Raw genomic sequence first — 115343 nt, 5'->3', positions numbered from 1 at the left:
ATTGAAGCGCTGAAAATCGTACAGAAACAGCGTGGTTGGGTGCCGGATGGGGCGATCTATGAGATCGCGAAAGTGCTGGGTATTCCAGCAAGTGACGTAGAGGGCGTAGCCACGTTCTACAGCCAGATCTTCCGTCAGCCGGTAGGCCGCCATGTGATCCGCTACTGTGACAGCGTTGTCTGCCACATCACCGGTTATCAGGGCATTCAGGCTGCGATTGAGAAAAAGCTCAATATCAAGCCGGGCCAGACCACGTTCGATGGGCGCTTTACCCTGCTGCCAACCTGCTGCCTGGGTAACTGCGACAAGGGGCCGACCATGATGATTGATGAGGACACTCACAGCCATCTGACGCCGGAAGCGATTCCTGACCTGCTGGAGCAGTACAAATGAAAACTGTAATTCGTACTGCTGAGACGCATCCGCTGACCTGGCGTCTGCGCGATGACAAACAGCCGGTATGGCTCGACGAATACCAGAGCAAAAACGGCTATGCCGGCGCGCGTAAAGCCCTTGGCGGCATGGCGCCGGACGACATCGTTAATGCGGTGAAAGACTCCGGCCTGAAAGGGCGCGGCGGTGCGGGCTTCTCCACCGGTCTGAAGTGGAGCCTGATGCCGAAAGACGAATCCATGAACATCCGTTACCTGCTGTGTAACGCCGATGAAATGGAGCCGGGCACCTATAAAGACCGCCTGCTGATGGAACAGCTGCCGCACCTGCTGGTGGAAGGCATGCTGATCTCCGCGTTTGCGCTGAAAGCGTACCGTGGCTACATCTTCCTGCGCGGTGAGTACATTGAAGCGGCGGAAAACCTGCGTCGCGCGATTGCCGAAGCCACCGAAGCCGGCCTGCTGGGTAAAAACATCCTTGGCACCGGGTTTGACTTTGAACTGTTCGTGCACACCGGCGCAGGGCGTTATATCTGCGGTGAAGAAACCGCGCTGATTAACTCCCTGGAAGGCCGCCGCGCGAACCCGCGTTCCAAGCCACCGTTCCCGGCAAGTTCCGGCGTATGGGGTAAACCGACCTGCGTAAACAACGTTGAAACCCTGTGTAACGTTCCGGCTATCCTCGCCAACGGCGTGGAGTGGTATCAGGGCATCTCCTCAAGCAAAGATGCCGGTACCAAGCTGATGGGCTTCTCTGGTCGCGTTAAAAATCCTGGCGTCTGGGAACTGCCGTTCGGTACCACCGCACGTGAAATTCTTGAAGACTACGCTGGCGGCATGCGCGATGGCCTGAAATTCAAAGCCTGGCAGCCGGGTGGGGCAGGGACAGACTTCCTGACCGAAGCCCATCTTGACCTGCCAATGGAATTCGAAAGCATTGGTAAAGCAGGCAGCCGTCTGGGGACGGCGCTGGCGATGGCCGTCGACCACGAGATCGGCATGGTCTCGCTGGTGCGTAACCTGGAAGAGTTCTTCGCCCGCGAGTCCTGTGGCTGGTGTACACCGTGCCGTGATGGTCTGCCGTGGAGCGTGAAGATCCTGCGTGCAATCGAACGTGGCGAAGGCCAGCCTGGGGATATCGAGACGCTTGAGCAACTGTGTCGATTCTTAGGCCCGGGTAAAACCTTCTGTGCCCACGCACCGGGTGCCGTCGAACCTCTGCAGAGCGCGATCAAATATTTCCGCGACGAGTTCGAAGCAGGCATCAAGCAGCCGTTCAGCAATACCCATGCCATCAATGGGATTCAGCCGAACCTGCTTAAAGCGCGCTGGTAACGACAAGAATTTTGATTAACGCTCGGTTTCGACCGAGCCAACTGGAAGCATGCTAATGGCTACGATTCATGTAGACGGCAAAGAATACGAAGTCAACGGGGCGGACAACCTGCTGGAAGCTTGTCTGTCTCTTGGCCTCGATATTCCGTACTTTTGCTGGCATCCGGCGCTGGGCAGCGTCGGTGCTTGCCGCCAGTGTGCGGTGAAGCAATATCAAAACGCGGAAGACACGCGTGGTCGCCTGGTGATGTCCTGTATGACGCCAGCCACCGAAGGCACTTTTATTTCGATTGATGACGAAGAAGCTAAACAGTTCCGCGAAAGCGTTGTGGAATGGTTGATGACCAACCACCCGCACGACTGTCCGGTCTGTGAAGAGGGCGGTAACTGCCACCTTCAGGATATGACCGTGATGACCGGCCACAGCTTCCGTCGCTATCGCTTTACCAAGCGTACCCACCGTAATCAGGACCTGGGGCCGTTCATCTCTCACGAAATGAACCGCTGCATCGCCTGCTACCGCTGCGTGCGTTACTACAAAGATTACGCAGACGGTCAGGATCTGGGCGTGTATGGCGCGCACGATAACGTCTACTTCGGTCGTCCGGAAGACGGCGTGCTGGAAAGCGAATTCTCCGGTAACCTGGTAGAAATCTGCCCGACAGGCGTATTCACCGATAAAACCCACTCCGAGCGTTACAACCGTAAATGGGACATGCAGTTTGCGCCAAGCATCTGCCAGCAGTGTTCCCTCGGCTGTAACACCAGCCCGGGTGAGCGTTACGGCGAGCTGCGTCGTATCGAAAACCGTTACAACGGTACCGTTAACCACTACTTCCTCTGCGACCGCGGTCGTTTCGGCTATGGCTATGTGAACCTGAAGGACCGTCCGCGTCAGCCGGTTCAGCGCCGTGGCGACGACTTCATTACCCTGAACGCTGAGCAGGCGATGCAGGGCGCGGCAGATATTCTGCGCCAGTCGAAGAAAGTGATCGGTATCGGCTCCCCGCGTGCCAGCATCGAAAGCAACTTTGCGCTGCGCGAGCTGGTTGGAGCGGAAAACTTCTATACCGGTATCGCTCAGGGCGAGCAGGAACGTCTGCAGCTGGTACTGAAAGTGCTGCGTGAAGGCGGTATTCATACCCCTGCGCTGCGCGAAATCGAATCTTATGATGCGGTCCTGGTGCTGGGTGAAGACCTGACGCAGACGGGCGCACGCGCGGCTCTGGCGGTTCGTCAGGCGGTGAAGGGGAAAGCACGTGAAATGGCAGCGGCGCAGAAAGTGGCTGACTGGCAGATTGCGGCGATCCTGAACATCGGCCAGCGCGCGAAGCATCCTCTGTTTGTGACCAACGTCGACAACACCCGTCTGGACGATATCGCCGCGTGGACCTACTGCGCGCCGGTTGAAGATCAGGCGCGCCTCGGCTTTGCCATTGCCCACGCGCTGGACAGCAGCTCGCCGGCCGTTGAACTGGATCGCGACCTGCAGAACAAGGTCGACGTGATTGTTCAGGCCCTGGCGGGTGCGAAAAAACCGCTGATTATTTCCGGTACCAACGCCGGCAGCGCGGAGATCATTCAGGCGGCAGCCAACGTTGCCAAAGCCCTGAAAGGCCGCGGTGCTGATGTCGGTGTGACCATGATTGCCCGTGCGGTGAACAGCATTGGTCTGGGCATGATCGGCGGCGGCTCGCTGGAAGCAGCGTTAAGCGAACTGGAGTCCGGTGCCGCTGACGCCGTTGTAGTGCTGGAAAACGATCTGCATCGCCACGCCTCTGCCGCTCGCGTTGACGCCGCGCTCTCCAAAGCGCCGCTGGTAATGGTCATTGACCATCAGCGCACCGCGATCATGGACAAAGCGCACCTGGTGCTCTCTGCGGCAAGCTTCGCAGAAAGCGACGGTACCGTTATCAACAACGAAGGTCGCGCCCAGCGTTTCTTCCAGGTTTACGATCCGGCGTACTACGACAGCAACACCGTGATGCTGGAAAGCTGGCGCTGGCTGCACTCCCTGCACAGCACCGTGCAGAGCCGTGAAGTGGACTGGACGCAGCTCGACCACGTTATCGACGCGGTAGTGGAAAAACTGCCTCAGCTGGCAGGCATTAAAGATGCCGCACCTGAAGCAAGCTTCCGCATTCGCGGCCAGAAACTGGCGCGTGAACCGCACCGTTACAGCGGCCGTACCGCGATGCGCGCCAATATCAGCGTGCACGAACCGCGCCAGCCGCAGGATAAAGACACCATGTTCGCCTTCTCTATGGAAGGGAACAACCAGCCGTCTGCGCCGCGTTCGCAAATCCCATTCGCATGGGCGCCGGGCTGGAACTCCCCGCAGGCATGGAACAAGTTCCAGGCTGAAGTGGGTGGCTCCCTGCGTCACGGCGATCCGGGCGTGCGTCTGATTGAAGCCTCCGAAACCGGTCTGGACTTCTTCACCGCCGTACCGGCGAGCTTCCAGGCGCAGGATGGCAGCTGGCGTATCGCGCCGTACTACCATCTGTTCGGTAGCGACGAGCTGTCTCAGCGTTCGCCTGTCTTCCAGACCCGTATGCCGCAGCCTTACATCAAGCTCAACCCGGCGGATGCCGCGAAGCTTGGCGTAAACGCGGGCGCGAACATCGCCTTTAGCTATGACGGCCAGACAATCAGCCTGCCGCTGATTATCTCCGAAGGTCTGACAGCAGGGCAGGTGGGTCTGCCGATGGGTATGCCTGGCATCGCGCCGGTTCTGGCGGGTGCGCGTCTTGATAATCTGCAGGAGGCAAAAGCATGAGTTGGTTAACGCCGGATCTTATCGACATCCTGCTGAGCATTCTGAAAGCGATCGTTATCCTGCTGGTGGTGGTCACCTGCGGCGCGTTCATGAGCTTTGGTGAACGTCGTCTGCTCGGTCTGTTCCAGAACCGTTACGGACCGAACCGCGTGGGCTGGGGTGGTTCACTCCAGCTGGTCGCGGACATGATCAAGATGTTCTTTAAAGAGGACTGGATCCCACGCTTCTCTGACCGCGTGATCTTTACTCTGGCACCGATGATCGCCTTCACCTCGCTGCTGCTGGCGTTTGCTATCGTTCCGGTCAGCCCGACCTGGGTGGTCGCTGACCTGAACATCGGCATTCTGTTCTTCCTGATGATGGCAGGCCTCGCGGTGTACGCGGTGCTGTTCGCAGGCTGGTCCAGTAACAACAAATACTCGCTGCTGGGTGCGATGCGTGCTTCCGCGCAGACGCTGAGCTACGAAGTGTTCCTGGGTCTCTCCCTGATGGGCGTGGTGGCGCAGGCCGGTTCATTCAACATGACCGACATCGTCAATAACCAGGCTGACATCTGGAACGTTATCCCGCAGTTCTTTGGGTTTATTACCTTTGCTATCGCGGGCGTGGCGGTGTGTCACCGTCACCCGTTTGACCAGCCAGAAGCCGAACAGGAACTGGCCGACGGTTACCACATCGAATATTCCGGTATGAAATTCGGTCTGTTCTTCGTGGGCGAGTACATCGGTATCGTCACCATTTCCGCGTTGATGGTAACGCTGTTCTTCGGTGGCTGGCATGGCCCGTTCTTACCGCCGTTCATCTGGTTCGCGCTGAAAACCGCGTTCTTCATGATGATGTTCATTTTGATTCGCGCAGCGTTACCGCGTCCGCGTTATGACCAGGTAATGTCCTTCGGCTGGAAAGTGTGCCTGCCGCTGACGCTCGTCAACTTGTTGGTAACGGCGGCTGTCATTCTCTGGCAGCAGCCATAAGGGGCTATAGACCATGACCTTAAAAGAATTACTGGTAGGCTTTGGTACCCAGGTACGCAGTATCTGGATGATCGGCCTGCACGCGTTTGCCAAACGCGAAACCCGGATGTACCCGGAAGAGCCGGTATATCTGCCGCCGCGCTACCGTGGCCGTATCGTGCTGACGCGCGACCCGGACGGTTCCGAGCGCTGCGTTGCCTGTAACCTGTGTGCGGTAGCGTGTCCGGTCGGCTGTATCTCTCTGCAGAAAGCAGAGACGGTAGACGGCCGCTGGTACCCTGAGTTCTTCCGCATCAACTTCTCACGCTGCATCTTCTGCGGTCTGTGTGAAGAAGCGTGCCCAACCACGGCGATTCAGCTGACTCCAGACTTCGAGCTGGGTGAGTACAAGCGTCAGGACCTGGTGTACGAGAAAGAGGATCTGCTGATTTCCGGTCCGGGCAAATACCCGGAATATAACTTCTACCGGATGGCGGGTATGGCAATCGACGGCAAAGATAAGGGCGAAGCAGAGAACGAAGCTAAGCCTATCGACGTCAAGAGCCTGTTACCGTAAGGAGAGGGCAATGGAATTCGCTTTTTATATCTGTGGCCTTATCGCCATCCTGGCTACGCTGCGAGTGATTACGCACACCAATCCGGTGCATGCGCTGCTGTACTTAATCATCTCGCTGCTGGCCATTTCCGGGGTGTTCTTCGCACTGGGCGCGCACTTCGCCGGTGCGCTGGAAATCATCGTCTACGCCGGGGCCATCATGGTGCTGTTCGTGTTCGTGGTGATGATGCTGAACCTGGGCGGCTCTGAAATTGAGCAGGAACGTCAGTGGTTAAAACCGCAGGTGTGGATTGGCCCGGCAATTTTGTCGGCCATCATGCTGGCGGTGATTGTTTACGCCATTCTGGGCGTCAACGATCAGGGCATCGACGGCACGCCGATCGGCGCTAAAGAGGTCGGTATTACCCTCTTTGGCCCATACGTTCTGGCGGTTGAACTGGCCTCAATGCTGCTGCTGGCAGGTCTGGTTGTTGCTTTCCACGTTGGCCGCGAAGAGCGTGCTGGCGAGGTGCTGAGCAACCGCACTGACGACCGCGCGAAAAGAAAAACGGAGGAGCGCGCATGATCCCCTTAACACATGGACTGATCCTCGCTGCGATTTTATTCGTTCTGGGTCTGACCGGTCTGGTTATCCGCCGCAATCTGCTGTTTATGCTGATCGGTCTGGAAATCATGATTAACGCCTCCGCGCTGGCCTTCGTGGTCGCCGGAAGCTACTGGGGCCAGACCGATGGTCAGGTGATGTACATTCTCGCCATCAGCCTCGCGGCTGCCGAAGCGAGTATTGGCCTGGCGCTGTTGCTGCAGCTCCATCGTCGCCGCCAGAACCTGAACATCGATTCAGTAAGTGAGTTGCGTGGATGAACATGCTTGCCTTAACCATTATTTTTCCGCTGATTGGCTTCGTGCTGCTGGCGTTTTCTCGCGGCCGCTGGTCTGAGAATTTGTCTGCGACCGTGGGCATTGGCTCCATCGGTCTGGCTGCGCTGGTGACGGCGTATGCGGGTATCGACTTCTTTAACAACGGGCGTCAGCCTTTCAGCGTGCCGCTGTGGACCTGGATGTCGGTCGGTGATTTCAATATCGGCTTCAACCTGGTGCTGGACGGCCTCTCGCTGACCATGCTCTCCGTGGTCACCGGCGTGGGCTTCCTGATCCACATGTTCGCCTCCTGGTATATGCGCGGTGAAGAGGGTTACTCCCGCTTCTTCGCCTACACCAACCTGTTTATCGCCAGCATGGTTGTTCTGGTGCTGGCCGATAACCTGCTGCTGATGTATCTGGGCTGGGAAGGCGTAGGTCTGTGTTCTTACCTGCTGATCGGTTTCTACTACACCGATCCGAAGAATGGCGCAGCGGCCATGAAAGCGTTCGTCGTGACCCGCGTGGGTGACGTCTTCCTCGCTTTCGCGCTGTTCATTCTTTACAACGAACTGGGCACGCTGAACTTCCGCGAAATGGTGGAACTGGCGCCGGCGCACTTCGCTGCAGGCAACAACATGCTGTGGTGGGCAACGCTGATGCTGCTGGGTGGCGCCGTGGGTAAATCCGCGCAGCTGCCGTTGCAGACCTGGCTGGCCGACGCGATGGCGGGTCCAACCCCTGTCTCCGCGCTGATCCACGCCGCGACCATGGTAACCGCCGGTGTCTACCTGATTGCGCGTACCCATGGCCTGTTCCTGATGACCCCGGAAATTCTGCATCTGGTGGGTATCGTCGGTGCGGTCACGCTGGTGCTGGCAGGCTTTGCCGCGCTGGTGCAGACCGACATCAAGCGTGTTCTCGCGTATTCCACCATGAGCCAGATTGGTTACATGTTCCTGGCGCTGGGCGTTCAGGCGTGGGATGCAGCCATTTTCCACCTGATGACGCACGCGTTCTTTAAAGCGCTGCTGTTCCTCTCATCCGGTTCCGTGATTCTGGCCTGCCATCACGAGCAGAATATCTTCAAGATGGGTGGACTGCGTAAGTCCATTCCGCTGGTGTATGTCTGCTTCCTGGTGGGCGGCGCGGCGCTGGCGGCACTGCCGCTGATCACCGCGGGCTTCTTCAGTAAGGACGAAATCCTTGCGGGTGCCATGGCGAATGGTCATATCAATCTGATGGTTGCGGGTCTGGTCGGTGCGTTCATGACCTCCCTGTATACCTTCCGTATGATTTTCATCGTATTCCACGGTAAAGAACAAATTCACGCTCACGCAGGGAAGGGGATCACCCACCACCTGCCGCTGATTGTGCTGCTGGTACTGTCCACCTTCGTTGGCGCGATGATTGTGCCACCGCTGCAGGGCGTACTGCCAGACACCACCGAGCTTGAGCACGGTCGCGTTCTGACGCTTGAAATCACCTCCGGTGTGGTCGCTATCGCGGGCATCCTGATCGCTGCATGGCTGTGGCTGGGCAAACGTACGCTGGTGACTGCCGTTGCCAACAGTGCGCCGGGCCGTCTGCTGGGCACCTGGTGGTACAACGCGTGGGGCTTCGACTGGCTGTACGACATGATCTTCGTTAAGCCGTTCCTGGGCATTGCGTGGCTGTTGAAGCGCGACCCACTGAACAGCCTGATGAATATCCCGGCGATCCTTTCCCGCTTTGCAGGTAAAGGCCTGCTGTACAGCGAGAACGGTTACCTGCGCTGGTATGTGGCGTCCATGAGCATCGGTGCGGTTGTCGTGCTGGCGCTGCTGATGGTGTTGCGTTGATCGTTAAGTGAATTTTATTCGAATTCGTTGAAAATCAGGCCCCTGCTGGGGGCCTTAAAAAGGAATGTAAATCGCCATGTTACTACCCTGGCTAATATTAATTCCCTTCATCGGCGGCTTCCTGTGCTGGCAGACTGAACGCTTTGGCGTGAAGATGCCGCGCTGGATCGCGCTGATCACCATGGGATTGACGCTCGCGCTTGGCCTGCAACTGTGGTTGCAGGGCGGTTACTCACTGACCCAGTCTGCGGGCATTCCGCAGTGGCAGTCTGAGTTCATCCTGCCGTGGATCCCGCGTTTCGGCATTACGATCCACCTGGCGATTGACGGTCTGTCGCTGTTGATGGTAGTGCTGACCGGTCTGCTCGGTGTTCTGGCGGTACTTTGCTCCTGGCGAGAAATCGAAAAATACCAGGGCTTCTTCCACCTGAACCTGATGTGGATCCTGGGCGGCGTGATCGGCGTGTTCCTTGCCATCGACATGTTCCTGTTCTTCTTCTTCTGGGAGATGATGCTGGTGCCGATGTACTTCCTGATCGCGCTGTGGGGCCACAAGGCGTCCGACGGTAAAACGCGTATCACGGCGGCAACTAAGTTCTTCATCTATACCCAGGCGAGTGGTCTGGTGATGTTGATTGCTATTCTGGCGCTGGTGTTTGTTCACCACAACGCGACCGGAACCTGGACCTTCAACTACGAAGATCTGCTGAAAACGCCAATGTCCCACGGCGTTGAATACCTGCTGATGCTGGGCTTCTTCATCGCGTTCGCGGTGAAAATGCCGGTCGTTCCGCTGCACGGCTGGCTGCCAGACGCGCACTCTCAGGCACCAACGGCGGGTTCCGTTGACCTGGCGGGTATCTTGCTGAAAACGGCGGCCTACGGTCTGCTGCGTTTCGCACTGCCGCTGTTCCCGAATGCCTCCGCAGAGTTCGCACCTATTGCCATGTGGCTGGGTGTGATCGGTATCTTCTACGGTGCCTGGATGGCCTTCACGCAGTACGACATCAAGCGTCTGATTGCCTACACCTCCGTTTCCCACATGGGCTTCGTGCTGATTGCTATCTACACCGGCAGCCAGCTGGCGTACCAGGGCGCGGTGATCCAGATGATTGCGCACGGTCTGTCCGCAGCCGGCCTCTTCATCCTGTGCGGTCAGCTGTACGAACGTCTGCATACCCGCGACATGCGTATGATGGGCGGCCTGTGGAGCAAAATTAAATGGCTGCCAGCGCTGTCCATGTTCTTCGCGGTGGCTACCCTGGGGATGCCGGGTACCGGTAACTTCGTCGGCGAATTTATGATTCTGTTCGGCAGCTTCAAAGTGGTTCCGGTGATTACCGTGATCTCCACCTTTGGTCTGGTATTCGCTTCAGTGTACTCGCTGGCGATGCTGCACCGCGCCTACTTCGGTAAAGCGAAGAGCGAAATTGCTGCACAAGAACTGCCGGGGATGTCGCTGCGTGAGCTGTTCATCATCCTGCTGCTGGTCGTACTGCTGGTGCTGCTGGGCTTCTTCCCGCAGCCGATTCTGGATACCTCGCATAGCGCGATGGGTAACATCCAGCAGTGGTTTGTTAATTCTGCTTCTACTACAAGGCCGTAATTCGCCATGACAATAACTCCACAACAACTGATCGCGCTGCTACCGCTGCTGATCGTCGGATTGACGGTGGTGGTTGTGATGCTCTCCATTGCGTGGCGACGCAATCACTTCCTGAATGCCACGCTGTCGGTCATCGGCCTGAACGCCGCGTTAGTCTCTCTCTGGTTTGTTGGCCAGGGTGGGGCGATGGACGTCACCCCGCTGATGCGCGTTGACGGTTACGCCATGCTGTATACCGGTCTGGTGCTGCTGGCGAGCCTGGCAACCTGTACCTTTGCGTACCCGTGGCTCGAAGGCTACAACGACAACAAAGAAGAGTTTTATCTGCTGGTTCTGATTGCCGCGCTGGGCGGCATTCTGCTGGCGAATGCGAACCACCTGGCCGCGCTGTTCCTCGGTATTGAGCTGATCTCTCTGCCGCTGTTCGGCCTGATTGGTTACGCCTTCCGTCAGAAGCGCTCCCTGGAAGCAAGCATCAAGTACACCATTCTGTCTGCTGCTGCGTCCTCGTTCCTGCTGTTTGGTATTGCGCTGCTGTACGCACAGTCCGGTAACCTCTCTTTCATGGCGCTCGGCAAGAGCCTCGGTGACGGCATGCTGCATGAGCCGCTGCTGCTGGCGGGTCTGGGCATGATGATTGTTGGCCTCGGCTTCAAACTCTCTCTGGTGCCGTTCCACCTGTGGACGCCAGACGTATACCAGGGCGCCCCGGCTCCTGTATCGACCTTCCTGGCGACGGCGAGCAAGATCGCTATCTTCGGTGTGGTCATGCGTCTGTTCCTGTACGCGCCTGTGGGTGACAGCGAAGCGGTTCGCGTGGTGCTGGGCATTATCGCGTTCGTCTCCATCATCTTCGGTAACCTGATGGCGCTGAGCCAGACCAACATCAAGCGTCTGCTGGGCTACTCGTCTATCTCTCATCTGGGCTACCTGATGGTGGCGCTGATTGCGCTGCAGAGCGGTGAGATGTCGATGGAAGCCGTGGGCGTGTATCTGGCCGGTTACCTGTTCAGCAGCCTCGGCGCCTTCGGCGTGGTGAGCCTGATGTCCAGCCCGTACCGTGGCCCGGATGCCGATTCACTGTTCTCCTACCGTGGTCTGTTCTGGCACCGTCCGATCCTGTCCGCGGTAATGACCGTGATGATGCTCTCTCTGGCAGGTATCCCGATGACGCTCGGCTTTATCGGTAAGTTCTACGTGCTGGCCGTCGGTGTGCAGGCGCACCTGTGGTGGCTGACCGCGGGCGTGGTTATCGGCTCCGCGATTGGTCTCTACTACTACCTGCGTGTTGCCGTGAGCCTGTACCTGAGCGCGCCTCAGCAGCTCAACCGTGATGCCCCAACCAACTGGCAGTACAGCGCCGGTGGTATCGTAGTGCTTATCTCCGCACTGCTGGTGCTGATCTTCGGTATCTATCCGCAGCCGCTGATTGATATCGTGCAGCGAGCGATGCCGCTGATGTAAGGTGAAAGCAAAAAGGCAACGAAAGTTGCCTTTTTTAATGTTTGCGCCCTCTCCCGGTGGGAGAGGGACGGGGTGAGGGCACCAGCCCGCACGTAACGAAAAAACCCGCCTCGGCGGGTTTTTTTATGGTTTGCCCAGCGGCGCTACGCTTGCAGGGCCTACGGGTTTTGTAGGTCGGGTAAGCGTAGCGCCATCCGACTAAGCCAGCTGCTTCCGGCTAATCAACGGCCCGTCAATCTTCTTCATCGAGCGGTCCAGCACTTCCTCAATCACCGACGACAGTTCGTTCAGCTCAAACTTCGCCACATACCCGTCCGCCTTCACCTTGCGAATATGGTCTTCGTTGGCGTTGCCGGACAGGGAAGAGTGGATCACGACCGGAATGTCCTTCAATATCGGGTCGGTTTTGATTTTGCGCGTCAGCGTAAAACCGTCCATCTCCGGCATTTCGAGGTCGGTCAGCACCAGAGCGATCTTATCGGTGATGGGAACCCCTTCAGCCTGGGCCTGCGCCGCCAGCACGCCGATTTTTTCCCACGCGTCTTTGCCGGTGATATGCAGCTGTGCCGGGATCTCCATTGCCTGCAGACCTTTCTCCAGCATCGAGCGCGCCACTTTGGAGTCTTCCGCGACGATGGCGACAGCGCCCGGTTTGATATGGAATTTGGTGGTCTTCAGGTTCGTGGCGTGCAGATCGTGATTGGCCGGGGTGATGTCATACAGGATCTGCTCAACGTCCAGCACCATCGCCAGATCGTTGGTATCGGTCTTCTCGTCAAGACACGCGATGCTGGTGATGTAGCGACCGCTGACGGCGGTTTCCGCCGCATGCACCTGCTTCCAGTCCAGACGCATGATGTTCTCAACCGATTCCACGGCAAACGCCTGCACGCTGCGCGCATATTCGGTGATCAGCAGGATGTTCAGCCCGGTGGTTGGCTTACAGCCCGCGACGGCGGCCAGGTCAATCACCGGGATCACCTGATCGCGAATATTCACCATTCCCATCAGCGGTGACTTCATCCCGGCGGGTTTCGTGAACTCCGGCATCGGCACAATTTCACGCAGCTTAAAGACGTTAATGCCAAACAGCTCGGATTTATTTTCGTTAAGAGAGGTGCCAAGACGGAACAGCAACAGTTCAAAACGGTTCGACAGGGTCAGATTCGCCCTGTCATCAATATCTTTCTGGAAATTATCCATTCTACCCTCGAGAGAAATGCTGACCTTTTAATCGTTATCGGCATCCTCAGGGAAAAATGAAGGACTAAACGCTAACCTGAGCGAAATCTTCGGCCAGCTCACATTCCGGGAACAGCGCGCGGCACTCTGCCAGCAGCTTTTCGCAGCCCCGCGCGTCGTAGCGCGAGCTGACGTGGGTGACGATGAGCCGCCCGACGCCCGCGTCGAGGGCAAGCTGTGCCGCCTGACGCGTGGAGCTATGGCCCCGGCTGTTGGCTTTCTCTTCCATCGCCGTTTCAAGCGTCGCTTCATGCACCATGACGTCCACGCCCTGAGCCAGCGTGAGTGCCGCCGGGCACGGGGCCGTATCGCCAAAAATCGCCAGTTTTTTGCCGGGCTGCGGTGCGGCGAGATAATCCTTGCCGTTAATGACGCGTCCGTTCTCCAGCGTGACGGTCTCTCCGTGCTTCAGACGCTGGAACAGCGGCCCGGGTTTTACGCCGTCGGCCATCAGCGCGGCGGCATCCAGCGCGCCGGGTTTATCATGCGCATCAATACGGTAGCCATAGCACTCGACAGGATGATTGAGCGGTTGAGCGGTAACCCGATAATCCTCGTCATCAAAAACCAGGCCTTCGGCAATCTCAACGACCTCCAGCGGATAATCTGTCCATGACCCGCTCAGGCGCAGCGTAGTTTCGACAAATTCACGAATACCCGCTGGCCCGTAAATCGTCAGCGGGTTGGCGTTACCGGCCATCGAGCGGCTGCACAACAGGCCGGGAAGGCCAAACAGATGGTCGCCATGCAGATGGGTGATAAAAATTTTATCCAGCTTGCCGGGGTGGTAAGCGGTGTGTAACAGCTGATGCTGCGTCCCTTCACCGCAGTCAAACAGCCACAGCCCGCCGCGGGTGGGATGCTTAAGATCCAGCAGGATCGCCGTCACGTTCCGTGAGCGGGTTGGCACGCCAGCGGACGTACCCAGAAAAATCAGTTCCATAACGCAATCAGCCCTTTGCCGAACGGGGAGGGGTTTAGTATAACGTGATGAACCCCAGGAAGGAGACTGACATGATCCAGTGGCAAGATTTACATCATAGCGACCTCACCGTTCATTCACTTTACGCTCTGCTGAAGCTGCGCTGTGAAGTGTTTGTTGTGGAACAGACCTGCCCGTATCAGGACATCGATGGTGATGACCTTGTCGGTGAGAACCGCCATATCCTCGGCTGGCGGGATAACGAGCTGGTGGCGTATGCGAGGATTCTGAAAAGCGAAGACGATTTTGAGCCCGTCGTCATTGGCCGCGTCATCATTAGCGGCAAAGCGCGAGGGGAAAAACTGGGCTATCAGCTGATGGAAAAAACGCTGGAGGCGTGCCGGAAACAGTGGCCGGACAAGGCGTTATACCTCGGCGCGCAGGCGCATCTTCAATCCTTTTACGGGCACTTTGGCTTTGCGCCAGTGACGGAGGTATACGATGAAGATGGCATTCCGCACGTCGGCATGGCGCGAGAAGTGAAACAGGCGTAATGGCATCTCGTTGGCTATAGTTAGCGGACTGGTGTACTAACATGGAGAAAAATATGTCATTTCAATCCTGGGATACCCGTATCGACGACGACCTGGCCTTGCTGAGCGAAACGCTGGAAGAGGTGTTACGTTCCTCCGGCGACCCTGCCGATCAGAAATATATTGAGCTAAAAGCCCGTGCCGAGCAGGCGCTGCATGAAGTGAAAAACCGCGTCAGCCATGCGTCAGATACTTACTACTACCGTGCCAAAAAAGCGGTGTATCGTGCCGATGATTACGTGCATGAAAAACCGTGGCAGGGTATTGGGGTGGGTGCTGCCGTTGGGCTGGTGCTGGGGCTGCTGTTAGCCCGTCGTTAAGCCGCTTAACCACTCCCTATACGTGGGTACTGCTATTTATGGCCAGTACCCCGTATAATACGAGGTTTTAACAGGGAGAGGTTCGCGTGAATTCGATTTTCCTCGCGCTGGAGCAACTGCGTACCCAGCTATCGCAAGCGTTACCCGCAGCACCCGGCATACGTCATTTCGACGTCTCTTTCCCGTTAAACGACGCCTTCGATCCCCTCGCCTGGCTGGGCGAGCAGCAGTGTTATCCGCAGTTTTACTGGCAGCAGCGTAACGGCGATGAAGAGCTGGCCGCGCTGGGGGCGGTCAACCAATTTTCCTCTCTGGCATTAGCCTCGCAGTTTTTGCGCGAGCAAAATGCGGCGCAAGATACTCGCATCTGCGGCCTGAACGCCTTTAATCCCGAACAGGGGAGCCTCTTTTTACCGCGACTGCTCTGGCGACGTACCGCCGGCAACGCCACGCTGCGCCTGCAGCTCTGGAGCGACCGCTCGCTTGTGGAGGATGCCCGCGTCGCGCAGGATTTTTTACAGCGGCTTCGTCCTGCCAAATCTATCCGTCCGCTCTCCGTGCAGGTTGAGCACGAAACCCATCAGCCGCAGCAGGCCGAATGGCTGAAACTTATCCGCAGGGCGACGGAGACCATCGCGCGCGGTGAGTTTGAAAAAGTGGTGCTCGCCAGGGCAACCGATCTGCAGTTCACGCAGCGCGTTAACCCCGTCGCGCTGATGGCCGCCAGCCGCGCCCTGAATTTACATTGCTATCATTTCTGCATGGTATTCGACGCCAGCAACGCGTTTCTCGGCTCTACGCCCGAGCGTCTCTGGCGTCGGCGCGGCAAGCTGCTGCGCACGGAAGCGCTGGCGGGTACCGTCGCCAGCCACAATGATGATAAACAGGCGCAGCGTCTGGGCGAGTGGCTGCTGAACGATGATAAAAACCAGCGCGAAAATATGCTGGTGGTGGAAGATATCTGCCAGCGTCTTCAGCACTCTACGCAGACGCTTGAGGTACTGCCCCCCCAGGTGGTACGCCTGCGTAAGGTGCAGCATTTGCGCCGCTGTATCTGGACCGAGCTCAAACAGGCCGACGACGAGCAGTGTCTGCTCATGTTGCAGCCGACCGCGGCCGTTGCCGGATTACCCCGACAGCCCGCGCGTGAGTTTATCCAGAAGGTTGAACCCTTTAACCGCGAGTGGTACGCCGGTTCGGCCGGGTACTTATCCCCCGAACAGAGTGAGTTCTGCGTGGCGCTGCGCTCCGCGCGCGTTCAGGAGGACTCCCTGCGGCTCTACGCCGGTGCCGGTATTGTCAGCGGGTCTGACCCGGAGCAGGAGTGGCAGGAGATTGAAAACAAAGCCGCCGGATTGCGCTCTCTGCTCCTAAGGGATTAATACAGATTCGCGCAATCCCGATTCATATCAAAATTCCAATTTTTTCTATTATTTATACTGTGTCGCATTCTTGATACCGGACAATCTCATGTCAGTAAGTTCTTTTAACCGACGCTGGGCGGCGGTGATCCTTGAAGCCTTGACGCGCCATGGCGTCAGGCACGTGTGTATTGCACCGGGTTCTCGCTCAACGCCGCTGACGCTAGCGGCCGCAGAAAACCGGGCGTTGATTCACCACACCCACTTTGATGAACGCGGCCTCGGCCATCTGGCGCTGGGTCTGGCGAAAGTCAGCAAAGAACCTGTGGCGGTGATCGTCACCTCCGGTACCGCCGTGGCGAACCTCTATCCGGCCCTGATAGAAGCCGGGTTAACGGGTGAAAGACTGATCTTACTGACGGCCGATCGTCCCCCTGAGCTTATCGACTGCGGCGCCAATCAGGCCATTCGCCAGCCGGGGCTCTTTTCTTCGCATCCTTCGCAGACGATTTCGTTACCGCGTCCCACCCAGGATATTCCGGCAAGCTGGCTGGTCTCCACTGTCGATCACGCCATGGAGACGTTGCGCAGCGGGGCGCTGCATATCAACTGCCCGTTTGCCGAGCCGCTCTACGGCGAGCTGGACGACACCGGTCTTGACTGGCAGCAGTCCCTCGGCGACTGGTGGCAGAGTGAAAAACCGTGGCTGCGCGAGCAGACGCATCTTGAGAGCGCGAAGCAGCGCGACTGGTTCTTCTGGCGGCAGAAGCGCGGCGTGGTGATTGCCGGGCGCATGAGCGCCGCCGAAGGCAAGCTGGTCGCTGAATGGGCGCAAACCCTCGGCTGGCCGCTGATTGGCGATGTGCTTTCGCAGACCGGTCAGCCGCTGCCGTGCGCCGACCTCTGGCTGGGTAATGCGAAAGCGGTCACCGAACTGGCGCAGGCGCAGATTGTGGTCCAGCTTGGATCGAGTTTGACCGGCAAACGGTTACTGCAGTGGCAGGCCACCTGCACGCCGGAAGAGTACTGGCTGGTGGATTCGCTGGAAGGACGGCTTGACCCGGCGCACCACCGCGGCCGTCGTCTGGTCAGCAGTATCGACGCCTGGCTGACGCTTCATCCGGCTGAGAAACGCAAGCCCTGGGCGGTGGCTATACCGGACCTTTCGCGCCAGGCGTGGGAACTGACCAAAGCGCACTGCGAAGCGTTTAGCGAAGCCGGGCTGGCGCACCGCATTCGCCAGTACCTGCCTGAACAGGGGCAGCTGTTTGTCGGTAACAGCCTGGTCGTGCGGCTGATTGACGCTTTCTCGAAGCTGCCTGCGGGCTACCCGGTGTACAGCAACCGCGGTGCCAGCGGCATCGACGGGCTGATCTCTACGGCGGCGGGCGTGCAGCGCGCCAGCGCGAAATCGACGCTGGCGATCGTGGGCGATCTCTCCGCGCTCTACGATCTCAACGCGCTGGCGCTGCTGCGTCAGGCGTCAGCCCCGTTTGTGCTGATTGTGGTCAACAACAACGGCGGGCAGATTTTCTCCCTCTTGCCAACGCCTCAGAGCGAGCGCGAGCGCTTCTATCTGATGCCGCAGAACGTGCAGTTCGAACACGCCGCGGCGATGTTTAGCCTGAAATACCATCGCCCGGAAAGCTGGGAACAGCTGGACGCGGCGTTAAGCAGCGCCTGGAAACAGCCGGGCGCGACGCTGATTGAGCTGGTGGTGAACGAGGCTGACGGTGCGCAGGCCCTGCAAAGCTTGCTGGCGCAGGTGAGCCAGCTGTGATCCTCTCTGGCATGCAGCAGGCTGGCAAACCGGGCTATCCCTGGCTGGTCTTTTTGCACGGTTTTTCCGGCGACTGCCGCGAGTGGCAGAGGGTCGGTGAAGGGCTCAGCGATTATCCCCGGCTGTATCTGGATCTGCCGGGGCACGGCGGATCCCGGAATCTGGGCGTGACGGGGTTTGACGAGATGAGCACGTTGCTCACCCGAACCCTTCTTAGTTACAACATACTTAAATTCTGGCTCATCGGGTACTCCCTCGGCGGCCGCATTGCGATGTTCCATGCCTGCCAGCAGCCGAAGGGGCTGCTCGGGGTGATTGTTGAAGGTGGACACCCGGGCCTGCAGGATGCCGATGCGCGAAGTGCGCGGCTGGCGTCCGACCGCCGCTGGGCAACGCGTTTTCGCACCGAACCGATGGAGAAGGTGTTCGCTGACTGGTACCAACAGCCCGTGTTCGCCTCCCTCACGGACGCCCAGCGCGATGCGCTTATTACCCTGCGAAGCCAGAACAACGGCGCGACGCTGGCGATGATGCTTGAGACGACCTCGCTGGCCGTGCAGCCGGATTTGCGTGCCGCGCTTAGCGCACGCGATTTCTCTTTTGACTATCTCTATGGCGAACGGGATGAGAAGTTCGCGGCCCTTGCCGCGGAAGTGAACGCCGTTCGCCATGCCATTCCAGACGCCGGACACAACGCCCACCGGGAAAACCCCGATGCGGTTATCGCGAGTCTGGCTCAGATACTGCGTTATCGAATAAAGGACACTCTATGATCTACCCTGATGAAAACATGCTTTACGCCCCGGTTGAATGGCAGGACTGCTCCGAAGGCTACACCGACATTCGCTACCACAAATCTACCGACGGCATTGCCAAAATCACCATCAACCGCCCGCAGGTGCGTAACGCCTTCCGTCCGCTGACCGTGAAAGAGATGATTCAGGCCCTGGCGGATGCGCGCTACGACGATAACATCGGCGTGATTGTCCTGACCGGCGAAGGCGATAAAGCGTTCTGCTCCGGCGGCGATCAGAAAGTGCGCGGCGACTACGGCGGATACCAGGACGATGCGGGTACCCACCACCTGAACGTCCTCGATTTCCAGCGTCAGATCCGCACCTGTCCGAAACCGGTAGTGGCGATGGTAGCGGGCTACTCCATCGGTGGCGGTCACGTGCTGCACATGATGTGCGATCTGACCATTGCCGCTGAGAACGCCATCTTCGGCCAGACCGGTCCGAAAGTGGGATCCTTCGACGGCGGCTGGGGCGCCTCGTACATGGCGCGCATCGTCGGGCAGAAAAAAGCCCGTGAAATCTGGTTCCTGTGCCGTCAGTACAACGCTCAGGAAGCGCTGGATATGGGCCTGGTGAATACCGTGGTTCCGATTGCCGATCTCGAAAAAGAGACCGTTCGCTGGTGCCGCGAAATCCTGCAAAACAGCCCGATGGCGCTGCGCTGCCTCAAAGCCGCTCTCAACGCCGACTGTGACGGTCAGGCGGGTCTGCAGGAGCTGGCTGGCAATGCCACTATGCTGTTCTACATGACCGAAGAGGGTCAGGAAGGGCGCAACGCGTTTAACGAAAAACGCCAGCCGGACTTCAGCAAATACAAACGGAATCCGTAATGCGTCGCGCGCAGGTTTACCGGTGGCAGATACCGATGGACGCGGGCGTAGTGCTGCGTGAACGGCGGATAAAAACCCGTGACGGCTTCTTCGTGCATCTGCAGCAGGACGAGCGGGAAGGCTGGGGCGAGATTTCGCCGCTGCCGGGCTTTAGCCTGGAGTCGCTGGATGACGCGCAGTCTGTATTGCTGGCGTGGGCAGACGCGTGGCGTGACGGCGCGGATCCGGCGTTGCCGGACGTGCCTTCTGCAGCTTTTGGTATCAGCTGCGCGCTGGCGGAGCTGGACGGCAGCCTGCCTGAAGAGGCTAACTACCGCGCGGCACCGCTCTGTACGGGCGATCCTGACGAGCTGTTCGCGCTGCTCTCCGCCATGCCGGGCGAGAAAGTGGCGAAAATTAAAGTCGGTCTCTACGAAGCGGTGCGCGATGGCATGGTCGCTAACCTGCTGCTGGAGGCGATCCCCGACCTTCATCTGCGTCTGGACGCTAACCGCGCCTGGACGCCGCTCAAGGCGCAGCAGTTTGCAAAGTACGTCAATCCGGCGTACCGCAGCCGCATTGCCTTCCTCGAAGAACCGTGCAAAACCCGCGACGATTCGCGTGCGTTTGCCCGCGAAACGGGGATTGCCATCGCCTGGGATGAAAGCCTGCGCGAGGACGATTTTGAATTTGTCGCCGAGCCCGGCGTCAGCGCGGTGGTGATTAAACCAACGCTGACCGGCAGCCTGGCGAAGGTGCGAGAGCAGGTCGCGGCAGCGCATGCCTCAGGGCTGACGGCGGTCATCAGCTCGTCGATTGAGTCCAGCCTTGGGCTGACCCAGCTGGCGCGCATTGCCGCCTGGCTAACGCCGGATACGATCCCTGGCCTCGACACGCTGAACCTGATGCAGGCTCAGCTTATCCGCAGGTGGCCGGACAGCGCGCTGCCGTGCCTCAACGTCGCGGCGCTGGAGCCGTTGTTATGAGTTTTAACGACTGGCCGTGGCGGCACTGGCGCGCGCAGTTTGCTGATAAACCGGCCCTCAGGCTGAACGACGAGGTGCTCAGCTGGCAGCAGCTGTGCGCCCGCGTCGACCGTCTTGCGGCAGAGTTTCACCTGCAGGGCGTGGAGGAGGGCGACGGCGTGCTGCTGCTGGCCCATAATCATCCGCAAACCCTTCTGGCGTGGCTGGCGCTGCTCCAGTGCGGGGCGCGCATTCTTCCCGTCAATCCGCAGCTGCCGCGCCCGCTGCTGGACGTGTTGCTCCCGCAGATGACGCTGCGCTTTGCGCTGGTGCTGGACGGTACCTGCGACGGTCTTCCTGCCCTGAGCATGCGCGAGCGCGCCGGGGAATATCGCGTTGCGTGGCAGCCGGCGCGGCTGGCGTCCATGACGCTGACCTCCGGCTCTACCGGGCTGCCGAAAGCAGCGGTGCATACCTGCGACGCCCATCTCGCCAGCGCGCGCGGCGTGCTGGCGCTGATGCCCTACGGCGAAGACGACGACTGGCTGCTTTCGCTGCCGCTGTTTCACGTTTCCGGCCAGGGGATTTTATGGCGCTGGCTGCAGGCCGGCGCGCGGTTAACCGTGCGCGAGAAACAGCCGCTGGCGCAGGCTTTGCGCGGCTGTACGCACGCTTCGCTGGTGCCGACCCAGCTCTGGCGTCTGCTTAATGCCCACCAGCCTGTCGCACTGAAAGCGGTGCTGCTGGGCGGTGCCGCCATCCCTGTGGAATTGACGCAGCAGGCGCGCGAGCAGGGGATTCGCACCTTCTGCGGCTACGGCCTGACCGAGTTTGCCTCTACCGTCTGCGCGAAAGCGGCGGACGGCGAGCCGGACGTAGGCTATGCGCTGCCGGGCAGAGAGGTGCAGGTGGTTGACGGTGAAGTCTGGATCCGGGCAGAGAGTATGGCCTCAGGCTACTGGCGGGACGGCGAATTGGTTCCGCTGACCAACGCGCAGGGATGGTTCGCTACCCGCGATCGCGGGGAATGGCATGACGGCCGCCTGACGATCCTGGGCCGCATGGACAACCTCTTTTTTAGCGGCGGAGAAGGGATCCAGCCGGAGAGCCTTGAGCGCGTTATCGCCCGCCATCCGCAGATTAACCAGGTGTTTATCGTCCCGCTGGACGACGCCGAGTTTGGACAGCGTCCGGTGGCGGTGGTGGAGTGCGAGCCGGGAACGGATATCACCTGTTTACCTGACTGGGTCAGGGATAAGGTGGCGCGTTTTGAACAACCCGTCCGCTGGCTGCTGTTGCCGACCGAACTCAAAAATGGCGGCATTAAAGTCTCGCGCCGCGCGTTGCAGCAGTGGGTGAACGCTTCGCTGAAGGGATAATAGCCGTTTCAAATAATTACAATCTACTGACCTGCCGCACGCAGAGTGCTTGATCCCCGGGAGACTCCGGTTAAAATCTCGCGGTTTTGGGACTTTTTTATAATAATTGTGTGGGATCACGACAATGAAAAAAGTGGCATTCGTGGGCTTCGGCCTGATGGTTGTATCTGCGGCGGCTAACGCCATCAGCATTAACGGCTCGGCGGGTCAGGATTATACCCACCTGGGCTTTGGCATGGGTACCGAGACTTCCGGTCTGGCGATGACCGGCGGCTGGACGCATAACGATGACGACGGCGACGCGGCCAGCCTCGGCCTGGGTCTGAACGTTCCTCTTGGCCCGTTCCTGGCCACCGTCGGCGGTAAAGGTATCTACACCAACCCAAATGACGGTGACGAAGGGTACGCGGCGGCAGTGGGCGGCGGCCTGCAGTGGAAAATTGGCGACAGCTTCGGCCTGTTTGGTGAGTACTACTATTCGCCGGACTCCCTCTCAAGCGGTATCGAAAGCTATGAAGAGGCCAACGCCGGCGCGCGCTGGACCATCATGCGTCCGATTACCATCGAAGCGGGCTATCGCTATCTGAACCTGGCCGGCAAAGACGGCAACCGCGACAACGCGCTGGCCGACGGCCCGTACGTGGGCGTCAGCGCAGGCTTCTAATCACTCCGGCGCGGCGTTCTGTCGCGCCAGTTTCTCTCTTCTCCACCCCGCGTTTGCGCTATAGTGTTTTGACCAAATAAGCGGGAGAACATAATGATTAACGTGGAGATGTTATCCACCGGCGACGAAGTGCTGCATGGACAAATTATTGATACCAATGCTGCCTGGCTTGCCGATCTTTTCTTTGAGCAAGGATTACCGTTAACGCGCCGCAATACGGTGGGCGACAATCTTGAGTCGCTGGTCGCTATTCTGCGCGAGCGCAGCGAACACTGCGACGTGCTGATTGTGAATGGCGGACTCGGCCCCACCGGTGACGATCTCAGCGCGCTGGCCGCCGCGACCGCAAAAGGCGAAGGGCTGGTGCTGCACGAGGCGTGGCTTTCGCAGATGGAGCGCTTTTTCACCGAACGTGGCCGCGTCATGGCCCCCAGCAACCGCAAACAGGCTGAAATTCCCGCCAGCGCCGAGCTGGTCGATAACCCGGTGGGTACCGCGTGCGGGTTTGCCATGCAGCTGAACCGCTGCCTGATGTTCTTCACGCCGGGCGTGCCCTCAGAATTTAAAGTGATGGTCGAGCAGCAGATCCTGCCGCGCCTTCGCGATCGTTTTACCCTGCCTGAACCGCCGCTGTGTCTGCGTCTGACCACCTTTGGCCGCTCGGAAAGCGATCTGGCCCAGAGCCTTGACCCTCTCCCGCTGCCGCCGGGCGTCTCCATGGGCTACCGCTCCTCCATGCCGATCATTGAGCTCAAGCTGACAGGTCCGGCCGAACAGAAAGAGGCGATGCTGGCCCTGTGGCCCGAGGTGCAGCGCGTGGCGGGCGAAAGCCTGATCTTTGAAGGGACGGAAGGGCTGCCCGCGCAGATTGCGACGCATCTGCAGTCGCGTCAGCTGAGCGTGACCTTAAGCGAGCAGTTCACCGGTGGCCTGCTAGCGCTGCAGCTGTCGCGCGTCAACGCGCCGCTGCTGGCCAGCGAAGTGGTGCCGTTCCAGCAGGAGACCCTGGCGCAAACCGCCCGCTGGGCTTCCGAGAGAAGGGTGAAGCATTTTGCCGGTCTGGCGCTGTTTGTCGGGGGGCTGGATGAGGAACACCTTAACTTCGCGCTGGCGACGCCGGAAGGCACCTGGGCCCTGCGGGTAAAAATGAGCATTACCCGCCACAGCCTGGCGGTGCGTCAGGAGGTTTGCGCCATGATGGCGCTGAACATGCTGCGCCGCTGGCTGAATGGCAAAGAGGTTGCCAGCGAGCACGGCTGGATCAACGTTGTCGAGTCGCTGTTCGTGGAGTAAAACCATGGACGGGGCGTTTCGCCCCGGCCATGTTCAGCCCAGCGCCTTCGCCAGCAGGGTGACTGGATGTTCGCAGCGCTTGCTGGTGGACATCTCAATCTGCCACTTGCAGGTTTCGCAGTCCGTTACCACGATATCCGCGCCGCTCTCTTCAATCTGGCGGAACAGCGGGGCGCCAATCGCCTGCGACGTTTCATAGTTTTCACGCTTAAAGCCGTAGGTTCCCGCAATCCCGCAGCAGCGCGAATCCAGCACCGTCAGCTCCAGGCCCGGAATTAACCGCAGCAGCTCAAGCGTATAGAGCGACCAGCCCATTTTCTCCATATGACACGGCGTGTGATACACCACTTTCAGGGGCAATTTCCCCAGCAGCAACGTCTGTCCGCCGTCCAGCTTGCGCCACAGGAAACGTGTCGCCAGCTCGATGTGCTCGCGCAGGCCGGTATTATCCACGTCCAGCAGATGCGGGTACTCATCGCGCAGGGTGAAGGTACAGGTGGACGAGGTCGCCAGCACCGGAATACCTTTATCGACAATCGCTTCGCGCAGTGACGTGACATTGCTCTGAGCCTGCCTGCGCGCTTTATCGGTAAACCCGTTGGCGATCAGCGGTACGCCGCAGCACTTCTCTTTGTTCAGCAGCTGAACGCCCGTTCCCATGGCGTTAAGCACCTTCAGCAGATCTTTGCCCAGCTGCGGGTGGTTGTAGTTCACATAGCAGCCGTGGAAAAAAGCCACCTGGTCGGCGTACTGCGCCTGCTCCGCCGCGACGGATTTGTACCAGCGGCGGAAGGTGCCGTGAGAATATTTCGGCAGGCTGCGGTGATGGTCTATCTTCAGCGTGGCATCCAGCAGCTGACGCACCGGTTTGAGGGAGGTCGCGGCATTCACGATGGGGGCAAAGGGCGTCGAGACGCTGCCCATCAGATCGGTATGGCTCAGAATAGCGTCACGCAGCGTCGGCTTTTGCGTGCTGTAGCGCGCCCGGGCGCGCTGGATGATATCGCCGATTTTAACATCCGACGGGCAGGCGACTTCGCAGCGTTTGCAGTTGATGCAGTATTTCAGCGCCTCGTCGTACAGCTTGCCGTCCTTCAGGCGCAGACGCTCGCCGTCCGGTCCGGCCTGCTTTGGTCCGGGATAGCGTGGGTTCACGCCGCTCACCGGGCAGACGGTGGTACACACCGTGCATTTAATGCAGCTTTCAAAACGGGTATCGTTCATTGTTCAGCCTCCGTGCGCTGGCTAATCTGCTCTGCCACATACAGCGCCGTGACGGCGCAGACCCCGCCACCGCATCCCTGGGCAATCGGATCGTACCCGCCCAGCAGCGAGCCGATGGCAAAAAGATTACTGACGGGCTTACCGGAAAGTTGCGGATGTAGCTGGTTATCGACAATCACGCCGAACTGCTGCCAGGGCTGCGGCGAGAAGAAATCACTTTGATACCAGTCCGCGCGGGAGGCTCGCTGGCGAACATCGAGCCCCATAATGGCTTCCCGGATGCCCTCCCGGCTGCTCAGCAGCCCGTTGCTGAAGAAGCTGCCGCTTGCCAGCACCGTAAAGCGCGCGCGAAGCGGAATATCGTCGTGGTTGCGCGTCCAGATTTCGCTCACCGCGCCGTCGGTCAGGGTGATTTTTTTCACCTCATCACCCGCCATCCACACGCCGCCCTGCGCGACAAACTGGCGCTGGAGCTGGGTATGCAGGCGAATGCCGGGGACGGAAGGGGGCAGGGTTGGCAGCAGGCCGAGCGAGCAGGGCAGACGATCCGAGAGCCAGCGCCAGAGCCGGTTGTCGCGTAAACCAAAGCAGGCGGGCATCAGCAGGGCGTCACAGCCGTCGCTGAGCGGTCTGAGTGCGTCATACAGCAGCGGCCATTTGTCCTCGTTATCCAGAAAACGGGCGATATTCACCGCGCGAAATTCGCTCGGGTTGTCGCGCAGGACATCAAGCTCAGGCAGCTCTATCTCTGCCGTTTCGGCATTGACGCCCTGGCGACAGAGCGACGCTGCCGCGAGATGGGGCTGAAAATCCAGAAAGCCGCTAATGCCCACGACCCGCACGCGCGCGGCGTTGAAGGGAGCAACGGGCACTTCTTCCGGGCTGAGCCAGGCAGAGCGCAGGGTGCCGAGCGGCGTGACGCGCTGGTGATTGAACCGGGCGCTTCCCTTCAGACGCGCGCCGCAGTCCGCCAGCAGCGCTTCGGTTTCCAGCGCAAAGCGGTCAATATGCTGGGCGCCAATCAGGTGATACGGGTGCTCCGGCGGCAGCTTATCGCGGTACGCTTCGTCCACCAGATCCAGCGAGCCCGACGAGAAGTGCAGGGCGCTCTGGCCCCGGGTGATAATGGCGCAGCGCAGCCCCTGCTTCGTGAGCTTGATGCCGCAGAGCAGGCCTGCCAGCCCGCCGCCGACGATTACGGTATCAAATTTCATCGCGTTGCTCCTTCTCAAGACCGCAAAGCCCCTGGTAGACCCAGCGGGTAAATTCGCTTTCGCGCAGGGCATCGCCCCAGGCGACAGGCTGAATGCCTTTCCAGCGCTCGTTTAAAAACGCGCTGAGCTGATCGAGCGACTGGGTGGCGGTGGTGGTATGAAAACGCTGCAGCAGCCCGGCGGCACGACAGGCGCACAGCTCGCCCTGACAGGTACCCATTCCCACGCGGGTGCGGCGACGAAGATCGAGCAGGCTTGTGACCGTCAGGCTCTCCACCGCGTACTGCACCTCACCGGCGGTGACGGCTTCACACTCGCACACCAGGCTGCGGCTCAGGCGTCCTTCACCGAGCCACTGCGGCGTTCTGTCGCCGTGGCGGTAAATAGCGGATCCGCGCAGCGGCGCGGGCAGGGAGATGATTTTTTGCAGCGTTTTTTCGGTGGACTGACGCGAGCCGGGCAGGGGGTGTTCTGCCGTCACGCACCGTTCAGTATTGCCCAGCTTGCGGCAGACGGCATCGGTCGCCCACTCGGCCATCAGGCGGTAGGTCATCAGCTTGCCGCCGGTGATGGTGATAAACCCGTCCATGCCGTCGCGCTCGGCGTGATCGAGCAGTACGATGCCCCGGCTGACGTTACGTCCGCTCGGGTCGTTGTCGCTGGCAACCAGCGGACGCACGCCCGCGTAGGCGCGCAGAATACGCGTCTGCGCCATCACCGGGGCCAGTTTTTCCCCTTCGCGCAGCAGGATGTCGACCTCTTCGGCGGTCACGCGGTTGTAGTCAATCTCGCTGTAGTCGACGTGGGTTGAGGTGGTACCGATTAACGAAATGGTGTCGCCCGGGACGAGGATATCGGCATCGGACGGTTTGCGGCAGCGGTTGATCACATGGTTATTGATGCGGTGGTCGAGGATCAGCAGCGAGCCTTTCGCCGGGAACATGCGCACCGACAGGTCCGCGTATTCCGCGATGCGCTGCCCCCAGATCCCCGCCGCGTTAACCACCACGGCGGCATACAGCTCGCTGTGTTCGTTATATTGCGTATCAAGGATCCGCACGCCGCAGATACGATGACCTTCACGGATAAGCCCGGTCACTTCGTGCCCGGTCAGGATTTGCGCGCCATGCTCGCGGGCGTCCAGCATATTGGCGGCGGTCAGGCGGAAGGGGTCAACGGTGCCGTCAGGCACTTTTACCGCGCCGATAAGCGCCGGGTTAACCGACGGTTCCAGCCGCCGCGCCAGCGCCGGGTCCATGGCCTCAGCCTGAATGCCCGCCGCAGTGCAGGCGGTAATAAAGGTGTCCTGAAAGGCGAGGTCATCTTCGGGAAGAGTAATAAAGAGGCCGTCGGTCGGCTCAATGCAGTGGCGGGCGATACGCTTGAGGATCTGGTTTTCAGCAATACATTCGCGTGCGGATTCACCGTCGGTAACCGCATACCGCGCGCCGCTGTGCAGCAGGCCATGGTTACGCCCGGTTGCGCCCGTTGCGATGTCGTGGCGCTCCAGCAGCGTGACGCTTAAGCCGCGAAGGGCGCAGTCGCGTGCTATCCCGGCACCGGTTGCGCCACCGCCAATGATTATCACATCGCTGTAGCGAGGATCGTGAATGGTCATTGTTTACCCTCTATGTTCGTTTTTTTATCATTTAGCCATATCAATAGTGTGGTTTGTTTGATTTCGAACATAAACGCGCGAAATTCGAAAGTGGAACGTGATTTCATGCGCTTTTTTGCGCATTCTGTCATATTTCTGTAACAATCTGTGCGTTGATTCACAGTAACAATCACCGTGATTTCTTAACATCCCCGCCTCTGGAATTCAGGTGCGAGCCACCTGCCCATTCAATTCAAGGCCACGGAGGCTGTTATGCTCAGTATCTTCAAACCTGCGCCGCACAGGGCGCGTCTGCCAGAGGCAGAAATTGATCCGCTATACCGCCGTCTGCGCTGGCAAATTTTCCTGGGGATCTTCTTCGGGTACGCGGCGTACTACCTTGTACGTAAAAACTTCGCGCTCGCGATGCCGTATCTGGTGGAGCAGGGCTTCTCCCGCGGCGATCTGGGGTTCGCGCTGTCGGGGATCTCAATCGCCTACGGTTTTTCCAAATTCATCATGGGGTCGGTATCGGATCGCTCGAATCCGCGCGTGTTCCTGCCCGCCGGCCTGATCCTGGCGGCTGCGGTCATGCTGTTCATGGGCTTTGTGCCGTGGGCAACCTCCAGCATCGCCGTCATGTTCGTGCTGCTGTTCCTCTGCGGCTGGTTCCAGGGGATGGGGTGGCCGCCGTGCGGACGTACCATGGTGCACTGGTGGTCGCAGAAGGAACGCGGCGGCATCGTGTCGGTGTGGAACTGCGCGCATAACGTCGGTGGCGGTATCCCGCCGCTGCTGTTCCTGCTGGGGATGGCCTGGTTCAACGACTGGCACGCAGCGCTCTATATGCCTGCCTTTGGCGCAATCGTCGTGGCAATTATCGCCTTTGCGCTGATGCGCGATACGCCGCAATCCTGCGGCCTGCCGCCGATTGAAGAGTACAAAAACGACTATCCGGATGATTACAGCAAGGAGCACGAAGAAGAGCTGACCGCAAAACAGATCTTCATGAAGTACGTCCTGCCGAACAAGCTGCTGTGGTACATCGCGGTGGCGAACGTGTTCGTTTATCTGCTGCGCTACGGCATTCTGGACTGGTCCCCGACCTACCTGAAAGAGGTGAAGCACTTCGCGCTGGATAAATCGTCCTGGGCCTATTTCCTGTATGAATATGCCGGGATCCCGGGCACGCTGCTTTGCGGCTGGATGTCGGACAAGGTGTTTAAAGGCAACCGCGGCGCGACGGGCGTGTTCTTTATGACCCTGGTCACCATCGCGACCGTCGTTTACTGGCTCAACCCGCCGGGTAACCCATCAGTAGACATGGCCTGCATGATTGTTATTGGCTTCCTGATTTACGGTCCGGTGATGCTGATCGGTCTGCACGCGCTGGAACTGGCGCCGAAGAAAGCGGCAGGCACGGCGGCAGGCTTTACCGGTCTGTTCGGCTACCTGGGCGGTTCGGTCGCGGCGAGCGCTATCGTGGGCTACACCGTTGACTTCTTCGGCTGGGACGGCGGCTTTATGGTGATGATCGGCGGCAGCGTGCTGGCGGTACTGCTGCTCATTGTGGTCATGATCGGTGAGAAACGTCACCACGCGGAAGTGCTGGCGCGTCGTCAATAAGGAGCATTGCGATGAAATCATCTTACGTAACAACCGGCCTGCTGCTGGCGGGCCTGATGACAGGCTCCGCGCTGGCGGCGGATAAAATCGTTATTGCCCACCGCGGCGCCAGCGGCTATCTGCCGGAGCATACGCTCCCGGCGAAAGCGATGGCCTATGCCCAGGGCGCGGATTATCTGGAGCAGGATCTGGTTATGACGAAGGACGACCAGCTGGTCGTCCTGCATGACCACTATCTTGACCGCGTGACGGACGTGGCGGATCGATACCCGGACCGCGCGCGCAAAGATGGCCGCTACTACGCCATTGATTTCACCCTGGCGGAGATCCGTTCCCTGAAGTTTACCGAGGGCTTCGAGATTGAAAACGGCAAGAAGGTGCAGGTCTATCCGGGACGTTTCCCGATGGGCAAGTCTGACTTCCGGATCCATACCTTCCAGGAAGAGATTGAGTTTGTTCAGGGGCTGAACCACTCAACCGGTAAAAATATCGGCATCTACCCGGAGATCAAAGCGCCGTGGTTCCACCATCAGGAAGGCAAAGACATTGCCGCGAAGACGCTGGAGGTGCTGAAACAGTACGGCTACACCAGCAAGAAGGACAAAGTCTACCTGCAGTGTTTTGACGCCGCCGAGCTGAAGCGCATCAAAACCGAGCTGGAGCCGAAGATGGGGATGAACCTCAATCTGGTGCAGCTGATTGCCTATACCGACTGGAATGAAACCCAGGAGAAGCAGCCGGACGGCAAGTGGGTGAACTACAGCTACGACTGGATGTTTAAGCCGGGCGCGATGAAGCAGATTGCGCAGTACGCCGACGGCATCGGGCCGGATTACCACATGCTGGTGGCGGAAGGCTCAGCGCCGGGCCACGTGAAGCTGACGGCGATGGTGAAAGAGGCGCACGCCAGCAAGATGCAGGTGCATCCGTATACCGTGCGTGCAGACCAGCTGCCGCCGTATGCCACGGACGTGAATCAGCTTTATGAGGTGTTGTATAACCAGGCGGGCGTGGACGGACTGTTTACGGATTTCCCGGATAAAGCGGTCGAATTCATTCACCGGAAGTAGGTTTGGCAGGTCGGGTAAGGCGAAGCCGCCACCCGACAATCAGGCTCTGCGGCCTGATACCCTAACCCTAACCCTCTCCCACCGGGAGAGGGGATACGGACAACATCACATCTCGATCTCTATATCACCTTTTGCCCGGCAGCAGCAGGGCAAAATTTCCCCTTCGTTGATAAAGGCCAGCGGCTCGGTCAGCCAGTCCACCTGGCCGGCGACCAGACGGCAGCGGCAGGAGCCGCAGTAGCCGGAACGACACTGGTACTCTACTTCTACCTGATGCGCCTCAAGCGCCACCAGCAGAGAAGGGTGCTCCTCCCGACACAGTACCTCAGTGCCGGAAAGACGTAGCGTGACGCGTGACATCAGAGCTGGAAGTTGCTCAGGTCGTCGGTGTTGACTTCAGAATCAATCTGACCGACCAGATAAGAGCTGACTTCCACTTCCTGCGGCGCAACCTGCACGTTATCGGACACCAGCCAGGTGTTGATCCACGGGATTGGGTTAGAGCGCGTCTGGAACGGCAGGTCAAGACCGACGGCCTGCATACGGATGTTGGTGATGTACTCAACGTACTGGCACAGGATGTCTTTGTTCAGGCCAATCATGGAGCCGTCGCGGAACAGGTAGTCTGCCCACTCTTTCTCTTGCTGAGCCGCCAGCACGAACAGGTCGTAGCACTCCTGCTTGCACTCTTCGGCAATTTCCGCCATCTCCGGATCGTCCGTCCCGCTGCGCAGCAGGTTCAGCATGTGCTGGGTACCGGTCAGGTGCAGGGCTTCATCGCGGGCGATCAGACGAATGATTTTGGCGTTGCCTTCCATCAGCTTGCGCTCTGCAAAGGCGAAGGAGCAGGCGAAGCTCACGTAGAAGCGGATCGCTTCCAGCGCGTTGACGCTCATCAGGCACAGGTACAGCTGTTTTTTCAGCGCGCGCAGGTTAACGGTGATGGTTTTACCGTTCACGTTGTGCGTACCTTCGCCCAGCAAATGCCAGTAGCTGGTCATCTCGATCAGCTCGTCGTAGTAATGGGCAATGCCTTCCGCGCGCTTCTGGATCTGCTCGTTGGTGACGATATCGTCAAACACCACCGCCGGATCGTTCACGATGTTGCGGATGATGTGGGTGTAAGAGCGGGAGTGGATAGTCTCGGAGAACGCCCAGGTTTCCACCCAGGTTTCCAGCTCAGGAATGGAGATCAGCGGCAGCAGCGCCACGTTCGGGCTACGACCCTGAATGGAGTCCAGCAGCGTCTGGTACTTCAGGTTGCTGATGAAGATATGTTTTTCGTGATCCGGCAGCGACTGGTAGTCAATACGGTCGCGGGAGACGTCCACTTCTTCCGGGCGCCAGAAGAAGGAGAGTTGCTTTTCAATCAGCTTTTCGAAGATGTCATATTTTTGCTGATCGTAGCGTGCCACGTTGACCGGCTGGCCGAAGAACATCGGCTCTTTGAGCTGGTCGTTTTTCGTCTGTGAAAAGGTGGTATATGCCATGAGTGTGTCCTGTCTTACGAAATAAAGGCGGGGGTATCCCCGCCCTTCATTAGATCTTACATGCGCCGCTTTCGCAGCCATCGTCCTGAATTGACGGTACCATGTCGTCCTGCGCGTCTTCCGCACCGTCACGGGTGTTGTGATAGTACAGCGTTTTCACTCCAAATTTGTAGGCGGTGAGCAGGTCTTTCAGCAGCTGCTGCATCGGTACCTTGCCGGACGGGAAGCGCGTCGGGTCATAGTTGGTATTGGCAGAGATCGACTGGTCGATAAACTTCTGCATGATACCCACCAGCTGCAGGTAGCCGTCGTTGTTCGGCATTTCCCACAGCAGCTCGTAGTTATTACCCAGCGTTTCGTAATCCGGTACCACCTGACGCAGCACGCCGTCTTTTGACGCTTTGATGCTGACGTGGCCGCGCGGCGGTTCAATACCGTTGGTGGCGTTAGAGATCTGCGAAGAGGTCTCGGACGGCATCAGGGCAGAGAGCGTAGAGTTACGCAGGCCATGGGTCTTGATGGACTCGCGCAGACCTTCCCAGTCGAGATGCAGCGGCTCGCTGACGATCGCATCCAGGTCTTTCTTGTAGGTATCGATTGGCAGAATGCCTTTCGCGTAGGTGGTTTCGTTGAACCACGGGCACGCGCCTTGCTCTTTCGCCAGCTCGTTAGAGGCTTTCATCAGGTAGTACTGAATCGCTTCGAACGTCTGGTGCGTCAGGTTGTTAGCGCTGCCGTCGGAGTAACGCTTGCCGTTTTTCGCCAGCCAGTAGGCGAAGTTGATCACGCCGATACCCAGGGTACGGCGGCCCATTGCACCGCGTTTAGCGGCCGGGATTGGGTAATCCTGGTAGTCCAGCAGGGCGTCGAGCGCGCGAACCGCCAGCACCGCCAGCTCTTCCAGCTCGTCCAGGCTCTTAATTGCGCCCAGGTTGAACGCGGAAAGCGTACACAGCGCGATTTCGCCGTTTTCGTCGTTCACGTCTTCCAGCGGTTTGGTCGGCAGGGCGATCTCCAGGCACAGGTTAGACTGGCGCACTGGCGCAACTACTGGATCAAACGGGCTGTGGGTGTTGCAGTGGTCCACGTTCTGGATGTAGATACGGCCGGTAGAGGCACGTTCCTGCATCATCAGGGAGAACAGGTCTACCGCCTTCACGCGCTGCTTGCGGATGCTGTCGTCTTTTTCGTATTTGGTGTACAGACGCTCGAACTCGTCCTGATCGGCAAAGAACGCGTCATACAGGCCCGGAACGTCTGACGGGCTGAACAGGGTGATGTCTTCGCCTTTCAGCAGACGGGTGTACATCAGCTTGTTGATCTGCACGCCGTAGTCCATGTGACGCACGCGGTTGCCTTCCACGCCGCGGTTGTTTTTCAGAACCAGCAGGCTTTCCACTTCCAGGTGCCACATTGGGTAGAACAGGGTCGCAGCACCGCCGCGCACGCCGCCCTGAGAGCAGGATTTTACTGCCGTCTGGAAGTGTTTATAGAACGGGATACAGCCGGTGTGGAACGCTTCACCGCCGCGAATCGGGCTGCCCAGCGCACGGATGCGACCGGCGTTGATGCCGATACCGGCACGCTGGGAGACGTATTTCACGATGGCGCTGGAGGTGGCGTTGATGGAATCCAGGCTGTCACCACACTCGATCAGTACGCAGGAGCTGAACTGACGGGTTGGGGTACGCACGCCAGACATGATTGGCGTCGGCAGAGAAATCTTGAACGTGGATACCGCATCGTAGAAACGCTTCACGTATTCCAGACGGGTGTCACGCGGGTAGTTAGAGAACAGGCAGGCGGCCACCAGAATATAGAGGAACTGGGCGCTTTCGTAGATCTCACCGGTTACGCGGTTCTGAACCAGGTATTTGCCTTCGAGCTGCTTCACCGCCGCGTAGGAGAAGTTCATGTCGCGCCAGTGATCGATAAACCCGTTCATCTGCTCGAACTCTTCTTCCGTATAGTCTTCCAGCAGATGCGTGTCGTATTTGCCCAGCTCAACCATTTTCACGACGTGATCGTAAAGCTTCGGCGGCTCAAACTGGCCGTAGGCTTTTTTACGCAGGTGGAAAATCGCCAGACGTGCAGCGAGGTACTGATAATCCGGTGCTTCGCGGGAGATGAGGTCTGCCGCTGCTTTAATGATTGTTTCGTGGATATCAGACGTTTTGATGCCGTCGTAGAACTGAATGTGGGAACGCAGTTCAACCTGGGAGATAGATACGTTGTTCAGTCCTTCTGCTGCCCAGTCGAGAACTCGATGGATTTTGTCCAGATTGATACGCTCGGTAGTACCGTCGCGCTTTGTCACCAGCAGACTCTGATTCATGTGGGTTTTACCTGTCCGTGAAATAAAAAATATCCCCCGTTTATCCACAGATCCGTCTTGTGACTAACTCTGTGGATAAATACTACATGTAGGGGGTTTGCGATAAGAAAAACGCTATATGGTGAGTATTCTAGTATCGAATCTTTTCAGCACAAGGGTTGATTTTGGCGTTAAATTGAGGTTGTGAAAGGGTAAAAAAGGCTAAGTCCTCGTACCGTAAGGCCTGGAAGACATGTCAATAATTAAGAAAAAAAATTCAAAATTTGATCGAGTGCTGATTTCTTCAACGGGAGGTCAGAATTGCGCAACATGATGTCGCGCAATCTTTATAAGAATAACGAATGACGTTAGTCGTTTTTGGCGGTGGTATGCAACATATAGTTAACATCTACGCCCGGTGCGAGCTTGAATTTATCGGTCAACGGATTGTAGTGCAGGCCGGTGATGTGCTGCTCTTTGAGCCACGTCTGGTCAACCCAGCCTAACAGTTCCGCAGGCTTGATGAATTTCTTCACGTCGTGCGTCCCTTTCGGCACCATGCGCAGCACATACTCCGCGCCGACAACGGCCATCAGCCAGGCTTTACCGTTACGGTTGATGGTTGAGAAGAAGACCTGGCCGCCCGGTTTCACCAGTTTTGCACAGGCGTGCACCACCGACTGCGGATCGGGAACGTGCTCCAGCATCTCCATGCAGGTCACCACATCGTACTGATGGGCGTGTTTTGCCGCGTGCTCTTCCACGGTTTCCTGCACGTATTCCACCTGTATGCCGGACTCCAGCGCGTGAAGGCGGGCCACCTGGAGCGGTTCAAAGCCCATATCCAGGCCCGTAACATTCGCCCCTTCGCGCGCCATGCTCTCAGCCAGGATGCCGCCGCCGCAGCCGACGTCGAGCACTTTCTTACCGAACAGACCGCCGGAACGCTCCGCGATATAGCCCAGACGCAGCGGGTTAATGCGATGCAGCGGTTTGAACTCACCTTCGAGATCCCACCAGCGGGACGCCACCGCTTCAAATTTGGCAATCTCTTCGTGGTCAACGTTGTGAACCACCGGGGATTTTTCGGCATTCATGGGCGCTTTTACTCCTTATTTAGCAAGACAAAGGAGTATATCAGGCAATCCCCGTGAATAAAGCGTATAGGTTTACCTCAATCACCTCGGCTGTGTTATAATTTGCGACCTTTGAATCCGGGATACAGTAGAGGGATAGCGGTTAGATGAGCGACCTTGCGAGAGAAATTACACCGGTTAACATCGAGGAAGAGCTGAAGAGCTCCTATCTGGACTATGCGATGTCGGTCATTGTTGGCCGTGCGCTGCCGGACGTCCGCGATGGCCTTAAGCCGGTACACCGTCGCGTACTATACGCCATGAACGTATTGGGCAATGACTGGAATAAAGCCTATAAAAAATCTGCCCGCGTCGTCGGTGACGTCATCGGTAAATATCACCCGCATGGTGATACCGCCGTTTATGACACCATCGTTCGTATGGCGCAGCCATTCTCCTTGCGTTACATGCTGGTAGATGGTCAGGGTAACTTTGGTTCAGTCGACGGCGACTCCGCTGCGGCGATGCGTTATACGGAAATCCGTATGTCGAAAATCGCTCATGAGCTGATGGCCGACCTGGAAAAAGAGACCGTTGATTTCGTCGATAACTACGACGGCACCGAGCGCATCCCAGATGTGATGCCAACCAAGATCCCGAACCTGCTGGTTAACGGTTCGTCCGGTATCGCGGTCGGTATGGCGACCAACATTCCGCCGCACAATATCACCGAAGTGATCAACGGCTGCCTGGCCTATATCGACGATGAAGACATCAGCATTGAAGGGCTGATGGAACACATCCCGGGTCCGGACTTCCCGACGGCGGCGATCATCAACGGTCGTCGCGGTATTGAAGAAGCGTACCGCACCGGCCGCGGCAAGATTTACATCCGTGCCCGCGCCGAAGTGGAAGCGGACGCTAAAACCGGCCGTGAAACCATCATTGTTCACGAGATCCCGTATCAGGTGAACAAAGCGCGTCTGATTGAAAAAATCGCCGAGCTGGTAAAAGAAAAACGCGTTGAAGGCATCAGCGCGCTGCGTGACGAGTCTGACAAAGACGGTATGCGCATCGTGATTGAGATCAAACGCGACGCGGTGGGTGAGGTTGTGCTGAACAACCTGTACTCCCAGACTCAGCTTCAGGTTTCCTTCGGTATCAACATGGTTGCGCTGCACCATGGTCAGCCGAAGATCATGAACCTGAAAGAGATTCTGAGCGCGTTCGTGCGTCACCGCCGTGAAGTTGTGACCCGTCGTACCATCTTCGAACTGCGCAAAGCGCGCGACCGTGCGCACATCCTTGAAGCGCTGGCGGTTGCGCTGGCCAACATCGACCCGATCATCGAACTGATCCGTCGTGCGCCAACCCCAGCGGAGGCGAAAGCCGCCCTGATTTCCCGTCCGTGGGATCTGGGTAACGTCGCCGCGATGCTGGAACGTGCGGGCGATGACGCAGCGCGTCCTGAGTGGCTGGAACCTGAGTTCGGCGTGCGTGACGGTCAGTATTACCTGACTGAACAGCAGGCTCAGGCGATTCTGGATCTGCGTCTGCAGAAACTGACCGGCCTTGAGCACGAGAAACTGCTCGACGAATACAAAGAGCTGCTGGAACAGATTGCTGAACTGCTGCATATCCTGGGCAGCGCAGAGCGTCTGATGGAAGTGATCCGTGAAGAGCTGGAGCTGGTCCGCGATCAGTTCGGCGACGCGCGCCGCACCGAAATCACCGCGAACAGCTCTGATATCAACATTGAAGATCTGATCAACCGCGAAGACGTGGTGGTCACCCTGTCTCACCAGGGCTATGTGAAGTATCAGCCGCTGACCGACTACGAAGCACAGCGTCGTGGCGGTAAAGGTAAATCTGCGGCACGCATTAAAGAAGAAGACTTTATTGACCGCCTGCTGGTGGCGAACACCCATGACACGATCCTCTGCTTCTCCAGCCGCGGTCGTCTGTACTGGATGAAAGTCTATCAGCTGCCGGAAGCGAGCCGTGGCGCGCGTGGCCGTCCAATCGTTAACCTGCTGCCGCTGGAAGCGAATGAACGTATCACCGCCATCCTGCCGGTACGCGAGTACGAAGAGGGCGTGAACGTCTTTATGGCGACCGCCAGCGGTACCGTGAAGAAAACCGCGCTGACCGAGTTCAGCCGCCCACGTTCCGCCGGGATCATCGCGGTGAACCTGAACGAAGGCGACGAGCTGATCGGTGTGGATCTGACCTCCGGTTCTGATGAAGTGATGCTGTTCTCTGCGGCCGGTAAAGTGGTGCGCTTTAAAGAGAACGCCGTTCGTGCAATGGGTCGCACTGCTACGGGCGTCCGTGGTATCAAACTGGCTGGCGAAGACAGCGTTGTTTCTCTGATTATTCCGCGCGGTGAAGGGGCTATCCTGACCGTGACGCAGAATGGTTACGGTAAACGTACGGCGGAAGGGGAATACCCAACCAAGTCTCGCGGCACGCAGGGCGTTATCTCTATCAAAGTGACCGAGCGCAACGGTTCCGTTGTGGGCGCGGTGCAGGTAGACGATGCCGATCAGATCATGATGATCACCGATGCCGGTACGCTGGTGCGTACCCGCGTCTCTGAGATCAGCGTGGTTGGGCGTAACACCCAGGGCGTGATCCTCATCCGTACAGCGGAAGATGAAAACGTGGTGGGTCTGCAGCGCGTTGCTGAGCCGGTGGATGACGAAGAGCTCGATTCCATCGACGGTAGCGTTGCGGAAGGCGATGATGATATCGCGCCGGAAGTCGACACCGACGATGACGTAGCGGATGACGCTGACGAGTAATGTCTCCTGATGCAAAAAAGGGCCGGATTCCGGCCCTTTTCTTTTGCACAAGCAGATAAGTCAACGTTGCGACCTGGCGCGTTTACCGCTACCTTAACCACATTCTTTTGACCCCGACGGCGGAGCCTCGCCCCCTTGAAATACCTCGTCTCCTTTCGTACTACGCTGAAAGTTTCTCGCTATCTGTTTCGGGCGCTGGCGCTCTTGCTTTGGCTGCTGGTGGCCTTGTTCTCGGTGTTTTACATCGTTAACGCGCTACACCAGAAAGAAGCGGAGATCCGCCAGGAGTTTAACTTAAGCTCCGACCAGGCCCAGCGCTACATTCAGCGAACGTCTGACGTGATGAAGGAGCTGAAGTATATTGCCGAAAATCGTCTGACGGCGGAAAACGGCATTCTTGCGCTTCGCGGGCGTAACGACAAAACCGAAGTACCGGACTTCCAGCCGCTGTTCCCGGATTCCGATTGCTCCACCATGAGCAATACCTGGCGCGGGTCGCTGGAATCCCTTGCCTGGTTTATGCGCTACTGGCGCGACAATTTCTCCGCCGCCTATGACCTGAACCGCGTATTCCTGATTGGCAGTGAAAATCTCTGCATGGCTGACTTTGGCCTGCGCGACGTGCCCGTTGAGCGTGACGATGCGCTGAAAAGCCTGCATGAACGTATTGTGAAATATCGCAATGCGCCGCAGGACGAGCGCGGGAATAACATCTTCTGGGTTAGCCAGGGCCCGCGACCGGGCGTGGGCTATTTCTACGCCCTGACGCCGGTGTATCTGGGCAATCGCCTGCAGGCGCTGCTGGGGATTGAGCAGACCATTCGCATGGAAAACTTTTTCACTCCGGGCAGCCTGCCTATGGGGGTGACCATTCTGGATGAAAACGGTCATCAGCTGATCTCACTCGCCGGGCCGGATAACCGGTTAAACGTCGAACCGCACTGGATGCAGGAGCGGTCGTGGTTTGGCTATACCTCTGGCTTCCGCGAGCTGGTGCTGAAGAAGAGCCTGCCGCCTTCGTCGCTGAGTATTGTCTATTCGCTGCCGGTGGATATGGTGCTTGAGCGGATACGTATTCTCATCATGAATGCGATTCTGCTGAACCTGATCGCGGGCGGGGCGCTGTTTACCCTGGCGCGCATGTATGAGCGGAAAATCTTTATTCCGGCCGAAAGCGACGCCCAGCGGCTGGAGGAACACGAGCAGTTTAACCGGAAGATTGTCGCGTCGGCGCCGGTGGGGATCTGCATTCTGCGTACCCAGGACGGAACCAACATCCTGAGTAACGAGCTGGCGCATAACTACCTGAACATGCTGACGCACGAGGACCGCCAGAGGCTGACGCAAATTATCTGCGGTCAGCAGGTTAACTTTGTCGACGTGCTCACCAGCACGCACACCAACCAGCAGATCAGCTTTGTGCATTCCCGCTATCGCAATGAAAACGTGGCGATTTGCGTGCTGGTGGATGTCTCCGCGCGCGTGAAGATGGAAGAGTCGTTGCAGGAGATGGCGCAGGCCGCGGAGCAGGCCAGCCAGTCGAAATCCATGTTCCTTGCCACCGTCAGCCACGAGCTGCGAACGCCGCTGTACGGGATCATCGGTAACCTCGACCTGCTGCAGACCAAAGAGTTGCCGAAAGGGGTCGACAGGCTGGTGACGGCAATGAACAACTCCTCCAGCCTGCTGCTGAAAATCATCAGCGATATTCTCGACTTCTCTAAAATTGAGTCTGAGCAGCTGAAAATCGAACCGCGGGAGTTCTCGCCGCGCGAGGTGATGAACCACATCAGCGCCAACTATCTGCCGCTGGTGGTGCGTAAACAGCTGGGGCTCTACTGCTTTATTGAACCTGACGTGCCGCTGACGCTGCACGGCGATCCGATGCGCCTGCAGCAGGTCATTTCTAACCTGCTCAGCAACGCCATCAAATTCACCGACGTTGGCTGTATCGTGTTGCACGTCTGCCGGGCGGGGGATTACCTGAGCATTCGCGTGCGCGACACGGGCGTCGGCATCCCGGCGAAGGAAGTGGTCCGCCTGTTCGACCCGTTCTTCCAGGTCGGGACCGGCGTGCAGCGTAACTTCCAGGGCACCGGACTGGGGCTGGCGATTTGTGAGAAGCTCGTCAGCATGATGGACGGCGATATCTCTGTGGATACCGAGCCCGGCATGGGCAGCCAGTTCACCATCCGTATTCCGCTCTATTCGGCGCAGTATCCGGCAAAAGCGACGGTGGACGGGCTGAGCGACAAGCGCTGCTGGCTGGCGGTGCATAACGCCTCGCTGAATGACTACCTGACGGCGCTGCTTGCCCACAGCGGCGTGAGGGTGTGTCTCTATGAAGGTCAAACACCGGATGTGGACGATGTGCTGATTGCCGACGAGATGCCGGAGCAGCCGTGGCAGGGGAGAGGGGCAGTGCTCTTCTGCCGTCGCCACATAGGCATTCCTGTCGAGCGTGTGCCCGGGGAATGGGTACACAGTGTTGCAACGCCGCACGAGCTGTTGAGCCTGCTGGCGCGCATCTACAAAGTGGAGCTGGAAGAGCGCGACGGTGCGGGCGGATTGCCGTCACCGGAGTCTCTGGCGTCGGTGAATGACGATATGATGATTCTGGTGGTGGATGACCATCCGATTAACCGTCGCCTGCTGGCTGACCAGCTTGGATCGCTGGGCTACCAGTGCAAAACCGCCAATGACGGCGTGGATGCGCTGAATGTGCTGAGTAAAAATCATATTGATATCGTGCTTAGCGACGTCAACATGCCAAACATGGACGGCTACCGTCTGACGCAGCGCATCCGACAGCTTGGCCTGACGCTGCCGGTAGTGGGCGTAACGGCGAACGCGCTGGCGGAAGAGAAACAGCGTTGTCTGGAGTCAGGCATGGACAGCTGTCTGTCGAAACCGGTGACGCTGGACGTGCTGAAGCAGACATTGTCGATTTACGCGGATCGCGTGAGAAAAACCAGAATATAAAAAAGGCCCGTAAGGGCCTTTTCGTTTTTTCACCCTCTCCCCGCGGGAGAGGGACGGGGTGAAGGCATCAGGCCGCACACCCGTCCGGGATCAATCCTTGTCCGTTGCGCTCAGCGTAACGGAGGAGAGATAGTTCAGCAGAGCAATATCGTTGTCCACGCCCAGCTTCATCATCGCTGATTTCTTCTGGCTGCTGATGGTTTTAATGCTGCGGTTCAGCTTCTTGGCAATCTCGGTTACCAGGAAACCTTCTGCGAACAGGCGCAGAACTTCACTCTCTTTCGGGGACAGGCGTTTGTCACCGTAGCCACCCGCGCTGATTTTTTCCAGCAGACGAGAGACGCTCTCAGGCGTGAACTTCTTGCCTTTCTGCAGCGCAGCGAGCGCTTTTGGCAGATCGGTCGGGGCGCCCTGTTTCAGCACAATCCCTTCGATGTCCAGATCCAACACCGCGCTCAGGATTGCCGGGTTGTTGTTCATGGTCAGAACAATGATCGAGATATCCGGGAAGTGACGCTTAATGTATTTGATGAGCGTGATCCCATCACCGTATTTGTCCCCAGGCATGGAGAGATCGGTAATGAGCACGTGCGCATCAAGCTTTGGGAGGTTATTGATCAGTGCTGTAGAGTCTTCAAATTCACCGACTACATTCACCCACTCGATCTGTTCAAGTGATTTGCGAATACCGAACAGTACAATCGGATGGTCATCGGCAATAATTACGTTCATATTGTTCATGTATAAGGCTACCTTGCTACAGCAAGCTTTTGACGTAGGCGTCAATGTCGCTGATGTATTTTTCAATGCCAGAGGCATCTTTCTCACGAATTAGATGTTCCAGCGTTTCACATAACTGCTTGCCGGGAACCAGATTAAGCATGGCAAACACCCCTTTAAGCCGGTGTGCTGTCTGTGCCAGCGCTGCAAAATCATTCGCAGCGGACTCAGTATACAACCGCTTAACATCATCTGGTACTGTATCAACAAAGAGTGAATAGTATCCGCTGGCGTGAAGCTCGGCATTTTCATTGCCGCCTAACGGTGACTCCGTTATCTCTTCCTGCGCCAGCTGCTCTTCTATTAGTTGTAGTACAGCTTCCTGCATCGCATTGCTTATATTAAAGTTGACGCGCAGCTGGCCAGGGCCGATTTTCCGCACGCCTGACTCATCATCGCTTAAAAGCAAGCCGGAGGCAGTAAGATTAGACGGATTATCAGTTAAAAACAGATCAAATTCTTGACTTGCAAGTCTTTCATCCGGCGTGATGCAGGCCGCACCCCAATTTTCTAACTGACGAACGACAATATTGCGGATCTCGTTCGAGGTCACGTCGACCATCACCACGACGTCATCCAGCAGACGTTCCTCATCTTCTTCCTGCGGATTGGCCGCCATTTTCACGTGCAGAGAATAGCGGGTGCCGAGGGATTCACGTGCTTTGATGTTCAGGTGGCCGCCGAGCTTACGCGCCAGCTGATCGCACAGCCAGAAGGTCAGGGCATTGGCCTTGCCGTAGCGATCGCTCTGCGTGTCATTCAGGAACGGGAAGTGCAGATTATCAATTTCACTCGTTGTTACGCCTTCCCCGGTGTCCAGGATGCGGAACGTCAGACGGTCTTCTGCCGACTCCTCGGTGCTGACTTCAAGGGTGATTTTGCCGATCTGCGTGGTGGTCACGGCATACTGAATAATCATCAGCAGAATTCGGCGCAGCGCTTCGCGATCGCCGTGGCGTTCGTCATTCGCAGGGAGATTGTTATTGATCAGCAGCTGCAGCCCTTTGCGCTTGATGACGGGCAGTACTTCAGGCACCACTTCATCGATCAGATCCTGAATGGAGAAGAGGGCTGGCGTTCCCTTCCAGAAATCATTCTCCAGCATGTTCGCCAGCTGGATCTCATCAACCATTCTGACCAGCGAATCGGCTTGGCAGGCAAGCTGGTGGCTTTCAGAGGTGTTTAACGCCGCCGCCTGGGTCGCCAGCGTTTTTAACGGCTGCTTGAAGGCATCGCCAATGTTCTGCATAAATGCGGCGCGCCCCTGCTGGTTTTTCTCATACAGCCTTTGCGCCTGCTTGAGCTTCTTATTGACCAGCACTTCGCGATCCTGGTCGCGAATAATGAAGATTTGCGTGCGGGGAGCCACCTGGCTGCGGAACTGACGGATCTCGTACAGTTCATTGTTGATGGTTGCCTGAATCACCCCCTGGTGTTGATCCGCCATGGTGGTGATGTTCTGCAGGTTAAGGTGCGGCAGCAGATGGTCGGCAATTTTATTGCTCATCACCGTACGATTCGCTTCCTGGTCGTGAACCAGGACCCCAAGCGGCAGCACGGAAACAATCTCTTCATTCAGTGCACGCAATACGCGCAGCTCGTTGCTGGTGCCGGCCGGAACCGCAGAGGCGTCGCTCTGACGACCCGTCTGGAAACGGAAGGTGCTGTAGCCAAACAGGGCCAGCGCCAGCAGACCGATATTCAGCAGCAGAGGCAGCAGGATATTTTGCAGGGTGTCGAGCAACAGCGTGCCAAACGGTACCTGCCACACCAGGCGCATACCGGTCGAGTTCAGCGATGAGGCAATTTCGATTTTCGAGCCGTTAAAGGAGATCGATACGCTCTCTGCGGCCTCTTTGTCAGACGCCGCACGCATGTTCTGGGTGCTGCTGTCTGGCTCCAGGCGGAAGCTGTCGAGCGGCATGTCCGGCGGGATTAAATCATTAATCGGTAAATCGAAGGCCACTACCGTCGCCAGATGTCCGGGCTGGTTGAACGTGGTGCGCAGGGTAAAATAATGGCCGTTTTGCCAGGCCAGACGACGCAGGGAAGAGAAACTCTCACGTTCATCAAGGGCGTTCGCCTGCTGCAGCATCTCTGCCCGGCGGGAATCGACGATGCTGCCCACGGTTGTCTCTTTAAAGCCGGACGAGAGATCTTTTAACGGCAGCGTTGAGATCAGGATCATGCTGTTATCCTGACCGTTCAGATAATACATCGACCACGGTACCGTTTCGGCACCCCAGAGGGTATCCAGATAGGTCGAAATACGCTGCGTCATCTCAAGCGTCGCGCTGTCGTGAGAGCCAAAGATAAGGGCCTCGGTCTTACGCTGCGGTTTTTCGAGATAATAGACATCCTGCTTAAGCCGCGTTTCCTGAAGTCCATCCCCGGATGAGGAGGTCGGGGCAGCCGCGATATTGTCGTAAATCTGCCAGGTGGCGTAGCGCCAGGTGTCTATGCGCTTGTGCACGGCGTGGGTGATATCCACGACCTGATAGCTCTTATCCTTCAGCCAGGCGTTAACCGCGCTTTGTACCATCACCCCCATGGTGACTAACAGCACAACGATCAAAAGAAGAAAGAAACGGGTGATGCTCCCGGGGAGAAGGGAGAATTTGCTCGGGGCGGTAGTTTCAGTCTGACTCATTGATATCTTTAACCCGTTATGGTCGTGCTCTGTGGCGATAGGGCAGTATAAAGGGTAATAACTGAATTTCCAGCGCGACTGTCCGGGAAGAGGCGACTTTTTCTCCGGGCAATATCGGCGGCGGAGAGTGCAGAAAACATGTACAAACTCGCCATGCGCGTACAAATAATCGACCCACGCCGTCAATAAATAGCACGAATTAACAAGAAATTAAGTTTTGCACCAATTTATGGACTTCGAAGAATACCCGACGAGAATTTAGTTAATAGTCGTTACAATTACGGTGCGGTAGCACAAAAAAAGAGAAGTTACGTAAAGAAAGGTAAAAAAAAACCGAATGCGAAGCATCCGGTTCAATTAGGGATAAACAGACATTCAAAACTGAATGACGGTAATAAATAAAGTTAATGATGATAGCGAGAGTTATTTTAGAGATTAGCTGCGATCTTGTTTTGTCATTCAGTGCTGTAACGGATTTTATTGTAACTTACTGATGTTTATGTGGTGTTTTTTTCGTTTGATTATAAGTGCTAATTTTCTAAGCTATTTGTGCTTTGTAAAAGTTCCTTGATATTTACATTTTGAAACATGTTGATAGATAAATGAAACATCTTCAAAGTTTTCGTATCATATTCGCATTGGATTATTCTGTAATTTTGAGGAGAATGAAATTGCCGACTGGTTAATGAGGGTTAACCAGTAAGCAGTGGCAATTATAAGGCATATAACAGAGGGTTAATAAAATGAAAGTTAAAGTACTGTCCCTCCTGGTACCAGCACTCCTGGTGGCAGGCGCAGCAAATGCGGCCGAAATTTATAACAAAGATGGCAACAAATTAGATCTGTACGGCAAAGTCGATGGTCTGCACTATTTCTCTGACGACAAGGGTGCCGACGGCGACCAGACCTACATGCGTCTTGGCTTCAAAGGCGAAACTCAGGTTAACGATCAGCTGACCGGTTACGGCCAGTGGGAATACCAGATCCAGGGCAACACCTCCGAAAGCGAAAACGATGCCTGGACGCGTGTGGCGTTCGCGGGTCTGAAATTCGGTGACGCGGGTTCTTTCGATTACGGTCGTAACTACGGCGTAATCTACGACGTAACCTCCTGGACTGACGTTCTGCCAGAATTTGGCGGCGATACCTACGGCGCAGACAACTTCCTGCAGTCCCGTGCTAACGGCGTAGCGACCTACCGTAACCAGGACTTCTTCGGTCTGGTGGATGGTCTGAACTTTGCCCTGCAGTATCAGGGTAAAAACGGCAGCGTAAGCGGTGAAAACGTAGGTGGCCGTAGCCTGCTGAAACAGAACGGCGACGGCTACGGTGCATCCGTGACCTATAACCTGGGCGAAGGTTTCAGCGTGGGCGGCGCAATGTCCTCCTCCAAACGTACCGCCGATCAGAACGGCGCAAGCGTTTACGGTCATGGCGATAACGCAGAAGTCTATTCTGGCGGCCTGAAATACGATGCCAACAACATCTATCTGGCAGCGCAGTACTCCCAGACCTACAACGCAACCCGTTTCGGTACCTCTAACGGCAGCAGCCCGACTACCGCTTACGGCTTCGCTAACAAAGCGCAGAACTTCGAAGTGGTTGCTCAGTACCAATTCGACTTCGGCCTGCGTCCATCCGTGGCTTACCTGCAGTCTAAAGGAAAAGACATCGAAGGTTACGGCGATCAGGATCTGCTGAAATATGTTGATGTTGGTGCGACTTACTACTTCAACAAAAACATGTCTACCTACGTGGATTACAAAATCAACCTGGTTGATGAAAATGAATTCACCCGTCAGGCGGGTATCGGTACTGACGATATCGTCGCGCTGGGCCTGGTTTACCAGTTCTAATCGCTTCACCGTGTGACGTAAGGGGCCTGATGGCCCCCTTTTTGTGCTTCCCGGATTCTCACAACTCACCCGTTTTGGTGTACTCTTGCCGCCCTGGCATGAGGATAATAATGAATGGACATGACTTTTTTACGCGCCAGCTTTCTGGCTATGCTTTTTTTCCTGACCGCGTGTAACGATCCCACTCCCGTGGCGAAAACCGACGCACCCGCCGCGACGGTGCTCGAAGGCAAAACGATGGGCACCTTCTGGCGCGTCAGCGTGATGAACCTCGATAAAACGCGCACAGATGAACTTCGCGGCAAAATCCAGTCTCAGCTGGATGCCGACGATCAGCTGCTCTCAACCTATAAAAATGACTCGGCGCTGATGCGCTTTAATCTCTCCACCAGTACCTCCCTGTGGCCGGTGAGCGAAGCGATGGCCGATATCGTGACCGAATCCATACGCGTGGGTTACAAAACCAACGGGGCGATGGATGTGACCGTCGGACCTCTGGTGAACCTCTGGGGATTTGGCCCTAACAAACAGCCGATGACAACGCCTGAACAGGCGGCCATTGATGACGCCCGCGCCCGGACAGGGCTGCAGCATCTGACGGTGATCAATCAGTACGGGCAACAGTACCTGCAAAAAGATATCCCCGATCTGTTTGTCGATCTGTCGACGGTTGGGGAAGGGTATGCGGCGGATCATCTTGCTGCGCTGATGGCCCAGGAAGGCATTTCCCGCTATCTGGTCTCCGTGGGCGGCGCGTTAGTCAGCCGGGGGATGAACGCCAGCGATAAGCCGTGGCGCGTAGCGATTCAAAAACCGACCGATCGGCAAAATGCCGTGCAGGCGATAGTGGATATCAACGGTCACGGCATCAGTACTTCCGGAAGCTACCGTAACTATTACGAGCTTGACGGGAAGCGTATTTCGCATGTTATCGATCCGCAGACCGGCCGTCCCATCACGCATAATCTGGTCTCGGTGACGGTCATTGCCCCCACCGCGCTGGAAGCGGATGCCTGGGATACCGGATTAATGGTTCTCGGCCCGGAAAAAGCCAAAGAGGTGGTTCGCCAGGAAGGACTGGCGGTTTATATGATCACCAAAGAGGGCGACGGGTTCAAAACCTGGAGCTCGCCGCAGTTCAAGAGTTTCCTGGTGCACGACAAAAATTAAAAAGCAAGGTTGCGGGTTTTTTATCACTGGCGCTCAGGCACGCTCTATGTATGCTTACATGAGGAGCCGATAATGAGAAACCCGACCTTTATTACCGATGAGGATCGCTGGCAGGCCGTGCTGGCCCGCGATCCGCGCGCTGACGAGCGGTTTGTCTTCGCCGTGCAGACGACGGGAATTTTCTGCCGTCCGTCATGCCGTGCCCGCCACGCGCTGCGTAAAAACGTCCGCTTTTATCCCGATGCCCACCACGCCGTACAGGCAGGGTTTCGCCCGTGCAAGCGCTGCATGCCGGACAAACGCGATCCGCAGGAGCAGAAGCTGGCAAAAGTGGAACACGCCTGCCGTCTTCTGGAGCAGGATCCCACGCTAACCCTGGAGGGGCTGGCGCAGCAGGTCGCCATGAGTCCTTTCCATTTCCACCGTCTGTTTAAGTCCGTGACCGGCATGACGCCAAAAGCCTGGCAGCAGGCGGCGCGAGGCCAGCGACTGCGCACCGCGCTTGCACAGGGAGACAAAATTACCGACGCCGTGCTGGCAGCGGGGTTTCCCGACAGCAGCAGCTATTATCGTAAAGCCAACGATGCGCTGGGCATGACGGCGAAGCAGTACCGCAAAGGGGATGTGGCGGTGCGTTATGCCATCAGCGACTGTTCGTTAGGACGCTGTCTGGTGGCAGAAAGCGAGCGGGGGATCTGCGCGATCCTGCTGGGTGACAGCGATGCGGAATTAACCGAAGAGCTTGCCGCGCAATTTCCAAAAGCAGCACATGCGCCGCTGGAAGAGGATTTCGCGCAGCGGGTCCAGCAGGTGATTGTCAGTATTGATAATCGCGACGTACCGCTTGCGCTGCCGCTGGATATTCGCGGAACCGCGTTCCAGCAGCGCGTCTGGCAGGCCCTTCGCAACATTCCCTGCGGCGAAACGGCAAGTTACCGGCAGGTGGCGCAGGCGATTGGCCAGCCCAGTGCGGTACGCGCCGTTGCCGGAGCCTGTGCGGCAAACACGCTGGCGATTGTGATCCCCTGTCATCGCGTGGTTCGTAACGACGGCGCGCTGTCGGGTTACCGTTGGGGGACGGCGCGAAAAGCGCTATTACTGAAACGCGAGGCGAAACGCCAGGAGGGATAATGCTCGATCTTTTTGCGGATGCTGAACCCTGGCAGGAGCCGCTTGCGCCGGGAGCTGTGATCCTGCGCCGCTTTGCGCTCTCCCGTGCGGCGGCGTTGCTGGCCGGTATCGACGAGGTGACGGCGGTTTCGCCGTTTCGCCATATGGTGACGCCGGGCGGCTACACCATGTCGGTGGCCATGGCCAACTGCGGGGAACTGGGCTGGGCGACGAACGAGCGGGGCTATCTGTATGCCCCGAACGATCCCGCTACCGGCCAGCCGTGGCCCCCGATGCCCGCGGTTTTTCAGGCTCTCTGCCACGAGGCCGCCGTAGCAGCGCAGTATCCTGACTTCCGGCCGGATGCCTGCCTGATCAACCGCTACGCCGTTGGCGCGAAGCTCTCGCTGCATCAGGACAAGGATGAACCCGATCTGCGCGCGCCTATCGTCTCGGTATCGTTAGGTTTGCCTGCCGTCTTCCAGTTTGGGGGATTACGCCGCAACGACCCGCTCAAGCGCATAATGCTGGAACATGGCGATGTGGTGGTGTGGGGCAGGGAGTCGCGGCTGTATTATCACGGCATTCAGCCGCTGAAACCCGGGGTTCACCCGCTCACGGGCGAGTACCGTTATAACCTGACCTTTCGTCAGGCGGGGCACAGTAAACTAAAATAAGAATTATTCTTGATGTACACGCAGGGCAGTTTACACTGCTGGCTGATTTTTATTGTCCGGATTGCCTGCATGCAACTACTTCTCCTCGTCTGGCGCCAGTATCGCTGGCCTTTCATCGCAGTAATGGCGTTAAGCCTCGCCAGCGCCGCGCTGGGTATTGGCCTGATCGCGTTTATCAACGTGCGGTTGATTGAAATGGTCGATACCTCGCTCTCCGTTCTGCCGGAGTTTCTCGGCCTGCTGCTCCTGTTGATGGCGGTTACGCTCGGTTCCCAGCTGGCGCTGACCGCGCTCGGGCACCATTTCGTTTTCCGTTTGCGCAGTGAGTTTATCAAGCGGATCCTCGATACTCAGGTTGAGCGCGTTGAGCAGCTCGGCAGCGCATCCCTGCTGGCGGGGCTGACCAGCGACGTGCGCGCCATCACCATCGCGTTCGTTCGGCTGCCGGAGCTGGTGCAGGGGATCGTTCTGACCTTTGGCTCGGCTGCCTATCTCGCCTGGCTCTCCAGCAAAATGCTGGCGGTGACCGCCCTGTGGATTGCCATTACCATCTGGGGCGGCTTTATGCTGGTGTCGCGCGTCTATAAACACATGGCGGTGCTGCGCGAAACCGAAGATAAGCTCTACAACGATTACCAGACGGTGCTGGAAGGGCGCAAAGAGCTCACCCTGAACCGCGAGCGCGCCGAGCATATCTTTAATCATCTCTATATCCCGGACGCGCGCGAATACCGTCATCATATTATTCGCGCCGATACCTTCCACCTGAGCGCGGTGAACTGGTCAAACATCATGATGCTGGGTGCCATTGGCCTGGTATTCTGGATGGCGAACGGCCTGGGCTGGGCTGACACCAACGTCGCGGCAACCTACTCGCTGACGCTGCTGTTTTTACGCACGCCGCTGCTCTCGGCGGTCGGTGCGTTGCCCACCCTGCTGAGTGCGCAGGTGGCCTTTAATAAGCTCAAAAAATTCGATCTCGCGCCGTTTAAAGCCGAATTCCCGCGCCCGCAGACCTTCCCGAACTGGCAGACGCTGGAGCTGCGTAACGTCACGTTTCGCTATCAGGACAGCGCCTTCTCCGTGGGGCCGGTCAACCTGACGCTCCGCCGCGGTGAACTGCTGTTCCTCATCGGCGGCAACGGCAGCGGTAAATCTACGCTGGCGATGCTGCTGACCGGACTCTATCAGCCGCAGTCGGGCGAGATTTTGCTGGACGGCAGGGCGCTGAGCGCGGAGAAGCCCGAGGATTACCGCAAGCTTTTCTCGGCGGTGTTCACCGACGTCTGGCTGTTTGACCAACTGCTGGGGCCGGAAGGGCAACCGGCCAATCCTGCGCTGGTGGAAAAATGGCTGGCGCAGCTGCAGATGTCGCACAAGCTGGAGTTACAGGACGGGAAGATCCTCAACCTGAAGCTGTCCAAAGGGCAGAAAAAGCGCGTGGCGCTGCTGCTGGCGCTGGCGGAAGAGCGTGACATCATCCTGCTGGACGAGTGGGCGGCCGATCAGGACCCGCATTTCCGCCGCGAGTTTTATCAGGTGCTGCTGCCGCTGATGCAGGAGATGGGCAAAACCATTTTCGCCATCAGCCACGACGATCACTACTTCATTCATGCTGACCGCCTGCTGGAGATGCGTGACGGCAAGCTGAGCGAGCTGACCGGTGAAGAGCGCGATGCGGCCTCGCGTGACGCGGTAGCGCGCACGGCCTGATGCCCTTACCCTGGCCCTCTCCCACTGGGAGAGGGGATAAATCGTTGCCGCGATGCCGCTTTTTTCTCCATCCCGTCCCGTTGTTTATTCTTATTTACATATCCCCGCGCTATGCTTAACCCCAACTCATTTAATGGATTTATGATTGATGTCGGTATTAAAGAAAAACAGCGCCAGACAGCGTGACCAGGAGCGCGCGCGACTCATCTGGCTTCTCACGACCGATAAAGCGGTCACTTCTACGCTTTTAGGCAAACTCACCCTGGCTGAGCAATATGATGTCGGCACCCTGGCCGACGATATTGCTGAGGTAGGTGCGCTGGTTGCTCATTTACCCCCGCCGGATCTGGCGGATACCCTTGAAGCGCTTCCCTCGGAAGAACGCCACGCCCTGTGGCGTCTGGTGCAGGATCACGAGCGCGGGCAGGTGCTGCTTGAGGCCTCCGAAAACGTCTGGGACGACCTGATCGACGAGATGAGCGACCGGGATATTCTCGACGCTCTGCAAACCCTGGATATCGACGAGCAGATTTACCTCGTTCAGCACCTGCCGCGAAACCTGACCGGTCGCCTGCTGGCGTCGCTGCCTGCCGATGAACGCGCGCGCGTGCGCCAGGTGATGCACTACGAGAAAAACAGCGTCGGCGCGATCATGGAGTTCGGCGTTATCACGGTGCGACCGGACGTCACGCTCGGTACCGTGCAGCGCTATCTGCGTCGCCTGGGCAAAATGCCGGACAACACCGATAAACTGTTTGTCACTTCCCGGGATAAAACCCTGCTCGGCGAGCTGGAGCTGAAAACCATCCTGCTCAACAGCACCCAGCGGAAGGTGAGCGAGGTGATGGAAAACGAGCCGATGGTCTTCTCTCCGGAAGACGACGCGGAAAAAGCGGCGCGTACCTTCGAGCGTGACGACCTGGTGAGTGCTGCCGTCGTGGATTCCGTCGGCAAACTGATGGGGCGTCTGACCATCGATGAGATCGTTGATGTGGTCTATGAAGAAACAGACAACGACCTGCGCGCGCTCGGCGGGATCAGCGCCGAAGATGACGTCCATGCCTCTGTCGGCAAGGCGGTGAAAACGCGCTGGGCGTGGCTGGCTATTAACCTGTGCACCGCGTTTATCGCCTCACGGGTGATTGACGGGTTTGAACACACCATTTCGCAGCTGGTGGCGCTGGCCTCGCTGATGCCGATTGTGGCCGGAATTGGCGGCAACACCGGAAACCAGACCATCACCATGATCGTCCGCGCGCTGGCGCTGGAAAATATTCAGCCCGGTAACTTCGCCTTTCTGATCTTCAGGGAGATGGGCGTGGCGCTGATCAACGGCCTGGTGTGGGGCGGGATTATGGGCGGCATCACCTGGTGGCTGTACGACGATATGGCCCTGGGTGGGGTGATGATGCTGGCGATGGTGCTGAACATGCTGGTGGCATCAATGATGGGGGTCATTATCCCGCTGACGATGACCAAACTGGGGCGCGACCCCGCGGTGGGGTCGAGCGTGATGATCACCGCCATCACTGATACCGGCGGTTTCTTTATTTTTCTTGGGCTGGCGACGATTTTTCTGCTTTAAGTCGACGCTTAATGCGGGCGGGGAGGAGTGCCATGACGATAATCCCGCCCAGCACGCCAATCGCCAGATTGCCGGTTGATACCGTGGCGGCAACGGTGACCAGCATGACGACCGTTTCTGCTATCGGGGCCGTTTTCACCGTGGCTGGCTGAAGGCTGTGCCAGCTGAAGGTTTTGACGGCGACAATCGCCATAATACCCGCCAGCACCGCCATCGGGATGTTGTCCATCACGTCGCTGAGCGCCGTCACCAGGATCAGCAGCACAATGCCCGCCGCAAAGGTTGAAATGCGGCTTCGACCTTTCCCCATCTCCACGTTGACGATGGTTTGTCCGATCATCGCGCAGCCTGCAATCCCGCCATAAAATCCGGCCAGAATATTGCCGACGCCTAGTCCAATGCTTTCGCGGCGTTTACCTGACGGTGTCGAGGTCAGCTCATCCACCAGCTTTGCCGTCAGCAGGGATTCCAGCAGGCCGACAAACGCGATGCTCAGCGCGCACGGCCAGATAATGCTCAGCGTCTGCACATTGAGCGGGACCAGCAGCTCGGTAAGACCCGGCAAACCTCCGCTCATGGAGCCTTCATCGCCCACGGTCGGCAGGATTTGACCGGTTGAAACGGTGAACAAGGTAAGCACAACAATCGCAATCAGCGGGGAAGGGATGCTTTTGATATAGCGCGGCACCCACAGCACGATCAGCAGCGTCAGGACGAACAGGCCCACAATCAGCGGGCTTCGGCTCCAGAAATGCGGCACCTGAGCGAAGAAGATCAAAATGCCCAGGGCGTTAACAAATCCGGTCATGACCGACTGAGGTATAAAGCGCATCAGCCTTGCCATGCCCAGCACGCCAAACAGAATCTGAATCACGCCCGCCATCAGCACGGCGGGAAGTATGTACTGTACGCCGTGCTGATGCACCATCGGGCCAATGACCAGCGCCACGGAACCGGCCGCTGCCGTGACCATCGCCGGACGGCCCCCGAGTACAGACAGGGCAAGACACAGCACCACGGAGGCGATCAGGCTGACCTTCGGGTCAACGCCCGCCACAACCGAAAATGAGATAACCTCGGGGATCAGCGCCAGGGCGGTAATCACGCCAGCCAGCGTTTCACGCGTCAGCCGCTTTGGGGAACGCAGCACGTTGGCTACGCGGTCTTCGGGGGATACAGCAGAATGGGGTAGGGACATAACAGTTCGCTGGTTAGGGCAGGCTTCCGTGCGCGCGATCACAAAACGCAACATACTAGCCAGTAAAACCGCGCTTTACCAGACGCATCGATAATTCCTCACAAACAATCCATCATTAAATTTCACAATTACAATAATTTCGTAACCTTTAAACAATATTTAAAAGTTGTTACCGTGCCCCCGCAGCTTTTTTCACCTGCAATTTCCACGCATCAAGCACTTTTACACTAAGGCATAAATTATGAAAAAAATGACTGCCATGCTCTTTTCTCTGGCCGTGGGGCTTAACACCGTCTCCATGGCGGCGAAAGCTGACGCACCAAAAGAGCAGGAAACGGACGTCCTTTTAATTGGTGGCGGTATCATGAGCGCCACGCTGGGAACCTATCTGCAAGAACTGCAGCCGGACTGGTCTATGACCATGGTCGAGCGCCTTGATGGCGTGGCGCAGGAGAGTTCGAACGGATGGAATAACGCCGGTACCGGACATTCGGCACTCATGGAACTGAACTATACGCCGCAGAAAAAGGACGGTTCCATTAGTATCGAGAAGGCGGTAGAGATCAACGAAGCATTCCAGGTTTCTCGCCAGTTCTGGTCTCATCAGGTCAACAGCGGCGTGATGCACGACCCGCACTCCTTCATCAACACCGTGCCGCACATGAGCTTTGTGTGGGGTGAGCAGAACGTCAACTTCCTGCGCGCGCGCTACGCCGCTCTGCAGCAGAGCACGCTGTTCCGCGGGATGAAATACTCTGAAGACCACGCGCAGATTAAAGAGTGGGCTCCGCTGGTCATGGAAGGTCGTGACCCGAACCAGAAAGTGGCGGCGACCCGTACCGAAATTGGTACCGACGTTAACTACGGTGAAATTACCCGTCAGCTGGTGACGTCTCTGAAGAAAAAAGAGAACTTCAACCTGCAGCTCAGCACCGAAGTGCGCGGCTTCAAGCGCAACGCGGATAACAGCTGGAGCGTGACCGTCGCCGATCTGAAAAACAACGAAGCCGAGCACGTCATCAAGGCGAAGTTTGTCTTTATCGGTGCGGGCGGCGCGGCGCTGAAGCTGCTGCAGGAGTCCGGTATTCCTGAAGCGGACGACTACGCGGGCTTCCCGGTGGGCGGCCAGTTCCTGGTGTCCGATAACCCGGAAGTGGTGAATCGTCATCTGGCAAAAGTGTACGGCCAGGCTTCCGTTGGCGCACCGCCGATGTCTGTTCCGCACATCGACACCCGTATGCTTGACGGCAAACGCGTGGTGCTGTTTGGGCCGTTCGCGACCTTCTCCACGAAGTTCCTGAAAAATGGCTCCCTGTGGGATCTGCTCAGCGCCACGACCACCTCTAACGTCAAGCCGATGATGGACGTGGGTCTGGATAACTTCGACCTGGTGAAATACCTGATTAGCCAGGTGATGCTCTCTGACGACGACCGTTTCGAGGCGCTGAAAGAGTACTATCCGCAGGCGAAGAAAGAAGACTGGCGTCTGTGGCAGGCGGGTCAGCGCGTACAGATCATCAAGCGCGATCCGAAAGAGGGTGGCGTGCTGCGTCTGGGTACCGAAGTGGTAAGCGATAAGGATGGCACCATTGCCGCGCTGCTGGGTGCGTCACCGGGCGCGTCTACCGCTGCGCCAATCATGCTGCACCTGATGGAAAAAGTGTTTAAAGACAAAGTCGCCAGCCCGGAATGGCAGGCGAAGCTGAAAACCATTATTCCATCCTACGGCACGAAGCTGAACGGCAACGTGAGCGCGACGGAGCAGGAGCTGGAATACACCAGCCGCGTACTGCAGCTGCAGTACATCAAGCCACAGGCTGCGGATGCTGCGCCAAAAGCGGAGCTGAAGCCTCAGCCGGAAAACAAACCGGTTGCGGATATCGCGCTGTAAGGTAAAAGCAAAACGGTAACATCCGTTACCGTTTTTAGTGTTTTCTCCCTCTCCCGGTGGGAGAGAGTTGGGGTGAGGGCACCAGAGCGCACCCTTTCCTGGTCGGGTAAGGCGAAGCCGCCACCCGACTTAATTTCAACGTACTACGGCTTGTCCGATGTTCTCATCTGCCTTCCAGATGCGATACTTCACTTCCACGTTTTCAGGCGTATACACCACGATCGGCAGCTTGCTGTTGTAGCGCAACAGACTGTTGTCGCCCAGATACGCCGTTACAAATTTCTTCTCTTTCTTGCCGTCCGGGCAGGCCATCATGGTGGAAACCGGAGAGGTCACTTTGTCAAAGACGTAATAGTCGTAACCCCAGCCTTCCAGGGTTTTGCTTTCCAGCTGACCGCCCAGACGGTGCTGGTTGCAGTCCACTTCCAGCGTCTTGCCAATTAACAGCTCCACTTTAAAGTTCGCTTCATCCTGCTGAACCGGCAGCTGAATCACCTGACGCTTCATCCCTTTGTCCGCCTGCGGGTACGGAGCCACTTTTTCCAGCGGCTGCTGTTTTGGGGTTTCGCTGGCGAAAGCGCTGCTGCTGACGCACGCGGCGGCGATGAGGGCGATGGCAAATTTAGGTGCGTTTTTCATTGTCATTCCTTTATGTCAAAACGATCTTGCGCAGGTTAACATAACAACGATGAATGATTGGTGTTATTTACTTACATTTTCACTATGGGTAGCGTTATGCGCTTTTAATTTACCTGTTTAGTGGTTGTTTATGCTGGTGTGGAGTCGGGTGCCAGTTCGTGTTATTTTAGACCCTATATATTGTTATTCATCTGTAAAAGGGAAGAGAGATGGTTCGTGCAAAACTGAAAACGCCTGAAGGCCGCAAGTTCCTCATGGCGCTGCTGGTCGTATTTATGATTGCCGCCGCGTGCGTGGGGCGGGCAACCATTGTTGGCGTTATCGAACAGTACAATATTCCCCTCTCAGCCTGGACAACCAGCATGTATGTCCTGCAGTCGGCGATGATCTTCGTCTACAGCCTGGTGTTCACCGTTCTGCTGGCCATCCCGCTGGGCATTTTCTTCCTGGGCGGACGTGAGAAGCATTAAGCGTCGACCTGCGATAACTAAGCCATCCTGCCGGATGGCTTTTTTTATGGTCTCATCCCACTCTCCTCAGGTTTTTTTAATCCGCGATATCCTATCCTGTAAGCATTCAGGCAACTGTTTTTAAAGCAGGAGCGGTAGATGCGTTCCAGATTTCCAGTGCTCAGCCAGATCCCCCAAGGCGTCTGGGTTGTGGGAGGCGTCAGTATGTTGATGGATATCTCGTCAGAGAGTATTCACAGCCTGCTGCCACTTTTTATGATGACCACCCTCGGTACGAGCGTGCTGTTTATCGGCCTGATTGAAGGGCTGGCGGAGGCCACTGCGCTTTTTATTAAGGTCTTTTCGGGGGCGATAAGCGACTACCTGGGTCAACGTAAGGGGCTGGCCCTGCTAGGGTATGGTCTGGGGGCGCTAAGCAAACCCCTTTTCGCATTAGCGTCATCTTCCGGGATGGTTTTAGGCGCACGTCTCATAGACCGTACGGGGAAGGGGATACGGGGCGCACCGCGGGATGCGCTGGTTGCAGACGTCACGCCGCCGGAAATGCGTGGTGCGGCATATGGTCTGCGTCAGTCAATGGATACCACAGGCGCATTTCTTGGCCCATTACTGGCCGTAAGCTTAATGCTGTTGCTGGACAACGACTTTCGCACTGTTTTCTGGATAGCCCTTATCCCCGGTCTGCTTTCAGTTGCCTTGCTCTATTTTGGCCTTCAGGAGCCGAAAACTCCCCTCGAACATAAACGCACAAACCCCATTAAACGAGAGAATTTAAGGCGGCTGGGTAAAGCGTGCTGGTGGGTGATTGGCCTTGGTGCAGTGTTCACGCTTGCCCGGTTTAGCGAGGCTTTTCTCGTCCTTCGTGCGCAGCAGTCGGGCGTTCCTCTGGCCCTTATTCCGCTGGTGATGGTGGTCATGAACGTACTCTATTCCCTTTCCGCTTACCCTTTTGGCAAACTTTCTGATGGCATGAGCCACACCCGGCTTCTGCAGTGGGGGCTAATGGTGCTGATTGGTGCAGATATTGTTCTGGCGCTGAGCAGCCACTGGATGGGGGTCATTTTAGGCGTCGCGCTTTGGGGAATACATATGGGTATGACCCAGGGACTACTGGCGGCAATGATCGCTAAAACCGCACCGCCCGATCTGCGCGGTACGGCTTTCGGTATTTTTAGTCTGGTCAGCGGCGTGGGATTATTAATCGCCAGCGTGGGAGCCGGCGCGATATGGGAAACGTTTGGCGCGGAATATACGTTTTATGCCGGAGCGGTGATTTGTCTGACTACGCTTGTGTATCTGCGCAAAACGCCGGACGAGGCGAAATAAAAAAACCAGCCATCAGGCTGGTTTTCAATATGTTTTTGGTCGGCACGAGAGGATTTGAACCTCCGACCCCCGACACCCCATGACGGTGCGCTACCAGGCTGCGCTACGTGCCGACGCATAAAAAGAATACTACTCGATTCCGTTTTGAATGCAAGGGAATCTGTCGCTAACTGGTTTATTATTAATCAGTTAGCGATGAAGCGCTTCTCATCCGTCAGGACCTGAAGCAGCAGGCTCAGCTGCGGTTTCTGGTCTTTCAACCGTTCGCCCTGCAGATTATACGTCTGATAATTCCCGTTGCTGTTCAGCACCAGCGTCAGCTTCGGCGTGGTCACCACCAGCGTATTATTCCCCGCCGCCGTCACCCAGCTGTGGCGGCGCGCGGCGCTGAAGAGATCCTGACCTTGCGAATACTCGTTTGCTGGCGTGCTGACGTGCAGCAGGCGTTGCATCAGGGTGGTCATCACATCTTTATGCTCGGTGAGCATATTGATGCGCTGCGCCGGGGTGCCTGGCCAGTGGATCACCAGCGGAACCTGCAGATTCGGGCGAGACCAGCTCATACTCTTCGTCTCGTCACCTAGCGGGATGCCATGGCCCGCGGTCACGATCACCACGGTATTGTCCAGCTTGCCCGACTCGCGAAGCGCGTCAAGCACGCGGCCTATCTGCGCATCAACATCGCCAGCCGCGCGACCGTAGCGGCGCGCAAAGTCACTCTTATTGCTGTTGGCAAGCGTTGTGCCGTTAAAGGCAACCCATGAGAACCAGCGGTTATCTTCCTGGGCGTAGCGCTGCAGCCAGTTTATCCACTGGCTGGCGGTCTGCGCGTCGGACTGATTTTGTGCCGTCGGCAGTGAGAAATCGGACAGCAGCGCCTGGCGGTAGAGCGGGCTGTTAAAGCCATCGGAGGAGAACAACCCTAGCTGATAGCCTTGCTGATTCAGCCCGGTGATCAGCGCCGCAGGCGTGCGGGTAGACAGTACGCCGTCCATGTAGCCGGCTGAAATGCCATAGAAGAGGCCAAAGATGCCCGCATCGGTTGTGTTACCGGAGCTCATATGCTGAGTAAACGAGACGTTCTGACTCGCGAAAGCGGCCAGCGCAGGCATCTGCTTCTCGAAACGGGAATAGTTCAGGCCATCGACGGTGATCAGCAGGACGTTTTGCCCGCGCCCCATATCGCGGTAGTTCAGGTCGCTCAGAGGATACTGAACGCTGACGGCTTCCGGGTTGCCCTGCTCGATAAGACGGCGCTGGTACTCTTGCGCATCAAGCAGACCGTGTTTCTCGAGGAAGCGACGGGCCGTCATCGGGTACGAGAGCGGCAGGTTCGCGCGCTGCATGGTAATAGGGCGATAGAAGTTCGCATCCGCCCAGATATACATGATGTGCGAACTGATAAAGGAGACGAAAAAGAGCGCGGCGACGGGCTTCGCATAATGGCGTCGCCGGGTCAGACTGCGGAGTTTTTGCCAGCTCCAGGTGGCGAACAGCATCTCAATCAGCAGGATCACAGGGACGCTGATAAACATCAGCTGCCAGTCACGGGCCGTTTCGTTCTGGTCGGGGTTAATCACCAGTTCCCAGACGATGGGGTTGAGGTGCAGGTGGAAGCGGGTGAACACTTCACTGTCGATAAGCAGCAGCGTCATCCCCACCGTCGCAAGGATGGCGGACAAGAACCGCATCAGACGCTGCGACATGACGATAAACGTCAAGGGGAACAGGATCAGCAGATAGGTGGCGAAAACCAAAAAGCTAAAGTGACCGACAACGCTTATCCAGGAGTAGATACGCCCGGTTAGCGTTGTTGGCCAGTCTGCGACAAACAGATAACGGCAGCCAATGACCGTCGCCAGCAGAATGTTGAACAGGGCAAACCAGTGCCCCCAGCTGACCATCTGGGAGACTTTTTCACGGTAGCGCTGACGATTCGTCACCATAAACTGTTGTTCGTATCCCTTAATGGGCCGGGTCGTTGCTGACGGACGACTGTAAAGCCTGGGCGAACGATTTTGCGATCGCCTGACGCTGAGCCGGAGCAACGCTGGTGTTAATCAGGTTGGTGACCATATTTCCCAAAACCATCAGGGAGAGATCGGTCGGCGTTTTATGTTTTTCCAGTACGTTGACCAGCTCACTGAGCAGTTGTTCAACGTGTTCATCACTGTAGCGGGAATGTTGTGGCATAAATCAAAATCAGTTTGTTGATGAAAGGGCAACATATTACCGTAGCAACAGCTTTTTTTCCCCTTTTTTATCTGTTGTTGCACACATGTCCTGGTGGTGGTTGAATACCGCCCGGTCTAAAAGGAGAGTTTATCATGAGTCTGGAAATCAACCAGATTGCCTTGCACCAGCTTATCAAGCGTGATGAGCAAACCCTTGAAGTGGTGCTGCGCGATTCGTTACTGGAACCCACGGCGACCGTGGTGGAGATGATGGCAGAGCTGCATCGCGTCTACAGTGCCAAAAATAAAGCCTATGGCCTGTTCAGCGAAGAGAGTGAACTGGCCGATAGCCTGCGCCTGCAGCGTCAGGGCGAAGAGGATTTCCTGGCGTTTAGCCGCGCCGCCACCGGGCGTCTGCGCGACGAGCTGGCGAAATATCCGTTCGCCGACGGCGGGATCGTGCTGTTCTGCCACTATCGCTACCTGGCGGTCGAGTATCTGCTGGTTACCGTGCTGAATAACTTAAGCAGCATGCGCGTGAACGAGCAGCTGGATATCAGCTCAACGCATTATCTGGATATCAACCATGCGGATATCGTGGCGCGTATTGATTTAACCGAATGGGAAACTAACCCGGAGTCGACCCGCTACCTGACTTTCCTGAAAGGGCGCGTGGGCCGCAAAGTGGCGGATTTCTTTATGGATTTCCTCGGTGCCAGCGAAGGTCTTAACGCCAAAGCGCAGAACAAAGGGCTGCTCCAGGCGGTTGACGACTTCACGGCTGAAGCGCAGCTCGATAAATCTGAGCGCCAGACCGTGCGCCAGCAGGTTTACAGCTACTGCAACGAACAGCTGCAGGCAGGGGAGGAGATCGAGCTGGAGTCCCTGTCAAAAGAGCTGGCGGGCGTCAGCGAAGTCAGCTTCCAGGAATTCACCGCGGAGAAAGGCTATGAGCTTGAAGAGAGCTTCCCGGCGGATCGCAGTACGCTGCGTCAGTTAACCAAGTTTGCCGGCAGCGGCGGTGGGTTAACCATCAACTTTGACGCGATGTTGCTGGGTGAGCGCATCTTCTGGGATCCGGCCACCGATACGCTGACCATTAAAGGTACGCCGCCGAACCTGCGCGATCAGCTTCAGCGCCGCACCTCGGGCGGGAAATAACAGCCATAAAAAAACCCCGCAGAAGCGGGGTTTTTTTTCGACGTGTTTGCGATTACGCGCGAACGAAGTCGATGTGAGTCAGTTTTGGCTTGAACGCGTGACGCTGAACAGCCTGAACTTTCACTTTTTCTTCTTTACCGCCAACAACGATGGTCAGAACTTCGCTGTAGAATTCAGCTTTGGTCTGCAGGTTCCACAGTTTGTCGTGATCCAGTTCGATTGCAACTGGAGCAGCTTCGCCACCGTAAACGATAGCCGGGAACTTGTTAGCGTTACGCAGGCGGCGGCTCGCACCCTTACCCTGCACGTTACGTACTTCTGCTTCGATAGTGAACATTGATTTCTCTCTGTATTTAAAACCCTGCTACAGGCGACCCAGCAGCAGGTGAGTGTTCTGCCTCACGGATGTGAAGCGGGCGGCATTTTATACTCAAATGCCCCTCACATCAATGAAAAGTCCCGCTAACCGCGCAATTCGTTGGCGCGACGGAAGCGACCTTCGTAGTCAAAGAGCTTCTCGCGCACCTGCCAGAACTGGCCTTTCTTACGGGCGACGACAAAATCCGGATGGCGTAATAACACCTGCTGGCGCACGATATCGGCGACGGTTATCCAGCGCAGGGGCACGCCCGGCGTGCGGGTATGCGGGCGGATAAACAGCTGTTCGAAGGCCATTCGCTGGGCAGGCGTCTGAACCCGGAAGCGCTCGCTGACGTCCGCCCCGTCTTCGTCGTAATAGGTGATTTTCAACCACTCGCCTTTTTCATCGGCGCCGGGCTGCAGTGCCATGCCGGAACAGCGCAGCACCAGGGCATCTTTCAGCTTTAGCGCCGCTTTCAGCATGTCGTCCGGGTCAACCAGCACCGTGTCGCATTCCCGGCAGAGGCGGGCGGCAATGTCGTTTTCGGCGTTGCACTGCGGGCAGTTTTTGAACCGAAAGCGGAAATCGCACTGCTCGCGATGCCCGTCATCATCTTCAAACCAGCCCTGACAGCGGCGGCCAAAGTGTTCGATCAGCGTACCGTCGGCGGTGGTTTTTCCCCAGAAGGTGTTGGCAAAACCGCAGGCAGGGCAAAAGACCTGCACGGGCACGTTGTCGCTTTTTCCTTTTGGCGCGCCGACCTCAGGCGTATAGAGATCGTGCGGGTTACCTGCATAATCCAGAATCAGGCAGTCGGTTTTTCCCGGGGCCAGGCGCAGGCCGCGGCCAACAATTTGTTGATACAGACTGACCGATTCGGTCGGGCGCAAAATGGCGATCAGGTCGACGTGCGGGGCGTCAAAGCCGGTGGTCAATACCGACACGTTTACCAGATAGCGGAACCGCTGGGCTTTAAAGGCGTCAATCAGGCCGTCGCGCTCCGGACCAGGCGTTTCGCCGGTGATTAACGCCGCGTCGCCGGCGGGCAGTAGTCCGGTGATTTCTCGCGCGTGCTCAACCGTGGCGGCAAAGATCATCACCCCTTTGCGCGTCGCGGCGAACTCCTCAATCTGGCTGATGATATGCGGCGTAATACGCTTCTGCTTTTTCAGCTCCTGGTTGAGATCCGCTTCGCTGAATAAGCCGTTGCTCTGCGCCTGCAGACGGCTGAAATCGTACTGCACCACCGGCATATCCAGCCGTTCAGGCGGCGTCAGGTAGCCATGTTTAATCATGTAGCGCAGCGGAAGTTCGTAAATGCAGTCGCTAAACAGGGCCTTCTCATCGCCGCGCACCATGCCGTGATAATGGTAGCGATAGATCCAGCCTTTCCCCAGGCGAAACGGGGTCGCCGTCAGGCCCAGCAGACGCAGGTGAGGGTTCACCGCTTTCAGGTGAGCCAGGATTTGCTGATACTGGCTGTCGTCGTCATCGCTGATGCGGTGACACTCGTCAACAATCAGCAGCGAAAATTCGCTGCGAAACAGCTCCATATTGCGCGCCACCGACTGCACGCTGCCGAAGACCACTTTGCCGTGGCTCTCTTTGCGCTTTAGCCCGGCGGCGAAAATATCGGCTTCCAGCCCAAGCGCACAATACTTGGCATGGTTTTGCGCGACGAGCTCTTTGACGTGTGCCAGCACCAGCACGCGACCACGGGCCAGACGCGCCAGTTCGGCGATGACCAGGCTTTTGCCTGCGCCGGTCGGGAGCACAATCGCCGCCGGCTCGCGATGTTTACGGAACCAGGCGAGGGTGGCGTCAACGGCTTCCTGCTGATAGGGACGAAGTGTAAAAGTCATAGGGTCTCGGTTTCGTTATTCCGCACATATACCCGTCATACTTCAAGTTGCCTGTGCGTTGGCTGCACTCGTTCACCCCGGTCACTTACTTATGTAAGCTCCCGGGGATTCACTCCTTTGCCGCCTTCATGCAACTCGAATTATTTAGGGTATAGATAGTATGCCACGAAACTTTTTCCCTTGAGTGACGCAACCAGACCATTATACTGAACCGTTCCAGACTGCTTCTTTTTTCGGACCTGTTGTCCGACTTCCAGCACCATTAAGGCTAAAAAGATTTCATGCGACTTGATAAGTTTATCGCTCAGCAACTCGGCGTAAGCCGCGCTATTGCCGGGCGCGAAATTCGCGCCAGCCGCGTTACCGTGGATGGCGACATTGTGAGAGACAGCGCGTTCAAACTGCAACCTGACCATCAGGTGGAGTATGACGGCAATCCGCTGACCCAGCAGCACGGTCCGCGCTACTTCATGCTCAATAAGCCGGAAGGCTACGTCTGCTCAACGGACGATCCCGATCACCCGACGGTGCTCTATTTCCTCGACGAACCGGTGGCGCACAAGCTGCACGCCGCAGGCCGCCTCGACATCGACACCACGGGTCTGGTGCTGATGACCGACGACGGGCAGTGGTCGCATCGCATTACTTCCCCGCGTCACCACTGCGAGAAAACCTATCTGGTCACGCTGGAGTCGCCGGTGTCGGATGACACGGCAGAGCAATTCACGAAAGGCGTTCAGCTGCATAATGAAAAAGATCTGACCAAACCCGCCGTGCTTGAGGTGATCGCGCCGACGGAGGTCCGTCTGACCATCAGCGAAGGGCGCTACCATCAGGTGAAACGTATGTTTGCCGCGGTGGGGAACCACGTTGTTGGCCTGCATCGTGAGCGGATTGGTGCGATCGAACTCGATCCCGACCTGGCGCCAGGCGAATATCGCCCGTTAACGGAAGAAGAGATCGCCAGCGTCGGTCTGCCTTCGCACTAATTTCAGGAGAGCTCTGTGACCACCAGGCCACACTCGTCGTTCAAAATCGTCTTCATTCTTGGCCTGCTGGCCATGCTGATGCCGCTGTCTATTGATATGTACCTGCCCGCGCTGCCGGTCATTTCCGCGCAGTTTGGCGTTCCGGCGGGCAGCGCGCAGATGACGCTCAGCACCTATATTCTCGGCTTTGCCCTCGGCCAGCTGTTTTATGGCCCGATGGCGGACAGCCTTGGACGCAAGCCCGTTATTCTGGGCGGGACGCTGGTCTTTGCAGCCGCAGCGGTGGCCTGTGCGCTGGCGCAGACCATCGATCATCTGATTATCATGCGCTTCTTCCACGGTCTGGCGGCGGCTGCGGCAAGCGTGGTGATTAACGCCCTGATGCGCGATATCTACCCGAAGGAAGAGTTCTCCCGCATGATGTCGTTCGTGATGCTGGTGACGACGATTGCGCCGCTGGTGGCCCCGATGGCCGGTGGTGCGGTGCTGGTGTGGTTTAGCTGGCATGTGATTTTCTGGATCCTGGCCCTGGCCGCGCTGCTGGCCTCGGCGATGATCTTCTTCTTTATTGATGAAACGCTTCCCGTCGAGCGCCGTCAGAAATTCCACATCCGAACCACAATAGGCAACTTTGCCTCGCTGTTTCGCCACAAGCGCGTGCTCAGCTACATGCTGGCAAGCGGGTTCAGCTTCGCCGGGATGTTCTCCTTCCTGAGCGCCGGGCCGTTTGTCTACATCGAGCTGAACCACGTTTCGCCGCAGCACTTCGGCTACTATTTCGCGCTTAACATCGTCTTCCTGTTCATCATGACCATCATCAACAGCCGTTTTGTACGGCGGGTGGGGGCGCTGAACATGTTCCGCGCCGGGCTGTGGATCCAGTTTGTGATGGCTATCTGGCTGGTGGTGAGCGCGTTTCTGGGCGTGGGCTTCTGGGCGCTGGTGGTCGGCGTGGCGGCCTTTGTCGGCTGCGTGTCGATGGTGTCATCTAATGCGATGGCGGTGATCCTGGATGAGTTTCCGCATATGGCGGGCACCGCCTCTTCCCTGGCGGGGACGTTCCGCTTCGGCATCGGCGCTATCGTTGGAGCGTTGCTTTCAATGGCTACCTTTACGACGGCATGGCCCATGCTGTGGGCGATGGCTTTTTGCGCAACCAGCTCGATACTTTTCTATCTTTACGCCAGTCGAACGCGAAAAGCGGCCCACTAAAATACAGAGAAGGCCCGGCAGGGCCTTTTTTGTTGATGCATATCAACCAAACCCCCGTTCGTTTATTCCGTGTTTGTTTATTTTATGTAAAATCTATTTGTGTAAAAAGTCACATCATTGTATTCAAAAAGGTTGAGTTAGATCGCAGAAACGGGTACATATAGCGCCGACGCAAGCCTGGATATCGATAAAAAAGCGCTGAATAGTGCAGGCTGGCGATGATGTGTTACTATAAATGTAAATAAATTGTGAAGTAAATTTTGCTTCCGGGGAACGAACGTGAATACATTACAACTCTCCATTGTCCATCGCTTGCCCCAGAGCTATCGCTGGTCGGCGGGTTTTGCAGGTTCGAAAGTTGAACCGATTCCGCAAAGCGTCGCGGGCTGTGAAAACTGCCTGGTGGCACTCAAGCTGCTGAGCCCGAGCGACGAAAATGCATGGCGGGTGATGGAGCGTCTCAGTCAGGCCCTGACGGATATCGAAGTGGACAGCTCCGTGCTGGAGTGTGAAGGTGAGCCGTGCCTGTTCGTGAAGAGCCAGGACGAGTTTGCCGCCACCTGCCGTCTGAAGAATTTTGGCGTTGCCATCGCGGAGCCTTTCTCCGGCCAGTACCCGTTCTGACCGCTAGTCTGCCGACAACAGCTGGCGCGTGTAGCGCTGCGTTGGCGCGCTAAATACGCGCTGGCACTCTCCCTGCTCGACCACTTCTCCCTGTCGCAACACAATCACCTGATGGCATAGCGCCCGCACCACCTGTAGATCGTGGCTGATAAAGATATAGGCCAGCCGGTGCTTTTCCTGAAGCCCTTTCAGCAGCGCCAGGATCTGCGCCTGAACGGTTCTGTCCAGCGACGACGTCGGTTCATCCAGAATAATCAGCTCCGGCTTCAGGATCAGCGCGCGGGCAATGGCGATACGCTGGCGCTGCCCGCCGGAGAATTCAGCCGGATAGCGGTGGCGCGTCCCGGCATCTAAGCCCACTTCGGCCATCACCCGCATAACTTCCTGCTCTCGCTGCTGAGCGCTCAGGCCGGGCTGATGCACGCGCAGACCCTCCTCGATAATCTGTAACACGCTGAGCCGGGGGTTAAGCGAGGAGTTGGGATCCTGAAACACCACCTGCATGCGGGGCCGCACGGGCAGCATCTGACGGCGGTTCCAGCGGTGCAGCGGCATATCGTCAAAGAGGATCTCGCCCTGGGAGGCAATTAAGCGCAGCAGCGCCAGACCGGTGGTACTTTTGCCGGAACCGGATTCGCCCACCAGCCCCAGAGATTCTCCCGGGCGCAGCGAGAAGCGGATGTTTTTCAGCACCGGATTCTGGTCGACGATGCGCCGCAGAATACCTTTGCGGATCGGGAACGAGACGGACAAATCCTCAACGCGCAGCAGCGGTGTGCTGTCAGCCGCGAGCGGAACCGGGTCGCCGGAGGGTTCGCTGTCGAGCAAACGCTGCGTATAGGGGTGCTGCGGCGCGCTCAGCAGCGTGGACGCGCTATTCTGTTCAACGCATCGTCCGTTTTGCATCACCGCGACGCTGTCGGCCAGCTTTCTCACAATGCTCAGGTTGTGCGTAATAAAAAGCAGGCTCATGTTCAGCTCGTCACGCAGTTCCCGCAGCAGCGTCAGTATTTGCGCCTGTACCGTCACGTCCAGCGCCGTTGTGGGCTCGTCGGCAATCAACAGCTCGGGTCGCGTGAGCAGGGCCATAGCGATCATCACGCGCTGTCGTTCGCCGCCGGAGAGCTGGTGCGGAAAATCATTCAGCCGTTTGGCCGCATTGCGTATGCCCGTTCGTTCCAGACAGTCCAGAATTTCTCCCCGCGCGGCCTCTTTGCGCATCCCCCGGTGCAGGGAGAGCACTTCATAGAGCTGTTTCTCGAGGCTATGCAGCGGGTTGAGGGAAACCATCGGCTCCTGGAAGATCATCGCGATTTTGTTGCCGCGAATGCCGCGCAGGGTATGTTCGTCGGCATGCAGCAGCGAGCTGCCGTGAAACAGAATATCCCCTTGCGGGTAGCTCACCGGTGGGGACGGCAACAGGCGCAGGATGGAGAGTGCCGAAACGCTCTTGCCTGAACCCGACTCGCCCACCAGGGCCAGCGTTTCCCCGGTCTGGATCTGCAGCGACAGGTCGGTGACCACGGTGCGCGTCTCGTCCTGCTTAGAAAAAGCAATCGACAGGTTATCAATACTGAGAAGAGGCTGGGTCATTTTATACCGCCTTGTTCGGATCGAAGGCATCGCGCACGGCTTCGCCAATAAAAATCAGCAGCGACAGCAGCACGGCCACGGAAAGAAAGGCGGCGATGCCTAACCACGGCGCCTGCAGGTTGTTCTTACCCTGCAGCAGCAGTTCGCCGAGCGACGGGGAACCCAGCGGTAGCCCGAAACCAAGAAAATCCAGTGAGGTGAGGGTGGTGATCGAGCTGCACAGAATAAACGGCAGGAAGGTGAGCGTTGCCACGACCGCGTTGGGCAGCATGTGGCGGAAGATGATCCCCCGGTCGCTCACGCCAAGCGCCTGCGCGGCGCGAATGTAGTCGAAATTGCGGGTGCGCAGGAACTCCGCGCGCACCACGCCCACCAGCGCCATCCAGCCGAACAGGACGGTGATGCCTAACAGCCACCAGAAGCCGGGCTGCACCACGCTGGAAAGCAGGATGATCAGAAACAGCGTTGGCATGCCTGACCAGACTTCAATAACCCGCTGACCCCACAGGTCGATTTTCCCGCCGTAGTAGCCCTGAACGGCGCCCGCCACGACGCCCATTACGCTTGAGAAGATCGTCAGCATCAGCCCAAAGATAAGAGAAATTCGCGTGCCATACAGGATGCGCGCCAGCACGTCGCCGCCGTTAGCATCCGTTCCCAGCCAGTTCTGCGCGGAGGGCGGGGAAGGGAAGGGCGTCGTGGTGGCGAAGTTAATGCTGTTTGCGCCAAAGCGTACCGGCGCCCAGAGCGCCCAGCCGTGCTGCTCAATCTGCTGGCGAAGCCACGGATCCTGATACTCCGCCGGTGTCGCAAACGGGCCGCCAAAGTCGCTTTCGCTGTAACTGGCGATAACCGGCACGTACCAGCGGTCGTTAAAATGCACCAGCAACGGCTTGTCGTTGGCGATCAGCTCCGAACACATGCTTAAGGCAAACAGCACGGCAAAAATCCACAGCGACCAGTAGCCGCGGCGGTTGTGGCGAAAGCGGGCCCAGCGGGCTTGGTTGACGGGGCTTAAACGCGGCATCAGCGGCCCTCAAAATCAATTCGGGGATCGACCAGCGTATAGCTGATATCACTGATGATATTCAGCAGCAGGCCAATCAGGGTGAAAATATAGAGTGTGCCAAACATCACCGGATAATCGCGCGATACGGTAGCCTCATAGCCCAGCAGCCCCAGGCCGTTGAGCGAGAACATCACCTCTATCAGCAGCGAGCCGGTAAAAAACATGCCGATGAACGTGGCCGGAAATCCGGCGATCACCAGCAGCATGGCGTTGCGGAACACGTGTTTCCACATGATCTGCTTCTCGCTTACGCCCTTGGCGCGGGCAGTCACGACGTACTGCTTACGAATTTCATCGAGAAAGGCGTTTTTGGTCAACATGGTCAGGGCCGCAAACCCGCCGATGACCGTGGCCAGCACCGGCAGCGTGATATGCCAGAGATAGTCAGTGATTTTCTGATACCACGGCAGGGAGCTGAAATCGGCGGAGACCAGCCCCCGCAGCGGGAAGAGGTCGAAATAGCTTCCCCCGGCAAAAAAGACAATCAGCAGGACGGCAAACAGAAACGCCGGGATGGCGTAGCCGATGATGATAAACGTGCTGCTCCAGATATCAAACCGGCTGCCGTTATACACCGCTTTGCGGATCCCAAGCGGTATAGAGACCAGATAGATAATCAGCGTTCCCCACAGCCCGAGCGTTATCGAAACCGGCAGGCTTTGCTTGATCAACGTTAACACTGACGCACTGCGAAACAGGCTATCGCCAAAATCAAAGCGGATGTAATCCCAGAGCATCTTGAAATAGCGCTCGTGAATCGGTTTGTCAAAGCCGTAGCGGTGGGTGATCTCGGCGATCACCTCCGGATCCAGCCCGCGTCCGCCGCGATAATGGCTTTCGCTGATATTCCCTACGCCGGTTCGCGCATGGCTCGCGCCCATCCCTTCACCGCCGCCGCCGGGCATGCCGCCGCTGTTGCCAAATTCAATGGCGGCAATCGCCTGATCGACCGGGCCGCCGGGGGCGATTTGCACGATAAAAAAGTTAATCGTGATGATGGCCCACAGGGTGGGGATGACCAGCAGGAGACGACGGAGAAGATAGGCACCCATGATGATTCCTTATCGCCGCTCAGCGGGAAGTCTGGCGGCTTTGTTAACGTCATACCACCAGGTATCAAAGCCCAGGGAGTAGACAGGGCGCACGACAGGCACGGAGAACTTGTCCCAGCGCGCAAGGCGATCTTCGCCCATATACCACATCGGCAGCATGTAGTAGTTCCAGGTCAGGACCCTGTCGAGGGCGCGCCCGAGCGGCAGGAGCTTTTCTTTATCCCCCTGCGCCGCCACTATTTTCGCAATCAGCGCGTCAATCGCCGGGCTTTTTACACCTGGCGCATTGTATGAGGAGTCAATGTAGCTGGAGGCCCAGGAGATTTGCAGGTCGGAGCTGGGCCACGGCTGCGCGGGCCACAGACGCTGCATCATGTCGTAATCACGGCTGCGCATGCGGCTGGTGATCTGCGCGTTATCGACCTGGCGAATGTTCATGGTCACGCCCAGCCGCTCAAGGTTGTGCTTAAACGGCAGTACCCACTGATCGTTGCCCCCGGACGAGAGCAGCAGCTCAAAGCTGAGAGGCTTACCCGTTTTGGCATCGACACGCTTTTGATTTTTCAGGTGCCAGCCCGCGTCATCCAGCAGTTTGCTGGCTTTCAGCAGGTTGTCGCGGTCGTAACCGTCACCGTCCGACGCGGGTGGCTGAAACACGGTGGTGAACACCTGCGGCGGCAGCTCCGCTTTCAGAGGCGCCAGCAGTGCCAGCTCGTCGGCTTTCGGGTAATCGCGCGCGGCGTATTCCGTGTTCTGAAAATAGCTGTTGGCACGGCTGTAAGCCCCGTAAAACAGCGCCTTGTTCATCCACTCAAAATCAAAGGCCAGGGAAATGGCTTCGCGCACCCGGCGGTCATTAAATACCGGACGCTGAATATTAAACGCCAGCCAGCGGGTGTCCTGGGCAGACTCATTTTTGTGCTCGTCTTTGACGATATAGCCTTTGGCGAAATTTTTTCCGATATAGCGGGTCGCCCAGTTTTTGGCGCTGCTCTCGACGCGTAAATCGAAAGCGCCGGCTTTGAACGCTTCAAACGCCACGTTATCGTCGAGGTAGTAATCATAGCGAAGGGTGTCGAAATTCCAGCGCCCGCGGTTTACCGGCAGGTCTGCCGCCCAGTAGTCTTTCACGCGAGAGTAAACAACATATTGCCCCATGCGCCAGTCGGTGATGCGGTATGGGCCGCCTGCCAGCGGCGGCGTGGAAAGCGGGTCGCTTAGCTTATGATTTTTCCAGAACGATTCAGGCATCACCGGCAGCGAGAACAGGCTAAGCATGTTCTCTTTGTTCGGTTCGCTCAGTTCGATGCGCACGGTGAGCGGCGCAATGGCTCTGACGGAAGCCCCTTTATACACGATGCGGAACTGGGGAACGCCTTCGGTCATGAATTTATGGAAGGTGAACGCGACGTCGCTGGCCTTCACCGGCGTACCGTCGTGAAAACGCGCTCGCGGATTCAGCGAAATTTCCGCCCAGGCGAAGTTATCGGCGTAACGCACGTTCTCGGCAATCAGCGGATAATAGCTGCCGGGCTCATCATCCGAGGTGACGAAGAGCGTATCGTAAAGCGATTCCGTTCGCGCGGCCGCCACACCGCGCAGGGCGAAGCGGTTGAAGTTGTCGAATGTTCCCGTGGCGGAAAGCGTGACCTTTCCGCCCTTCGGCGCGGCAGGGTTAACGTAATCGAAGTGCGTAAAATTGACCGCATATTTCGGCTCGCCAATCACCGCGAAGGCGATATTTTCTTTGATGGCCTGCGCCTGGCTGGACAGGCTCGTTAGTGCCAACATCAGCAACATGAAGCGCATAAGCATCTCGCGGCGGCTCCCTCTTTTACAGACCGGCTCGGTTAAGCTGAATAATAAGTGACGTCACGGGCAATGTGAAATTAATCACCCTCGGGCGAAATATCAGGCCGCCATTCGCGGAACTGCGCCAGCGGCATCGGGCGGCTAATCCAGTATCCCTGCAGGAAATTAACGCCGTGTTCGCGCAGCCAGGCGGCCTGTTCCGGCGTTTCCACCCCTTCGGCGACGGTCGACATATTCAGTCGTCTTGCCAGCGTCAGGACGGCATCCAGCACCGGCGACGTCAGGGTCTCAGTGCCAATCGCATTAACAAAGCCGCGGTCAATCTTGAGGTAGTCCATGGTGAAATGCTCAAGATAAATCAGCGCGCTGTGGCCGGTGCCAAAATCATCAATAGCTATCTCAAACCCTTCGTTATGCAGCCATTCGAAAAGGCTGTTGGCTTCCCGATGATTGAGCATGTCGCGCTCGGTAATTTCCAGCACGATCTGGAAGTAATCCTGCGGCAGTAGCGCTTTGAAGGTGCGCATATCGTCTTTGAAGCTTTCCGCATGCAGATGCCCCGGCGCAATGTTGATGCCCACCTTTGCTCCCGGAGGTAACAGGGTTTGTAACACGGGGGCATCGTGAATGATAAGGTCGAAGAGATGCAGCGTCAGCGGGACAATCAGCTTCTGCGCTTCGGCAAAGTTGATAAACGCGTCCGGCGGAATTTCCCCCATCGTCGGGTGTTTCCAGCGCATCAGCACTTCAAGCCCGGTCATCTGGAGCGATTTAGCATCGACGACGGGCTGATAGACCACGTAAAACTGGCCGCGCTTAATGGCGCTTAAAATCTCTTTACCCGGATTGAGCCGAATGCTGAGGATATAGTAGTTGAGCGATCCGGCACAAATGCCGCATACCAGCCCGAAGAACAGGGCGTAGAGAATTTCATCGCTGGTCCAGGCGTCAGCATACAGGTTGATGGTCAGGGGCACGTCTTTCAGCGTCGCGGTACGGGCCGGCGTTTCATGCAGATCATGCGCAAGGACCAGCGTGCTGGAGCGCGTTGACAGCGCATGGTCGCCAATAATGATGGCAATACCGGCAAATTCGTCCTGGCGCGCGGTGTAGAGCAGGTAAGGCGTCAGATTGAGATTCACCGAGGTAAACACGCCGCCGTCCTTCACTAGCGGGTTACGGTACCAGATGGCAATCGCGGGCTTGTTGGGCAACATCGGGGTGCCGGGAAGTAACGCCATATCAATCTGTTTGTCGATGTGCAGCTCGGGGATCAGCTCCTCCATGGGGACATTCATCGGCCCCGTGGCAGAAGAGCAGAACGCTATTTTGTCTCTGACCAGCAGGAATGCGCGAACGTTAACGCTAAAGGCAGCGCGCGAGGTAAGTTCCTGATTGACGTCGTGGCAGTTGTTTAACGTGAGCGGCTGGAGCACATCGATAGAATTTTTTAACTCATCGAAGTAGCTCTCCATATAGATGCTCACATCGTGGATCAGGGTGTCGAATTTGACTTCCCGCTTGTGGTAGCTCCAGAAAAATTGCAACGAACCCAGGAGCAGGGCGGCGATCAGGCCTGTGATGATGCTGAGGATCAGTATTTTGCGATTGCTGGAGAAATAGCGGGTGAACATAGACGTCGTGATTCCTGAAATGCCGCTGGATGTATTCAGTGTAACGGGCAAAAAAAAACACTGCCGAAGCAGTGCTTTTTTTCATCATATCGCCAGCCAAGGGATAACCAACGATACGATAGTCATATTAACTGCGGGTCAGTACGCGGCGTGCTTCGTTGTAGCGCTTCTTCCAGTACGGTTCATTCATGCTGGAAATGGTCACACCGCTGCTGGTGGAGGCATGTACAAACTGGTCATTACCAATGTAGATGCCAACATGTCGACCTGTAGAACCGGCACGGAACAGGACTAAATCACCGGTGCGCAGTTTTGTACGTGAAATCGACTTGCCCATCTCCTGCTGTTCATAGGTTGAACGCGGAAGATCTAACCCAAATTGCTCACGGAACGTACGCTGTACAAAACCGGAACAATCAATACCTGTTTTTGTGCTGCCACCAAGGCGATAGCGCACGCCTTTCCAGTCAGCATACTGGTCCATAATGCGGGACTTCACGTCCAGATTACGTACCATATTTTCAAATTCATCCTGAGAGGCTTGCAGTGACGAGGAATCTTCCATTCCCACAACACGCGTCTCAGGATGCATATTCTTTGCGGTGTTCGATGTACTACATGCAGACAACAGTACCGCGACTGCTATCGCCGGGATCCCCCGTAAGATATATCTCAGAAACGGTTGAGATTTGACCATTTTGTTTATTATCCCTTGAAGTCCTTAACGACAAATATCGTTATAAAAATGCCAAACGTGACGAGACTAATTATCTGTTCACATTGAGACAATTCTTTCTGGTCACATTTGCGGCACAGCGCACAAAATTATTCGCCAGTGAAATAATTATCTCTATGGGGCAAAACGAGTTCGAGATTAACCGATTGCCTGGGGTATTGCGAGAAAAAAAAGCCTTTTTTTTATAAGAAAATGTGATACAGAAAGTAAAAACATAGAATTGCTCAAAATAGCGACGGATCCGCTGCGCCAGTATGCAATTGCTTCATTTTTATCATGAATATGATGACGAGAATATGACAGTGGGGAAAGATCGCGGCGAGAACGCTATCAGGGATCATGTCGATCCCTGATAGCTCACGTTAATTTAGGTTAGTTATTTGTTTAATTGTTGTTGCGCTCTTCCGGGAAGATAGCGATCGAACAGCGCTATTATCCTGTCGCTCAGTGGGGTCATCAAACACCACGGCAGCGCAATCAACGCCACGGAGAGCGAACCGACGGCAATATCGGTAAACCAGTGAGCGCCAATCATTACGCGCGGGAAGGCAAAAACCACAAAAATAATCAGGGCTATGGCAAAGGCTTTTCTGCCGAAATAGCGAAGCATAATTGCGGAAAAAATAAGCAGCATCATGCCGTGATCGCCGGGGAAACTGTCCTTCGACGCATCTTTTGTTGGAATATGCAGCAGTTCGCTGACGCGATAAATATCGGTGAAGAATAGCGTTGGGCTTGAACGCTTAACCGGAATAATCGCAGTTGCCAGCTGGTTAATGACAACGGCAAACAGCAGCATCACCAGACCGATAATGAGAATACGCCGACGCCCGGCTTTATCCTCTTTCAGCCAGAAAGAGAGCATCAGGCAGCCCATGGCCAGCAGCGAGAAGCCGTCGAAGGCGCGGTTGTTGGTAATGGCCACCAGCCACAGGAACGCGTTGCTCTTCACCAGCTCCTGGTTGAAGAAGTGAAAAATGGCAGAATCCAGCGGGAACCAGAAACCATGATCCGCCGGGATATACCAGGAGAAGAAAAGCGCCAGACCGGCGACATTAAGCAGTAATATCAGGGGAAATCGAGTTGTCATAACGTTCTGCATAGAGTGAAAACTGGGGCAACGTTAGCCGCCCGAACTTAAACGAATCCTCAACAGGCTGGACTGGAGGGCATTCCAGTCGGCGTTAACCGCACTAATTAACTCTATTCGGCTGTCAGGCGGCGCCACATTCTGCGTTTCAATAAAGAAATCGTCACCCTGACGGTTGATCCGCACCAGCCCGTCTGGCGTGCGCATGATCCCTTTCACGCGATCGACGGGAGCAAGTCGGGCCCACTCCAGGATCCCGATGGTGTCAAAAACGGTTTCAGCATCAAATATCCATCCGCAGGCCTGATATCCCTGGCCGCTGTTCAGGTTACGACGCCAGCGCTGATGTTCCGGCAGGCTGAGAGCGGCTAAACCCTGCTTAACCGGATGACTGTGCGAATGATCCGCGCTGGCAGGCAGCTCGGCGAGGTTCAGACGAGGAAGGTCAAGCAGGGCGCTATCAATATTCCCCTGGGTGGCCTGCACCCGCGTGCGGTTGCCGCCGAAATGTTGCCACCACGCGTCCAGCGCGGCCTGGCTTTCAGCCGTGGCGCGATCTGCTTTATTCGCGACAATAACGTCAGCCGAGGCGAGCTGATCGCGGAAATTCTCATTGGCCACCGCCTTGTCATCCAGAAGCTGACGCGGATCGAGCAGACACAGGGTGGCGCGCAGGTCGATCCACGGCTCGTAAACCGGGGCGGTCAGTAAATCGAGGATCTGCTTCGGATGGCCCAGCCCGGTGGGCTCAATCAGCAGGCGGTCGGGTTTGCCCTGACGCAGCAGCGTATTGAGCCCGACCTGCATCGGCAGGCCATTGACGCAGCACATGCACCCGCCGGGAATCTCTTTAATCATCGCGCCGCTGGATGACAGTAACGCTCCGTCAATGCCTACCTCGCCAAATTCATTGACCAGCACGGCCCATTTCTCGGCAGGATCTTTATTCGCCAGCAGGTGGAGAATTGAGGTGGTTTTACCGCTGCCGAGAAAACCGGTGATGAGGTTGGTTTTGGTCACGTGCGCTCCAGATGAGGATTGTGATGCTATAACACTAATCTCTCTATCCTGGCGAAAAACGTGACTGGTGAGAAGGGGGAGGGCGAACGGAGGCTTCATCCGTTCGCGTTAAGCGCAATAATCGTTAAATATTTAACGTCTCGATAACAGCCTGACGCGCGCCGTGGCGGGTGATGCGCTGGTATGCCTGGCTGACAGCTTCCACAAACGCGCTGTTTTGCGCGAGATCGTGACCAAAGACCTCGCTCAGCCCCAGCAGGGCGTTAACGCGGTCGGCGTCGCTGCTGGCATTGACCATCGTGCGAATTTTATCGCTGAGGGGATCGCGAACATCAATCGCGTTGCCACGGTCGTCGGTACCGCTGACGTAGCGTATCCAGCCGGCCACGCCCAGGGCCAGCAGCGACCACGGTGTTTTTCGCTCGAGATGAACGCGGATCCCGTCCAGCATTCTTTGCGGAAGCTTCTGGCTACCGTCCATCGCGATTTGCCAGGTCCGATGCTGAAGTGCCGGGTTGGCAAAGCGCTCCAACAGGCTATCTGCGTAGGCGGTGAGGTCGACATCCTTAATGCGTAACGTGGGCGCCTGCTCGTCAAGCATCAGCCGACGGGCGGCTTCGCGGAACGCTGCGTCCTCCATGCATTCATTAATATGGGCATAGCCCGCGAGGTACCCCAGATATGCCAGGAAAGAGTGGCTGCCGTTGAGCATGCGCAATTTCATCTGCTCCCAGGGCAGAACATCCTGCACCATCTGAACGCCCGCGACTTCCCACTCCGGACGGCCGGCAACAAAATTATCTTCCACCACCCACTGAATAAACGGTTCACAGCTGATGGCGCACGGATCTTCAACGCCGAGCGCGTCGGTGATTTCCGCCAGCGAGGCGTCCGTCGCGGCGGGAACAATTCTGTCGACCATCGTCCCCGGGAAGCTCACGTGGCTGTCAATCCATTCAGACAGCGCTGCGGAACGCTTTTGCGCCATGCCCAGCACCGCGTTTTTCACCACGTGCCCGTTATCAGGGATATTGTCGCAGGAGAGCACGGTAAACGCAGGCAACCCACGCTCGCGGCGGCGGTGGAGCGCTTCGACCAGGATCCCGGGTGCGGAATGTGGCTCTGAGGGGTTTTCAAGGTCATGGATTATTCGGGCGTTGTGCAGATCGAGTTTCCCGGTAGCGGGATCGATGCAATAGCCTTTCTCCGTGATGGTGAGCGACACAATTGCGACCTGAGGCTCGCAAAATTTCTCAATAATGGCGGGCAGAGAGTCCAGCTTTGCGTTAAGGCATTCATGGACGGCACCGACGATAATCGCCTCATTGCCTTCTGCCCCTTTCTCCAGCACGGTGAACAGGTGATCCTGCGCGCGCAGCTGGCTCATCAGCACGTCGCCGCTGAAAAGGCTAATCTCACAAATACCCCAGTCGCCGCCTTTTTCATTCAGCACCCGGTTTGTTAATAATGCCTGGTGCGCACGGTGAAACGCGCCAAAGCCAAAATGGACGATGCGGGAGCGCAGTTGCTGACGATCGTAGCGAGGCTGTTGAACCTGGGCAGGAAGGGCGGTGGAGGCAATTGTCTTCATGAGATACACACCTGATTAACCATTAATTAACAATGTCAGTGTAAAGTTATATGACAGCAAATAAAATTGGTGAGCCGTAAATATCCCCGTTCTGTGAGTTTGATCAATCAATGTGTGGCGGTATGTTGACCCTTAGCGGTAAACATGTATGGTAGTCGTCATTGCAGTAACGCATATTGGTATAACAACTTAAGAGGGTGAGGCAATGGAACAAACCTGGCGTTGGTACGGGCCGAACGATCCGGTTTCTCTTGATGATGTGCGCCAGGCAGGCGCAACGGGTGTCGTCACGGCGCTGCATCATATTCCTAACGGTCAGGTATGGCCGGTTGAAGAAATTCAACAGCGTCAGGCGCTGCTGGCGGAGAAGGGGTTAACCTGGTCTGTGGTAGAGAGCATCCCGGTTCACGAAGACATCAAAACCCATTCCGGGGAGTACCAGACCTGGATTGCTAACTATCAGCAGAGCATTCGCAACCTGGCGGCCTGCGGCATTGATACGGTTTGCTATAACTTCATGCCTATCCTCGACTGGACGCGTACCGACCTTGAATATCAGATGCCGGACGGCTCGAAAGCCCTGCGTTTCGACCAGATCGCCTTCGCGGCGTTTGAGCTGCACATTCTGAAGCGCCCCGGCGCCGAAGCGGATTACACCGCGGAAGAGCAGCAGCAGGCGCTCGCGTGGTTTAACGCCGCCAGTGACGCAGACATCGAAAAGCTGACCCGTAATATCATTGCGGGCCTGCCGGGCGCGGAAGAGGGGTATACCCTGGATCAGTTCCGCGCGCGCCTGGCGGAATACGGCGATATTGATAAGCAGCAGCTGCGTGAAAACATGGCGTATTTCCTGCGCGCTATCGTGCCGGTTGCTGAAGAAGCTGGTGTGCGTCTGGCGGTGCACCCGGACGATCCACCGCGTCCTATACTCGGCCTGCCGCGCATTGTTTCCACTATTGAAGATATGCAGTGGCTGAAAGAGACGGTAAACAGCATCTATAACGGCTTCACCATGTGTACCGGCTCCTACGGCGTGCGTGCGGATAACGACCTGGTGCGGATGATTGAAACCTTTGGCGATCGCATTCACTTTACGCACTTGCGTGCGACCTGCCGTGAAGAGAACCCAAAAACCTTCCACGAGGCGGCGCACCTGGGCGGCGATGTGAACATGGTAGCGGTGGTAGACGCCATTCTGGCGGAAGAGGCGCGTCGCAAGCAGGCGGGCGATGTGCGTCCTATCCCGTTCCGTCCGGATCACGGCCACCAGATGCTGGACGATCTGCGTAAGAAAACCAACCCGGGCTATTCGGCGATTGGCCGTCTTAAAGGGATGGCGGAAGTGCGCGGCGTCGAGCTGGCGCTGAAGATGACGAAGTATCCGGAGCTTCTGTAAGCGCTGTTGCCCGGTGGCGCTACGCTTACCGGGCCTACAAAAAAACCGGCCTGAGAGCCGGTTTTTGTGTTTTTGTCGGTCGGGTAAGGCGAAGCCGCCACCCGACAAACGCCGCAATCAGTCAGCGCGACCCATATAGCGTTTTTCTTCGATATGGATGCGGATCTTCTCGCCAGCGGAGAGGTATTCCGGCACCTGCACAACCAGGCCGGTGGTCAGGGTAGCCGGTTTGTTGCGTGCACTTGCGGATGCGCCTTTGATGCCGGGTGCGGTTTCCACGATTTCCAGATCGACAGTCTGCGGCAGCTCCAGCGCCAGCAGCACGCCGTCCCAGGTCAGAACCTGCATGTCAGGCATGCCGCCTTCAGGGATGAACAGCAGCTCTTCCTCAATCTGGTCTTTGGTAAAGATGTACGGGGTGTAATCTTCTTTGTCCATGAACACGTATTCGTTGCCGTCGATGTAGGAGAAATCAACGTAGCGACGGGTCAGGGTCACGGTATCGACGATATCGTCACCTTTAAAGCGCTCTTCCACCTTCAGGCCGGTACGCACATCGGCGAAACGCATTTTATACAGCGTTGCTGCACCACGGGCGCTGGGTGCCTGAATGTCGATATCTTTCACAATCAGCAGTTTGCCGTTGTAATTCAGCACCATACCTTTCTTAATTTCGTTCGCTCTTGGCATTGCAGTAATCCTGTTTACGGGAGGTAAAAAATATCGCGCCAAATTACTCGCGCGCGGCCTTTCAGGCAAGAGGAATTCGTGGCTTTTGCTATCAATACGCAAAAGGTGTTACTGTGCGCGCGATGCCCGACTGCGCGGGCGATCGTCAGCGAAAGAGAGCATTTATGGATTGCCGTCCCGATTGTGGCGCGTGCTGTACTGCACCGTCCATTTCAAGCCCCATTCCAGGAATGCCGGAGGGCAAGCCTGCCAATACTCGCTGCGTTCAGCTCTCGGAAACGAACCTGTGCATGATCTTTGGCTCACCGCTGCGCCCGAAAGTCTGCTCCGGGCTTCAGCCCACTGCCGAAATGTGTGGCAGCACGCGAGGGCAGGCGATGACGTACCTTCTTGAGCTGGAAGCGCTCACCGCGCCCTAAACGTCTTTAATCCTCGCCAGACAGCCGATCGTCAGCGTGCACATCACCAGCGCAATCCAGAACACCGTATGATAGTTCCAGATTTCTGCAACGACACCGGCCATTGAGCCTGCGATAATCCAGCCCACGCGGGTGGTATTAGTATAAAGGGTGGTGGCAGAGCCTGCCTGGCCCGGCATCAGATCCTGGAAATAGAGCATGCCTATCCCGGCGAGAATGCCTATATAAATGGCGTTCAGCAGCTGTAAAGCCAGCAACAGCCCCGGCGTATGTACCGTCAGCATACCGATATAAAACAGCAGACCGGCGATGGCGGCGATGCGCATTAAAAAACGCTTTCCGAAGCGCTTTGCGTAATAGCCCGCAATGAGCATCGTCGGGATCTCAAGCCCGGCCGCGGTGCCCATCATGATGCCCGCCAGCTTCTCCGACAGGTGCAGTTCATCAATAATAAACAGCGGCATATTGATGATATACAGGCTGTTGGTGCCCCACATCAGCGTACAGATAACAAACAGGAGCAGGGCATCGCGGCGGTTGCGGCGCGGCGCTTCCAGCACGCCCGTTGTCACTTTCGGCTCTTTGCGCATGGACGGCAGGAAGAACCACACCAGCGCGCCGCACACCACAAACGCGACGGCCGCGCTCAGGTACATCACCGTAAAGCCAAAACCCATCGCCAGCGCGTAGGCCAGCGGCGGGCCAATCACCCATGCCAGCGACACCTGAGCACGCAGGACAGAGCTGAACATCACCGCTTCACGTCCGGTATGGTCGGCGTGTTCGCGGGCAAGGGCGAACATCTGAGGGTTCGCCGTTGAGCCAAAGCTGCTCAGGAATACCCCGACGAAGAGCAGAATGAAATAGTTGCGGTTCCAGGCAAACAGAACGCAGGCCATGACCCCGAGCAGACAGCAGAAAACGATCAGGCTTTTGCGATCGCCTTTTCTGTCGGATCGTCCCGCCAGAAACTGGCTGACCAGGATGCCGATGATGGCGCTTCCGGTAAAAAAGAAGCCGACCATTGCCGGACGGACGTGAACCTCATTTGTCAGAAATAGGCTCAATGTTGGCGTCTGTAACGCACCGGCAATGCCCGTGAAGAAGGCAACAACCAGGAATGCCGCAGAGGTCAAATCAAAGGGCTTCGGCGAGACGGCCGCAGGGGTGTTATGCATGTTTTATAATTAGCGAGTAGCAGAGAGGGGCGGAGTTTACGCCGTCAGCTAAAAAATAAACAGTGGGTGCGGTCAATGATGCCACGAAAAATCAAAATGGCATTTCAACTTACGTCCCACCCGGCGGACCTTAGCTGAAACTGTCTTGCTGAACTTCAGCAAAATTCAGCTGAACGAAGAAGAAATGTGCTGTATCTCTAAATTCTGATATCGCAAATACGAGTTTACTTGCAAGACATTGCAGAAAGCGCAAGACTTTTTGAAACGTTTCAGCGCTATCTTGTTTTAACAAACGGAGCAGGCTAGCGCATTTTTTCTCATTAAAGCTGAAACGATTCAAGTTCAGCAGGAGTGGAGAACCATGTTCCAGTTATCTGTTCAGGATATCCACCCGGGCGCTCAGGCCGGGGATAAAGAAGAGGCTATTCGCCAGGTTGCCGCTGCGCTTGTGCAGGCGGGTAACGTCGCGGACGGCTATGTAAACGGCATGCTGGCCCGCGAGCAGCAGACCTCAACCTTCCTCGGCAATGGCATTGCCATTCCGCACGGCACAACCGACACCCGCGATCAGGTGCTGAAAACCGGCGTTCAGGTTTATCAGTTCCCGCAGGGCGTGCTCTGGGGCGACGGTCAGGTGGCGTATGTGGCTATCGGTATCGCGGCCAGCAGCGACGAACACTTAGGCCTGCTGCGTCAGCTGACGCATGTCCTGAGCGATGACGATGTGGCTGAACAGCTGAAGTCCGCGACCACAGCTGAAGAGCTGCGCGCCTTGCTGATGGGCGAAAAACAGAGCGAAGCGCTGAAGCTGGATAACGAAACGCTGACGCTGGACGTGGTTGCCTCCGATCTGGTAACGCTGCAGGCGCTGAACGCGGGTCGTCTGAAAGAAGCCGGCGCGGCGGACGCCACGTTTGTGACGCGCGTGATTAACGATAAGCCGTTGAATCTGGGTCAGGGTATCTGGCTGAACGACAGTGCTGAAGGCAACCTGCGCAGCGCTATCGCCGTGAGCCGCGCGGCCAATGCGTTTGACGTAGAAGGCGAGCGCGCGGCCATGCTGGTGACCGTGGCAATGAACGATGAGCAGCCGGTTTCCGTGCTGAAGCGTCTGGGCGATCTGCTGCTGAACAACCAAGCTGAAAAACTGCTGAACGCTGATGCCTCTACCGTGCTGGCACTGCTGACCAGCGATGATGTGCAGACCGAAGACGTGCAGACCGCGGAGTTCGTGGTACGCAACGAGCACGGCCTGCATGCCCGTCCGGGCACCATGCTGGTGAATACCATTAAACAATTCGAGAGCGAGATTACCGTGGCGAATCTTGATGGCACGGGCAAACCGGCCAACGGCCGTAGTCTGATGAAAGTTGTCGCGCTGGGCGTGAAGAAAGGCCACCGTCTGCGTTTCACCGCGCAGGGTGCTGATGCTGAACAGGCGCTGAAAGCGATTGGCGACGCCATCGCGGCAGGTCTGGGGGAGGGCGCATAATGAGCAGACGTGTTGCGACTATTACGCTGAACCCGGCTTATGACCTGGTAGGATTTTGCCCGGAAATTGAGCGCGGCGAAGTCAACCTCGTGCGTACCACTGGCCTGCATGCTGCGGGCAAAGGGATTAACGTCGCGAAAGTGCTCAAGGATCTCGGTATCGATGTCACCGTGGGTGGATTCCTCGGTAAAGATAACCAGGATGGTTTCCAGCAGCTGTTCAGCGAGCTGGGCATTGCCAACCGTTTTCAGGTTGTTCAGGGCCGCACCCGAATCAACGTCAAGCTGACGGAGAAAGACGGTGAAGTGACCGATCTGAACTTCTCTGGCTTCGAAGTGACGCCGTCTGACTGGGAGCGTTTTGTTAACGACTCTCTGACCTGGCTTGGTCAGTTTGACATGGTCTGCGTCAGCGGCAGCCTGCCGTCCGGCGTGAGCCCGGAAGCGTTTACCGACTGGATGACGCGCCTGCGCAGCCAGTGCCCGTGCATTATTTTTGACAGCAGCCGCGACGCGCTGGTTGCCGGTCTGAAAGCCTCGCCGTGGCTGGTGAAGCCGAATCGCCGCGAGCTGGAGATCTGGGCGGGTCGTAAGCTGCCGGAATTAAAAGATGTGATTGACGCTGCCCATGCGCTGCGCGAGCAGGGTATCGCTCACGTGGTTATCTCGCTTGGTGCAGAAGGAGCGTTGTGGGTTAACGCTTCTGGCGAATGGATCGCCAAACCGCCGTCGGTTGACGTTGTCAGCACCGTTGGCGCAGGGGATTCGATGGTTGGCGGCCTGATTTATGGTCTGCTGATGCGTGAATCCAGTGAACATACTTTACGTCTTGCCACTGCCGTTGCTGCCCTGGCCGTAAGCCAGAGCAATGTCGGTATTACCGATCGTACCCAGTTAGCCGCGATGATGGCGCGCGTTGACTTAAAACCTTTTAACTAACAGCAGGAGAGGAATAATGAAAACGCTGCTGATCATTGACTCCGGTCTCGGACAGGCTCGCGCCTATATGGCGAAGACCTTGCTGGGAGCGGCGGCGAACAAAGCACATCTCGAGATCATTGATAACCCGGGCGATGCCGAACTGGTCATTGTCCTGGGCGACAACATCCCGGCTGACAGTGCGCTGAACGGCAAAAAAGTGTGGCTGGGCGATATTAATCGCGCGGTGGCACATCCGGAACTGTTCCTGAGCGAAGCGAAAGGGCACGCGTCTGTCTACAGCGCGCCTGTCGCGACGGCACCGGCTGCGGCCACGGGGCCGAAACGCGTTGTTGCGGTGACGGCCTGCCCGACGGGCGTGGCTCACACCTTTATGGCAGCTGAGGCCATTGAAACCGAAGCGAAAAAACGCGGCTGGTGGGTTAAAGTTGAAACGCGCGGCTCCGTCGGTGCCGGCAACGCTATCACCCCTGAAGAAGTGGCTGAGGCCGACCTGGTGATTGTGGCGGCGGATATCGAAGTGGACCTGGCGAAATTTGCCGGTAAGCCAATGTACCGCACGTCTACCGGCCTGGCGCTGAAAAAGACCGCGCAGGAGTTTGATAAAGCGCTGGTGGAAGCGAAGCCGTATCAGGCAACCGGCGCGCGTCAAACCGCGACGGAAGGTAAGAAAGAGTCTGCAGGCGCCTATCGCCATCTGTTGACCGGTGTGTCTTACATGCTGCCGATGGTAGTTGCAGGTGGTCTGTGTATCGCCCTCTCGTTCGCATTTGGTATTACCGCGTTTAAAGAGCAAGGCACGCTGGCCGCTGCGTTAATGCAGATTGGCGGCGGTTCCGCGTTCGCACTGATGGTTCCCGTTCTGGCAGGCTTTATTGCCTTCTCCATCGCTGACCGTCCAGGCCTGACACCGGGGCTTATCGGCGGTATGCTGGCCGTGAGCACCGGTTCCGGCTTTATCGGCGGTATCATCGCGGGCTTCCTGGCCGGTTACGTCGCGAAGCTCATCAGCTCGAAGCTCAAGCTGCCGCAGAGTATGGAAGCGCTGAAGCCGATTCTGATCATCCCGCTGATTTCCAGCCTGGTGGTCGGTCTGGCGATGATTTACCTGATTGGTAAGCCGGTTGCGGGTATCCTGGCGGGTCTGACCCACTGGCTGCAAACCATGGGCACCGCGAATGCGGTTCTGCTGGGCGCAATTCTCGGCGGCATGATGTGTACCGACATGGGTGGTCCGGTGAACAAAGCGGCGTACGCCTTTGGTGTTGGCCTGCTGAGTACCCAGACCTACGCACCGATGGCAGCGATCATGGCGGCAGGTATGGTGCCTCCTCTGGCGCTCGGCCTGGCGACGATTATTGCCCGTCGTAAGTTCGATAAAGCGCAGCAGGAAGGCGGCAAAGCGGCGCTGGTTCTGGGTCTGTGCTTCATCACCGAAGGGGCGATTCCGTTCGCGGCCCGTGACCCAATGCGTGTACTGCCGTGCTGTATCGCGGGTGGTGCAGTGACGGGGGCGATCTCCATGGCGATTGGCGCGAAGCTGATGGCACCACACGGCGGTCTGTTTGTCCTGCTGATCCCAGGCGCCATCACCCCGGTCCTGGGCTACCTGCTGGCCATTGTTGCCGGTACGCTGGTGGCGGGTCTGTCATACGCGGTGCTGAAACGTCCTGAAGCGGAAGTTGTGGCGAAAGCAGCGTAAACAAGGTGTCGGGTGGCGGCTTCGCCTTACCCGACCTACAAAAAAAGCCGGGTTGCATTATGCACCCGGCTTTTTTTATGCCGCCTGTTCAGCGGTTTGCTGTGCCTTCAGCCAGGCAATCTCTTCTGCCCAGATGTCCGGATTAATGGTTTCCAGCACCATCGGAATACTGTCGAAGCGGGCGTCCTGCATAATGAAGCGGAACGCATCGTGGCCAATGTTGCCTTCGCCCAGGCTGTGGTGGCGGTCAACGCGGCTGCCAAAGGCGCTTTTCGCATCGTTTAAGTGCATTCCGCGCAGGTACTTAAAGCCAACAATGCGCTCGAACTCATCGAACGTGTTTTTCGTTGCCTCGGTGGTGCGCAGGTCATAGCCGGCGGCAAACGCGTGGCAGGTATCAATGCACACGCCAACGCGGGATTTATCCTCCACGCCGTCGATGATCGCCGCCAGATGTTCAAACCTAAAGCCGAGATTGCTGCCCTGACCGGCGGTATTCTCTATTACCGCGGTGACGCCTTTGGTCTTGTCCAGCGTGATGTTGATGGATTCGGCAATGCGCGCCAGGCAGGCATCTTCATCGATTTGCATCAGATGGCTTCCCGGATGGAAGTTCAGCAGCGTCAGCCCCAGCTGTTCGCAGCGCTGTACTTCATCAAGAAACGCCTCGCGGGATTTTTCCAGCGCCTCTTCAACCGGGTGCCCGAGGTTGATCAGGTAGCTGTCGTGGGGAAGGATCTGGCCTGGCCCGTAGTGGTACTTCTCACAGGCAGCTTTGAAATCATCAATCACGTCAGCGGTGAGCGGCGCGGCGCGCCACTGGCGCTGGTTTTTGGTGAACAGGGCGAAAGCGGTCGCCTCGATTTCGGCGGCGCGAATGGCGGCATTCGCAAGGCCACCTGCAGCGCTGACGTGCGCTCCAACATATTTCATAAAAAAACTCCTGCTAACCCGAAACGCTTATGATAGCGGGTTAGCAGGAGAAGGACGAAATGGTTTATGCCATCAGGCTATGGACCGCGAGGTTAATCGCACCGCCCCCGACAATCAGCCAGATGAAGAGCACCAGCGCCATCAGCAGCGGTTTGGCACCGGCTTTTTTCAGCGCGCTGACGTGTGTGGTGACCCCCAGCGCCGCCATGGCCATCGCCAGCAGCACGGTATCCAGCGTCACCAGCATATCCACCACCGCTTTCGGCAGCAGGTGGAAGGAGTTAAAGATAGCGACCACGATGAACAGGATCGCAAACCACGGAATGGTGATTTTGCTTTTCTCGCTGCCGCCTGCCGGAGCCAGCTGCTTAACCCGAGCCGCGAGGAAAATCAGGAACGGTGCCAGCATCATCACGCGCAGCATTTTGGCAATTACCGCCGCGTTTTCGGCTTCCGGGTTAATGGCATGTCCTGCCGCAACTACCTGCGCCACTTCGTGCATGGTCGAACCGATATAGATGCCGTAGGTTTCCGGGCTAAACCAGTGGGCCACCAGCGGATACATCGCCGGGTAGAGGAAGATCGCCAGCGTACCGAAGATCACCACCGTCGCCACCGCCACGGTCACCTTGCTGGCTTCGGCTTTAACGACGGGCTCTGTTGCCAGCACCGCCGCGGCCCCGCAGATACTGCTCCCGGCACCGATCAGCCAGCTGGTTTGCTTATCCAGGCCAAAGACTTTCTGGCCGATAAAGCAGGCCAGTAAAAAGGTGCTGGTCAGGGTCAGGACGTCGATGGCAATTCCGCTCACGCCCACGTCCGCTATCTGCGAAAAGGTGAGACGGAAGCCGTAAAGGATGATCCCGAGACGCAGCAGGTGCTGTTTGGCAAAGATCACGCCGCCGTCGCAGTATTTCCAGATGTGCGGGTAAACGGTATTTCCCACGACCATGCCCAGCAAAATGGCCAGCGTCAACGCGCTGAAACCTGCGCCCGCGATAGCCGGGATGCTGCCGCCCCATAGCGCTACGGCGGTCACTGCTGCGCTAAGCGCGAGGCCCGGCACGAAGTGCCACACTGTACGATGATGTTGTAGGGTGATTTCTGACATAACCTTCTCCTTTGTCTGGCTAAAGGTTACGGTGCTCTGGCTTAAAAATAAAATTGATTATATACTTATAATCAATCTATATAAGTGGTAAGCAACCATGCACATTACATTGCGTCAGCTGGAAGTGTTTGCCGAGGTGCTGAAAAGCGGCTCGACGACCCAGGCGTCACAAATGCTGGCGCTCTCGCAGTCTGCGGTCAGCGCGGCGTTGACCGATCTTGAAGGGCAGCTGGGCGTGCAGCTGTTCGACAGGGTAGGGAAGAGACTAGTGGTCAACGAGCACGGTCGTCTTCTTTATCCACGCGCGCTGGCGCTGCTGGAGCAGGCTATCGAAATCGAACAGCTGTTCCGCGAAGACAACGGTGCGATCCGCGTCTACGCCAGCAGCACCATTGGGAACTACATCCTGCCGGAAGTGATTGCCCGCTACCGCCGGGATTTCCCGACCCTGCCGCTGGAGATGAGCGTGGGTAACAGCCAGGACGTTATCAACGCGGTGATCGATTTCCGCGTGGATATCGGCCTCATCGAAGGACCCTGCCATAACGTCGATATCATTGCCGAGCCCTGGCTGGAGGATGAGCTGGTGGTGTTTGCGTCCCCGGCCTCGTCGTTATTGCAGGGCGAGGTGACGCTGGAGCGCCTGGCGCAGGCGCAGTGGATCCTGCGCGAGCAGGGCTCCGGCACGCGTGAAATTGTCGATTATCTGCTGCTTTCCCATCTGCCGCATTTCCAGTTAGGGATGGAGCTTGGGAACTCTGAGGCTATCAAGCACGCGGTGCGTCATGGCCTGGGGATCAGCTGTCTTTCCCGGCGCGTCATTGCCGAACAGCTTGAGACGGGGTCGCTGGTTGAAATCCCGGTTCCGTTGCCGAAACTGGTGCGTACCCTGTGGTGCATCCATCATCGTCAGAAACACCTTTCCAGCTCTCTGCAGCGTTTTCTGCGCTACTGCGCCATTTAACGTTTCCCGGTGGCGCTTCGCTTACCGGGGCTACGCGCGCCTGTCACCCTACATTTTTATGCTTTACTTATAATCCTGGCCGAGTCATGAAGCTCTCTTATAACTGAGTATTTCTGCCGGAAGGAACGCGGATCGTCTGCTACAATCGCGCCTCATTTATTGAATGGACAGCATTTTCATATGGTTTCAGAAATTAAAACCACAGAAGCGCCCACGCTACGTCGTGAACTCAAGGCGCGTCACCTGACGATGATCGCCATTGGCGGCTCAATCGGTACAGGTCTTTTCGTTGCCTCTGGCGCAACGATTTCGGCAGCAGGCCCGGGTGGGGCGCTCTTCTCTTATATCCTGATTGGCCTGATGGTGTACTTCCTGATGACCAGTCTCGGCGAACTGGCCGCGTACATGCCGGTATCCGGTTCGTTCTCGACCTACGGTCAAAAATACGTTGAAGAAGGCTTCGGCTTCGCGCTGGGCTGGAACTACTGGTACAACTGGGCGGTCACTATCGCCGTTGACCTTGTCGCCGCACAGCTGGTGATGAACTGGTGGTTCCCGGATACGCCGGGCTGGATCTGGAGCGCCCTGTTCCTGGCCGTCATCTTCCTGCTGAACTACATCTCCGTGCGCGGTTTCGGCGAAGCGGAATACTGGTTCTCTTTGATCAAAGTGGCAACCGTCATCATCTTTATCGTCGTCGGTGTGGCGATGATCGTTGGTATTTTCAAAGGCGCAGAACCTGCGGGCTGGAGTAACTGGGCGATAGGCGATGCGCCGTTTGCCGGTGGCCTTTCGGCGATGATTGGCGTGGCGATGATTGTCGGCTTCTCCTTCCAGGGGACCGAGCTGATTGGTATCGCCGCCGGTGAGTCAGAGAATCCGGAGAAAAATATTCCGCGTGCGGTCCGTCAGGTATTCTGGCGTATCCTGCTGTTCTATGTGTTCGCGATCCTGATTATCAGCCTGATCATCCCGTACACCGATCCAAGCCTGCTGCGTAATGACGTAAAAGACATTAGCGTCAGCCCGTTCACGCTGGTCTTCCAGCACGCCGGTCTGCTTTCGGCCGCGGCGGTGATGAACGCCGTTATCCTGACCGCAGTGCTTTCAGCCGGTAACTCCGGGATGTACGCGTCCACCCGTATGCTCTACACGCTGGCATGCGACGGTAAGGCGCCGCGTATCTTTGCGAAACTGTCCCGTGGCGGTGTGCCGCGTAACGCGCTGTACGCCACAACGGTGATTGCCGGTCTGTGCTTCCTGACCTCCATGTTTGGCAACCAGACGGTGTACCTGTGGCTGCTTAACACGTCCGGGATGACGGGCTTTATTGCCTGGCTGGGGATTGCTATTAGCCACTACCGTTTCCGCCGTGGTTTCGTCAAGCAGGGCCACGATATTAACTCGCTGCCGTATCGCTCCGGTTTCTTCCCGCTGGGTCCTATTTTCGCCTTCATTCTGTGCCTGATCATTACGCTGGGACAGAACTATGAAGCGTTCCTGGCGGACACCATTGACTGGGGCGCCGTGACGGCGACCTACATTGGTATTCCGCTGTTCCTCGTCATCTGGTTTGGCTACAAGCTGACGAAAGGAACAAAATTCGTTCGCTACAGTGAAATGGAATTCCCGGAACGATTTAAACAATAACCGCACTTCCTCTCTTTTAACCCGCTCAATCGAGCGGGTTTTTTTATTCCCGCATTCTGATACAAAGATATATTTCTTAACAATTTAATTGATAATAATTATCGTTTGCTTTATCGTTATCAAAAATAAGCGTGTCACCGACCCACCGCAGATGTGGGCGGCAAGGAAGACGCTGTGAGCAATGATGATTTGATTTAGTTGTATTTACCTCATGGAGATATGGAATGTTTAGGTTGAATCCCTTCGTCAGGGGAGGACTTTGTGCGTCCGCAATGTCCCTGGCCCTGCCTGTTATCGCAGCGGAATCCGGCGACACAATGGTTGTAACGGCCTCCGCGACCGAGCAAAACCTGAAAGACGCCCCGGCAAGCATCAGCGTGATTACCCAGGAAGATTTGCAGCGCAAACCCGTTCAGAATCTGAAAGATGTGTTACGGGAGGTGCCGGGCGTTCAGCTCACGAGCGAAGGGGACAACCGTAAAGGGGTAAGTATTCGTGGACTGGACAGCAGCTATACGCTGATCCTGATCGACGGCAAGCGCGTCAACTCGCGTAACGCGGTATTCCGCCATAATGATTTCGACCTCAACTGGGTGCCGGTTGACGCCATCGAACGAATCGAAGTGGTGCGCGGACCGATGTCTTCTCTTTACGGTTCCGATGCGCTGGGCGGCGTGGTGAACATTATCACCAAAAAAATCGGCCAGAAATGGACGGGCACCCTGAGCGCCGATTCCACGATTCAGGAGCACCGCGACCGTGGAGACACCTACAACGGTCAGTTCTATACCAGCGGTCCGCTGGTGGACGGCCTGCTGGGGCTGAAAGCCTACGGTAGCCTCGCGAAGCGTGAGAAAGACGGTCAGCAGAAATCCTCCACCACGGCGAGCGGTGAAACGCCGCGCATTGAGGGCTTCACCAGCCGCGATGCGAATGTGGAGTTCGCCTGGACACCGTCTGAAAACCACGACTTTACGGCGGGCTACGGCTTCGACCGTCAGGATCGCGACTCGGATTCCCTCGACAAAAACCGCCTTGAACGTCAGAACTACTCACTCAGCCACAACGGCCGTTGGGGCATCGGCAACAGCGAGCTGAAGGTTTACGGCGAAAAGGTGGATAACAAAAACCCGGGCAACAGCAATCCGATCACCTCCGAGAGCAACGCGGTGGACGGAAAATACGTGCTGCCCCTGGGTGAAATCAACCAGCTGCTGACCTTCGGCGGGGAATGGCGTCACGATAAGCTGAAAGATCCGGTCAACCTGACGGGCGGTTCCAGCAGCAGTACCTCGACAAGCCAGTATGCCCTGTTCCTTGAAGATGAGTGGCGTCTCTTTGAACCTCTGGCGCTGACCACCGGCATCCGTATGGATGACCATGATACCTACGGTGACCACTGGAGCCCGCGAGCCTATCTGGTTTACAACGCGACCGATACCGTAACGGTGAAAGGGGGCTGGGCTACCGCGTTTAAAGCGCCGTCACTGCTCCAGCTGAGCCCGGACTGGGTCACCGGCTCGTGTCGCGGTGCCTGTGAGATTGTCGGTAACCCGGATCTGAAACCGGAAACCAGCGAAAGCTTCGAATTCGGTCTGTACTACAGCGGGGAAGAGGGCTGGTTAGAGGGCGTGCAGGCCAGCGTTACCACCTTCCAGAATAATGTGGATGATCGCATCAGCATCAGCCGTACGGCCAATGCAAAACAGGCCCAGGGTTACCCTAACTACGTTGGCCTGAATGCGGACGGTGAGCCGATTTTCCGCTACTACAACGTTAACAAGGCGCGTATCCGCGGGGTGGAGACCGAGCTGAAGCTCCCGCTGGCGGACGACTGGAAACTGACCCTGAACTACACCTACAACGACGGCCGTGATATCAGCAACGGCGGCAACAAGCCGTTGTCGGATCTGCCGTTCCACACCGCCAACGGTACCGTTGACTGGAAGGCGACGCAGGACTGGTCGTTCTACGTTCAGGGCAACTACACCGGTGAGAAACGCGCGCTGACCAGCAGTGCAGCAACGCCGGGTGGCTATGTCATCTGGAATACCGGCGCCGCGTGGCAGGCGACGAAAAGCGTGAAGCTGCGCGCGGGCGTGCAGAACCTGCTGGATAAAGATCTGAGCCGTGACGATTACAGCTATACGGAAGACGGCCGTCGCTACTTTGTCGGTGTGGATTACAAGTTCTGATGAGGCCAGGGTAAAAGCAAAACGGCAACGTAAGTTGCCGTTTTTAGTATTTGTTCCCTCTCCTTATGGGAGAGGGCCAGGGTGAGGGCATCAGAGCGCACACACTCGCACTTACCCAAACAAATGCTCCGCGTGGAAGCGGAGATGATCCTCAATAAAGGACGCGATGAAGTAATAGCTGTGGTCATACCCCGGCTGAATGCGCAGCGTCAGCGGCCAGTCCTTCTGGCGTGCCGCTTCGGCGAGCACCGCAGGCTGTAGCTGCCCGGCGAGGAACTGATCCGCATCGCCCTGATCGATAAGCATCGGGATCGCATTTGCCGAGCTGCTGTCCAGCATCAGCGCACAGCTGTCCCATTCCTGCCATTTTGCTTCATCTTCACCCAGATAGTTCGTGAAGGCTTTTTGCCCCCACGGCACCTGCGTTGGGTTCACAATTGGCGCAAATGCCGACACGCTGACGTATTTTCCCGGATTTTTTAACGCCATGATCAGCGCCCCGTGACCGCCCATAGAATGTCCGCTGATGGCGCAGCGGTCGCTTACCGCAAACCCGGACTGAATCAGCGCGGGCAGCTCGTCGCGAATGTAGTCATACATGCGGTAGTGGCCTGCCCAGGGCTGCTCGGTCGCATTGAGATAAAACCCGGCGCCTTTACCCAGGTCGTATCCTGCATCGTCGGCCACATCATCACCACGCGGGCTGGTATCAGGCATCACCAGCGCAATACCCAGCTCGGCGGCAAGTCGCTGCGCGCCCGCTTTGGTGGTGAAGTTTTCGTCGTTGCAGGTCAGGCCTGAAAGCCAGAACAGAACCGGCGGGTTTTCCGTCGGCGGCAGGAAAATGCTGAACGTCATCGCACAGTTCAGGACGGTGGAGTCATGCCGCCAGCGCTGCTGTCGACCTTCAAAACAACGGTGCTCTTCGAGCAGTTCCATGCAGGGCTCCTTAATGAGAATGCGTATTCATAAAAACCATAATACAGCCTTTTCATTGACCTGTGAGTAACTTTCACTTTCGCCAGACGGCGAGATGCTGCATCATAAATTTACTTTTCTTTAACAATTGGAGCGGTCATGGCGCTGCGTATTGCGCTCAGTGGATTTGTCGTTCTGGTGGTGGCGATGGGGATAGGGCGCTTTGCCTTTACGCCTCAGGTGCCGCTCATGATTGCTGCCGGGCAGCTTACGCTGACCAGCGCGGGTCTGGTGGCGGCGATGAATTATCTGGGCTATCTGGCGGGCGCATGGGATGCCATGCGCGCGCACCGCTTTGTGGAAACGCGCCTCTGGCTTGGCATCACCGGCGCGGTTGCGCTGACGCTGCTCTCCGCGGCGGCGGATAACGCCGTCGTGCACGGCCTGCTGCGCTTCGTGATTGGCTGCATGAGCGGCTGGTCGATGGTACTCATTGCCGCCTGGACCAACGAACGGCTGGGGCAGCTGGGTAAACCGGGCCTGAGCGCCGCCGTGTTTGCCGGGCCAGGGGCGGGCATTGCCCTGAGCGGGCTGCTCGCCGTCTATATCCAGGCGAAATCCCTTTCGGCCGGGGCGGCATGGCAAATCTACGGCGTGCTGGCGCTGGTGCTGATTGCGCTGGTGGCGCGCTACCTGCCGCGATCCGGGCAGCTCCATCGCCCCGGCACCGCGCCGGAGCCGCTGGTGCTGACGGCGGATTTAAAGCGCCTGGTCTGGAGCTACAGCCTGGCCGGGTTTGGCTATATCCTCCCGGCGACATTTCTGTCGCAAATGGCTGCGGTGCGTTTTCCCGGCAGCCTGTTCGCCCAGTTTGTCTGGCCGATTTTTGGTATCGCCGCCGTGGTGGGCATTGCGCTCAGTATTCTTTTACGCCATACCTCAACGGCGAACCGCAGGCTGGCTATCGTGCTGTGGTTACAGGGGGCTGGCGTGCTGGCGGCCTGGCTGCTGCCGGGGATTGGCGGTTTGCTGACGGGCGGGCTGCTGGTGGGCGGCGGTTTTTTGTGTGCCGTGCAGCTCTCTCTTTTATACGGCCGCGAGCTGGCGCCAAACCATACGCGCTATATGGCAGGCCTGCTCACCACCGGGTATGCGATTGGTCAATTGATTGGCCCGATGACCTCGGCGTTATCAACCTGGCTTACCCACCGGCTGGAGCCCGCGCTGGGGCTGGCGGGCGTTGCGCTGTTCGTCGGCGGAGCGCTGGTCTGGAATCGTCACGCTGAAAGGCAACAGCAATTGCAATAATTATCGTCGTGAATACTGGATTATGTGCGCCGCCTCACGCACAATGAGCGCATACTTTTGCCACAACGAGGGCAAAAGACGCCACACCTGCAGGAGAACAAAATGTCATCACTCAGTAAAGAAGCTGCCCTGGTCCACGAAGCCCTGGTTGCGCGCGGTCTTGAAACGCCACTGCGTCCGCCCGTACAGGATTTGGACAATGAAACCCGCAAGCGTCTGATTGCCGGTCATATGACCGAGATCATGGAGCTGCTGAATCTCGATCTGAGTGACGACAGTCTGATGGAGACGCCGCACCGCATCGCGAAAATGTACGTCGACGAAATTTTCTCCGGGCTGGATTACGCCAACTTCCCGAAAATCACCGTCATTGAAAACAAGATGAAAGTGGACGAGATGGTGACGGTACGCGATATCACGCTGACCAGCACCTGCGAACACCACTTCGTGACCATCGACGGTAAAGCGACCGTGGCGTATATCCCAAAAGATACGGTGATTGGCCTGTCGAAAATCAACCGCATCGTGCAGTTCTTTGCTCAGCGTCCGCAGGTGCAGGAGCGTCTGACTCAGCAGATCCTGACCGCGCTGCAAACGCTGCTGGGCACCAATAACGTGGCCGTCTCTATCGACGCGGTTCACTACTGCGTGAAGGCGCGCGGCGTGCGTGATGCGACCAGTGCAACGACCACCACGTCGCTGGGCGGCCTGTTTAAATCGAGCCAGAATACCCGCCAGGAGTTCCTGCGCGCCGTACGTCACCACAACTAAGTCTTACAGGGCAGGAACCATGGAGCGAAACGTCACGCTCGATTTTGTTCGCGGCGTCGCCATTCTCGGTATCCTGCTGCTTAATATCAGCGCCTTCGGCCTGCCGAAGGCGGCTTATCTCAATCCTGCCTGGTATGGCGACATCACGCGCAGTGATGCCTGGACCTGGGCTGTCCTCGATCTCTTCGCGCAGGTTAAATTTCTCACGCTGTTTGCCCTGCTGTTTGGTGCAGGTCTGCAACTCCTCCTCAAACGCGGTACGCGCTGGATCCAGTCGCGCCTGACGCTGCTGGTTCTCCTCGGCTTTATCCACGGCCTGTTCTTCTGGGACGGCGATATTCTTCTCGCGTATGGGTTAGTCGGGCTCATCTGCTGGCGTCTGATTCGCGATGCGCACAGCGTAAAAAGCCTGTTTAACACCGGCGTGATGCTCTATGTCATGGGGCTTGGGGTCCTGCTGCTGCTGGGGATGATCTCCGGCGAGGCGACGAACCGTTCCTGGATCCCGGATGCCGCTAACCTGCAGTACGAACAGTACTGGAAGCTGAAAGGCGGTACGGAAGCGATAAGCAACCGCGCGGATATGCTGGGGGATAACCTCCTTGCGCTGGGCGCGCAATACGGCTGGCAGCTGGCGGGCATGATGCTGATGGGGGCGTCACTGATGCGCACCGGCTGGCTGAAAGGGGAGTTCAGCCTGCGTCACTATCGGCGAACGGGTGTCGGGCTGGTGCTGATCGGCGTGCTGATTAACCTCCCGGCGGTAATCACGCAGTGGCATATCCACTGGGATTACCGCTGGTGCGCGTTCCTGCTCCAGGTGCCGCGCGAACTGAGCGCGCCGTTCCAGACCATCGGCTACGCGGCGCTGATCTATGGCTACTGGCCAACGCTTTCCCGCCTGTGGATCGTCAGCGCTATCGCCTGCGTGGGCCGCATGGCGTTGAGCAATTACCTCCTGCAAACGCTGATATGCACCACGCTTTTCTATCGCTTTGGCCTGTTTATGAAATTCGACCGCCTCACGCTGCTGGCGTTTGTTATTCCGGTCTGGGTGATTAACCTGGCGTTTTCTGTTCTCTGGCTACGCTATTTCCGCCAGGGACCGCTGGAGTGGGTGTGGCGTCAGTTAACCGCACATGCTTCAGGGGTATCATTGAGGAACACATCCAGATAACGATCTGGATCACAATCATTAACAAAACGGATGTAAGCGTTTTCATGAGTGTGAGCTTCTTCACGTAGTCCCCTTTCTCTCGCTGCCAAAATAGCCACCTTGCTAAACACAGGGGGTGTCTGTGAGTTGCTGCAATCCTTTGAAGGATGGTGAATATGATCACCATTCGTGACGTCGCCCGTCAGGCGGGCGTTTCTGTGGCTACCGTCTCACGCGTGCTGAACAATAGCGCGCTGGTCAGCCCTGAAACCCGTGAAACCGTAATGAAAGCCGTGACCCAGCTCGGGTACCGGCCAAATGCCAATGCCCAGGCGCTTGCGACGCAGGTCAGCGACACCATCGGCGTGGTGGTAATGGATGTATCGGATGCCTTTTTCGGCGCGCTGGTCAAAGCGGTCGACGTGGTCGCCCAGCAGCATCAGAAATATGTCCTGATCGGCAATAGCTATCATGAGGCGGAAAAGGAGCGACATGCCATTGAAGTGCTGATCCGCCAGCGCTGTAACGCCTTGATTGTCCATTCAAAAGCCTTGAGCGATGAAGAGCTAACCGGCTTTATGGATCAGATCCCGGGCATGGTGTTGATCAACCGCATCGTCCCCGGCTATGCCCATCGCTGCGTCGGGCTGGATAACGTCAGCGGCGCCATGATGGCGACGAAAATGCTCATCAACAACGGGCATCAGCGGATCGGCTATCTGGCCTCCAGCCATCATATTGAAGATGACGACCTGCGGCGCGAGGGGTGGCAAAACGCCCTGAAAGAGCACGGCATTACGCCGTCAGAAAGCTGGACAGGCACCGGTACACCGGACATGCAGGGCGGTGAGGCGGCGATGGTGGAGCTGCTGGGCCGCAACCTGCAGCTTACTGCGGTGTTTGCCTATAACGACAGCATGGCGGCAGGCGCCCTGACGGCGCTGAAAGATAACGGCATTGCGGTGCCACAGCATTTATCACTCATTGGTTTTGATGATATCCCGATTGCCCGTTACACCGACCCGCAGCTGACAACGGTGCGTTACCCCATTGCTTCTATGGCGAAACTGGCGACTGAGCTGGCGTTACAGGGGGCTGCAGGGCTGCTGGATCCGGGCGCAACGCACTGTTTCATGCCGACTTTAGTGCGTCGGCACTCCGTCGCGGCCCGGCAAATTGTGGTTCCGATCACTAACTGATTACTTGAGGTGATGTAACCGTTTTCAATCTGTGAGTAAATTCACAGTATCTTAACAAGGCGCTGACTATGATGTCAGCGTTTTAGGGGCTGAAACGCTATGTAACGGTGATTATTCACTTTCACTATAGCCAATGTGCCGCAAACAACGAATAAAACGCATTTCTGGAGCGTTACCGAACACGGAAGATAGAAATTTTATAAGTGAACTTCGGCTGTCAGTAACGTTTTATTAACACCTGCCCGCCGATCGTTATTCACAAGAACTACCCTGCATAAAAAAAACCGGAGATACCATGAATAAGAAGGTGTTGACCCTGTCTGCCGTAATGGCAAGCATGCTTTTTGGTGCAGCAGCGCACGCTGCGGATACCCGTATTGGTGTGACCATCTATAAATACGACGACAACTTCATGTCTGTTGTACGTAAAGCTATTGAGAAAGATGCGAAAGCAGCGCCAGACGTTCAGCTGCTGATGAACGACTCCCAGAACGACCAGTCCAAACAGAACGACCAGATCGACGTTCTGCTGGCGAAAGGCGTGAAAGCCCTGGCCATCAACCTGGTTGACCCGGCTGCAGCAGGCACGGTTATTGAAAAAGCGCGCGGCCAGAACGTGCCAATCGTCTTCTTCAACAAAGAACCTTCCCGTAAAGCGCTGGATAGCTACGACAAAGCGTATTACGTCGGTACCGACTCCAAAGAGTCCGGTATTATTCAGGGCGATCTGATCGCGAAACACTGGGCGGCGAACCCGAACTGGGACCTGAACAAAGACGGTCAGATTCAGTTCGTGCTGCTGAAAGGCGAACCCGGCCACCCGGATGCTGAAGCCCGTACCACTTACGTTATCAAAGAGCTGAACGACAAGGGTCTGAAAACCCAGCAGCTGGCGTTAGATACCGCGATGTGGGATACCGCTCAGGCGAAAGATAAGATGGACGCGTGGCTGTCCGGCCCTAACGCGAACAAAATCGAAGTGGTTATCGCCAACAACGATGCGATGGCAATGGGTGCGGTAGAAGCGCTGAAAGCACACAACAAATCCTCCATCCCGGTATTCGGCGTAGATGCACTGCCAGAAGCGCTGGCGCTGGTTAAATCCGGTGCGATGGCCGGTACCGTTCTGAATGATGCCAACAACCAGGCGAAAGCGACCTTCGATCTGGCGAAAAACCTGGCCGATGGCAAAGGCGCGGCTGATGGCACCAGCTGGAAAATTGAAAACAAAATCGTTCGCGTACCTTACGTGGGCGTAGACCAGTCCAACCTGGCTGAGTTTATCGGTAAATAAGTTAGCGGTACTGTCTCCACTGGGCGCAATTCGTTGCGCCCTTTTATAACGCGATATGCGAGGCCAACAAGGTATAATTATGGTCAGCACAAATACTCAGTCATCCGGTGAATACCTGTTGGAAATGAGCGGTATCAACAAGTCATTTCCCGGCGTTAAGGCACTCGATAATGTTAATTTAAAAGTTCGTCCTCACTCTATTCATGCCCTGATGGGGGAGAACGGTGCGGGTAAATCAACATTATTAAAATGTCTTTTTGGGATCTATCAAAAAGATTCTGGCAGCATTCTTTTTCAGGGGAAAGAGATCGATTTCCATTCAGCGAAAGAAGCACTGGAAAACGGTATCTCGATGGTTCATCAGGAATTAAACCTGGTGCTGCAGCGTTCAGTCATGGATAACATGTGGTTGGGGCGTTATCCAACCAAGGGTGTCTTTGTCGATCAGGACAAAATGTATCGCGACACCAAAGCGATTTTTGATGAGCTGGATATTGATATCGATCCGCGCGCACGCGTGGGAACATTATCCGTCTCCCAGATGCAGATGATCGAAATCGCCAAAGCGTTCTCCTATGATGCGAAAATCGTCATTATGGACGAACCGACATCGTCATTAACGGAAAAAGAGGTTAATCACCTTTTTACCATTATTCGTAAGCTAAAAGATCGCGGCTGCGGCATTGTGTATATCTCCCACAAAATGGAAGAGATCTTCCAGCTGTGCGATGAGATTACCATTCTGCGCGACGGTCAGTGGATTGCTACGCAGCCGCTGGAAGGGCTGGACATGGACAAGATCATCGCCATGATGGTCGGCCGTTCCCTGAACCAGCGCTTCCCGGACAAAGAAAACAAGCCGGGCGAAGTGATCCTGGAAGTGCGTAATCTGACCTCGTTACGTCAGCCGTCTATTCGCGATGTCTCCTTCGACCTGCATAAGGGCGAAATCCTGGGGATTGCCGGTCTGGTCGGGGCAAAACGTACCGATATCGTGGAAACCCTGTTCGGTATCCGTGAGAAAGCCGAAGGCACTATTACGCTGCACGGTAAGAAAATTAACAACCACAACGCCAACGAAGCCATTAATAATGGTTTTGCGCTGGTGACGGAAGAGCGTCGTTCGACCGGTATTTATGCCTATCTGGATATTAACTTCAACTCGTTAATTTCTAACATTCGCAATTACAAAAACAAAGTCGGGCTGCTGGATAACTCCCGCATGAAGAGCGATACCCAATGGGTTATTGACTCCATGCGCGTGAAAACGCCAGGACACCGCACCCAAATTGGTTCTCTGTCAGGCGGTAACCAGCAGAAAGTCATTATCGGACGTTGGTTATTAACCCAGCCAGAAATTCTGATGCTGGATGAACCGACCCGCGGCATTGACGTCGGCGCGAAGTTTGAAATTTATCAGCTGATTGCCGAGCTGGCGAAAAAGAATAAAGGGATCATTATTATTTCTTCCGAAATGCCGGAATTGTTAGGGATCACGGATCGTATTCTGGTTATGAGCAATGGTCTCGTTGCCGGTATTGTTGACACCAAAACGACAACGCAAAACGAAATTTTGCGTCTTGCGTCTTTGCACCTTTAAGATCAGGGGCTCCTCATGAGTGCGTTAAATAAAAAAAGTTTTCTCACTTACCTGAAAGAAGGCGGTATTTACGTTGTTCTTTTAGTACTGCTGGCTATCATCATTTTCCAGGACCCTACGTTCTTAAGCCTGCTGAACCTGAGTAACATTCTGACCCAGTCCTCCGTGCGTATTATCATTGCGCTGGGCGTGGCGGGTCTGATCGTAACCCAGGGGACGGACCTTTCTGCCGGTCGCCAGGTGGGTCTGGCGGCGGTTATCGCGGCAACCCTGCTGCAGTCGATGGAAAACGCCAACAAGGTCTTCCCGGAAATGGCCACCATGCCGATTTTCGTGGTGATCCTGATTGTCTGCGCCATCGGTGCGGTGATTGGTCTGATCAACGGTATCATCATCGCCTACCTGAACGTGACGCCGTTTATCACCACGCTGGGTACGATGATCATCGTTTACGGTATCAACTCCCTGTACTACGACTTTGTCGGTGCTTCCCCAATCTCGGGTTTTGACAGCGGCTTCTCGACCTTTACGCAAGGGTTCATCGCGCTGGGCAGCTTCCGCCTGTCGTATATCACCTTCTATGCGCTGATTGCGGTGGCCTTCGTCTGGATCCTGTGGAACAAAACGCGCTTTGGTAAAAACATCTTCGCTATCGGCGGTAACCCGGAAGCGGCGAAAGTCTCCGGCGTGAACGTTGCCCTGAACCTGCTCATCATTTATGCCCTGTCCGGCGTGTTCTACGCCTTCGGCGGGATGCTGGAAGCGGGCCGTATCGGCTCTGCAACCAACAACCTTGGCTTCATGTACGAGCTGGATGCAATCGCAGCCTGCGTGGTGGGCGGCGTCTCCTTCAGCGGCGGCGTGGGTACGGTACTGGGCGTGGTGACCGGTGTGATCATCTTCACCGTCATCAACTACGGCTTGACCTATATCGGCGTGAACCCGTACTGGCAGTACATCATCAAAGGCGCCATCATTATCTTCGCGGTCGCGCTGGATTCACTGAAGTACGCGCGTAAGAAGTAATTGCTCCTCGCGATATCCGGCCCGCTCATCGAGCGGGCTTTTTTATGACTTATGCCAGCAGTGACTCCTCTCGGGTCACGATGCGCTCAAACCAGTCGAGTTCAGAGAGCTTGCAGGCGACCCACTGTTCGGAAAAGGCGTCGCCCAGGCTGTCGGTGAGGTACTGACAGCGGGCAAAGGTCTCAATCGCCTCCTGTTGAAACAGCGGCAGTTCGGGACGATCGTGCTGCGGTTCGGGCAAATCCTCGTCGTCGGTCTTTTCCAGCCCGTACAGCATGCCGGTCAGGATAGTGGCTGCCACCAGATAGGGATTGGCATCGGCCCCGGCCAGCCGGTACTCGATACGACGGTTGCGGTCATCCGAGCAGGGAATACGCAGGGCGGCGGAGCGGGTGTTATAGCCCCAGGAGTTAAATACGGGCTCCGTCAGGTTTTTACGCAGGCGACGAAACGCGTTGACGCCCGGCGCAAGAATGGCGACGGAGGCGGGCATCAGCGCCAGCTGCCCCGCGATGCACAAACGCATCATGCTGTTAAGCGCGTTCACCGGGGAAGCAAAGACGTTTTCGCCGTGACGATTGTTCAGGCTGAAATGGAAGTGCAAACCGCTGCCGGACAGCTGGCTGAAAGGCTTCGCCATAAAGTTGGCCTGCAGGCCGTGCTTTTCGGCAACGTAACGGGTCAGGCGACGAAGCGCCAGCACGTTATCGCAGACCTCAACGACGCGATGGCTGTGCTTCAGGTTTAATTCGTACTGACCGGACTCGGCTTCCGCCACGATCCCGGACAGCGGGATGCGCTGCAGGTGCGCCAGCTGTTCCAGCTCGTCAAACAACGCCGCGTGGGCCGTCGTAGTATCCATGTGAAAACAGCCCTGATTTTGTGGATCCCGATCTTCATGCCCTGTCAGATAGAACTCGATTTCCGGGGCAATCACCGGGAAGAGGCCGTGCTGGTGGAAGCGGGCCAGCACGTTCTGCAGTATCACGCGCGGCTCAAGCGGGCAGGGGGTGTCGTCGCTGTCTTTCATCGTCAGCAGGATCTGCGCGTTGTGCTGCGGATCTTGCGGGCAGGGGCGCAGGGAGCCGGCGACAGGAACGCAGAGTCGGTCCGGCTCATCATGCAGCGGGGCGGCGATTTTTCCTTTCTGATCCATCGAGTAGACCGAAAGGGGAAAATAACAGCCTTTTTCCAGGCTCAGCATGCTCTCCACCGACAGACGCTTGCCGCGCATCGTGCCGTTGATATCGTTCAGGTAAACGTCAATGTGTTTCGTCTGCGGGTAACGTTCCAGATAATCCGCTACTTCCACTGAAATGTTGTGCTGCAGGGCGTCAATTTTTTCATCAAGCCAGAGACCGGAATTGAGTGCGCCAGGAAGTGATAAACCGGGAAAGTTAAAATACGGACGGAGACTTTTGAGGAAAAACGCATTCATTATTGAGTTCATAGTCATTCTTCAATGAAGCCGTAGCGGCAGTGAACTCAGCTTAAAAGAGCCGACGTAAAGGGGGGATAAAAAGCGTCAGGCCCGGCGTAAAGAAAGTATAAAGGCGGTCCTGTTATTTCTCCTTTTTCTGCATATCCAGCAGCTGCTCGGGCGTGACGGCCGGGTAACCCTGCGCGTCTTCCGGCACTTCGTGCATCGCCGGAATCGGCACCAGCGGGCCTAAAAAGCGCGGTTCGCGTTTGAATATATACAGATCGGCCAGGGCGCCAAAGCGCGCGCCGAACTCACGGACGCGCACGCTCAGCATGTCCTTTGGCGACGGCACCGCGTAACACTGCGCCTGAATGCCCATATGCAGCGCGATAAACAGCGCACGCTCGCAGTGGAAGCGCTGGGTGATGATGATGAAGTCGTTGGTATCGAAGACTTTACGCGTGCGCACGATGGAGTCCAGGGTGCGGAATCCGGCGTAGTCGAGCACGATATCGGCAGGGTCCACGCCCGCGGCAATCAGGTCCTTACGCATCGTCACCGGTTCATTGTAGCTTTGCAGCGCGTTATCGCCGCTCAGCAGCAGGTAGTTCACCTTGCCGCTGTTGTAGGCGTTCAGCGCGCCCTGAATGCGGTAACGGTAATACTGGTTGATCACGCCGGTGCGGTAATACTTGGCGGTGCCGAGCACCACGCCAACCTGACGATAGGGCAGGTCCTGCAGGTCATCAAAGATGTAGGGGGCGGTTTTCCAGCTCATCCAGCGGTCGAGACCCAGCACGATCAACAGCAGTATGCCGACCAGGACAGACAGGCTGTAAAAAACGCGCTTTAACATGGAGATGGCTCGTTCGTGGATGAAATTTAACTCAGGCTACTTTACCCGCCTGGTTAGCGCAAGAAACAGCGACTCAACTGAGGGGTTTTTCAGCAAACTGGCGGGCATTTCTGCCCGCCGGAAGGATTACGCAAGCAGTACGCGGTCAATCGTCGTGCAGCCCAGCGCTTTAAGCGTCGCGGCGGTCGCATCCCACTGAATCAACGGCGCATCGGCAATTTCTGCCAGAATAGCGCGCTGAATGTCCGGATAGTCATAGCCGTTCAGGCTCAGCAGATTAAGCGCGCCCTGCAGCGGTGGCAGGGTTGGGTTAAACGCGGCGTTTTCCGCGTAGCTGCCGCTAAAGATCCGGCCATCGCGGCACTGCAGCGCCACGCCGCTCGGGGATTTGCTGTACGGCGTGTGGCTTTTGTTCGCCGCGCAAATGGCCGCCTGGCTCAGGTCATCGCCGGACAGGGCGTAACCGTGGTCCTGATCGTCCATCAGCAGCGTTTTGATCTCCAGATCTTTCGGACCAAAGGCGTCCGGCAGATAATCCCCCAGCGTATGCGGCGCGCGGCCCGGCAGGTTGATGCGCAGCTGCAGCCCGCTGTTCAGCTCGTTCATAAACTGACGGCAGTGGCCACAGGGGGTATAGTTAACGGTAATGGCGCTCAGGGCTTTTTCACCGCGCAGCCAGGCGTGGCTGATGGCGCTCTGCTCGGCGTGAACCGTTTGCTGCATGGTCGCGCCCAGGAACTCCATATTGCCACCGAAGTACCAGGTTCCGCTGACGCCGCGCGCAATGGCCCCGACGTTAAAGTGGGAGAGATCGGCCCGCGCGCAGGCGGCAGCCAGGGGAAGCAGTGCGAAAGCCAGCGCGTCTTCGTCCAGTCCCGTTGCCTGTTTCAGCATCGTGACCTGCTCAGCGGTCAGCAGGGCGGGGAAGTGTGCATCTGCCAGAACGGGAGCCAAGGCTGACTGCAAATTCTCTGCAAGCTGGGCGAAAGCAGCTTGAAAACGTGGGTGCATGGCGTTTGCCTCATAAAGGTTAATGGATCGGTAGTTTACGGAGCCGTCAGGGCTTTATATGTGATCCACTTCTCATTATGTATGCAACTTATGAAATCAAAATGAAATTTGCGCGACGCATCGCAAATTTTAGCCCATCACCGCCAGAATCAGCGGGAAAATGAACGGGGCCAGCAGGGAGGTGATAATCCCGCAGATCACCAGCGCCAGGGAGCTAAACGCCCCTTCCTGATAATCCAGCTCCGCGCAGCGGGCGGTGCCCAGGGCGTGGGAGGCGGTCCCCATTGACAGCCCCCGTGCCGCTTTAGTGTGAATACGCATCCCGTTCAGCAGGGTGTGACCAAACACCGCACCGAGAATACCGACGAAAATGACGCACATCGCGCTGATGGCCGGGATCCCGCCAAGGCTGCCACCCACTGCCATCGCGATAGGCGTGGTCACCGATTTAGGCAGAATAGAGGCGGCAATCTGCGGGGAGGCCCCCATCAACAGCGCCACCGACGTGCCGGTGATCATTGCCACCAGGCTGCCCACAAAACAGATGGTAATGATGGATTTCCAGCGGGCGCGGATCTGGTGGAGCTGCTCATATAAAGGAAAGGCAAGCGCCACAACGGCAGGCTGCAGCAGGTCGTTTAAAATTTTGCTGCCGGCAAAGTAGCGTTCGTAGGGAATGCCGGTGAGAAGCAGGAACGGAATAATTACCACCATCGCCACCAGCAGCGGGTTCAGCAACGGCATTTTGAAACGTGCGGCAAGCTTGCGCGCGGCGAAGAACACCGCCAGGGTTAACGGCAGCGACCACCAGATATTGGCCATCATTTTTTTGTTTTCTCCCCGACCACGTTACGTTCGCCATGCACCAGATGCGAACTCCAGCTCACCACAAGGAAAACCACCAGCGTACTGACCGCGCAGGAGACCACAATCGGGCCGAACTGGGCTTTGAGCAAATCAAAATACTGCATGACCCCGACGCCGATGGGCACGAAAAGCAGCGCCATGTAGCGAATGAGGACGAAGCAGCCGGGGTTGACCCATTTTGCGGGCAGGATTTGCAGCGCCAGCAAAACGAAGAGGATCAGCATACCGATAATGCTGCCGGGAATGACGATCGGCAGCAGCGACGCGATGAAAATCCCGGCGTACAGGCAGGCGTAAATCAGGACGAATGCGCGCAGATATTGCCAGATAATGTTCAATGATTTGCTCATGGTGATAGTCCTTGCTGAAACGCATTCATCATACAATTAAACCCAAAAATGTGCCACGGATCACATCATGAAATTTGAGCATACCAGACATTCCAGAATGGAACGTCCGGTATCACCGCACAGGGGCAGGCTACAGTTTAGAGGAAAGGGCGTGCGGTGGCGAAGTGACGAGCCAGAGAAATGCCTCTGAGTCAGGCCTCGCGTTGGGCGACGAGTTTATCCAGAAAAGAAAACAGCACCTGATTCATTTCTTGATAATCATGCGAGCGAAGTTTTTCCGCCGTTTCGACAAAACGAAATTCAGCCGCGCGGCGGAGATCGTTCTGCGAATGTTCAATCAGCAGCTCAACCACCTCCGGCGTCAGTTCCATATGACACTGAAAACCGTAAACCCGTTCGCCATATTGCACGATCTGACGGGGGCAGCCCTCGCTGTAAGCCAGCACTTTAGCCTGCGGCGTCAACCCTGGCATGTCGTTATGCCAGTGTCCGACGTTCAGCTCGTGGCCAAAATCCTCAAACAGCGGGTTCGCCTTGCCAGCATCTGTGAGCCTGACGGGAAATTTGCCGATCTCTTTTTCCGGGCTATGGCAAAACGCTGCGCCCAGCGCTTCACCGATAAGCTGCGAGCCCAGACAAACGCCAATCACCGTTTTACCTGCCTCTATTGCGCGGCCGATGAGCCGCATTTCCGCCTGCGCGTCAAACCAGGGGCACTCCTGAAGCGTGGTGGCAGGTGACTGCGGGCCTCCCATGATGATAAGCAAGTCTGTGCTCTGCAGATCCTCGGGTAACGGATCGCCCTGATAAACTCTGGAGTAGCTCATACTACAGCCGCGATTTTCCCCCCAGACTTCATATGCGCCTGGCGCTTCGAAATATTCATGAATGATAAAATGAATGTGCATTGCGTCTCTCTCCGGTTACGTGTACAAGCAGCATCATAAGAGGAAGGGAGGAATGTGAAATGCCAACCGTTATCGATAAAACGCCAATTCACGACGATGCCATCGGATGGTCCAGAGGGGCTATTAGCTATACGCGCGGCGAAGTGGATCCCCCTCACCAGCATCCACAGGGGCAACTTTTGTTTGCCATCAAAGGGGTGATGCTGGTCGAAACCGGCAATAAGCGTTGGGTCATACCGCCACAGCGCGCGCTCTGGATCCCTCCCTTTCAGGAGCATACCTACAGCGTGTTATCCGCAACGGAGCTCCGCGCGGTCTGGTTTAGCCCCGCGCTGATATCGCAATGCCGATCTTTTAAACGGAAAGAAGAGGTTCACGTGATTATGGCGACGGCGTTGTTCAAAGAGCTGATTGCCGGGCTGTTCAGTGCGCAATACCGGCCAGCCAGCCAGCGCAGCATGGCCGTTTTGCTGCTCGAAATCCTCAGCGAGGCGCAGCAGATTTCGGCGGAATTACCGATGCCCGTAGATGAGCGGTTACATCGCGTTGCCTGTGACATCATTGCCAACAATCTCTGGGACGTTTCGATGGAGAGGCTGGCGGAACAGGCCGCGATGTCTGAACGCACATTCTCACGCGCGTTTATCAAAGATACCGGCTTTAGCTTCCGGGCCTGGCGACAGCGCGCAAGGATTTGTGCCTCGCTGGACCTGCTCGCCAATGGATACCCGGTTAAACAGGTGGCCTGGATGCTGGGGTTTTCCGGGCAGGCGGCATTTGCGGCGGCGTTTCGCGCCATTGTGGGGGCAACGCCGGCTGACTTTCTCCCTGAACAGAAGCGCTTCCCAGCGATATAGAGAGCGGCTACTATAGCGCGTCTTTTTTCACAGGTACTGCTATGCGTGTTTTACTGGCCCCAATGGAAGGCGTGCTCGACTCCCTCGTGCGCGAGCTTCTGACCGAGGTGAACGATTACGATCTCTGCGTGACGGAGTTTCTGCGCGTGGTCGATATGCTGTTGCCGGTAAAATCCTTCTTCCGCCTGTGCCCCGAGCTGCACAACCAGAGCCGGACCTCTTCCGGCACGCTGGTGCGTATTCAGCTGCTCGGCCAGTACCCCGAATGGCTGGCGGAAAACGCCGCCCGCGCGGTTGAGCTGGGCTCTTACGGGGTGGATCTCAACTGCGGCTGCCCGTCGAAGCTGGTCAACGGCAGCGGCGGCGGGGCGACCTTGCTGAAAGATCCTGAGCTGATTTACCGCGGCGCGAAGGCCATGCGTGAGGCCGTGCCTTCGCATTTGCCGGTGACGGTGAAGGTGCGCCTGGGATGGGACAGCGACGCGCGGCAGTTTGAAATCGCCGATGCGGTGCAGCAGGCCGGGGCCACCGAGCTGGTGGTGCATGGCCGCACCAAAGAAGATGGTTACAAGGCCGAGCGCATTAACTGGCAGGCGATCGGTGAGATCCGCAAGCGCCTCACCATTCCGGTCATCGCCAACGGTGAAATCTGGGACTACGAGAGCGCGCAGGCCTGTCTGAAGGCCACCGGCTGCGATGCGGTGATGATCGGTCGCGGCGCCCTGAATGTGCCGAACCTCAGCCGGGTGGTGAAATATAACGAGCCGCGAATGCCGTGGGCAGACGTCGTCACGCTGCTGCAAAAATACAGCCGACTGGAAAAGCAGGGCGACACCGGTTTGTATCACGTCGCGCGAATTAAACAGTGGCTGAGTTATTTACGCAAAGAGTACGATGAAGCGCTGGGATTATTTCAGGAAATTCGGACATTACAGACTTCGTCTGATATTGCCAGGGTGATTCAGTCAAAATAATAAGCGTTAAATTGCTCACACTTTTTTAAACCAGAAAACCGTTCTGGTTTTCAACGTGGCGCGACGGTGTTAAGGTGCCACTGTTTTCAACGCAGGATTGTTACTGGCTAACAGGCAAAACCTAAGCGTTTCACAGCATTTTCGCTGTGGAGCGCTTAGGTTTTTTTTTGCCTCTCGTTTACTCAGGAGAGAAATTTGGCTTAGCGCTTTTTACTGATTTTAAAAAAATGAAATATCGACAGGAAATAGAAAAATTTCCTGCGGCCGGTTACGCACAAAATACTCAATCACAGGTTGTTATCATGGCATATAAAAATAAACTCTATGCGCTCGCCTTATTGACGATATCCCCGCTGTCGGTGGCGCAGGACTGGAACGGAACGGTATTAGGCTTTGAAGCTCCTCCGGAGCCTATTCTGGGCGAAATGCTCGGCATACGTAAAATCCTCAACGATAACGGTTTTACCTGGAACCTCGGATATCTGAATGAAATTGGCTGGAACGGAGGCGGTGGCTATAACCACGACTCCCACGTGGCCTATATTGACCAGTTTGCGCTGACCTTCAACCAGGACCTGGAGCGCTGGACCGGTATCCCGGACGCGCGTATCGAGGGGAACATCGTCAACCGCAACCACAATGACGACCTCACCACCAAACGCGTGCAGGACCCGCGCGTTAACTTTAACGACCTGACCCAGGAGAGCTGGGGCGGACAGTCCATTACCCGCCTGGGCTGGCTGACCTTTGCCCGCAGCTTTGACGACCGGCGTCTGACCTGGCGCATCGGGATGATGAACAAGGTGCAGACCTTCGATCAAATCACCCCCTGTGATTTCCAGCTCCTGTCGCAGTGCGGCGGGAAGTCAGCCAACTCGCTGACGTGGAACAACTGGAACGTTCACACCTGGGGCACCACGCTTGCGTATAAATTAACGCCGACGCTGACCCTGAAGGGCGGCGTGATGGAGCAAAATCCCGAGGCCTCCAGCCGCAGCCACGCGTGGAGCTGGTCGACGAAGGGCAGCAAAGGGGTCTTACTGCCGGTTGAAATCGAAGCGCGTCCGCTGATTAACGGCCTGCCGGGCGCGTATAACCTGGGCGTGGTGTTTACCAACGCGCCGCAAACCGATCTCTATCGCGGCAAATCCGGCGGGGCGGGCGCGACGGACCCGAACGGCTTTGATACCCACAGCCGGACCTGGTTCATGTACGCCGGGCTGAACCAGCAGCTTACGCAGCATCAGGATGACCCGAATCGCGGGTTGAGCACCTCTTTCAGCATGAGCCTTGCGGATCAGAGTACCAACTACATGCACCAGGTTTACGCCGCCTCGCTGCGCTACCGCGGGCTTTTTGACGCGCGGCCGGAAGACTGGATTGGCTTCGGGCTAACCTGGATTGATATGAGCAGCCAGTACGCCCGCAACCAGCGCTATATGAACAGCCTGAGCGGCGTGTCGGACTATAACGATCCGGCGTATCACCCGGAGCCAGGCCACTCCCTGAACGGCGAGTTTTACTACCGTTTTCGTCCAGTGTCGTGGCTTGAACTGCAACCGGGCATTCAGTACTGGCACCATCCCGGCGGCGTATCCCGGACGCAGGATGCCTGGGTGACGGAGCTGAAAACTGTCGTGACGTTCTAGCAATGTCGATCCGCGTCACGTTTCTGACGCGTGATGCATTGAGGCTATGAATGAAACTGATAGAGTGCCAGAACTGGATTGTTACTGCTTAGGCAGGCAAAACCTGATTTTCTGGCATCTGCCGGAGGTCAGGTTTTTTTGTTTCTGGGGTTCAGATGAAAATCGCCAAGATACTCAATAATAACGTGGTGGTTGTTCAGGATGAGCGCGGGCGCGAACAGGTGGTGATGGGCCGTGGGCTGGCCTTTCAGAAGCGCGTCGGCGAAGCGCTGGATACCGCGTTGGTTGAAAAGGTGTTTGCGCTGCAAAGCGATGAGCTGGTGCGTCGACTCGGGGAGTTGCTGAGTCAAATTCCGCTGGAGGTGATGACCACCTGCGACCGCATCATCGGGCTGGCGGCGCAGCGGCTGGGCAAGCTGCAGGAGAGTTTGTATATCACCCTCACCGACCACTGCTACTTTGCGATTGAGCGGCAGAAGAACGGGCTGGCCATCAAAAACGTGCTGCTGTGGGATATTAAACGGCTGTATCCGAAGGAGTTCGAATTAGGGCAGGAGGCGCGGGCCATTATTGCCAGACGCCTGAACGTCGAGCTGGAAGAGGATGAGGCCGGGTTTATCGCGCTGCATCTGGTCACCGCGCAGCTGAACAGCGAAATGCCGGAAGTGATGCACGTGACGCGGGTGATGCAGGAGATCCTGCAGCTGGTGAAGTATCAGCTGCAGCTTGAGTATGATGAAGACTCGCTCAGCTATCAGCGTTTCGTCACCCACCTGAAGTTTTTTGCCCAGCGGATGCTGACACGCACCGTGGTGGAAGATGACGATGTCTCGCTGCATACGGCAGTAAAAGACAACTACGCGAAAGCGTGGAAATGCGCCGAGAAAATCGCCCAGCACCTGAACAAAAGCTATCAGCGCGAGCTGACGACCGAAGAAATTATGTTCCTCGCTATTCATATCGAGCGGGTGAGAAAAGAGGGGCGTTAAGCCTCAAAACAGGATTGTTACTGCATCACGCAGGCAAAACCTGAGCGCGGCCTTCGTCAGAAGGTCGTTCTCGGGTTTTTTTATTTTTTGTACTCAGTCAACAGGTGCCTGCAGGCATCGGATGTAAGGAAATCGAGATGGAATACCAGGCTTTAGCGAAGGATATTCTCGGCCACGTTGGCGGAAAAGAGAACATCGTCAGTCTTGTACACTGCGCGACCCGGCTTCGCTTCAAACTGAAAGAGAATCAACGGGCGGATGCGGAAGGGCTGAAGAAAAACCCGGGCGTGATCATGGTGGTCGAAAGCGGCGGCCAGTTTCAGGTAGTGATTGGCAACCACGTCCACGACGTCTGGCAGGCGGTGCGCAATGAGGCAGGCCTTACCGATGACGCGCCCGTCGTAGAAGAGAGGGGCGAAAAAGGGAATCTGCTGGGCCGCCTGATTGACATCGTCTCCGGGATCTTCACCCCGTTTATCGGCATTCTGGCCGCGTCCGGTATTCTGAAAGGGCTGCTGGCGCTGGCCGTTGTGTGCGGCTGGCTCAGCACTGAGAGCGGCACCTATAAAATCTGGTTCGCCGCCAGCGACGCGCTGTTCTTCTTCTTCCCGCTGGTGCTGGGCTATACCGCCGGGAAAAAATTCGGCGGCAACCCGTTTATTACCATGGTCATCGGCGGGGCGCTCACCCATCCGATGATGATTGCGGCGTTTAACGCCAGCCAGCAGCCGGGCGCGGTATCGGACGCCTTTTTGGGCATTCCCGTCACCTGGTTTAACTACAGCTCGTCGGTGATCCCGATTATTCTCGCCGCGTGGGTCAGCTGCTGGCTGGAAAAGCAGAGCACCAGGCTGCTGCCATCCTCGATGAAAAACTTCTTCGCGCCGCTGATCTGTCTGGGCGTGACCGTGCCGCTGACTTTCCTCGTTATCGGGCCGCTGGCGACCTGGCTGAGCCAGATGCTGGCGAACGGCTATCAGAGCATTTACGTTCTGGCACCGTGGCTGGCGGGCGCGGCGATGGGCGCGCTGTGGCAGGTCTGCGTTATTTTTGGCCTGCACTGGGGGCTGGTGCCGCTGATGATCAACAACCTGGCGGTGCTGGGGCATGACTCCATGCTGCCAATGCTATTGCCCGCAGTGTTTGGCCAGGTGGGGGCAGCGCTGGGGATCTTCCTGCGTACCCGCGATGCCCGTCAGAAGATGCTGGCGGGTTCATCGGTAACGGCCGGGATATTTGGTATCACCGAACCCGCTGTGTATGGCGTAAACCTGCCGCTGCGCCGCCCGTTTATCTTTGGCTGCGTGGCGGGAGCTATCGGCGGGGCGATTGTCGGCTTCAGCGATACCCACGTTTACTCCTTCGGCTTCGCCAATATCTTTACCATCGCCCAGATGATTCCGCCGGGTGGGGTAAACGCCACGCTGTGGGGCGGCGTGATCGGCACCGCGGTAGCGCTGGTGCTGAGCTGCGGCATGACGCTGGTGGCGGGCATGCCGGGACGCTCAGCGCCCGAGGCGGTTGCGCCAGCGGGTGAAAACGATGTGCTGGCACCGATGACCGGGACCGTTCTGGCGCTCGACCAGGTGCCGGATACCACGTTTGCCAGCGGCCTGCTGGGCAGCGGTGCCGCGATTATTCCCTCCGATAACAAAGTGGTGGCCCCGTTTGCCGGCGTGGTGGCCTCGCTGTTTCAGACCAAACACGCCATCGGCCTGCTCAGCAACAGCGGGATTGAAGTGTTAATCCACGTGGGTATCGATACCGTGAAGCTAGACGGCAGGCCGTTTACCGCCCACGTGAAGGTGGGCGACAGGGTACAGCCCGGCGATCTGCTGCTGGAGTTTGACCGACAGGCGATTATCGATGCCGGATACGACCTGGCGACCCCGATAATTATCAGTAACAGCGATGAGTATCGTGACGTGGTGACCGTGGCGGCAACGTCCGTCAGCGCCGGTGCGCCGTTACTCAGCGTAAGCCATCAATAACAGGAGAACGTGATGAAAACTTTCCCGGACGATTTTTTATGGGGCGGCGCGGTTGCCGCGAATCAGGTAGAAGGCGCATATCTGGAGGAGGGGAAAGGGCTATCCACCTCGGACGTTCAGCCGCAGGGGGTCTTCGGCCCGGTGGTTGAGCGCGTGGCGGGCGACAGCGGCATCAAGGACGTCGCCATCGACTTCTATCACCGCTACCCGGAAGACATCAAACTGTTCGCTGAGATGGGCTTTAGCTGCCTGCGCGTCTCCATTGCCTGGACCCGCATTTTTCCGAACGGCGACGAGCTGCAGCCTAACGAAGCGGGGCTGGCGTTTTACGACCGGCTGTTTGACGAGCTGGCCGCGCACAGCATTACCCCGCTGGTAACGCTCTCGCATTACGAAATGCCGTGGGGGCTGGTGAAGCAGTACGGCGGGTGGGGCAGCCGCCAGACCATTGGGTTCTTCGAGCGCTACGCCCGTACCGTGTTTGCGCGCTACAAGGAGAAGGTGAAGCTCTGGCTGACCTTCAACGAGATCAATATGTCTCTGCACGCGCCGATGACCGGCGTGGGCCTGCCGGAAACCAGCAGCAAAGGGGAGGTGTACCAGGCGATCCACCACCAGCTGGTGGCCAGCGCGCTGGCCGTGAAGGCCTGCCACGAGATTATCCCGGATGCCAGAATCGGCAACATGCTGCTGGGCGGCCTGATGTATCCGCTGACCTGCAAGCCGGAAGATGTTCTGGAGACGCTGCAGGAAAACCGCGCGTGGCAATTCTTTGGCGACGTGCAGTGCCGTGGCGCCTACCCGGGCTATATGCAGCGCTTCTTCCGCGACAGCGGGATTCAGCTTGAGGTAACGGATGACGACCGCGAGGCGCTGAAATCGACCGTCGATTTTATCTCGTTCAGCTACTACATGACGGGCTGCGTCACCGCGGATGAGGCCCTCAACCAGCAGGCGCGCGGCAATATCCTGAGCATGGTGCCAAACCCGCATCTGGCAAGTTCCGAATGGGGCTGGCAGATTGACCCCATCGGCCTGCGTACCCTGTTGAACGTGCTCTGGGATCGCTATCAGAAGCCGTTGTTTATCGTGGAAAATGGCCTGGGGGCGAAGGATAAACCGGATGCGGACGGCGTGGTGCAGGATGACTATC

Annotated in this window: 94 protein-coding genes, 1 tRNA gene and 1 pseudogene (2 of these 96 running past the window's edge); 58 read left to right on the top strand and 38 right to left on the bottom strand. The window is 57.0% G+C overall.

Annotation, left to right across the window (positions count from 1 at the left end; all coding sequences use genetic code 11):
• The 10 genes from nuoE to nuoN form a co-directional block, all read left to right on the top strand.
• Positions 1-393, top strand: the 3' portion of a protein-coding gene (gene nuoE, locus HB664_RS18510) for an NADH-quinone oxidoreductase subunit NuoE (RefSeq protein ID WP_006176513.1). It extends 108 nt beyond the left edge of the window; the window shows 393 of its 501 coding nt (coding positions 109-501); the start codon falls outside the window, past its left edge; its stop codon occupies positions 391-393.
• A complete protein-coding gene (gene nuoF, locus HB664_RS18505; RefSeq protein ID WP_023312536.1) occupies positions 390-1727 on the top strand; it encodes an NADH-quinone oxidoreductase subunit NuoF in 1338 nt (445 codons plus the stop codon). The genes nuoE and nuoF overlap by 4 nt, the downstream gene beginning before the upstream one ends.
• A gap of 55 nt (positions 1728-1782) precedes the next feature.
• Positions 1783-4506: an NADH-quinone oxidoreductase subunit NuoG gene (nuoG, locus tag HB664_RS18500; RefSeq protein WP_123282370.1), complete on the top strand. Its 2724-nt coding sequence runs from the start codon at positions 1783-1785 to the stop codon at positions 4504-4506.
• Complete coding sequence (gene nuoH, locus HB664_RS18495) at positions 4503-5480, top strand: NADH-quinone oxidoreductase subunit NuoH (RefSeq protein WP_008500211.1); 978 nt, start codon at positions 4503-4505, stop codon at positions 5478-5480. Before nuoG ends, nuoH begins: the two co-directional genes overlap by 4 nt.
• 13 nt (positions 5481-5493) lie before the next feature.
• Positions 5494-6036 carry an NADH-quinone oxidoreductase subunit NuoI gene (nuoI, locus tag HB664_RS18490; RefSeq protein ID WP_003861491.1) on the top strand — a complete coding sequence of 181 codons (543 nt, stop codon included), beginning with the start codon at positions 5494-5496 and terminating at the stop codon, positions 6034-6036.
• 10 nt (positions 6037-6046) lie between these two features.
• Positions 6047-6601 carry an NADH-quinone oxidoreductase subunit J gene (nuoJ, locus tag HB664_RS18485; RefSeq protein WP_023312534.1) on the top strand — a complete coding sequence of 185 codons (555 nt, stop codon included), beginning with the start codon at positions 6047-6049 and terminating at the stop codon, positions 6599-6601.
• Complete coding sequence (nuoK, locus tag HB664_RS18480) at positions 6598-6900, top strand: NADH-quinone oxidoreductase subunit NuoK (RefSeq protein ID WP_003861496.1); 303 nt, start codon at positions 6598-6600, stop codon at positions 6898-6900. The genes nuoJ and nuoK overlap by 4 nt, the downstream gene beginning before the upstream one ends.
• Positions 6897-8738: an NADH-quinone oxidoreductase subunit L gene (gene nuoL / locus HB664_RS18475; RefSeq protein ID WP_014884634.1), complete on the top strand. Its 1842-nt coding sequence runs from the start codon at positions 6897-6899 to the stop codon at positions 8736-8738. The genes nuoK and nuoL overlap by 4 nt, the downstream gene beginning before the upstream one ends.
• 76 nt (positions 8739-8814) lie before the next feature.
• Positions 8815-10344, top strand: coding sequence for an NADH-quinone oxidoreductase subunit M (gene nuoM / locus HB664_RS18470; protein WP_023312532.1), 1530 nt, complete (start codon positions 8815-8817; stop codon positions 10342-10344).
• 6 nt (positions 10345-10350) lie between these two features.
• The gene (nuoN, locus tag HB664_RS18465; protein ID WP_029740937.1) at positions 10351-11808 is read left to right on the top strand and encodes an NADH-quinone oxidoreductase subunit NuoN; all 1458 of its coding nucleotides are present in this window, start codon (positions 10351-10353) and stop codon (positions 11806-11808) included.
• Positions 11809-12006: 198 nt separating this feature from the next.
• Here nuoN and HB664_RS18460 read toward each other — a convergent pair whose 3' ends face one another.
• Together HB664_RS18460 and rbn are read right to left on the bottom strand one after the other, a co-directional pair.
• Positions 12007-13011: a chemotaxis protein gene (locus HB664_RS18460; protein ID WP_033146077.1), complete on the bottom strand. Its 1005-nt coding sequence runs from the start codon at positions 13009-13011 to the stop codon at positions 12007-12009.
• A 64-nt stretch (positions 13012-13075) separates the two neighbouring features.
• Entirely contained in the window at positions 13076-13993 is a 918-nt protein-coding gene (rbn, locus tag HB664_RS18455) for a ribonuclease BN (RefSeq protein WP_219939967.1), read from the bottom strand.
• 71 nt (positions 13994-14064) lie between these two features.
• Between rbn and HB664_RS18450 the strand changes: the two genes are divergently transcribed.
• From HB664_RS18450 to HB664_RS18405, 10 genes are all read left to right on the top strand, one after another.
• Complete coding sequence (locus HB664_RS18450) at positions 14065-14526, top strand: GNAT family N-acetyltransferase (protein WP_033146075.1); 462 nt, start codon at positions 14065-14067, stop codon at positions 14524-14526.
• Between the two features lie 53 nt (positions 14527-14579).
• On the top strand, positions 14580-14885 hold the full coding sequence (elaB, locus tag HB664_RS18445) for a stress response protein ElaB (RefSeq protein ID WP_008500219.1): 306 nt from the start codon (positions 14580-14582) through the stop codon (positions 14883-14885).
• 86 nt (positions 14886-14971) lie between these two features.
• Entirely contained in the window at positions 14972-16267 is a 1296-nt protein-coding gene (gene menF / locus HB664_RS18440; protein WP_143346667.1) for an isochorismate synthase MenF, read from the top strand.
• A gap of 88 nt (positions 16268-16355) precedes the next feature.
• Positions 16356-18026 carry a 2-succinyl-5-enolpyruvyl-6-hydroxy-3-cyclohexene-1-carboxylic-acid synthase gene (gene menD / locus HB664_RS18435; RefSeq protein WP_048975386.1) on the top strand — a complete coding sequence of 557 codons (1671 nt, stop codon included), beginning with the start codon at positions 16356-16358 and terminating at the stop codon, positions 18024-18026.
• Positions 18023-18799, top strand: coding sequence for a 2-succinyl-6-hydroxy-2,4-cyclohexadiene-1-carboxylate synthase (gene menH / locus HB664_RS18430; RefSeq protein ID WP_219939966.1), 777 nt, complete (start codon positions 18023-18025; stop codon positions 18797-18799). The genes menD and menH overlap by 4 nt, the downstream gene beginning before the upstream one ends.
• A complete protein-coding gene (menB, locus tag HB664_RS18425) occupies positions 18796-19653 on the top strand; it encodes a 1,4-dihydroxy-2-naphthoyl-CoA synthase (protein WP_219939965.1) in 858 nt (285 codons plus the stop codon). Before menH ends, menB begins: the two co-directional genes overlap by 4 nt.
• Positions 19653-20618: an o-succinylbenzoate synthase gene (gene menC, locus HB664_RS18420; protein ID WP_219939964.1), complete on the top strand. Its 966-nt coding sequence runs from the start codon at positions 19653-19655 to the stop codon at positions 20616-20618. Before menB ends, menC begins: the two co-directional genes overlap by 1 nt.
• A complete protein-coding gene (menE, locus tag HB664_RS18415; RefSeq protein WP_219939963.1) occupies positions 20615-21976 on the top strand; it encodes an o-succinylbenzoate--CoA ligase in 1362 nt (453 codons plus the stop codon). The genes menC and menE overlap by 4 nt, the downstream gene beginning before the upstream one ends.
• A 124-nt stretch (positions 21977-22100) precedes the next feature.
• Entirely contained in the window at positions 22101-22640 is a 540-nt protein-coding gene (locus tag HB664_RS18410; RefSeq protein WP_045354282.1) for a YfaZ family outer membrane protein, read from the top strand.
• Between the two features lie 93 nt (positions 22641-22733).
• Positions 22734-23933, top strand: a complete 1200-nt coding sequence (locus HB664_RS18405; RefSeq protein ID WP_048975379.1) for a nicotinamide mononucleotide deamidase-related protein YfaY — start codon at positions 22734-22736, stop codon at positions 23931-23933.
• Positions 23934-23966: 33 nt separating this feature from the next.
• Here HB664_RS18405 and glpC read toward each other — a convergent pair whose 3' ends face one another.
• The 3 genes from glpC to glpA are packed head-to-tail and all read right to left on the bottom strand — an operon-like array spanning position 23967 to position 27989.
• Entirely contained in the window at positions 23967-25157 is a 1191-nt protein-coding gene (glpC, locus tag HB664_RS18400; protein ID WP_219939962.1) for an anaerobic glycerol-3-phosphate dehydrogenase subunit GlpC, read from the bottom strand.
• On the bottom strand, positions 25154-26371 hold the full coding sequence (gene glpB / locus HB664_RS18395) for a glycerol-3-phosphate dehydrogenase subunit GlpB (protein ID WP_219939961.1): 1218 nt from the start codon (positions 26369-26371) through the stop codon (positions 25154-25156). The genes glpC and glpB overlap by 4 nt, the downstream gene beginning before the upstream one ends.
• Positions 26361-27989 carry an anaerobic glycerol-3-phosphate dehydrogenase subunit A gene (gene glpA / locus HB664_RS18390; protein WP_219939960.1) on the bottom strand — a complete coding sequence of 543 codons (1629 nt, stop codon included), beginning with the start codon at positions 27987-27989 and terminating at the stop codon, positions 26361-26363. Before glpA ends, glpB begins: the two co-directional genes overlap by 11 nt.
• A 252-nt stretch (positions 27990-28241) precedes the next feature.
• On the opposite strand from glpA, the gene glpT reads away from it, so the two are divergent.
• Entirely contained in the window at positions 28242-29594 is a 1353-nt protein-coding gene (gene glpT, locus HB664_RS18385) for a glycerol-3-phosphate transporter (protein WP_045888627.1), read from the top strand.
• A gap of 11 nt (positions 29595-29605) precedes the next feature.
• Positions 29606-30664 (top strand): glycerophosphodiester phosphodiesterase, encoded by a 1059-nt coding sequence (gene glpQ / locus HB664_RS18380; RefSeq protein ID WP_143346675.1) that lies wholly within the window; start codon positions 29606-29608, stop codon positions 30662-30664.
• A gap of 105 nt (positions 30665-30769) precedes the next feature.
• On the opposite strand, the gene yfaE is transcribed toward glpQ, so the two are convergent.
• From yfaE to ubiG, 4 genes are all read right to left on the bottom strand, one after another.
• A complete protein-coding gene (yfaE, locus tag HB664_RS18375; RefSeq protein ID WP_023294104.1) occupies positions 30770-31024 on the bottom strand; it encodes a class I ribonucleotide reductase maintenance protein YfaE in 255 nt (84 codons plus the stop codon).
• The gene (gene nrdB / locus HB664_RS18370) at positions 31024-32154 is read right to left on the bottom strand and encodes a class Ia ribonucleoside-diphosphate reductase subunit beta (protein WP_023312514.1); all 1131 of its coding nucleotides are present in this window, start codon (positions 32152-32154) and stop codon (positions 31024-31026) included. Before nrdB ends, yfaE begins: the two co-directional genes overlap by 1 nt.
• Positions 32155-32203: 49 nt before the next feature.
• Positions 32204-34489 (bottom strand): class 1a ribonucleoside-diphosphate reductase subunit alpha, encoded by a 2286-nt coding sequence (gene nrdA / locus HB664_RS18365; protein WP_023312513.1) that lies wholly within the window; start codon positions 34487-34489, stop codon positions 32204-32206.
• Between the two features lie 347 nt (positions 34490-34836).
• Positions 34837-35565, bottom strand: coding sequence for a bifunctional 2-polyprenyl-6-hydroxyphenol methylase/3-demethylubiquinol 3-O-methyltransferase UbiG (gene ubiG / locus HB664_RS18360; RefSeq protein ID WP_048980024.1), 729 nt, complete (start codon positions 35563-35565; stop codon positions 34837-34839).
• A gap of 146 nt (positions 35566-35711) precedes the next feature.
• Here ubiG and gyrA point away from each other — a divergent pair, with 146 nt between their 5' ends.
• Together gyrA and rcsC are read left to right on the top strand one after the other, a co-directional pair.
• On the top strand, positions 35712-38348 hold the full coding sequence (gyrA, locus tag HB664_RS18355) for a DNA topoisomerase (ATP-hydrolyzing) subunit A (RefSeq protein ID WP_219939959.1): 2637 nt from the start codon (positions 35712-35714) through the stop codon (positions 38346-38348).
• A 135-nt stretch (positions 38349-38483) separates the two neighbouring features.
• The gene (gene rcsC, locus HB664_RS18350) at positions 38484-41330 is read left to right on the top strand and encodes a two-component system sensor histidine kinase RcsC (protein WP_219939958.1); all 2847 of its coding nucleotides are present in this window, start codon (positions 38484-38486) and stop codon (positions 41328-41330) included.
• Between the two features lie 90 nt (positions 41331-41420).
• On the opposite strand, the gene rcsB is transcribed toward rcsC, so the two are convergent.
• Positions 41421-42071 (bottom strand): response regulator transcription factor RcsB, encoded by a 651-nt coding sequence (gene rcsB, locus HB664_RS18345; protein ID WP_003859405.1) that lies wholly within the window; start codon positions 42069-42071, stop codon positions 41421-41423.
• Between the two features lie 16 nt (positions 42072-42087).
• On the bottom strand, positions 42088-44760 hold the full coding sequence (gene rcsD, locus HB664_RS18340; protein ID WP_058841535.1) for a phosphotransferase RcsD: 2673 nt from the start codon (positions 44758-44760) through the stop codon (positions 42088-42090).
• A gap of 743 nt (positions 44761-45503) precedes the next feature.
• Here rcsD and HB664_RS18335 point away from each other — a divergent pair.
• From HB664_RS18335 to mgtE, 6 genes are all read left to right on the top strand, one after another.
• Positions 45504-46616 carry a porin OmpC gene (locus HB664_RS18335; RefSeq protein ID WP_047060579.1) on the top strand — a complete coding sequence of 371 codons (1113 nt, stop codon included), beginning with the start codon at positions 45504-45506 and terminating at the stop codon, positions 46614-46616.
• Between the two features lie 114 nt (positions 46617-46730).
• Positions 46731-47786 (top strand): FAD:protein FMN transferase ApbE, encoded by a 1056-nt coding sequence (gene apbE / locus HB664_RS18330; RefSeq protein WP_033146056.1) that lies wholly within the window; start codon positions 46731-46733, stop codon positions 47784-47786.
• A gap of 72 nt (positions 47787-47858) precedes the next feature.
• On the top strand, positions 47859-48917 hold the full coding sequence (gene ada, locus HB664_RS18325) for a bifunctional DNA-binding transcriptional regulator/O6-methylguanine-DNA methyltransferase Ada (protein WP_219939957.1): 1059 nt from the start codon (positions 47859-47861) through the stop codon (positions 48915-48917).
• Complete coding sequence (gene alkB, locus HB664_RS18320) at positions 48917-49573, top strand: DNA oxidative demethylase AlkB (RefSeq protein WP_094934220.1); 657 nt, start codon at positions 48917-48919, stop codon at positions 49571-49573. The genes ada and alkB overlap by 1 nt, the downstream gene beginning before the upstream one ends.
• Before the next feature lie 69 nt (positions 49574-49642).
• Positions 49643-51286, top strand: coding sequence for a multidrug ABC transporter permease/ATP-binding protein (locus tag HB664_RS18315; protein WP_182383820.1), 1644 nt, complete (start codon positions 49643-49645; stop codon positions 51284-51286).
• A 148-nt stretch (positions 51287-51434) separates the two neighbouring features.
• A complete protein-coding gene (gene mgtE, locus HB664_RS18310) occupies positions 51435-52871 on the top strand; it encodes a magnesium transporter (protein ID WP_219939956.1) in 1437 nt (478 codons plus the stop codon).
• On the opposite strand, the gene HB664_RS18305 is transcribed toward mgtE, so the two are convergent.
• A complete protein-coding gene (locus tag HB664_RS18305; protein ID WP_219939955.1) occupies positions 52834-54123 on the bottom strand; it encodes a SulP family inorganic anion transporter in 1290 nt (429 codons plus the stop codon). The two genes, mgtE and HB664_RS18305, sit on opposite strands and share 38 nt — an antisense overlap.
• 187 nt (positions 54124-54310) lie before the next feature.
• Between HB664_RS18305 and mqo the strand changes: the two genes are divergently transcribed.
• A complete protein-coding gene (gene mqo / locus HB664_RS18300; RefSeq protein ID WP_032646585.1) occupies positions 54311-55960 on the top strand; it encodes a malate dehydrogenase (quinone) in 1650 nt (549 codons plus the stop codon).
• Positions 55961-56095: 135 nt separating this feature from the next.
• On the opposite strand, the gene eco is transcribed toward mqo, so the two are convergent.
• Positions 56096-56599, bottom strand: coding sequence for a serine protease inhibitor ecotin (gene eco, locus HB664_RS18295; protein WP_033146052.1), 504 nt, complete (start codon positions 56597-56599; stop codon positions 56096-56098).
• Between the two features lie 209 nt (positions 56600-56808).
• Here eco and HB664_RS18290 point away from each other — a divergent pair, with 209 nt between their 5' ends.
• Both HB664_RS18290 and HB664_RS18285 read left to right on the top strand, forming a co-directional pair.
• Positions 56809-57069, top strand: a complete 261-nt coding sequence (locus tag HB664_RS18290) for a DUF2534 family protein (RefSeq protein ID WP_182930992.1) — start codon at positions 56809-56811, stop codon at positions 57067-57069.
• Between the two features lie 138 nt (positions 57070-57207).
• Positions 57208-58395: an MFS transporter gene (locus HB664_RS18285; protein WP_219939954.1), complete on the top strand. Its 1188-nt coding sequence runs from the start codon at positions 57208-57210 to the stop codon at positions 58393-58395.
• Positions 58396-58431: 36 nt separating this feature from the next.
• On the opposite strand, the gene HB664_RS18280 is transcribed toward HB664_RS18285, so the two are convergent.
• From HB664_RS18280 to HB664_RS18270, 3 genes are all read right to left on the bottom strand, one after another.
• Positions 58432-58508, bottom strand: a tRNA-Pro gene (locus HB664_RS18280).
• A 72-nt stretch (positions 58509-58580) separates the two neighbouring features.
• Complete coding sequence (gene yejM, locus HB664_RS18275) at positions 58581-60341, bottom strand: LPS biosynthesis-modulating metalloenzyme YejM (RefSeq protein WP_047060568.1); 1761 nt, start codon at positions 60339-60341, stop codon at positions 58581-58583.
• A 19-nt stretch (positions 60342-60360) separates the two neighbouring features.
• A complete protein-coding gene (locus HB664_RS18270; RefSeq protein ID WP_008500958.1) occupies positions 60361-60588 on the bottom strand; it encodes a YejL family protein in 228 nt (75 codons plus the stop codon).
• Positions 60589-60722: 134 nt separating this feature from the next.
• Between HB664_RS18270 and yejK the strand changes: the two genes are divergently transcribed.
• The gene (gene yejK / locus HB664_RS18265; protein ID WP_008500957.1) at positions 60723-61730 is read left to right on the top strand and encodes a nucleoid-associated protein YejK; all 1008 of its coding nucleotides are present in this window, start codon (positions 60723-60725) and stop codon (positions 61728-61730) included.
• A 52-nt stretch (positions 61731-61782) separates the two neighbouring features.
• Here yejK and rplY read toward each other — a convergent pair whose 3' ends face one another.
• Both rplY and HB664_RS18255 read right to left on the bottom strand, forming a co-directional pair.
• Positions 61783-62067, bottom strand: a complete 285-nt coding sequence (rplY, locus tag HB664_RS18260) for a 50S ribosomal protein L25 (protein ID WP_023312497.1) — start codon at positions 62065-62067, stop codon at positions 61783-61785.
• A 125-nt stretch (positions 62068-62192) separates the two neighbouring features.
• On the bottom strand, positions 62193-63953 hold the full coding sequence (locus tag HB664_RS18255; RefSeq protein ID WP_219939953.1) for a DEAD/DEAH box helicase: 1761 nt from the start codon (positions 63951-63953) through the stop codon (positions 62193-62195).
• A gap of 281 nt (positions 63954-64234) precedes the next feature.
• On the opposite strand from HB664_RS18255, the gene rsuA reads away from it, so the two are divergent.
• From rsuA to HB664_RS18240, 3 genes are all read left to right on the top strand, one after another.
• Positions 64235-64942 (top strand): 16S rRNA pseudouridine(516) synthase RsuA, encoded by a 708-nt coding sequence (gene rsuA / locus HB664_RS18250; protein ID WP_045354252.1) that lies wholly within the window; start codon positions 64235-64237, stop codon positions 64940-64942.
• A 15-nt stretch (positions 64943-64957) separates the two neighbouring features.
• Positions 64958-66154 (top strand): Bcr/CflA family multidrug efflux MFS transporter, encoded by a 1197-nt coding sequence (locus tag HB664_RS18245; RefSeq protein ID WP_219939952.1) that lies wholly within the window; start codon positions 64958-64960, stop codon positions 66152-66154.
• Between the two features lie 279 nt (positions 66155-66433).
• Positions 66434-66778, top strand: a complete 345-nt coding sequence (locus tag HB664_RS18240; RefSeq protein WP_028013883.1) for a YejG family protein — start codon at positions 66434-66436, stop codon at positions 66776-66778.
• 3 nt (positions 66779-66781) lie between these two features.
• On the opposite strand, the gene yejF is transcribed toward HB664_RS18240, so the two are convergent.
• From yejF to HB664_RS18195, 9 genes are all read right to left on the bottom strand, one after another.
• Positions 66782-68371: a microcin C ABC transporter ATP-binding protein YejF gene (gene yejF / locus HB664_RS18235; protein WP_217071588.1), complete on the bottom strand. Its 1590-nt coding sequence runs from the start codon at positions 68369-68371 to the stop codon at positions 66782-66784.
• Between the two features lies 1 nt (position 68372).
• Positions 68373-69398 carry an ABC transporter permease gene (locus HB664_RS18230; protein ID WP_219939951.1) on the bottom strand — a complete coding sequence of 342 codons (1026 nt, stop codon included), beginning with the start codon at positions 69396-69398 and terminating at the stop codon, positions 68373-68375.
• Positions 69398-70492, bottom strand: coding sequence for a microcin C ABC transporter permease YejB (locus HB664_RS18225; RefSeq protein ID WP_024908182.1), 1095 nt, complete (start codon positions 70490-70492; stop codon positions 69398-69400). Before HB664_RS18225 ends, HB664_RS18230 begins: the two co-directional genes overlap by 1 nt.
• A 9-nt stretch (positions 70493-70501) precedes the next feature.
• Positions 70502-72307: an extracellular solute-binding protein gene (locus HB664_RS18220; protein WP_219939950.1), complete on the bottom strand. Its 1806-nt coding sequence runs from the start codon at positions 72305-72307 to the stop codon at positions 70502-70504.
• 74 nt (positions 72308-72381) lie between these two features.
• Entirely contained in the window at positions 72382-73938 is a 1557-nt protein-coding gene (locus HB664_RS18215; RefSeq protein ID WP_219939949.1) for a cyclic di-GMP phosphodiesterase, read from the bottom strand.
• A gap of 127 nt (positions 73939-74065) precedes the next feature.
• The gene (gene mepS, locus HB664_RS18210; RefSeq protein WP_008500946.1) at positions 74066-74635 is read right to left on the bottom strand and encodes a bifunctional murein DD-endopeptidase/murein LD-carboxypeptidase; all 570 of its coding nucleotides are present in this window, start codon (positions 74633-74635) and stop codon (positions 74066-74068) included.
• Positions 74636-75050: 415 nt separating this feature from the next.
• The gene (locus HB664_RS18205; RefSeq protein ID WP_029740964.1) at positions 75051-75764 is read right to left on the bottom strand and encodes a phosphatase PAP2 family protein; all 714 of its coding nucleotides are present in this window, start codon (positions 75762-75764) and stop codon (positions 75051-75053) included.
• Between the two features lie 33 nt (positions 75765-75797).
• Positions 75798-76784, bottom strand: a complete 987-nt coding sequence (locus HB664_RS18200; protein ID WP_219939948.1) for a GTP-binding protein — start codon at positions 76782-76784, stop codon at positions 75798-75800.
• Positions 76785-76908: 124 nt separating this feature from the next.
• A complete protein-coding gene (locus HB664_RS18195) occupies positions 76909-78375 on the bottom strand; it encodes a mannitol dehydrogenase family protein (protein ID WP_213787831.1) in 1467 nt (488 codons plus the stop codon).
• Between the two features lie 205 nt (positions 78376-78580).
• Between HB664_RS18195 and uxuA the strand changes: the two genes are divergently transcribed.
• Positions 78581-79771 carry a mannonate dehydratase gene (gene uxuA / locus HB664_RS18190; RefSeq protein WP_045888643.1) on the top strand — a complete coding sequence of 397 codons (1191 nt, stop codon included), beginning with the start codon at positions 78581-78583 and terminating at the stop codon, positions 79769-79771.
• 117 nt (positions 79772-79888) lie between these two features.
• Here the strand turns inward: uxuA and yeiP are convergent, their stop codons facing one another.
• The gene (gene yeiP / locus HB664_RS18185; protein WP_008500940.1) at positions 79889-80461 is read right to left on the bottom strand and encodes an elongation factor P-like protein YeiP; all 573 of its coding nucleotides are present in this window, start codon (positions 80459-80461) and stop codon (positions 79889-79891) included.
• A gap of 164 nt (positions 80462-80625) precedes the next feature.
• Between yeiP and HB664_RS18180 the strand changes: the two genes are divergently transcribed.
• Complete coding sequence (locus HB664_RS18180) at positions 80626-80880, top strand: YkgJ family cysteine cluster protein (RefSeq protein WP_023312483.1); 255 nt, start codon at positions 80626-80628, stop codon at positions 80878-80880.
• Here the strand turns inward: HB664_RS18180 and setB are convergent.
• Complete coding sequence (gene setB, locus HB664_RS18175; RefSeq protein WP_219939947.1) at positions 80877-82058, bottom strand: sugar efflux transporter SetB; 1182 nt, start codon at positions 82056-82058, stop codon at positions 80877-80879. The two genes, HB664_RS18180 and setB, sit on opposite strands and share 4 nt — an antisense overlap.
• Before the next feature lie 361 nt (positions 82059-82419).
• Between setB and fruB the strand changes: the two genes are divergently transcribed.
• From fruB to fruA, 3 genes are read left to right on the top strand one after another with little or no spacing between them, the layout of a single operon-like run.
• On the top strand, positions 82420-83550 hold the full coding sequence (gene fruB, locus HB664_RS18170; protein ID WP_069303088.1) for a fused PTS fructose transporter subunit IIA/HPr protein: 1131 nt from the start codon (positions 82420-82422) through the stop codon (positions 83548-83550).
• On the top strand, positions 83550-84488 hold the full coding sequence (fruK, locus tag HB664_RS18165; RefSeq protein ID WP_014170919.1) for a 1-phosphofructokinase: 939 nt from the start codon (positions 83550-83552) through the stop codon (positions 84486-84488). Before fruB ends, fruK begins: the two co-directional genes overlap by 1 nt.
• A gap of 16 nt (positions 84489-84504) precedes the next feature.
• Positions 84505-86190, top strand: a complete 1686-nt coding sequence (fruA, locus tag HB664_RS18160; protein ID WP_087823036.1) for a PTS fructose transporter subunit IIBC — start codon at positions 84505-84507, stop codon at positions 86188-86190.
• Positions 86191-86265: 75 nt separating this feature from the next.
• Here fruA and nfo read toward each other — a convergent pair whose 3' ends face one another.
• Together nfo and HB664_RS18150 are read right to left on the bottom strand one after the other, a co-directional pair.
• Positions 86266-87123 carry a deoxyribonuclease IV gene (gene nfo, locus HB664_RS18155; RefSeq protein WP_219939946.1) on the bottom strand — a complete coding sequence of 286 codons (858 nt, stop codon included), beginning with the start codon at positions 87121-87123 and terminating at the stop codon, positions 86266-86268.
• A 64-nt stretch (positions 87124-87187) separates the two neighbouring features.
• Positions 87188-88234 (bottom strand): YeiH family protein, encoded by a 1047-nt coding sequence (locus HB664_RS18150; RefSeq protein ID WP_219939945.1) that lies wholly within the window; start codon positions 88232-88234, stop codon positions 87188-87190.
• A 97-nt stretch (positions 88235-88331) separates the two neighbouring features.
• Here HB664_RS18150 and yieE point away from each other — a divergent pair, with 97 nt between their 5' ends.
• From yieE to cirA, 3 genes are all read left to right on the top strand, one after another.
• The gene (yieE, locus tag HB664_RS18145; protein WP_023312476.1) at positions 88332-89198 is read left to right on the top strand and encodes a DNA-binding transcriptional regulator YeiE; all 867 of its coding nucleotides are present in this window, start codon (positions 88332-88334) and stop codon (positions 89196-89198) included.
• A 180-nt stretch (positions 89199-89378) separates the two neighbouring features.
• Positions 89379-90848 (top strand): amino acid permease, encoded by a 1470-nt coding sequence (locus HB664_RS18140; RefSeq protein ID WP_023336352.1) that lies wholly within the window; start codon positions 89379-89381, stop codon positions 90846-90848.
• 224 nt (positions 90849-91072) lie between these two features.
• A complete protein-coding gene (cirA, locus tag HB664_RS18135) occupies positions 91073-93043 on the top strand; it encodes a catecholate siderophore receptor CirA (protein ID WP_182930976.1) in 1971 nt (656 codons plus the stop codon).
• 111 nt (positions 93044-93154) lie between these two features.
• On the opposite strand, the gene fghA is transcribed toward cirA, so the two are convergent.
• Positions 93155-93982: an S-formylglutathione hydrolase gene (gene fghA, locus HB664_RS18130; protein ID WP_219939944.1), complete on the bottom strand. Its 828-nt coding sequence runs from the start codon at positions 93980-93982 to the stop codon at positions 93155-93157.
• A gap of 138 nt (positions 93983-94120) precedes the next feature.
• Here fghA and HB664_RS18125 point away from each other — a divergent pair, with 138 nt between their 5' ends.
• The 7 genes from HB664_RS18125 (at position 94121) to mglC (ending at position 102315) form a co-directional block, all read left to right on the top strand.
• Entirely contained in the window at positions 94121-95269 is a 1149-nt protein-coding gene (locus HB664_RS18125; RefSeq protein WP_219939943.1) for a YbfB/YjiJ family MFS transporter, read from the top strand.
• A 102-nt stretch (positions 95270-95371) separates the two neighbouring features.
• Positions 95372-96040 (top strand): GTP cyclohydrolase I FolE, encoded by a 669-nt coding sequence (gene folE / locus HB664_RS18120; protein WP_023312471.1) that lies wholly within the window; start codon positions 95372-95374, stop codon positions 96038-96040.
• Positions 96041-96059: 19 nt separating this feature from the next.
• Positions 96060-97217: a DUF418 domain-containing protein YeiB gene (gene yeiB / locus HB664_RS18115; RefSeq protein ID WP_064672840.1), complete on the top strand. Its 1158-nt coding sequence runs from the start codon at positions 96060-96062 to the stop codon at positions 97215-97217.
• 155 nt (positions 97218-97372) lie between these two features.
• A complete protein-coding gene (gene galS / locus HB664_RS18110; RefSeq protein ID WP_029740403.1) occupies positions 97373-98395 on the top strand; it encodes an HTH-type transcriptional regulator GalS in 1023 nt (340 codons plus the stop codon).
• Between the two features lie 295 nt (positions 98396-98690).
• Positions 98691-99689 (top strand): galactose/glucose ABC transporter substrate-binding protein MglB, encoded by a 999-nt coding sequence (gene mglB / locus HB664_RS18105; RefSeq protein ID WP_023312468.1) that lies wholly within the window; start codon positions 98691-98693, stop codon positions 99687-99689.
• Between the two features lie 79 nt (positions 99690-99768).
• Positions 99769-101289, top strand: coding sequence for a galactose/methyl galactoside ABC transporter ATP-binding protein MglA (gene mglA, locus HB664_RS18100; protein WP_023312467.1), 1521 nt, complete (start codon positions 99769-99771; stop codon positions 101287-101289).
• 15 nt (positions 101290-101304) lie between these two features.
• Complete coding sequence (gene mglC, locus HB664_RS18095) at positions 101305-102315, top strand: galactose/methyl galactoside ABC transporter permease MglC (RefSeq protein WP_008500921.1); 1011 nt, start codon at positions 101305-101307, stop codon at positions 102313-102315.
• Positions 102316-102364: 49 nt separating this feature from the next.
• Here mglC and HB664_RS18090 read toward each other — a convergent pair whose 3' ends face one another.
• The 6 genes from HB664_RS18090 to HB664_RS18065 all read right to left on the bottom strand — a co-directional run bounded on the left by HB664_RS18090 (position 102365) and on the right by HB664_RS18065 (position 107730).
• Positions 102365-103753, bottom strand: coding sequence for a glutamine synthetase family protein (locus HB664_RS18090; RefSeq protein ID WP_219940845.1), 1389 nt, complete (start codon positions 103751-103753; stop codon positions 102365-102367).
• Between the two features lie 124 nt (positions 103754-103877).
• Positions 103878-104594: an outer membrane permeability protein SanA gene (gene sanA, locus HB664_RS18085; protein ID WP_008500918.1), complete on the bottom strand. Its 717-nt coding sequence runs from the start codon at positions 104592-104594 to the stop codon at positions 103878-103880.
• A gap of 126 nt (positions 104595-104720) precedes the next feature.
• Positions 104721-105605, bottom strand: a complete 885-nt coding sequence (gene cdd / locus HB664_RS18080) for a cytidine deaminase (RefSeq protein WP_087823027.1) — start codon at positions 105603-105605, stop codon at positions 104721-104723.
• A gap of 129 nt (positions 105606-105734) precedes the next feature.
• Entirely contained in the window at positions 105735-106430 is a 696-nt protein-coding gene (locus tag HB664_RS18075; RefSeq protein WP_029740398.1) for a CidB/LrgB family autolysis modulator, read from the bottom strand.
• Complete coding sequence (locus HB664_RS18070) at positions 106427-106822, bottom strand: CidA/LrgA family protein (protein WP_023312463.1); 396 nt, start codon at positions 106820-106822, stop codon at positions 106427-106429. The genes HB664_RS18075 and HB664_RS18070 overlap by 4 nt, the downstream gene beginning before the upstream one ends.
• Before the next feature lie 191 nt (positions 106823-107013).
• A complete protein-coding gene (locus tag HB664_RS18065; RefSeq protein WP_033146027.1) occupies positions 107014-107730 on the bottom strand; it encodes a type 1 glutamine amidotransferase in 717 nt (238 codons plus the stop codon).
• Between the two features lie 59 nt (positions 107731-107789).
• On the opposite strand from HB664_RS18065, the gene HB664_RS18060 reads away from it, so the two are divergent.
• From HB664_RS18060 to HB664_RS18035, 6 genes and pseudogenes are all read left to right on the top strand, one after another.
• The gene (locus HB664_RS18060; RefSeq protein ID WP_219939942.1) at positions 107790-108587 is read left to right on the top strand and encodes a helix-turn-helix domain-containing protein; all 798 of its coding nucleotides are present in this window, start codon (positions 107790-107792) and stop codon (positions 108585-108587) included.
• A 41-nt stretch (positions 108588-108628) separates the two neighbouring features.
• On the top strand, positions 108629-109561 hold the full coding sequence (gene dusC / locus HB664_RS18055; protein WP_045888710.1) for a tRNA dihydrouridine(16) synthase DusC: 933 nt from the start codon (positions 108629-108631) through the stop codon (positions 109559-109561).
• Between the two features lie 302 nt (positions 109562-109863).
• Positions 109864-111210 carry a carbohydrate porin gene (locus HB664_RS18050; protein ID WP_219939941.1) on the top strand — a complete coding sequence of 449 codons (1347 nt, stop codon included), beginning with the start codon at positions 109864-109866 and terminating at the stop codon, positions 111208-111210.
• Between the two features lie 155 nt (positions 111211-111365).
• Positions 111366-112199: a BglG family transcription antiterminator LicT gene (licT, locus tag HB664_RS18045; RefSeq protein WP_032658940.1), complete on the top strand. Its 834-nt coding sequence runs from the start codon at positions 111366-111368 to the stop codon at positions 112197-112199.
• A 24-nt stretch (positions 112200-112223) separates the two neighbouring features.
• Positions 112224-114190, top strand: a pseudogene (gene bglF / locus HB664_RS18040) (PTS beta-glucoside transporter subunit IIABC).
• 12 nt (positions 114191-114202) lie between these two features.
• Positions 114203-115343 carry the 5' portion of a glycoside hydrolase family 1 protein gene (locus tag HB664_RS18035; RefSeq protein ID WP_219939939.1) on the top strand. Its footprint extends 254 nt past the window's final position, so the window shows 1141 of its 1395 coding nt (coding positions 1-1141); the start codon lies at positions 114203-114205; the stop codon falls past the right edge of the window.

The sequence above is a fragment of the Enterobacter sp. DNB-S2 genome (assembly GCF_019443845.1).
Classification (GTDB): domain Bacteria; phylum Pseudomonadota; class Gammaproteobacteria; order Enterobacterales; family Enterobacteriaceae; genus Enterobacter; species Enterobacter asburiae_B.
The sequence above is the reverse complement of the archived record's forward strand: the minus strand, read 5'-3'. Positions and strand labels throughout refer to the sequence as shown.

Excerpts from the sequence above, each read along its gene's own strand:
- licT (WP_032658940.1), top strand. The coding sequence starts at position 111,366 with ATGAAAATCGCCAAGATACTCAATAATAACGTGGTGGTTGTTCAGGAT.
- HB664_RS18405 (WP_048975379.1), top strand. The coding sequence starts at position 22,734 with ATGATTAACGTGGAGATGTTATCCACCGGCGACGAAGTGCTGCATGGA.
- nuoF (WP_023312536.1), top strand. The coding sequence starts at position 390 with ATGAAAACTGTAATTCGTACTGCTGAGACGCATCCGCTGACCTGGCGT.
- dusC (WP_045888710.1), top strand. The coding sequence starts at position 108,629 with ATGCGTGTTTTACTGGCCCCAATGGAAGGCGTGCTCGACTCCCTCGTG.
- HB664_RS18255 (WP_219939953.1), bottom strand. The coding sequence starts at position 63,953 with ATGACTTTTACACTTCGTCCCTATCAGCAGGAAGCCGTTGACGCCACC.
- yejK (WP_008500957.1), top strand. The coding sequence starts at position 60,723 with ATGAGTCTGGAAATCAACCAGATTGCCTTGCACCAGCTTATCAAGCGT.
- HB664_RS18195 (WP_213787831.1), bottom strand. The coding sequence starts at position 78,375 with ATGAAGACAATTGCCTCCACCGCCCTTCCTGCCCAGGTTCAACAGCCT.
- HB664_RS18070 (WP_023312463.1), bottom strand. The coding sequence starts at position 106,822 with ATGAGCAAATCATTGAACATTATCTGGCAATATCTGCGCGCATTCGTC.
- nuoN (WP_029740937.1), top strand. The coding sequence starts at position 10,351 with ATGACAATAACTCCACAACAACTGATCGCGCTGCTACCGCTGCTGATC.
- HB664_RS18315 (WP_182383820.1), top strand. The coding sequence starts at position 49,643 with ATGCAACTACTTCTCCTCGTCTGGCGCCAGTATCGCTGGCCTTTCATC.
- apbE (WP_033146056.1), top strand. The coding sequence starts at position 46,731 with ATGGACATGACTTTTTTACGCGCCAGCTTTCTGGCTATGCTTTTTTTC.
- menC (WP_219939964.1), top strand. The coding sequence starts at position 19,653 with ATGCGTCGCGCGCAGGTTTACCGGTGGCAGATACCGATGGACGCGGGC.
- nrdB (WP_023312514.1), bottom strand. The coding sequence starts at position 32,154 with ATGGCATATACCACCTTTTCACAGACGAAAAACGACCAGCTCAAAGAG.
- HB664_RS18270 (WP_008500958.1), bottom strand. The coding sequence starts at position 60,588 with ATGCCACAACATTCCCGCTACAGTGATGAACACGTTGAACAACTGCTC.
- nuoL (WP_014884634.1), top strand. The coding sequence starts at position 6,897 with ATGAACATGCTTGCCTTAACCATTATTTTTCCGCTGATTGGCTTCGTG.
- mglA (WP_023312467.1), top strand. The coding sequence starts at position 99,769 with ATGGTCAGCACAAATACTCAGTCATCCGGTGAATACCTGTTGGAAATG.
- nuoM (WP_023312532.1), top strand. The coding sequence starts at position 8,815 with ATGTTACTACCCTGGCTAATATTAATTCCCTTCATCGGCGGCTTCCTG.
- nfo (WP_219939946.1), bottom strand. The coding sequence starts at position 87,123 with ATGAAATATGTTGGAGCGCACGTCAGCGCTGCAGGTGGCCTTGCGAAT.
- HB664_RS18290 (WP_182930992.1), top strand. The coding sequence starts at position 56,809 with ATGGTTCGTGCAAAACTGAAAACGCCTGAAGGCCGCAAGTTCCTCATG.
- fruB (WP_069303088.1), top strand. The coding sequence starts at position 82,420 with ATGTTCCAGTTATCTGTTCAGGATATCCACCCGGGCGCTCAGGCCGGG.
- menE (WP_219939963.1), top strand. The coding sequence starts at position 20,615 with ATGAGTTTTAACGACTGGCCGTGGCGGCACTGGCGCGCGCAGTTTGCT.
- fghA (WP_219939944.1), bottom strand. The coding sequence starts at position 93,982 with ATGGAACTGCTCGAAGAGCACCGTTGTTTTGAAGGTCGACAGCAGCGC.
- fruA (WP_087823036.1), top strand. The coding sequence starts at position 84,505 with ATGAAAACGCTGCTGATCATTGACTCCGGTCTCGGACAGGCTCGCGCC.
- gyrA (WP_219939959.1), top strand. The coding sequence starts at position 35,712 with ATGAGCGACCTTGCGAGAGAAATTACACCGGTTAACATCGAGGAAGAG.
- HB664_RS18450 (WP_033146075.1), top strand. The coding sequence starts at position 14,065 with ATGATCCAGTGGCAAGATTTACATCATAGCGACCTCACCGTTCATTCA.
- ubiG (WP_048980024.1), bottom strand. The coding sequence starts at position 35,565 with ATGAATGCCGAAAAATCCCCGGTGGTTCACAACGTTGACCACGAAGAG.
- HB664_RS18140 (WP_023336352.1), top strand. The coding sequence starts at position 89,379 with ATGGTTTCAGAAATTAAAACCACAGAAGCGCCCACGCTACGTCGTGAA.
- HB664_RS18065 (WP_033146027.1), bottom strand. The coding sequence starts at position 107,730 with ATGCACATTCATTTTATCATTCATGAATATTTCGAAGCGCCAGGCGCA.
- glpT (WP_045888627.1), top strand. The coding sequence starts at position 28,242 with ATGCTCAGTATCTTCAAACCTGCGCCGCACAGGGCGCGTCTGCCAGAG.
- HB664_RS18180 (WP_023312483.1), top strand. The coding sequence starts at position 80,626 with ATGGATTGCCGTCCCGATTGTGGCGCGTGCTGTACTGCACCGTCCATT.
- glpB (WP_219939961.1), bottom strand. The coding sequence starts at position 26,371 with ATGAAATTTGATACCGTAATCGTCGGCGGCGGGCTGGCAGGCCTGCTC.
- uxuA (WP_045888643.1), top strand. The coding sequence starts at position 78,581 with ATGGAACAAACCTGGCGTTGGTACGGGCCGAACGATCCGGTTTCTCTT.
- cdd (WP_087823027.1), bottom strand. The coding sequence starts at position 105,605 with ATGCACCCACGTTTTCAAGCTGCTTTCGCCCAGCTTGCAGAGAATTTG.
- HB664_RS18225 (WP_024908182.1), bottom strand. The coding sequence starts at position 70,492 with ATGGGTGCCTATCTTCTCCGTCGTCTCCTGCTGGTCATCCCCACCCTG.
- HB664_RS18460 (WP_033146077.1), bottom strand. The coding sequence starts at position 13,011 with ATGGATAATTTCCAGAAAGATATTGATGACAGGGCGAATCTGACCCTG.
- elaB (WP_008500219.1), top strand. The coding sequence starts at position 14,580 with ATGTCATTTCAATCCTGGGATACCCGTATCGACGACGACCTGGCCTTG.
- yfaE (WP_023294104.1), bottom strand. The coding sequence starts at position 31,024 with ATGTCACGCGTCACGCTACGTCTTTCCGGCACTGAGGTACTGTGTCGG.
- HB664_RS18285 (WP_219939954.1), top strand. The coding sequence starts at position 57,208 with ATGCGTTCCAGATTTCCAGTGCTCAGCCAGATCCCCCAAGGCGTCTGG.
- HB664_RS18335 (WP_047060579.1), top strand. The coding sequence starts at position 45,504 with ATGAAAGTTAAAGTACTGTCCCTCCTGGTACCAGCACTCCTGGTGGCA.
- glpA (WP_219939960.1), bottom strand. The coding sequence starts at position 27,989 with ATGACCATTCACGATCCTCGCTACAGCGATGTGATAATCATTGGCGGT.
- glpQ (WP_143346675.1), top strand. The coding sequence starts at position 29,606 with ATGAAATCATCTTACGTAACAACCGGCCTGCTGCTGGCGGGCCTGATG.
- HB664_RS18410 (WP_045354282.1), top strand. The coding sequence starts at position 22,101 with ATGAAAAAAGTGGCATTCGTGGGCTTCGGCCTGATGGTTGTATCTGCG.
- nuoG (WP_123282370.1), top strand. The coding sequence starts at position 1,783 with ATGGCTACGATTCATGTAGACGGCAAAGAATACGAAGTCAACGGGGCG.
- HB664_RS18060 (WP_219939942.1), top strand. The coding sequence starts at position 107,790 with ATGCCAACCGTTATCGATAAAACGCCAATTCACGACGATGCCATCGGA.
- HB664_RS18230 (WP_219939951.1), bottom strand. The coding sequence starts at position 69,398 with ATGCCGCGTTTAAGCCCCGTCAACCAAGCCCGCTGGGCCCGCTTTCGC.
- HB664_RS18205 (WP_029740964.1), bottom strand. The coding sequence starts at position 75,764 with ATGACAACTCGATTTCCCCTGATATTACTGCTTAATGTCGCCGGTCTG.
- folE (WP_023312471.1), top strand. The coding sequence starts at position 95,372 with ATGTCATCACTCAGTAAAGAAGCTGCCCTGGTCCACGAAGCCCTGGTT.
- HB664_RS18075 (WP_029740398.1), bottom strand. The coding sequence starts at position 106,430 with ATGATGGCCAATATCTGGTGGTCGCTGCCGTTAACCCTGGCGGTGTTC.
- HB664_RS18150 (WP_219939945.1), bottom strand. The coding sequence starts at position 88,234 with ATGTCAGAAATCACCCTACAACATCATCGTACAGTGTGGCACTTCGTG.
- nuoH (WP_008500211.1), top strand. The coding sequence starts at position 4,503 with ATGAGTTGGTTAACGCCGGATCTTATCGACATCCTGCTGAGCATTCTG.
- sanA (WP_008500918.1), bottom strand. The coding sequence starts at position 104,594 with ATGTTAAAGCGCGTTTTTTACAGCCTGTCTGTCCTGGTCGGCATACTG.
- mepS (WP_008500946.1), bottom strand. The coding sequence starts at position 74,635 with ATGGTCAAATCTCAACCGTTTCTGAGATATATCTTACGGGGGATCCCG.
- mgtE (WP_219939956.1), top strand. The coding sequence starts at position 51,435 with ATGTCGGTATTAAAGAAAAACAGCGCCAGACAGCGTGACCAGGAGCGC.
- rcsD (WP_058841535.1), bottom strand. The coding sequence starts at position 44,760 with ATGAGTCAGACTGAAACTACCGCCCCGAGCAAATTCTCCCTTCTCCCC.
- yejM (WP_047060568.1), bottom strand. The coding sequence starts at position 60,341 with ATGGTGACGAATCGTCAGCGCTACCGTGAAAAAGTCTCCCAGATGGTC.
- ada (WP_219939957.1), top strand. The coding sequence starts at position 47,859 with ATGAGAAACCCGACCTTTATTACCGATGAGGATCGCTGGCAGGCCGTG.
- nrdA (WP_023312513.1), bottom strand. The coding sequence starts at position 34,489 with ATGAATCAGAGTCTGCTGGTGACAAAGCGCGACGGTACTACCGAGCGT.
- glpC (WP_219939962.1), bottom strand. The coding sequence starts at position 25,157 with ATGAACGATACCCGTTTTGAAAGCTGCATTAAATGCACGGTGTGTACC.
- mglB (WP_023312468.1), top strand. The coding sequence starts at position 98,691 with ATGAATAAGAAGGTGTTGACCCTGTCTGCCGTAATGGCAAGCATGCTT.
- cirA (WP_182930976.1), top strand. The coding sequence starts at position 91,073 with ATGTTTAGGTTGAATCCCTTCGTCAGGGGAGGACTTTGTGCGTCCGCA.
- alkB (WP_094934220.1), top strand. The coding sequence starts at position 48,917 with ATGCTCGATCTTTTTGCGGATGCTGAACCCTGGCAGGAGCCGCTTGCG.
- mglC (WP_008500921.1), top strand. The coding sequence starts at position 101,305 with ATGAGTGCGTTAAATAAAAAAAGTTTTCTCACTTACCTGAAAGAAGGC.
- setB (WP_219939947.1), bottom strand. The coding sequence starts at position 82,058 with ATGCATAACACCCCTGCGGCCGTCTCGCCGAAGCCCTTTGATTTGACC.
- nuoK (WP_003861496.1), top strand. The coding sequence starts at position 6,598 with ATGATCCCCTTAACACATGGACTGATCCTCGCTGCGATTTTATTCGTT.
- eco (WP_033146052.1), bottom strand. The coding sequence starts at position 56,599 with ATGAAAAACGCACCTAAATTTGCCATCGCCCTCATCGCCGCCGCGTGC.
- yeiP (WP_008500940.1), bottom strand. The coding sequence starts at position 80,461 with ATGCCAAGAGCGAACGAAATTAAGAAAGGTATGGTGCTGAATTACAAC.
- HB664_RS18090 (WP_219940845.1), bottom strand. The coding sequence starts at position 103,753 with ATGAATGCGTTTTTCCTCAAAAGTCTCCGTCCGTATTTTAACTTTCCC.
- menD (WP_048975386.1), top strand. The coding sequence starts at position 16,356 with ATGTCAGTAAGTTCTTTTAACCGACGCTGGGCGGCGGTGATCCTTGAA.
- fruK (WP_014170919.1), top strand. The coding sequence starts at position 83,550 with ATGAGCAGACGTGTTGCGACTATTACGCTGAACCCGGCTTATGACCTG.
- rbn (WP_219939967.1), bottom strand. The coding sequence starts at position 13,993 with ATGGAACTGATTTTTCTGGGTACGTCCGCTGGCGTGCCAACCCGCTCA.
- mqo (WP_032646585.1), top strand. The coding sequence starts at position 54,311 with ATGAAAAAAATGACTGCCATGCTCTTTTCTCTGGCCGTGGGGCTTAAC.
- yejF (WP_217071588.1), bottom strand. The coding sequence starts at position 68,371 with ATGACCCAGCCTCTTCTCAGTATTGATAACCTGTCGATTGCTTTTTCT.
- rcsB (WP_003859405.1), bottom strand. The coding sequence starts at position 42,071 with ATGAACAATATGAACGTAATTATTGCCGATGACCATCCGATTGTACTG.
- HB664_RS18305 (WP_219939955.1), bottom strand. The coding sequence starts at position 54,123 with ATGTTGCGTTTTGTGATCGCGCGCACGGAAGCCTGCCCTAACCAGCGA.
- rsuA (WP_045354252.1), top strand. The coding sequence starts at position 64,235 with ATGCGACTTGATAAGTTTATCGCTCAGCAACTCGGCGTAAGCCGCGCT.
- HB664_RS18220 (WP_219939950.1), bottom strand. The coding sequence starts at position 72,307 with ATGCTTATGCGCTTCATGTTGCTGATGTTGGCACTAACGAGCCTGTCC.
- HB664_RS18215 (WP_219939949.1), bottom strand. The coding sequence starts at position 73,938 with ATGTTCACCCGCTATTTCTCCAGCAATCGCAAAATACTGATCCTCAGC.
- galS (WP_029740403.1), top strand. The coding sequence starts at position 97,373 with ATGATCACCATTCGTGACGTCGCCCGTCAGGCGGGCGTTTCTGTGGCT.
- HB664_RS18125 (WP_219939943.1), top strand. The coding sequence starts at position 94,121 with ATGGCGCTGCGTATTGCGCTCAGTGGATTTGTCGTTCTGGTGGTGGCG.
- HB664_RS18050 (WP_219939941.1), top strand. The coding sequence starts at position 109,864 with ATGGCATATAAAAATAAACTCTATGCGCTCGCCTTATTGACGATATCC.
- yieE (WP_023312476.1), top strand. The coding sequence starts at position 88,332 with ATGCACATTACATTGCGTCAGCTGGAAGTGTTTGCCGAGGTGCTGAAA.
- yeiB (WP_064672840.1), top strand. The coding sequence starts at position 96,060 with ATGGAGCGAAACGTCACGCTCGATTTTGTTCGCGGCGTCGCCATTCTC.
- rplY (WP_023312497.1), bottom strand. The coding sequence starts at position 62,067 with ATGTTCACTATCGAAGCAGAAGTACGTAACGTGCAGGGTAAGGGTGCG.
- nuoJ (WP_023312534.1), top strand. The coding sequence starts at position 6,047 with ATGGAATTCGCTTTTTATATCTGTGGCCTTATCGCCATCCTGGCTACG.
- menB (WP_219939965.1), top strand. The coding sequence starts at position 18,796 with ATGATCTACCCTGATGAAAACATGCTTTACGCCCCGGTTGAATGGCAG.
- nuoI (WP_003861491.1), top strand. The coding sequence starts at position 5,494 with ATGACCTTAAAAGAATTACTGGTAGGCTTTGGTACCCAGGTACGCAGT.